Origin of the sequence: Diplocloster modestus (assembly GCF_019042245.1) — a bacterium.
Classification (GTDB): Bacteria; Bacillota; Clostridia; order Lachnospirales; family Lachnospiraceae; genus Diplocloster; species Diplocloster modestus.
The window spans coordinates 1-113,348 of sequence record NZ_JAHQCX010000019.1 but is presented as its reverse complement, the minus strand read 5'-3'; the positions used below and the strand labels follow the sequence as shown (position 1 = coordinate 113,348).

96 protein-coding genes, 3 pseudogenes and 1 other annotated feature are annotated in these 113,348 nt (G+C 50.6%); of the genes and pseudogenes, 33 read left to right on the top strand and 66 right to left on the bottom strand.

Annotation, left to right across the window (positions count from 1 at the left end):
- Positions 1–70 precede the first annotated feature (70 nt).
- The 4 genes from KTH90_RS21015 to KTH90_RS21000 all read right to left on the bottom strand — a co-directional run bounded on the left by KTH90_RS21015 (position 71) and on the right by KTH90_RS21000 (position 6,833).
- Positions 71–2,662, bottom strand: a complete 2,592-nt coding sequence (locus KTH90_RS21015; RefSeq protein ID WP_158353513.1) for a glycosyl hydrolase family 95 catalytic domain-containing protein — start codon at positions 2,660–2,662, stop codon at positions 71–73.
- A gap of 144 nt (positions 2,663–2,806) precedes the next feature.
- On the bottom strand, positions 2,807–4,258 hold the full coding sequence (locus KTH90_RS21010) for an HD domain-containing protein (RefSeq protein WP_238727434.1): 1,452 nt from the start codon (positions 4,256–4,258) through the stop codon (positions 2,807–2,809).
- A gap of 85 nt (positions 4,259–4,343) precedes the next feature.
- Positions 4,344–5,909 (bottom strand): tetratricopeptide repeat protein, encoded by a 1,566-nt coding sequence (locus KTH90_RS21005; protein ID WP_238727433.1) that lies wholly within the window; start codon positions 5,907–5,909, stop codon positions 4,344–4,346.
- An 84-nt stretch (positions 5,910–5,993) separates the two neighbouring features.
- Positions 5,994–6,833 carry a YARHG domain-containing protein gene (locus tag KTH90_RS21000; RefSeq protein WP_238727432.1) on the bottom strand — a complete coding sequence of 280 codons (840 nt, stop codon included), beginning with the start codon at positions 6,831–6,833 and terminating at the stop codon, positions 5,994–5,996.
- A 404-nt stretch (positions 6,834–7,237) separates the two neighbouring features.
- On the opposite strand from KTH90_RS21000, the pseudogene KTH90_RS25360 reads away from it, so the two are divergent.
- Together KTH90_RS25360 and KTH90_RS20990 are read left to right on the top strand one after the other, a co-directional pair.
- Positions 7,238–7,589 (top strand): annotated as a pseudogene (locus tag KTH90_RS25360) (ABC transporter ATP-binding protein); the annotation flags it as partial.
- Positions 7,576–7,798: pseudogene (locus KTH90_RS20990) on the top strand (ABC transporter permease); the annotation flags it as partial. The pseudogenes KTH90_RS25360 and KTH90_RS20990, both read left to right, overlap by 14 nt.
- A gap of 80 nt (positions 7,799–7,878) precedes the next feature.
- Here KTH90_RS20990 and KTH90_RS20985 read toward each other — a convergent pair.
- Entirely contained in the window at positions 7,879–8,766 is an 888-nt protein-coding gene (locus KTH90_RS20985) for a LysR family transcriptional regulator (RefSeq protein ID WP_238727431.1), read from the bottom strand.
- Positions 8,767–9,117: 351 nt separating this feature from the next.
- On the opposite strand from KTH90_RS20985, the gene KTH90_RS20980 reads away from it, so the two are divergent.
- Complete coding sequence (locus tag KTH90_RS20980; protein ID WP_238727430.1) at positions 9,118–9,855, top strand: DUF554 domain-containing protein; 738 nt, start codon at positions 9,118–9,120, stop codon at positions 9,853–9,855.
- 9 nt (positions 9,856–9,864) lie between these two features.
- On the opposite strand, the gene KTH90_RS25180 is transcribed toward KTH90_RS20980, so the two are convergent.
- Positions 9,865–11,337, bottom strand: a complete 1,473-nt coding sequence (locus tag KTH90_RS25180; RefSeq protein WP_238727429.1) for a response regulator transcription factor — start codon at positions 11,335–11,337, stop codon at positions 9,865–9,867.
- 477 nt (positions 11,338–11,814) lie between these two features.
- On the opposite strand from KTH90_RS25180, the gene KTH90_RS20970 reads away from it, so the two are divergent.
- The 19 genes from KTH90_RS20970 to KTH90_RS20880 all read left to right on the top strand — a co-directional run bounded on the left by KTH90_RS20970 (position 11,815) and on the right by KTH90_RS20880 (position 29,710).
- A complete protein-coding gene (locus KTH90_RS20970) occupies positions 11,815–12,273 on the top strand; it encodes a hypothetical protein (protein WP_238727428.1) in 459 nt (152 codons plus the stop codon).
- Positions 12,221–12,586, top strand: coding sequence for a hypothetical protein (locus tag KTH90_RS20965; protein WP_238727427.1), 366 nt, complete (start codon positions 12,221–12,223; stop codon positions 12,584–12,586). Before KTH90_RS20970 ends, KTH90_RS20965 begins: the two co-directional genes overlap by 53 nt.
- Positions 12,583–14,019: an extracellular solute-binding protein gene (locus tag KTH90_RS20960; RefSeq protein ID WP_238727426.1), complete on the top strand. Its 1,437-nt coding sequence runs from the start codon at positions 12,583–12,585 to the stop codon at positions 14,017–14,019. Before KTH90_RS20965 ends, KTH90_RS20960 begins: the two co-directional genes overlap by 4 nt.
- A gap of 14 nt (positions 14,020–14,033) precedes the next feature.
- A complete protein-coding gene (locus KTH90_RS20955) occupies positions 14,034–15,632 on the top strand; it encodes a response regulator transcription factor (protein WP_158353519.1) in 1,599 nt (532 codons plus the stop codon).
- Between the two features lie 221 nt (positions 15,633–15,853).
- Positions 15,854–16,267 (top strand): hypothetical protein, encoded by a 414-nt coding sequence (locus KTH90_RS20950; protein WP_158353521.1) that lies wholly within the window; start codon positions 15,854–15,856, stop codon positions 16,265–16,267.
- Between the two features lie 28 nt (positions 16,268–16,295).
- Positions 16,296–17,000, top strand: coding sequence for a zinc ribbon domain-containing protein (locus KTH90_RS20945; RefSeq protein ID WP_158353523.1), 705 nt, complete (start codon positions 16,296–16,298; stop codon positions 16,998–17,000).
- Between the two features lie 12 nt (positions 17,001–17,012).
- A complete protein-coding gene (locus KTH90_RS20940) occupies positions 17,013–18,068 on the top strand; it encodes a zinc ribbon domain-containing protein (RefSeq protein ID WP_158353525.1) in 1,056 nt (351 codons plus the stop codon).
- Between the two features lie 92 nt (positions 18,069–18,160).
- On the top strand, positions 18,161–18,571 hold the full coding sequence (locus KTH90_RS20935; RefSeq protein ID WP_158353527.1) for a hypothetical protein: 411 nt from the start codon (positions 18,161–18,163) through the stop codon (positions 18,569–18,571).
- Between the two features lie 35 nt (positions 18,572–18,606).
- The gene (locus KTH90_RS20930; RefSeq protein WP_158353529.1) at positions 18,607–19,218 is read left to right on the top strand and encodes a zinc-ribbon domain-containing protein; all 612 of its coding nucleotides are present in this window, start codon (positions 18,607–18,609) and stop codon (positions 19,216–19,218) included.
- A gap of 39 nt (positions 19,219–19,257) precedes the next feature.
- A complete protein-coding gene (locus KTH90_RS20925; RefSeq protein WP_158353531.1) occupies positions 19,258–20,313 on the top strand; it encodes a hypothetical protein in 1,056 nt (351 codons plus the stop codon).
- Positions 20,314–20,415: 102 nt separating this feature from the next.
- Complete coding sequence (locus tag KTH90_RS20920) at positions 20,416–22,857, top strand: zinc ribbon domain-containing protein (RefSeq protein ID WP_158353533.1); 2,442 nt, start codon at positions 20,416–20,418, stop codon at positions 22,855–22,857.
- Entirely contained in the window at positions 22,854–23,666 is an 813-nt protein-coding gene (locus tag KTH90_RS20915) for a tetratricopeptide repeat protein (protein WP_158353535.1), read from the top strand. The genes KTH90_RS20920 and KTH90_RS20915 overlap by 4 nt, the downstream gene beginning before the upstream one ends.
- A gap of 5 nt (positions 23,667–23,671) precedes the next feature.
- Positions 23,672–24,919, top strand: coding sequence for a hypothetical protein (locus KTH90_RS20910; RefSeq protein WP_158353536.1), 1,248 nt, complete (start codon positions 23,672–23,674; stop codon positions 24,917–24,919).
- A 62-nt stretch (positions 24,920–24,981) separates the two neighbouring features.
- Positions 24,982–25,560, top strand: coding sequence for a zinc ribbon domain-containing protein (locus KTH90_RS20905; protein ID WP_158353538.1), 579 nt, complete (start codon positions 24,982–24,984; stop codon positions 25,558–25,560).
- Positions 25,561–25,562: 2 nt separating this feature from the next.
- Positions 25,563–25,907: a zinc ribbon domain-containing protein gene (locus KTH90_RS20900; RefSeq protein ID WP_158353540.1), complete on the top strand. Its 345-nt coding sequence runs from the start codon at positions 25,563–25,565 to the stop codon at positions 25,905–25,907.
- 12 nt (positions 25,908–25,919) lie between these two features.
- A complete protein-coding gene (locus KTH90_RS20895; RefSeq protein ID WP_158353542.1) occupies positions 25,920–26,678 on the top strand; it encodes a zinc ribbon domain-containing protein in 759 nt (252 codons plus the stop codon).
- Between the two features lie 38 nt (positions 26,679–26,716).
- The gene (locus KTH90_RS20890) at positions 26,717–27,385 is read left to right on the top strand and encodes an LptM family lipoprotein (protein ID WP_238727425.1); all 669 of its coding nucleotides are present in this window, start codon (positions 26,717–26,719) and stop codon (positions 27,383–27,385) included.
- A 110-nt stretch (positions 27,386–27,495) separates the two neighbouring features.
- The gene (locus tag KTH90_RS20885) at positions 27,496–28,926 is read left to right on the top strand and encodes a hypothetical protein (protein WP_158353546.1); all 1,431 of its coding nucleotides are present in this window, start codon (positions 27,496–27,498) and stop codon (positions 28,924–28,926) included.
- A 259-nt stretch (positions 28,927–29,185) separates the two neighbouring features.
- The gene (locus KTH90_RS20880) at positions 29,186–29,710 is read left to right on the top strand and encodes a DUF4870 domain-containing protein (protein WP_158353548.1); all 525 of its coding nucleotides are present in this window, start codon (positions 29,186–29,188) and stop codon (positions 29,708–29,710) included.
- 118 nt (positions 29,711–29,828) lie between these two features.
- Here KTH90_RS20880 and KTH90_RS20875 read toward each other — a convergent pair whose 3' ends face one another.
- On the bottom strand, positions 29,829–31,148 hold the full coding sequence (locus KTH90_RS20875; protein ID WP_158353550.1) for an alpha-L-fucosidase: 1,320 nt from the start codon (positions 31,146–31,148) through the stop codon (positions 29,829–29,831).
- A gap of 247 nt (positions 31,149–31,395) precedes the next feature.
- On the opposite strand from KTH90_RS20875, the gene KTH90_RS20870 reads away from it, so the two are divergent.
- On the top strand, positions 31,396–32,271 hold the full coding sequence (locus KTH90_RS20870) for an AraC family transcriptional regulator (RefSeq protein ID WP_158353552.1): 876 nt from the start codon (positions 31,396–31,398) through the stop codon (positions 32,269–32,271).
- Between the two features lie 114 nt (positions 32,272–32,385).
- Here the strand turns inward: KTH90_RS20870 and KTH90_RS20865 are convergent, their stop codons facing one another.
- The gene (locus KTH90_RS20865; protein WP_158353554.1) at positions 32,386–32,625 is read right to left on the bottom strand and encodes a putative signal transducing protein; all 240 of its coding nucleotides are present in this window, start codon (positions 32,623–32,625) and stop codon (positions 32,386–32,388) included.
- A 65-nt stretch (positions 32,626–32,690) separates the two neighbouring features.
- Entirely contained in the window at positions 32,691–33,335 is a 645-nt protein-coding gene (locus KTH90_RS20860) for a hypothetical protein (protein ID WP_158353556.1), read from the bottom strand.
- Between the two features lie 233 nt (positions 33,336–33,568).
- On the opposite strand from KTH90_RS20860, the gene KTH90_RS20855 reads away from it, so the two are divergent.
- A complete protein-coding gene (locus tag KTH90_RS20855) occupies positions 33,569–33,850 on the top strand; it encodes a metal-sensing transcriptional repressor (RefSeq protein ID WP_158353558.1) in 282 nt (93 codons plus the stop codon).
- A gap of 10 nt (positions 33,851–33,860) precedes the next feature.
- Positions 33,861–34,754: a DMT family transporter gene (locus KTH90_RS20850; protein WP_158353560.1), complete on the top strand. Its 894-nt coding sequence runs from the start codon at positions 33,861–33,863 to the stop codon at positions 34,752–34,754.
- A gap of 139 nt (positions 34,755–34,893) precedes the next feature.
- On the opposite strand, the gene KTH90_RS20845 is transcribed toward KTH90_RS20850, so the two are convergent.
- The 10 genes from KTH90_RS20845 to KTH90_RS20800 all read right to left on the bottom strand — a co-directional run bounded on the left by KTH90_RS20845 (position 34,894) and on the right by KTH90_RS20800 (position 47,546).
- Positions 34,894–35,379 (bottom strand): type 2 periplasmic-binding domain-containing protein, encoded by a 486-nt coding sequence (locus KTH90_RS20845; protein ID WP_158353562.1) that lies wholly within the window; start codon positions 35,377–35,379, stop codon positions 34,894–34,896.
- 758 nt (positions 35,380–36,137) lie between these two features.
- Positions 36,138–37,457, bottom strand: coding sequence for a hypothetical protein (locus tag KTH90_RS20840; protein WP_238727424.1), 1,320 nt, complete (start codon positions 37,455–37,457; stop codon positions 36,138–36,140).
- 61 nt (positions 37,458–37,518) lie between these two features.
- Positions 37,519–38,124, bottom strand: a complete 606-nt coding sequence (locus tag KTH90_RS20835; protein ID WP_238727423.1) for a hypothetical protein — start codon at positions 38,122–38,124, stop codon at positions 37,519–37,521.
- A gap of 1 nt (position 38,125) precedes the next feature.
- Positions 38,126–39,478: an FAD-dependent oxidoreductase gene (locus tag KTH90_RS20830; protein ID WP_158353565.1), complete on the bottom strand. Its 1,353-nt coding sequence runs from the start codon at positions 39,476–39,478 to the stop codon at positions 38,126–38,128.
- A 67-nt stretch (positions 39,479–39,545) separates the two neighbouring features.
- Positions 39,546–41,033 carry a DUF4127 family protein gene (locus tag KTH90_RS20825; RefSeq protein WP_158353567.1) on the bottom strand — a complete coding sequence of 496 codons (1,488 nt, stop codon included), beginning with the start codon at positions 41,031–41,033 and terminating at the stop codon, positions 39,546–39,548.
- The gene (locus KTH90_RS20820; RefSeq protein WP_238727422.1) at positions 41,030–41,758 is read right to left on the bottom strand and encodes a hypothetical protein; all 729 of its coding nucleotides are present in this window, start codon (positions 41,756–41,758) and stop codon (positions 41,030–41,032) included. Before KTH90_RS20820 ends, KTH90_RS20825 begins: the two co-directional genes overlap by 4 nt.
- A gap of 8 nt (positions 41,759–41,766) precedes the next feature.
- On the bottom strand, positions 41,767–43,920 hold the full coding sequence (locus tag KTH90_RS20815; protein ID WP_158353569.1) for a hydantoinase/oxoprolinase family protein: 2,154 nt from the start codon (positions 43,918–43,920) through the stop codon (positions 41,767–41,769).
- Between the two features lie 69 nt (positions 43,921–43,989).
- Complete coding sequence (locus KTH90_RS20810; protein ID WP_158353571.1) at positions 43,990–45,282, bottom strand: transporter permease; 1,293 nt, start codon at positions 45,280–45,282, stop codon at positions 43,990–43,992.
- Between the two features lie 51 nt (positions 45,283–45,333).
- The gene (locus KTH90_RS20805; RefSeq protein ID WP_158353572.1) at positions 45,334–46,251 is read right to left on the bottom strand and encodes an ROK family protein; all 918 of its coding nucleotides are present in this window, start codon (positions 46,249–46,251) and stop codon (positions 45,334–45,336) included.
- Between the two features lie 698 nt (positions 46,252–46,949).
- The gene (locus KTH90_RS20800; RefSeq protein ID WP_158353574.1) at positions 46,950–47,546 is read right to left on the bottom strand and encodes a sugar O-acetyltransferase; all 597 of its coding nucleotides are present in this window, start codon (positions 47,544–47,546) and stop codon (positions 46,950–46,952) included.
- Between the two features lie 183 nt (positions 47,547–47,729).
- On the opposite strand from KTH90_RS20800, the gene KTH90_RS25600 reads away from it, so the two are divergent.
- The gene (locus KTH90_RS25600; RefSeq protein WP_330656141.1) at positions 47,730–48,035 is read left to right on the top strand and encodes a hypothetical protein; all 306 of its coding nucleotides are present in this window, start codon (positions 47,730–47,732) and stop codon (positions 48,033–48,035) included.
- A gap of 99 nt (positions 48,036–48,134) precedes the next feature.
- Here KTH90_RS25600 and tuf read toward each other — a convergent pair whose 3' ends face one another.
- From tuf to KTH90_RS20765, 6 genes are all read right to left on the bottom strand, one after another.
- Positions 48,135–49,328 carry an elongation factor Tu gene (gene tuf / locus KTH90_RS20790; RefSeq protein ID WP_158353576.1) on the bottom strand — a complete coding sequence of 398 codons (1,194 nt, stop codon included), beginning with the start codon at positions 49,326–49,328 and terminating at the stop codon, positions 48,135–48,137.
- A 141-nt stretch (positions 49,329–49,469) separates the two neighbouring features.
- Complete coding sequence (gene fusA / locus KTH90_RS20785) at positions 49,470–51,587, bottom strand: elongation factor G (protein ID WP_158353578.1); 2,118 nt, start codon at positions 51,585–51,587, stop codon at positions 49,470–49,472.
- Positions 51,588–51,698: 111 nt separating this feature from the next.
- Positions 51,699–52,169, bottom strand: a complete 471-nt coding sequence (gene rpsG, locus KTH90_RS20780) for a 30S ribosomal protein S7 (protein ID WP_238727421.1) — start codon at positions 52,167–52,169, stop codon at positions 51,699–51,701.
- A 191-nt stretch (positions 52,170–52,360) separates the two neighbouring features.
- Positions 52,361–52,783, bottom strand: a complete 423-nt coding sequence (rpsL, locus tag KTH90_RS20775) for a 30S ribosomal protein S12 (protein ID WP_158353580.1) — start codon at positions 52,781–52,783, stop codon at positions 52,361–52,363.
- Between the two features lie 737 nt (positions 52,784–53,520).
- Positions 53,521–55,335: a DUF6320 domain-containing protein gene (locus KTH90_RS20770; RefSeq protein ID WP_158353581.1), complete on the bottom strand. Its 1,815-nt coding sequence runs from the start codon at positions 55,333–55,335 to the stop codon at positions 53,521–53,523.
- A 6-nt stretch (positions 55,336–55,341) separates the two neighbouring features.
- A complete protein-coding gene (locus tag KTH90_RS20765; protein ID WP_158353583.1) occupies positions 55,342–56,268 on the bottom strand; it encodes an alpha/beta hydrolase in 927 nt (308 codons plus the stop codon).
- A 426-nt stretch (positions 56,269–56,694) separates the two neighbouring features.
- Between KTH90_RS20765 and KTH90_RS20760 the strand changes: the two genes are divergently transcribed.
- Positions 56,695–58,725 (top strand): oxidoreductase, encoded by a 2,031-nt coding sequence (locus KTH90_RS20760; RefSeq protein WP_158353677.1) that lies wholly within the window; start codon positions 56,695–56,697, stop codon positions 58,723–58,725.
- A 144-nt stretch (positions 58,726–58,869) separates the two neighbouring features.
- Here the strand turns inward: KTH90_RS20760 and KTH90_RS20755 are convergent, their stop codons facing one another.
- The 9 genes from KTH90_RS20755 to KTH90_RS20715 all read right to left on the bottom strand — a co-directional run bounded on the left by KTH90_RS20755 (position 58,870) and on the right by KTH90_RS20715 (position 68,005).
- Positions 58,870–59,763 (bottom strand): dihydrodipicolinate synthase family protein, encoded by an 894-nt coding sequence (locus tag KTH90_RS20755; RefSeq protein WP_158353585.1) that lies wholly within the window; start codon positions 59,761–59,763, stop codon positions 58,870–58,872.
- Positions 59,751–60,467 carry an N-acyl homoserine lactonase family protein gene (locus KTH90_RS20750; protein ID WP_238727420.1) on the bottom strand — a complete coding sequence of 239 codons (717 nt, stop codon included), beginning with the start codon at positions 60,465–60,467 and terminating at the stop codon, positions 59,751–59,753. The genes KTH90_RS20755 and KTH90_RS20750 overlap by 13 nt, the downstream gene beginning before the upstream one ends.
- A 12-nt stretch (positions 60,468–60,479) precedes the next feature.
- Entirely contained in the window at positions 60,480–61,655 is a 1,176-nt protein-coding gene (locus KTH90_RS20745; protein ID WP_238727419.1) for a mandelate racemase/muconate lactonizing enzyme family protein, read from the bottom strand.
- Between the two features lie 165 nt (positions 61,656–61,820).
- Complete coding sequence (locus KTH90_RS20740) at positions 61,821–62,789, bottom strand: Gfo/Idh/MocA family protein (RefSeq protein WP_238727418.1); 969 nt, start codon at positions 62,787–62,789, stop codon at positions 61,821–61,823.
- Positions 62,779–63,816 (bottom strand): Gfo/Idh/MocA family protein, encoded by a 1,038-nt coding sequence (locus KTH90_RS20735; protein WP_238727417.1) that lies wholly within the window; start codon positions 63,814–63,816, stop codon positions 62,779–62,781. The genes KTH90_RS20740 and KTH90_RS20735 overlap by 11 nt, the downstream gene beginning before the upstream one ends.
- A gap of 57 nt (positions 63,817–63,873) precedes the next feature.
- On the bottom strand, positions 63,874–64,677 hold the full coding sequence (locus KTH90_RS20730) for a carbohydrate ABC transporter permease (RefSeq protein WP_238727416.1): 804 nt from the start codon (positions 64,675–64,677) through the stop codon (positions 63,874–63,876).
- 46 nt (positions 64,678–64,723) lie between these two features.
- A complete protein-coding gene (locus KTH90_RS20725) occupies positions 64,724–65,599 on the bottom strand; it encodes a carbohydrate ABC transporter permease (RefSeq protein ID WP_238727415.1) in 876 nt (291 codons plus the stop codon).
- A gap of 67 nt (positions 65,600–65,666) precedes the next feature.
- Positions 65,667–67,073, bottom strand: a complete 1,407-nt coding sequence (locus KTH90_RS20720; protein WP_238727414.1) for an ABC transporter substrate-binding protein — start codon at positions 67,071–67,073, stop codon at positions 65,667–65,669.
- Positions 67,070–68,005, bottom strand: a complete 936-nt coding sequence (locus tag KTH90_RS20715) for a dihydrodipicolinate synthase family protein (RefSeq protein ID WP_238727413.1) — start codon at positions 68,003–68,005, stop codon at positions 67,070–67,072. The genes KTH90_RS20720 and KTH90_RS20715 overlap by 4 nt, the downstream gene beginning before the upstream one ends.
- A gap of 263 nt (positions 68,006–68,268) precedes the next feature.
- Here KTH90_RS20715 and KTH90_RS20710 point away from each other — a divergent pair, with 263 nt between their 5' ends.
- Complete coding sequence (locus KTH90_RS20710; protein ID WP_238727412.1) at positions 68,269–69,033, top strand: IclR family transcriptional regulator; 765 nt, start codon at positions 68,269–68,271, stop codon at positions 69,031–69,033.
- A gap of 145 nt (positions 69,034–69,178) precedes the next feature.
- Here KTH90_RS20710 and KTH90_RS20705 read toward each other — a convergent pair whose 3' ends face one another.
- The 15 genes and pseudogenes from KTH90_RS20705 to KTH90_RS20640 all read right to left on the bottom strand — a co-directional run bounded on the left by KTH90_RS20705 (position 69,179) and on the right by KTH90_RS20640 (position 86,367).
- Positions 69,179–69,964, bottom strand: coding sequence for a MerR family transcriptional regulator (locus KTH90_RS20705; RefSeq protein WP_158353605.1), 786 nt, complete (start codon positions 69,962–69,964; stop codon positions 69,179–69,181).
- 101 nt (positions 69,965–70,065) lie between these two features.
- On the bottom strand, positions 70,066–71,001 hold the full coding sequence (locus KTH90_RS20700; protein ID WP_158353606.1) for an ABC transporter permease: 936 nt from the start codon (positions 70,999–71,001) through the stop codon (positions 70,066–70,068).
- Complete coding sequence (locus KTH90_RS20695; protein WP_158353608.1) at positions 70,998–72,032, bottom strand: ABC transporter permease; 1,035 nt, start codon at positions 72,030–72,032, stop codon at positions 70,998–71,000. Before KTH90_RS20695 ends, KTH90_RS20700 begins: the two co-directional genes overlap by 4 nt.
- Positions 72,025–73,566 carry an ABC transporter ATP-binding protein gene (locus tag KTH90_RS20690; protein ID WP_238727411.1) on the bottom strand — a complete coding sequence of 514 codons (1,542 nt, stop codon included), beginning with the start codon at positions 73,564–73,566 and terminating at the stop codon, positions 72,025–72,027. The genes KTH90_RS20695 and KTH90_RS20690 overlap by 8 nt, the downstream gene beginning before the upstream one ends.
- Before the next feature lie 42 nt (positions 73,567–73,608).
- Positions 73,609–74,646, bottom strand: a complete 1,038-nt coding sequence (locus KTH90_RS20685) for a BMP family protein (protein WP_238727410.1) — start codon at positions 74,644–74,646, stop codon at positions 73,609–73,611.
- Between the two features lie 36 nt (positions 74,647–74,682).
- The gene (locus KTH90_RS20680; RefSeq protein WP_158353614.1) at positions 74,683–76,080 is read right to left on the bottom strand and encodes an amidohydrolase; all 1,398 of its coding nucleotides are present in this window, start codon (positions 76,078–76,080) and stop codon (positions 74,683–74,685) included.
- 359 nt (positions 76,081–76,439) lie between these two features.
- A complete protein-coding gene (locus KTH90_RS20675) occupies positions 76,440–77,267 on the bottom strand; it encodes an alpha/beta hydrolase (RefSeq protein ID WP_238727409.1) in 828 nt (275 codons plus the stop codon).
- Between the two features lie 226 nt (positions 77,268–77,493).
- Positions 77,494–77,625: pseudogene (locus tag KTH90_RS25595) on the bottom strand (IS30 family transposase); the annotation flags it as partial.
- A 44-nt stretch (positions 77,626–77,669) separates the two neighbouring features.
- The gene (locus KTH90_RS20670) at positions 77,670–78,563 is read right to left on the bottom strand and encodes a glycyl-radical enzyme activating protein (protein ID WP_158353617.1); all 894 of its coding nucleotides are present in this window, start codon (positions 78,561–78,563) and stop codon (positions 77,670–77,672) included.
- 40 nt (positions 78,564–78,603) lie between these two features.
- Positions 78,604–80,847, bottom strand: coding sequence for a pyruvate formate lyase family protein (locus KTH90_RS20665; RefSeq protein ID WP_238727408.1), 2,244 nt, complete (start codon positions 80,845–80,847; stop codon positions 78,604–78,606).
- 15 nt (positions 80,848–80,862) lie between these two features.
- Complete coding sequence (locus KTH90_RS20660; RefSeq protein WP_238727407.1) at positions 80,863–81,888, bottom strand: zinc-dependent alcohol dehydrogenase; 1,026 nt, start codon at positions 81,886–81,888, stop codon at positions 80,863–80,865.
- Positions 81,889–82,013: 125 nt separating this feature from the next.
- Positions 82,014–82,868: a carbohydrate ABC transporter permease gene (locus KTH90_RS20655; protein ID WP_238727406.1), complete on the bottom strand. Its 855-nt coding sequence runs from the start codon at positions 82,866–82,868 to the stop codon at positions 82,014–82,016.
- Positions 82,853–83,788 (bottom strand): carbohydrate ABC transporter permease, encoded by a 936-nt coding sequence (locus KTH90_RS20650; protein ID WP_158353622.1) that lies wholly within the window; start codon positions 83,786–83,788, stop codon positions 82,853–82,855. The genes KTH90_RS20655 and KTH90_RS20650 overlap by 16 nt, the downstream gene beginning before the upstream one ends.
- 139 nt (positions 83,789–83,927) lie before the next feature.
- A complete protein-coding gene (locus KTH90_RS20645) occupies positions 83,928–85,331 on the bottom strand; it encodes an extracellular solute-binding protein (protein WP_238727405.1) in 1,404 nt (467 codons plus the stop codon).
- A 205-nt stretch (positions 85,332–85,536) separates the two neighbouring features.
- Positions 85,537–86,367, bottom strand: a complete 831-nt coding sequence (locus KTH90_RS20640) for a helix-turn-helix domain-containing protein (protein ID WP_238727404.1) — start codon at positions 86,365–86,367, stop codon at positions 85,537–85,539.
- A gap of 89 nt (positions 86,368–86,456) precedes the next feature.
- Here KTH90_RS20640 and KTH90_RS20635 point away from each other — a divergent pair, with 89 nt between their 5' ends.
- The 3 genes from KTH90_RS20635 to KTH90_RS20625 all read left to right on the top strand — a co-directional run bounded on the left by KTH90_RS20635 (position 86,457) and on the right by KTH90_RS20625 (position 91,273).
- Positions 86,457–87,635 carry a Gfo/Idh/MocA family protein gene (locus KTH90_RS20635; RefSeq protein WP_158353627.1) on the top strand — a complete coding sequence of 393 codons (1,179 nt, stop codon included), beginning with the start codon at positions 86,457–86,459 and terminating at the stop codon, positions 87,633–87,635.
- Positions 87,636–87,900: 265 nt separating this feature from the next.
- A complete protein-coding gene (locus tag KTH90_RS20630) occupies positions 87,901–89,685 on the top strand; it encodes a cache domain-containing sensor histidine kinase (protein ID WP_158353629.1) in 1,785 nt (594 codons plus the stop codon).
- A 13-nt stretch (positions 89,686–89,698) separates the two neighbouring features.
- Positions 89,699–91,273, top strand: coding sequence for a response regulator (locus KTH90_RS20625; RefSeq protein ID WP_158353631.1), 1,575 nt, complete (start codon positions 89,699–89,701; stop codon positions 91,271–91,273).
- Positions 91,274–91,410: 137 nt separating this feature from the next.
- Here the strand turns inward: KTH90_RS20625 and KTH90_RS20620 are convergent, their stop codons facing one another.
- Positions 91,411–92,037, bottom strand: coding sequence for a DUF4352 domain-containing protein (locus tag KTH90_RS20620; RefSeq protein ID WP_158353633.1), 627 nt, complete (start codon positions 92,035–92,037; stop codon positions 91,411–91,413).
- Between the two features lie 323 nt (positions 92,038–92,360).
- Here KTH90_RS20620 and KTH90_RS20615 point away from each other — a divergent pair, with 323 nt between their 5' ends.
- Positions 92,361–92,693 (top strand): helix-turn-helix domain-containing protein, encoded by a 333-nt coding sequence (locus tag KTH90_RS20615; RefSeq protein WP_158353635.1) that lies wholly within the window; start codon positions 92,361–92,363, stop codon positions 92,691–92,693.
- Positions 92,694–92,854: 161 nt separating this feature from the next.
- On the opposite strand, the gene KTH90_RS20610 is transcribed toward KTH90_RS20615, so the two are convergent.
- Positions 92,855–94,192 carry a serine/threonine protein kinase gene (locus tag KTH90_RS20610; protein ID WP_238727403.1) on the bottom strand — a complete coding sequence of 446 codons (1,338 nt, stop codon included), beginning with the start codon at positions 94,190–94,192 and terminating at the stop codon, positions 92,855–92,857.
- 80 nt (positions 94,193–94,272) lie between these two features.
- Between KTH90_RS20610 and KTH90_RS20605 the strand changes: the two genes are divergently transcribed.
- Entirely contained in the window at positions 94,273–94,695 is a 423-nt protein-coding gene (locus KTH90_RS20605) for a hypothetical protein (protein ID WP_158353637.1), read from the top strand.
- Between the two features lie 305 nt (positions 94,696–95,000).
- On the opposite strand, the gene rpoC is transcribed toward KTH90_RS20605, so the two are convergent.
- The 15 genes from rpoC to KTH90_RS20530 all read right to left on the bottom strand — a co-directional run bounded on the left by rpoC (position 95,001) and on the right by KTH90_RS20530 (position 113,149).
- The gene (gene rpoC / locus KTH90_RS20600) at positions 95,001–98,636 is read right to left on the bottom strand and encodes a DNA-directed RNA polymerase subunit beta' (protein WP_158353639.1); all 3,636 of its coding nucleotides are present in this window, start codon (positions 98,634–98,636) and stop codon (positions 95,001–95,003) included.
- 16 nt (positions 98,637–98,652) lie between these two features.
- Entirely contained in the window at positions 98,653–102,495 is a 3,843-nt protein-coding gene (rpoB, locus tag KTH90_RS20595; RefSeq protein ID WP_158353641.1) for a DNA-directed RNA polymerase subunit beta, read from the bottom strand.
- Positions 102,496–102,645: 150 nt separating this feature from the next.
- A complete protein-coding gene (locus tag KTH90_RS20590) occupies positions 102,646–102,846 on the bottom strand; it encodes a hypothetical protein (protein ID WP_158353643.1) in 201 nt (66 codons plus the stop codon).
- A gap of 91 nt (positions 102,847–102,937) precedes the next feature.
- A complete protein-coding gene (locus KTH90_RS20585; protein WP_238727402.1) occupies positions 102,938–105,184 on the bottom strand; it encodes a leucine-rich repeat protein in 2,247 nt (748 codons plus the stop codon).
- A gap of 330 nt (positions 105,185–105,514) precedes the next feature.
- Positions 105,515–105,892, bottom strand: a complete 378-nt coding sequence (gene rplL, locus KTH90_RS20580) for a 50S ribosomal protein L7/L12 (RefSeq protein WP_158353647.1) — start codon at positions 105,890–105,892, stop codon at positions 105,515–105,517.
- A gap of 81 nt (positions 105,893–105,973) precedes the next feature.
- Positions 105,974–106,570 (bottom strand): 50S ribosomal protein L10, encoded by a 597-nt coding sequence (rplJ, locus tag KTH90_RS20575; protein ID WP_158353649.1) that lies wholly within the window; start codon positions 106,568–106,570, stop codon positions 105,974–105,976.
- A 141-nt stretch (positions 106,571–106,711) separates the two neighbouring features.
- Positions 106,712–106,853: a sequence feature (ribosomal protein L10 leader region), on the bottom strand.
- A 34-nt stretch (positions 106,854–106,887) separates the two neighbouring features.
- Positions 106,888–107,580, bottom strand: coding sequence for a 50S ribosomal protein L1 (rplA, locus tag KTH90_RS20570; protein ID WP_158347479.1), 693 nt, complete (start codon positions 107,578–107,580; stop codon positions 106,888–106,890).
- 91 nt (positions 107,581–107,671) lie between these two features.
- Positions 107,672–108,097 carry a 50S ribosomal protein L11 gene (rplK, locus tag KTH90_RS20565; protein WP_158353651.1) on the bottom strand — a complete coding sequence of 142 codons (426 nt, stop codon included), beginning with the start codon at positions 108,095–108,097 and terminating at the stop codon, positions 107,672–107,674.
- A 93-nt stretch (positions 108,098–108,190) separates the two neighbouring features.
- Positions 108,191–108,706 (bottom strand): transcription termination/antitermination protein NusG, encoded by a 516-nt coding sequence (gene nusG / locus KTH90_RS20560; protein WP_158353653.1) that lies wholly within the window; start codon positions 108,704–108,706, stop codon positions 108,191–108,193.
- Between the two features lie 16 nt (positions 108,707–108,722).
- The gene (secE, locus tag KTH90_RS20555; protein WP_158353655.1) at positions 108,723–108,983 is read right to left on the bottom strand and encodes a preprotein translocase subunit SecE; all 261 of its coding nucleotides are present in this window, start codon (positions 108,981–108,983) and stop codon (positions 108,723–108,725) included.
- Between the two features lie 31 nt (positions 108,984–109,014).
- The gene (gene rpmG, locus KTH90_RS20550) at positions 109,015–109,164 is read right to left on the bottom strand and encodes a 50S ribosomal protein L33 (protein WP_158347487.1); all 150 of its coding nucleotides are present in this window, start codon (positions 109,162–109,164) and stop codon (positions 109,015–109,017) included.
- A 169-nt stretch (positions 109,165–109,333) separates the two neighbouring features.
- On the bottom strand, positions 109,334–109,750 hold the full coding sequence (locus KTH90_RS20545) for a PH domain-containing protein (RefSeq protein ID WP_238727401.1): 417 nt from the start codon (positions 109,748–109,750) through the stop codon (positions 109,334–109,336).
- A 33-nt stretch (positions 109,751–109,783) separates the two neighbouring features.
- Complete coding sequence (locus KTH90_RS20540; RefSeq protein ID WP_158353659.1) at positions 109,784–110,950, bottom strand: GGDEF domain-containing protein; 1,167 nt, start codon at positions 110,948–110,950, stop codon at positions 109,784–109,786.
- Between the two features lie 126 nt (positions 110,951–111,076).
- Positions 111,077–111,754: a D-lyxose/D-mannose family sugar isomerase gene (locus tag KTH90_RS20535; protein ID WP_158353661.1), complete on the bottom strand. Its 678-nt coding sequence runs from the start codon at positions 111,752–111,754 to the stop codon at positions 111,077–111,079.
- A 435-nt stretch (positions 111,755–112,189) separates the two neighbouring features.
- Positions 112,190–113,149, bottom strand: coding sequence for a CPBP family intramembrane glutamic endopeptidase (locus tag KTH90_RS20530; protein ID WP_158353663.1), 960 nt, complete (start codon positions 113,147–113,149; stop codon positions 112,190–112,192).
- Positions 113,150–113,348 lie beyond the last annotated feature (199 nt).

The window sequence follows — 113,348 nt, the reverse complement described above, 5'->3', positions numbered from 1 at the left end:
AGTCTATAATTTACTGCAACTTTTAACCGCTGGTGGAATTTAGTCTTGCACTGGAATTTACTTTTTCAAGTCAGCCTTTTTCTTTCCCTTTTTCTGACCCGGAACTCTGCATATTCAGATAGTAACATTGACCAGCCTCTGTCTGAAAAGCAATTCTGTCGCTGCTTAATATATGCATATTTACGGAGGCGCCCGTTTCATCCAGCAGGCTGGCATTTTGAATACCAGCATAGTGAACTGACACAGTCCCTCCATTGGCCGAATACACCCAAGCGCGCAGCAGGCGGCTCTCTCTCCATTTTGCGCTCCAGATATAATTCCCCCGGGCTGCCAGTCCCTCAAAGCTTCCGTCCCGCCACTCCTGCGGCAGTGCAGGCAGCAGCCTCGTTGCGCCCGTCTTACTCTGTATCAGCATCTCACAGATCCCGGCTGTCAGCCCAAAGTTCCCATCGATCTGGAATGGCGGATGGGCGTCAAAAAGATTTGGATATATGCCTGTCCGGATCAGCATCTGAATCAGCTGATATGCCTTTTCTCCTTCGCCGGTCCTGGCCCGGGAGTTGATTCTTTGTCCCATTCCCCAGCCGGTACTGACATCTGTGCGCTGATCCAGTGCCGCAATTGCAGCCCGGAGAAGCTCCGTATTTTCCAAAGAAATCAGACTTCCCGGATACAGCCCCAGCATATGGGACAGATGGCGGTGCGCATAACCTTCCGACTCTTTTACACTGCCAGCCCAGCTCTCCTCGTACCATTCTTTCAGCTGTCCGTCATCGCCGATTTCAGCGGGGCCTTTTAACCGCTTCTGGTTTTCTTTCCAGACTTCTGCCTGTTCCCGGTTAAGGCCCAGTTCACCGGCCGCCCGGATGGTATCCTCATAGAGCTGCCAGATCAGTGTGTGCTCGTAGGTGTTCCCCTCAGTCCGCGGACCGTGTTCGGGGGAATAAGCCGGAGACGATACCAAAGTCCCGTCCGGCTTACGGACCAGCAGCTGGTCATAGAGCTTTGCTTCCTCGCGCATCATGGGATATATCCTATTTTCCAGAATCTCTTTGTTCCCGGTAAATTCATAATATTCCCAGCAGTTCTGGAGAATCCAGGGCACTGCCGCCGGGGACCAGCCCCAGTCGAAGGACCACCCCGGACAGGTCCAGCCAAACGGGGTGTTCTGGGTATGGGCCATGAATCCATTTTCCGGCTCCATTCGCGTACTTTCGATACCGGCATAGATCTTCGCCGTGATCCGCCCCGGCACTCTTAAGGAATCCACATAGCGGATCAGCGGCAGGATACATTCGGCCATATTTGCCGGACCTGCAGGCCAGTAATTCATCTGAAGATTGACATTCAGATGATAGTCGGCACTCCATATGGGATCATTGGAGACGTTCCATACCCCCTGGAGGTTGGCCGGAAGCTGCGAATCCTCACGTGAGGAACTGATCAGCAGATACCGTCCGTACTGGAACAGCAGCACTTCCAGATAGCGGCTCTCCACCTGGGACGCCAGCCCGTTTTTATATCTTTCCAGCAGCCGGTCTGTCGCATCTGGAAATCGTTCCTGCCCTTTCTCTGTATGGGCATCTTCTGTATAGGCATCCTCTGTATGGGCGTGCGCTCTCATATCCTTTTGTCCTAGGTTTAGGCTGACCCGTGAAAATATCTTTCGATAATCACGGATGTGTTCTTCCTTTAATATTTCATAACCACGGGCCGCCGCGCATTCCAACACCTGAGCCACTCTGTCTTTCAGTGCGGCTGCAGTTTCTCCGGTACGATATGCAGGCCAGCGGTTTTCATAATCTGTTGCAGACGCCAGGTATATTACTACGGATTCAGCCTCATCGATAAGCAGACTATCGTCCGAAGCTTTTATGATCCCCCTGTCAGCCTCTGCCATTATTAAAGTGCAGTATTTTAACCCGTTATCTTTTACTTCTCCTTCAAGCCTTAGACTATTTCGCTCCGCTATAGTGCTCCCCTGCTGCGCGGATTCAAAAGAAATCACCAGATTCAGCTTATCTTCTCCCCGGGCCGTCAGTTTTACGGCCAATACCTTCGCCGGGTGGCTCATAAAATACTCCCGTTCGTAGTGGGACCCGCCGGGTTCATCCTGGATTTCTCCATGAGCAAAGCAAGTTTTCCCACAGTCAAAGGCAACATCTGCCACTGCGTTTTCCAAATCCAGTCTGCGCCGGTAATTACCGGCACTTGCCTCATCCAAACCTTCATATCGAACTCTTAAGTTTCCCCAGCACTGATAAGCGCCGTATCCATCGGTGCCCCCGACCAGTTCCTCACAGGCTTCTGAGGCCTCTGTATTTCTTCCTTCCCGAAATAGCTTCTGTATCTTTCTGAGGGTCTTGCCATCGCGTCCGCACTCTTTCAGATTCCCACCCATATAATCCGGCCGGTCAGGGCCAGGACCCCCGGTCCAGAGCGTCTTCTCATTAAAGGTCATGCGTTCTTCACTGATCCCGCCATATATATTTGCGCCCATATCTCCGTTTCCGATTGGCAGGGTATACTGCTGCCATATATTTTCTTCTGTGGTCCTGCCGGCTCCGGGACTTAGAATAAGGGTACCTTTATCAGCCGGCGCATGATATTGTAATATGAGCTTCGATTCATTCAGGTTCAGATTCTTCTGCAATTGTTCCATGAGTAGTCTCCCGCACGTTTATTTCCAACTAATTCTGTATCGCCTTTAGATACCATAGCACTCTATCGTTCTGCAAAAAATAAAATGGTAACTATCACAGGCAAAAGATATACCATCATCTCCTAACAATTAAGCCGCTATACACTACCCCTGACCTGGAAGCTCATACTCTCTTAGAATACAAACCTTGGTCGAGTACAATCTGGACATCAGGGACGCCGGGCTGTCCGACAGCAGTATCGGCTCCTTACCTTCCTCTATAATCGTAATTCCTTCCTGAAGCCGGCGTATTCTCATGAGATCCGCCTGCCGCGCGTTTATCTCCCCCTCATCCAAAAGCTTTTCCAGCTTCTGTTCATACACCGCCTCAGGCAGTTGATGGGTAAAGCTTTCAATATTCAGAATCGGAATCACTTCTGCGTCTTTCCTGTGTACATTCCGGCAGATCGGATTTTCCCTGAGATGCTCCCACAGTTCTTCCGCGTCAGAAAAGGTCACGGAGATCTGCTTATTCTCCGTCAAATCCAGTTCCTGGTATTTCAAAAGGAGATCCTGGAATACATCCGCATAAGGGGAATAACCCATGGATACATGATGCACGCTGTCCCAGAATGCGCGGTCTGTAAAATACAAAAACTCCGTCTTACCGTTATGTTTCTTGATATACTGAAGCAGCACCTCCGGCGACGGATACTCGCTGGTATTCTTGCTGATGAAGATCTCCGTCAGTGTGCGTGCCATGAATTCCAGTATGGAAACATGCCGGTTAAAAAAGACCTGGGTATAAGAATAATAGCGGTTCATCAGGAACTGATCGGCGATGGATATCCCTTTGGGGTGGACCCCGATAATCTCCCCGCCGTGATAATCCGTCCTCGCTAAATTTCTCAAAAAGAGCCCAAGCTCAAATCCGCCGTAGCTGGTCCCGGAAAACGTGGCGTCCCTCATGATATAATCGATCCGGTCGGCGTCCAGTTCGGAATGGACCAGCTGTACCAGGCCGGAGATTTTGGGGTTGCGTTCCACATTTCCAACTATGATATCACAGATATTTTCAATGGTGATCAGAGGACAGCCGCCGCAATGTCTGTCAATGATACCGCGGATATCCCCGTCGCTTTTTATCACCTGTTCCGTGATATGTTCATGATGATAGGGATTCGAGGGCTCCTGCATATAGTGCAGCCGGGTGTCTCCAACAGAATAAAGTCCATCGATCACCCTTTGCTTCTGATTCCTCACAACGTCCTCCGGATTCGTGGGCAGGCTTTTATATGCCCGCTCCCCTACATGAGAAAGCGGGTAATGCCCGATATCATGAAGCAGCCCGGCCAGCCGTACCAGCTGCCGTTCTTCGCCGGAATACCGCAGCTGGATCGCCATCTGATCCGCCAGATGCATCACGCCCAGGGAATGGATAAATCGGGTATGCTCCGCTCCCGGGAATATCCAGTTCGTAAGCCCCAGCTGTTTGATACTCTGCAGACGCTTAAAAATCGGGAGCTCTATAATTTCCTTTTCCACGGCCGTGAATTCAATAAAGCCATGCACATTGTCCAATATTTTGTCTATAAATCTGACCTGATATCCGTCCATAATTTCCTCCAGCGACTCATTTAGCGCTCCACACATTCTGTTTTCGTGAACAGCTTTTCTATTAAATTAATAATACCCGCTGATTTTATTGAAAAGCAGATATCAGGCTTTTCCCGCTGTACAGCCATTCACGATATCCCGCATAGCTAATTCCATCTATAATTGCCACATTATGAAGCATATCATCACGCTGAGTCATGCCATAAGCGCTATATATAATAGCAGCCAGTTGATCATCATCAAAATCTCTGGAAAAATCTTTTATGAGTACAGCTATTTCTTCTTTTACCAGATATGGAGAAGATAAAATATTGACTGCACATCTAGCCGCCTGATATCGGGAATCCTTATATCTTATTATATTCACGAGTTCCTTGTATGCAGTCTGCATATTTCTGTGTTTCATATTATACTGCGCTATCTGATATCTGCATTCATTATACGTATCCTGGTAGTCGTCCAGCAAATCGACCTGTTTGATTTCTTTCAATATGGAATAAGCCTCTTTTAACTCTCCTTGTTCCATATAAATTTGAGCTAATTTGAAATTAGCTTTCTCTGTCTTAAAGGGACTGTCTTTATATTCACCCAATTCCGCATATAATTTAACAGCATCTGCATATTTTTCATTTTCCAGCAGTTCATCTGCTTTTTGATAAATACATTCCAATTTCTTTGTTTGTGAATCCTTATAATTATTTAGTTCATCATATATCTTTTCCGCTTCATCATATCTTTTTAACTCTAAAGTCTTTTCCGCTTCGAGATATCTTGCTTCTACTTGTTTATTCCCGGAATCTTTATAATCCCCTAATTCTATATAAATATTTCGGGCATCCACATAATTCCCATTTTCCAGATCTATATTTTCCTGTTGGTAAAGATTATTCGGACGTATGATTTCTATGTATAAAAATATACCCGCACACAAGACTGCCGTTGCGCTGACACAAAATAGCAACGCAATTCTTCTTTTTCTCCTCACTCTTTTTTTCTTTTGTACAGTCAGAGCATCCTGTTCCTCTCGTTCTTTTTTTCGCTCTAAAAGGAACCCAAAATCCAACAGGGAAAACAGCTCGTCTTTCGATATATCACACGCAATACATTCTGTTTGGGATTTTAAGTTAACAGCGCCACAGGTACAGTACCAAAAATCTTCCAGATCTTCGGGGTATATATTTCCCTCTGTTTTACTCCAAACCTTCTTAAGTTCAAATAAAAATTGCTGCTTTAGTTCTCCAAACTCTTCTAAATCCTTTTGCGGTGATAGCGGTCTGAGCAACGCGTCCCCTTCCCAATTGGAATCATCCTCAAAATAGACCTTCTTAACATAAATATTGAATTTTCTGGCACCGTTTTGCGATAAATATACAGGGGTCTGTTCACCGAACGATTCGTTCTTCCCCACATTCAAATCCATGTATTGGAAAAGTACATGATCTCCCAACGGATTTTGATCGAGGTCAAAACATTGAATCTCTAGTTTTAATGCCTCGATATTTTTGGGCTGAAGATTGATAAATTTGAACTGCAATATGTTCAGGGACTTTACCGAATCAAAAAACAGCCCGCTTTTTTGAAGAATAACCGGACAACTCCTGCATCCTTGTTGCTCGCCATAAATTTTAATGCACCGAAAGCGTTCAGACATATGTTTTCCTCCCCAGATACTATATATCTTTATCCATAATTATATTATTAATAAAAGGACCTACAACATTGCTATCACTTAACTTTAAGGCTCCCAATGATCCAGCTTAGCCAACAGTTCCACATTTTCCTGCTCAACCTCATTAAACAATGAGGCATCAAACTCATCCGCCGCCGTTTCGGGATTATACCATTCCTGTCCCCGGAAATACGCATCCAGATCCGGATCGCTGAATATGTAACCATGTCTGGCATAGATTTCATTTTTTGCCAGATGGATTATGAGATTCGGGCAATCCTGAAAATCTTCCTCTTTATATTTTCTTTTGTCTGTTTCAAACATCGGCTCCATGACAATGTCCATACCGGTACGTTCGTGCTGTTCATGCCACCGTACTACCTCAGGCCAGAAAGAACATTGTTCCCTGTATGCCGCCAGGTCATTTTCTCCTGACGAGCCGCCGTCCGGTAATATTTCCGGGTCCGATACGCTTCCCTGGCGCCGCACTGTGGAACTGGTGACCGACATCCCGATTGGATTGCTGTCACTTAACTTTAAGTCTTCCACCGTTATGGCGATCTCATCCCCGTTGAATACAAACCGCAGCACACCGCTGCTGCCCCAGCCGTCGTCGGTAAATAAATACTCTGCTTGTCCATCCTTAATCTCACAGGAAATCTCATCCACTCCGGCTTCCCGGTTATAGGAGCTGGTATTATAGTAATAGCTTCCTGTCATCTTCGTCTGTTCGATTTCCACCGACAGGCTCGCGCCGCCCTGCGCCGCAGTGTAGTCTTTTGAATAACCGCCGGTCGTCCATAAACCGCTATAGGAAGAGTAATCTTCCTGTACTGGAATTTTACCGCATCCGAGGGCCTGAACGATCAATAATATCGAGCTTAATATTGTTAGTTTTCTGAGCATACGAGTATATCCTCCTGTTATCATTCTTACCGCTGCTGTCAATTGCCATCCCTTTTATGTAAGCCCTCCCGGGCGAATCTTTTATTGCATATTGTATCATTACATGTTATATTTGCAATTACTTTATCTCATTACAGCGCGGCATCGCGCCGTATCGCACATCTTCGTGCGGCATCGCGCTGTACCGCACAGTACCGCACCGCATGGTATCGTAAAATACTGTTTCTATTATATATTCCCCGGACATAATTGACCATATTAATTTTTTTAAATCATAATCAAAGAACCGATATTCAGGAATATTAAAGTAGCTAATACCCTCCACTATAACACCAGGCTTCCGAATTATGATATGATCTACTTAGTCAGGGAGTTAAACAATGAACACTTACAGAACAGCCCAGGTCACGGCAATCGTCGGCGGTCAGCGTCTGTTTATCGTTCCGGCACTCATTCCGAACCCGGAAGTCGTCTTTCTGGACGAGTTGACTACAGGGCTGGATGGATGCAAAGGCACACCGGGAAGTCTGGAAAATACTGTCGTCTCTCAAAGAAAAAGGGGGAACGATTCTTCTGACCTCCCATTTTATGTATGAGGTTAAAGTTCTGTGTGACCGTATCTGTATTTTGAGAAAGGGGAAAACCGCGTTTTCCGGAACGGTTTCGGAGGCGGTAAAAAGCAGTTCCTGCGATAAATTCGAGGACGCCTATCTTTGGTATGTAGAAAGGGCGGAAAAAACAGATGAAAACTTTTAAGGCAATGCTGAAAACAGAGCTTAAATTGTCCCTGCGGGGTATGGATATGTTCCAATTTGCGATTTGCATGCCCCTGATTGTACTCCTCATTCTTGGAGTTATATACGCGGACAAGCCGGTCTTTGACGGCATATACGTTTTTGGAGCATTCCTTCGGAGTACTGGCCGCTATATCCATCTGTGCCGTCGGTGTGATGGGATTGCCAGTTTGCTGTATTTCCCGATGCTGATTTTCTCGGGCGCGACACTGCCCTATGAGGTGATTAAATGAGAATGACCCCTTTGGGGTTCAGGCTTCCAACAGCCTCATGAACTCTTTCATGGGAACCGTCAGAAATTTATTCTTATGCCAGAATACCTGACGGTAAATTAGCACCTCATATTCCGGGATCCGGATCGGCACGATCGTTTTATCCGCCAGCTCTTTTTCCACTATGTATAAGGGCAGATAGGAGATCCCCTGGTTCTTCTCCAGCAGTCTTCGGATCACTTCCGTATTCCCGGTTTCCAGATAGGGGCTTAGCGCCATGCCATTCAGGGATAACAGCTGGCTCAATGCATAGCTGTATCCCACATGGCATTCTGTCAAAATCAGTTCTTCCTTTAATATCTCTTCAATGCCGATCCGCTCGCCCCGCTTTGCCCGGACCGCCAGCGGGTGGCTGGGAGACGTCAGAAAATAGACGGTTTCTTCCTTGATCACGCGGCCCACCCACTCGGAACCGATGATATTCTGATCGATGATATATGCAAAATCCAGCTCATTATGCAGCAGCATATCATACATCATTTCTCTCGTTCCAACCTTGACACAGACCTGGATCTTCGGATATTTCCGATGATATTCCTTAATCATACCAGGAAATTCGGCAGCCAGAATCGACTCCGACATGCCCACATTGATCTTTCCCACATGACGTTTTTCCGTGTGAAATAATTCTTTCAATGAATCGCTGTCCGACAGCACTTTCCGTGCGTACGCAAGGAACAAATTCCCGTCCTGCGTCAGATAGATATTCCTCCCGATCCGGTCAAACAGCAGAACCCCCAGTTCCGCTTCCAGGTTCTTTATCTGGAGGGTCACGTTGGCCTGGGTATACCCAAGTTCCTCCGCGGTTCTGGAAAAATTCAGTTTTTCCGCTGCTTTGACAAATATCCGTAACTCCCTGAGATCCATCTGCGATCACCTATTAACAAAATTTATAATTATTCTAAATTATATTAATTTTACTTATTCTTCAGCTTATTTTATAGTATTATTAGTTATTCGTCAAGAAAGCTTTCATACTCTTCTCCGCCAGATGAGAGTGGACTGGCACCTTTCGGCAAGATGAGAGGGGTCTGGCACCTTTCGGCAGTAAGGCCCGGCGTTCAGGCAGCTGCGTGGAGAAAGGGGCCTGTCCCCGGTTGTTGCCCGGGTTAGTCCCGCACCCAGGTGGAGAAACTGTTTTATTCTTCGAGCAGACCGGCATCCGGGGACTGGCCGTGAGTAGTACCTATTAGGAAAATCGCACACAGGGAGGAAATTATGATTGGGTTAGGGACATTGATCAACACAGCGGCCGTCATCGTTGGAAGCGCGCTCGGTATGCTGTTCAAGAATGGTTTGAATGAAAAAATACAGGATACCATGATGAAAGGAAGCGGAGTCGCCATCATTTTCATCGGCGTCACCGGCACGCTGCAGCATATGCTTGTGGTTACCGAAAACGGCATTGAAACGCAGGGTACGATGCTTCTTATATTATCCCTGGTTCTTGGAAGCCTGCTGGGGCAGATCATAAACGTGGAAACCAGAATGGAACAGATCGGAGAAAAACTGAAGGCCGCTGTCCATGCGAAAAACGACAATCATTTTGTAGAGGGTTTTGTAAATACCTCTTTGATTATCTGTGTGGGCGCCATGGCGATCGTGGGTTCACTGCAGGATGGGCTGACCGGGGATTACTCCATGCTGGCGGTAAAGTCCGTGCTGGACTTCGTGATCGTTCTGGTCTGCGCTTCCACTTACGGTGCCGGAGTGCTGTTCTGCGCTGTCCCGATTTTCGTTTATCAGGGCCTGATTACCCTGCTGTGCTCGCTGTTTGGCGTGTTTGTCAGTGATCCGCTGATTGCCAATCTTTCTTACATAGGTTCGGCGCTGATTTTCTGCGTGGGTATCAATGTATCCTTCGGCAAGAAATTCCCGGTCGGAAATATGCTGCCCGCTCTTTTTATCCCTGTTATATATGAGCTGCTGCAGATGTTTCATATTTTTTCGCTATGAGTACTTAGCTTACTTCTCTTTCTCCACCAGCGCGAACAGCTCACGCTTGGAATGGATTTGCAGCTTGGAATACATGGTACTCCGATAGCCCTTTACCGTATTCTCCGAGATTTTCATGACCTCGGCCATTTCCCGGTTACTGAACCCACGCTGCATCAGCTCCACTACCCTAAGCTCCTGGCCGGAGAGAATGTCAAACACGCTTACCGCCGTTTCCCTGGGCGGCGCGGGCGCCTCCGCTTCGGCCGTACAGGAAGTATCAGGCTGGGGTTCCCAAACCTGTACTGCAGTACTCCGTACCGCAGGTACGTCCTCTGCCGGCGACAGCAAAACAGCCAGCGAGGTGCCTTTGCGGAACGAGTAGATCAGGTACGGTTCCAGAATGAGATACAGGATCACCACCGACACGGAGATAACCAGATAGACGATATACAAGGTCGCGGGCGTGTCACGGAACGCCTCCAGCAGAGCGGAATGGATCAGGAGTCCAATCAGGCACAGTCCGATGATCCACGGGGAAATGAAGCGGGAGGGATACTGCTTGGCCGCGATAATCCCCAGCAGAGGGAACAGGCAAAGGGCCGCCATGCCCGCCGCCAGCAGGACGCAAGCCACAAGGGATAGGGCGGGTATATAGAGGGAGGCCAGCGCCGAGACAAAACCCAGTGCGGACACCGCCACCAGGCCGGTAACGCTGCGCATGGGTGAGACGCCGAAGCGTTTCCAGAGAAAAAAGACAAGCAGTTCATAGGCGGCCATAGACAGGTAATAAACAAAAACACCGTGTATCACGGTTTCCACCAGGGTGCTGCCGAACAGGGTCAGCAGGGAACCTAAGAAAACCAGCAGATAGAATCCCTTGAAAAAGCGCCTGGGGCAAACCAGCCCATCCCCCTTTTTTGCAAAGCTAGGCCAGACATTTCCCGGCAGCCAGAAAAAGAAAATCAGCATCAGCACAAGACTGATTACCATAAACACCCGGAATACCGAGAACGGAACCTTTACAAAATCGTTTTGCAAAATTGCCACCAGGGCACAAGCGATGGGATAGGCCATCAGAAGATGCCGGGCGGCGGACTTCTCGCTAAACAGGTAGACGATGACCGCGTTTTCAAAACCAATCATGAAGATGCAGCAGAAAAATTGTATGTAAAGCAGTCCCGCCAGCATATCCGGCGACAGGGGGAAGTAGAGGCCCAGCGCCGACGTCAGCGCCGCCAGCGCCGATACGCGCTCGGCCCACACGATAAGCTGTGGCCGAAAGATCATCAGCAGGATGGATAGTATGTACCCCACGACGATCAGCACCGTGACGTTCCCCACATCCACCGGAAGCGGCGTCCGGCCGTCGAGGGACAGCGTCTGTCCGGAGAAATACACCACCCCCATCTGCCAGGTAGCGAACATGGCGAAGCAAAGCAAAAGCCGGAACGGGACGGTCAGGCGCTTGCTCTGGTTTTCAGAAAAAATAGAATTGCTCACAACATCTCACCTCCCTGCTGCTCTTGGTCCCGCTGTCCGGACACACACCTCGGCTGCGCACCGGTGAGCAGCCAGTCACTCTTTTAAGATGAGGCTGACGCGCTCACCAAACCGAAATAAATCGCTCATGACAGTATCCTTTCCACGGCCCGGATCGCCGCCGCGCCGATAAAATGCGCTTACCGTACAGTAACGGTGGACTTGTTTTTATCAGTATAGCTCAAAAGAGTAAATCATTCAACATTTTTGGAAATTGTACCGGGTGGGGGTGAAAAACCGCGTAAAAATGCAAAAACCCCTCCAAACGGGGGTAACACTTTTTCTGTATTTGCGTTAAATTGAATTAAGAACGGGGTTTAACAGTAAAAAAAGAAAGTCAAGGCCGGCGGATGGAATGAGAACTTCGTGATCTGCAGGAAGTCATGAAGCAGATTGCCTCTACAGGAATCTGGTGCGGGAATAAGGGAGGTGGTTGTGATGCTGCAATCCTGTACCGAAAAATATACGGACAACTCGGATGAAAAGATGTTCCGATTTATTTTCTTCTGCGACTGCTGCGGCGCTCCTTTTGAAGCTCCCCCCATCCCGTTCACCGAGGGGAGGCTGGCGGGGACGCCCACCGATACCGAGATCGAACTGTGGATGCTGCGCTGGCAAAAGGAACACGCACAGGCGTTTGCCAGGGCAAATGAAGAAGCCGCCGTTCACTTCTTCGGCTGTCCGGGCTGCGGAAAGTACATCTGTCCGACTTGTGTTATCAGCACAAGGCTTCCCACAGGGCAAATTTTGGATAGGTGTCCCGATTGCGCCATGAGAAGCATCAGGTACCGCCCTTTCCAAATGGTAGGCCCGCAGAAAGAAGCAAAGGACAAGGAGGATGTGCATGGGACATGGAGAAAAATTACTGCCCCCTTTAACAAAACGTTTCAGGAATGAATCAGACAACAAGACGTTCCGCTTCACATTTTACTGCGATTACTGCGGCACGGGCTATCAGGCGCCCACCACCCCGTTTTCCGGCGCCGGCGAGGTTAGGGATGATGCCGAGCTGCCCCCGCTCCAAAGGCTCCTGTGGCAGACGGAGTATGAGGACGCTTATGAACGGGCCAACCGGCAGGCGTTATACCATTTTACCCGATGTGCGGAATGCGGAAAGGTTGTCTGTGAGGATTGTCTGGACGAGTTTGAGGACATCCCCCTCTGCCCGGACTGCCGGGCGAAACAAGGGAGGGGGGACGATAAAGAATGAAAAAAACACCGGCGCGCACAATCGCAAAACAGGAGAAAACCTTTATGAGAAAATTTATTACCCTTATTTTAACCATCCTGCTCACGCTGGGTCTTACGGCCTGCGGGCAGCCGGGTAAACCGAACCCTCAAAACCCCGTCACGCTGACCATCTGGCATACCTATGTCGAGAATATGCAGGCCACTTTTGATACGCTCGTGACTGAGTTCAACAGCACGGTGGGCGCTAAGAACGGTATCACCGTCAAGGTGGAGTACATCGCCAATGCCTCCGTCATCAACGAACAGCTTGTGGCCGCCGCCAAAAAAGACCCCGGCGCGCCCGCGCTGCCCGATCTGGCGGTGGTCTATCCCAAAGCGGCGGTAACGCTGGCCGATCTGGGCGTACTCTCGGATTTAGGCGTACAGTTTTCACCGCAGGAGCTTGCCGCGTTCGTACCGCAGTTTTTAGAGGAAGGCAGACTCGGCGGCGATACCCTTTACCTTCTGCCTGTGGCAAAGTCCACCGAGGTTCTCTACCTCAACCGCACTATCTTTGACCGCTTCGCGTCGGAAACCGGGGTTACGATTGATAGCCTCGGCACCTTTGAGGGACTTGCGGACGCGGCGGTCAAATACTTCGAATGGACGGACGCCGTAACACCGGACATACCGAACGACGGCAAGATGTTTTATTACCCTGACGGCCTTTTCAATTACTCTATGATAGGTTTTCAGCAGCTGGGCGGCGAAATTGTCAAAAATGGAAAACTCAATCTTTCCGCCCCCGCTTTCCAGCGGATCTTCGACAGCTACTACACCCCTGCCGTCAAGGGAGGCACAGCGATTTTCAACGACTATGCCAACCACCTCGCCATCACGGGGGATATCGTCTGCGCCACCTCCACCTCGGCAGGCGCGTTCTTCTTCCCGACCAAGGTCACGTATCCCGATAACACCAAGGAGGACGTGGTGTTCGATGTATTGCCCTATCCCGTGTTCGAGGGCGGTAAAAAAACGGTCTTTCAGAGGGGCGGCGGCATTTGCGTGACGAAATCCACTCCCGAGAGAGAGTATGCGGCGGGGCTGTTCCTAAAATGGTTCACCGCGCCGGAGCAAAACCTGACTTTTACGGCAGTCACCGGCTATATGCCCGTCACACAGAAAGCCTTTGACGAGGTGGTCGCGGGAAGCCTGCCCGAAATCGAAAACCCTCTCGTGGAAAAGACGCTGATTGTCGCGGCCGGTATGCAAAAGACCCACGCTTTTTACTTCCCGCCCGTGTTCGACGGCTTTGACGGCTTGCAGACCGAGTATGTCAAACAGATACAGGCTTTCGTGGAGGACGCAAAACGGGGATATAAAGAATTGCGGAAAACGCAGGACGCGGACGCGGCATTTGCGGCCGTTTCAGAAAACGCGCAAGGTGAATTCGTGTCGAATTACAGACAGTAAGAGGGTGAAACAGGATGGTGGGAAAAGTTAAATTTTTTTTGCGGAACATACCGTTATCCTTCCGGGGCGGGACTATAACCATGCGGCGCCGGCTGCTTGCTTTCCAGCTGATTCTTACCTTGACCATCCTGTCGGGAACTATGCTTTTGCTGTCTGTGACCGGGATGTTCAGCCGGGAAGCCACCGACAGCGAGAAATTTCTTGGAAATGAGCTGTACTATCTTTCCGAAAGCGTCGAGAGCCAGTTCGGGAAAGCCTCCGCGCTGGCGGTGCGCCTGTCGGAAAGTTTATCCGCCGGTATAGAAGACCAGCTGAAGGCACAGGACCTCACTGTGACTGATTTGAAAACAAACCCCGAAATCCTGCACGGCCTTGTGGAAGATCAGCTGCCGTCGCTGATCCACGCGCTTGACGGTACGGATTGCACGGGCGCGTTCTTCGCGCTGGACGCGACGGTGGGTCCCGACCTTCCCGGCGCGAAGTATTCCAAGGCCGGGCTCTACATACGCAACAACGAGCCGAGTGCCAACGGCGGCAACGCGGACTGGCAGCTCCTCCTGCGCGGCTCCTCTGAACTGGCCACCAAGGGCGAGCTATATATGCAGTCGAAATGGGATTTGGAATATGATGTGGAGAACTGCCGGTTCTGGAGCGAACCTCTCGCAGCGTATCAAGCAAACCCTTCACTGCCGGCTTCCCGCCTAGTCTACTGGTGTCCTGAAGGCGCTCTGCGCAATCTGGACGAAAACACGATGACCTGCAGTGTCCCCCTGATCGGCAATGACGGACGGGCGTTCGGAGTTTGCGGCTTTGAGGTCAGCCAGATGAACTTTATGCTGCGCCATAATTCGAGCAACTCCGGCAAATATCCGAGGATGGCGCTTCTGCTTGCAAATAACGGGGACGGCGGACTGATGATGGACACCGCGCTGCTCGCGGGCAATGCGACGGTTTATGGAACGCTTCCAAAGGGAACTTTACTAAAAACCGCGGGAGCGGACAAAGGTCTGACTTGCTACTCTATTTTAGGCGGCGGTTCTTTTATTGGACTTTCCGCGAATATCCGCCTTTACCCGGATGATTCACCGTTTGCCTCGCAGAGCTTTACGGCGGCAGCGATTGTGCCGAAAGCGGATTTCGACGCCGCGAAAAATGCGTCGAGCTTTCGTATTGCACTGCTGTTGTTCGCGCTAATGGCGGTAGGCATCGTTGCATCTGTCATTTTGTCAATGCGGTACGCAAAGCCTATCACGGACAAACTGATGTCAGAGGCCGACGACGGACTGCCGGAAAAAACGAATATTCTTGAGATCGACCTCATTATTGATAAGATCCGGGAGCAGCGTTCCAAGGACACCCCTCTCCCAGACGATCTGTTTGGCGACTTCATCGCGCGGATCGGGACGCTGACACAAACGGAAAGGAAGATATTCCGTCACTATGCCGCGGGGAAATCGGTCGATGAAATTCTATCTTTCATGTATATCAGCATGAGTACGCTTAAGACGCACAACGGTCATATCTATGCAAAATTAGGAATTACATCAAAGGATGAACTCACCTTGTATGCCGAACTGATAAAAAAGAGCGGTTTGGAGGATCGACTCCTCTGATACGAAAAAAGCGCTGTTTATAAGGGTTTTCGAGGCCGTATCATACTAAGTATGATATGGCTTTTTTGCGTTTTTTATAAAATCATACCAGGTATGATAGGCTTTTTAGACGAAAATCATACTTGGTACGATAGCCAGGACGGACCTCTGTGTGCAAAAATAATAAATGGAAAAACCCATTTTTTAGGATCGGTTAGAAAAGGAACAGGGGAGGGGAAATAATGTTTGAAAAGCTACATCCCACCAGCAAATATCAGGTGGTGGGCGACACGCCCCTCGGCAGGCGATACTGCTTTTACTGCGAGGTGTCCGGTACCCCGGTCTACACCACCGGCCCCATCCGGGCGAATATCCCGGAGGAAGAACTGAGGCTTGCGTGGCAGGAGGCGAAGCCCTACTTCAACGGCTGCTCCCAGTGCGGGAAATGGATTCGGGACGAGGCATACAACATCGACGAGATGAAGTGCATCGAGTGCGCCCCCTACAAGAGCAAGCCCCGGTACTGCCCCCTCTGCGGATGTCCCGTTCCCACCGGTAACGATTACTGTGTCCGATGCGGCCGGCCCATTGGCGAGGTTATGTTTGAGAGCAATGGGGAAGAAAGGTTGGGAATGAAGGGTTCTATTAACAGTTGACTAGAGTACAAAAAAGGAGGAGCATAATATGGCGTTTTTTGACAAATTAGGCGAAATGGCGAAAAACATCGGCGACAGGACGGGGGACGCAATTGAAACCAACAAGCTGGGCAGTAAAATCAAGGCGGAAACTGAGGCGGCTGGTGAAGAACTGAAGAAGATCGGGGCGTTCTACTACGAACGGTTTGCACAGGATGGCAAGGCGGACCCAGAGGTACTGGAATTCTGTCAAGGGGCTAAGTCTCACTATGACGCGGCAGTCGAGGCCCAGGCGGAGATCGACCGCATCAAGGCGGAGAACGAGGCGGCCAAAGCAGCAGCAGTCCCTGAAACACCTGCTGTTCCCGCCGGTATCACCTGCCCATCCTGCGGTGCGGCCAACGCACCCGATACCAGGTTCTGCTGCGGATGCGGCAATAAGCTGGAAGCGCCCGCCCCCGCTCCCACGGGTATGACCTGCCCGGTTTGCGGCGCGGCAAACGCCCCCGGCACCAAGTTCTGCTGCGGGTGCGGCGCGAAACTGGAAGCACCCGCCCCCGTACCTGCCGGTATGACCTGTCCGTCCTGCGGCGCGGCCAACGCCCCTGGCACCAAGTTCTGCTGCGAGTGCGGCGCGAAGCTGGAAGCGCCTGTAATTCCCGCCGAGCCGGAGAAGGTAACCTGCCCGGCGTGCGGGACCGAAATCGGCCCCGGAGTAAAGTTCTGCCCTGAATGCGGCGCAAAGAAGGAATAAGGAGGAAATCTGATGACTGCAAAAGAGATTTTTCATAAGACCATGCCCTTTAACATAGCGAAGCTGGCTCTGGGCGGACTCACGGTCCTGCTGTCCGCGCTGCTCTTCGCCATCCTCATGGGAATCGGCTGGCTGTTTGGAGAGGGCGGGATGATCGTCACCTTTATCATCTGGATTTTCGGCACCGGCTTCATCCGATTCGTCATCATGCACTACTTAGGTTATCTGGTCAAGGCGGGACATATCGCTGTGATCGCCGAAGCGGTCACCACCGGCCGGATTCCCGACAATCAGGTGGCCTACGGCAAGGCCCAGGTCACCAAAAGGTTTCTCACCTCCAACATCTACTTCGCCGTGGATAAGCTGGTAAGCGCCGCTGTCAAGCAGATTCAGAAGGCGGTGGGCAAGGTGGGAAACGCCCTCGACTTCATTCCCGGTATGGGCGCCGTCACCGGGCTGGCGCAATTTTTCGTCAGCATCTCCCTCGGCTATGTGGATGAGTGCTGTCTGGGCTACACCTTTTATCAAAAGGAACAGGGTGCGTTCAAAAGCGCGGCCGACGGTGTGGTGATCTACGCCCAGAACTGGAAGCCGCTGCTGGGCAGCGCGGCCAAAACAATGCTCAAGGTGATTCTGCTGATGGTGGTCGTGGCCCTGGGCATCTTCGTGCCGATCGGTCTTCTCTTTAAGGTTCTGGGATGGAGCCCGCTAGCGGCGTTCCTGCTGGCCTGCCTGATTGCCTGGGTGGTGAAGTACGCGCTGGTGGACAGCTACATCATGATTCAGATGATGACCGTCTATATGGGGGTCGCGCCGAATACCCAGATTACCTTTGATCTTTACAGCAAGCTGTGCGGCCTGTCCGCCAAGTTTAAGGAGCTGTTCCAGAAGGGAAAAGAAGAGCCCTCCCAGCCGTCCTATGCTGCGGCGGGCACAGCTCCCGCACCGTCTCCGGCAGCAGCTCCCGCTCCGGCGCGAGCTGAGACCAAGCCTGTATTCTGCGGACAGTGCGGCGCAAAAAACGAGCCCGGTACAAAGTTCTGCGGCTCCTGCGGCGCAAGGATGTAGTGCCAGCAGGAGGAAACTAAGGAGAAGAATCCGTTTTACAGAATCTCCGTCAACACCTGACGGAGAACCTGACGAATGAAGGAGGAAAAAAGATGAAAAAAGTTTTTGCTTTGGCGCTTGCCCTGCTGGTGATCCTGTCCCTTACCGCCTGCGGCGGCAAAAATCCGAAAAAAGACATTGTTGGCGTCTGGCATGCGGTGGATGAGGAGACTGAAACCGATTATGGACTCGGCATCGAGTTCACCAAGGACGGCAAGCTCCGGTACGGGCTCACCGAGGATGTGCTGGCGAGCCTGTCCGACGGGGACTCGAAGGATGCTAAGGATGCGATGGCGGGTCTGGATATGCTCATGTCCATCGAGTACAAAATCAAAAGCGACACCGAAATGGAGGTCACGGTCAGCGCCATGTTTGGGCTTGCGAAGGAGAGTGATATCATCCCATATTCCCTGGACGGCGACACCCTGACCTTTGACGGAGCGACCTATACCCGTATGAAATAACAGAAAATATATACATATAGAGAGGAGAGCGTTTCATGGCTTTTTGTACCGAATGTGGGACAAATGTCCCTGATGGCATAAAATTTTGTACCTCCTGCGGTAACCCCATGGGCAGCGCCGCACAGCCGGAGCCGGTGATGACGGGCGCCGCGGCCCAAACAATGCCGCAGTCCCAAACGGCTCAGCCACCCGCCGAGCCTGTCTACACGTCCCAACAGCCGGCGCCTGCCTATTCGCAGCAACAGGCGACATCTGCCTATCCGCAGCAACAGCCGGCGCCTGCCTATCCGCAGCAACAGGCGCCTGCCTATCCGCAGCAACAGCCAGCGCCTGCCTATCCACAGCAGCAGGCGCCTGCCTACATACCTGCTCCATCGGCAGCTGATACGCCGCCCACCGGGAAATATGCGGTCATGTCCACCGGCAGCTTTATCCTGACCTCCATTTTGTTCGCCATTCCTGTTGTCGGCCTGATCGCCTGCATCGTCATGGCTTTTGCGTCGAAGAATCTCAACCGCAAGCACTATGCCAAAGCCATGCTGATTTTTATGATCATCGGGCTGGTACTGGCAGTTATCCTGTACTTTGTGAGCGGATGGGTGCTGGAGGCCGTCACCGGTTATCTGGGAGGGGCCTTCCTCTCCTAAATCCCGGTACGAGCAGAAATAGTGGAAGGAGATGGTTTTATGAAACGATGGTTTTCCCTGCTGTTGGCGGCCGCGCTCCTGTTTTCACTGAGCGGCTGCGGTCTCAAGGAAGCGGTACAGAGCAAAACCCGCGAGGTGCTGGAGGCGAGAGGCGCCGAAAAATCCGCCGTGTCCGAGGACGGCATTACAGAGAAAAGCCACACCGGAACCACCCCCAGCGGGCAGCCCCGCCCGTTGGCGCCGCTGCCCGAGGGTGCGAGCTACGAGGAGCGGCTGGAGTATGAGTGGCAAAACGCTCCCAACGAGGGGTATGTGTGGACCATCACCATTAAAGATACGGATGAAATTGACGCTATGGGTCTGTGTACCGCCACCTACAACGTGAATCTTTCAGCCTCCCATGTGGGCAAGGATATGTTCGGCCCCTACTTCGGCGAGTTCGGCTTTGATTACAGCGCCGACATGGGTGGCCTGAGCGCCCTGCTCACCGCTCAGGGCGGCAGCGTGGATTACGACACCGACGGCTGGTTCCAGAACGACCGGTTTCTCTTTGAACTCTCCCCCTATGAGAAGGATGAAGAGGAGATGATGGAAGCCATCGTCAACGGCGGCAGCGAATACGAGGAAATGTCCTCCGAGGAAAAAGCGATGATGGAGGCGCTGCTGGGTCAGGTGTACGACCTGGACAATGAGGAACCCTTTGAGAAAAACAGTGAAGCCGCGGCCATGTGGTGGGCCTTTGACATGCCCATGACCGATGGCGATATGAGCGGCTACTTCCAGATGAACGGCATATTGGGCGGTATCGTGGACGGAAAAAGTGAAATTGACTCCGCCGGAAAAAATGTGGTCGCCGATGTGCGGGTGGCCTTCGGGCTCTATGATCTCTCAAGCGGCGCGATGCTCTATAAATTTGATGAACGGTATTCCGAGAGCGATACCTTTGAAAATCCCATTCCCTACACACTCAAGGTCTATCCCGACAACAATGTGGTCATGACCCTTTACAGTTCCCAGGGCGGTCCTGTCACCACCAAGTGTTACGGAACCATCGACAAGGTGCCGGTGGAGCAAACGACGGTGGTCAAACCGTAACGCTCCATGATTGGAATACAACCTCAAACCCCGCATGGGCAGTTGGCATAGCCGCCAGCCGCCCATGTCTGATGATAATCGAGAGAAGGAGGCAAAACGACGATGAAAAAATGTCCGCATTGCGGCGTAAAGCTGGAAAAAGACGCCCCGTTCTGCGGTGCTTGCGGAAAACCTGTTTTGGTACCGCAGAAAAACAAAAAAACATCAGGGACGTCAGGGGCGGCCGGATTCCGTATGAAACGATACGCGCACCCCAGCGGAGGCTTTTTGTTCGCCGCTCTGCTGAGCCTGAGACTGTTCCCCTATCTGCTGAATGCAGGAATGGTCATGCTCTTCAAAAACCTGCTTCCGGTACTTTTGCCGCTGACGGTATCTTTCTTGGGGATTGTGGCGGGCTGGGCGCTTCTGGCCTGCGCCGTTCTGCGGGTGCGCGGCGAGGGCCTGTCCACGAACAAAATCGCCGCCTGCGCGCTGGAACTGTTTGCGCGGGGCGGCGGGGCGGCGCTGCTCGTGCTGTTTTGCTTTCGCTTTATAGATCACTTTATCACCTACTTATATGGGCAAACCGAATTGCTGCATCCCGTGGTCATGCTGATATTCCAATTGATTCTGCCCCTTGGCTCCAGCGCACTGATTGCGTTCCTGATCATCAGGGGATTTGCAACACAGCGGCGGGCAGGTGTATTTTTGGCAGCCGCAGGGCTGATTCTGGCGGCCAAGTATGTGGCCCCGATGGCGGCCGGACTGGTGCTCGCCATCCTGCCGGGCATGTCCGAGAGCCTGAGCGGTATGACGGTGGGTTACATTTTAACCGCTCTGCTGCAGTGGCTCGTGCTCTTGCCCCTGCTGATGGAGTCTCAGGCGCAAGGGCAAAAAGAAGATGCCCCCGCACAAAAGTCAAACCGCATGAGCATTGTAACGGCAGGGGCATTGGCGGTGCTATGCGTTGTATCTGCCATTCAAGTGCTCCCACAAAACCCGAAGGACGCGGTGAAAAAGCAGATCAGCGAGATGGTGGCCGAGGGGGACCGCTTTGCGGCGGACGGCGATCTGCTATCCGCTTCGGCCTGTTATCGGTACGCCATCGCCCGCAGGGACGCATGGCGGGTGGTTCTCTCCAAAGAGGGCAGCCTGTGGGGCTCCATTCAGCAAACTTACAACGACGAGGCCGTCCGGCTGCTGCAGGTGGAGGCCGACCACTCTCAGGACAGCCATTTATATTCCTGGCTGCTCACCCAGGACTGCCCCGGAGATTACTACGCCTATTATCTGGATTCCATCCGGGAAACAGCCAAAACGGACGGGGAAGCGGCCAAGCGGCAGCATGATATCCTGCTGGACTGTATGCAGAACGGCATCTTTACCGGCAGCTTTGTCACCCGGAGCGCCCTGTCGGACCGGCAGGCAAAAAAGCTGCTGGAGGAAATCAACGCCATGGACGAGAACCTGGATTCCCGGCGCAGCGTGATGCTTTACAGCGATCTGGCGGCCAACGGCGGCGTGCTCACCCTCGATCTGACAAAGCGCGCTGTGGCGCTGGCGGAGCAGTACCCCACCAACCTCGCCCTCCAAGGCTCCGCCATGGAGCTGGGCTGTTCCTACACAGACGATCCTCCCCAGGATTACCACGAGGCCGCCGCTGCTGCTGCAAAACGTTTCGATACGCTGTATGAAAAGCAAAATCCCAACCCGGCGCCTCACGATTATGAGGCCGAGAAGGTCATGGTGGCTTTTAACCTGATGAAGATTCAGAAGATTGACGAGGCTAAAAAGATTTTGAGCGTGGCGGCCGCAAAATCGGACAGCATCGCACTGCGCTACCTGCTGGCGACCTGTCATTACCGCGCGAGCGAGTATGAAGTATGCGCCGAAATGGCGGAGGCGATCTACGCCGGGAACCCCGGACACCAGCAAGCCCTTGGCCTCGCCATGCTGGCGCGGGGGCTGAACGGACAGATGACGGAATCACTTACCTATGCGCTGGAACTGTCGGAACAGGCTCGGTCAGGCAATCCGGTCATCGGGGACACGATGCTCTCCACCTACGCCCGTGGTATGGCCGGAACCTATATCTCCAGAAAGCAGTTCCCCTTGCGCTACGGGGATCTCTCCGATGCGGATAAGGCCCGGCTGGAGGGCGATCCGCTGCTGGGGCCTATGGTTCTATCCAGCTGGCAGGCGGCCAGGCGGGAATACGACGACTCGCTGATATCGGCGGAGCAGGCGCTGGCGGTCTGTCCCGAGTGGCCCAGCCTCTATTATCTCAAAGGTAACATCCTGTTTGAGCAGAAGATCTACCGTGAGGCCGCGGACGCCTATGGGCAATCCGTTTTACTGAATCAGGGCAATCCCTCCGCGTGGTTCATGCTGGGGCAGGCTCTGGACCGGCTGGAGCTATATGATCTTTCCGCCAACGCCTTCCAGCATGTGCTGGAGCTTGTACCGAACTCCGACCATGAGGTTGACAAATACGGTCTTGCCCTTCACGCGGACTGGGCTCTGCAGGATTTGCAGGATTATGTGGGGGAGGAAAAAAAGCCATGACGATTGTGTTAGCTGTAACGGGTATTATCTGCGGACTGTTTACCATATTTGTTCTGGGCAGCGGCGTGATTGCGGGTATTCTGTCCTGTGCCATCGGTCTGGCTCTGCTAATATTCCGCTTGGTTATAAAGAAAAAATCCCTGAAAAAGCAGGCGGCGGCGCTGGTTTCCGGCACGCTGGCGGCGGTGATGCTGCTTTCCCTTGCCTTTGCGGGACTGACCGACAACGCCGCGAGGACGGCGGCAGCAGAGCTGGCGGCGGTGGACCGGCTGCTGCTTCGCGGCGGAGTCGAGGATACCGCCAAGGCGCTGGAGCTTCTGGAGGAGATGCAGAGCAAATACCCCAACAGCGTAGAGCTTCTGATTCGTCAGGCGCAGGCCAACAGCCAGCTCTTCAATGACGATGAGGCGGCGGCGCTGCTGAATCGCTGCGCGGCGGACCTGGATATCCGCTATTATTTGATGAAGGCTTCTGAGGAGATCAAGGCGGGCCGGGAGGCCGAGGCGAGAGATACCTATGTGGCTGCGGCGGCAATCTACACGCAGGACTATCAGATTCAGTTTAACGCCGGATTTCTGAGCTACATTCGCGGAGATATGACCAAGGCTGAGTTTTACCTGCTACGCGCTTGCATTCTGGAGCCGAAGGAACCCCGCGCCCTGTTTTTCCTCGCCACGGTCAAGTGCGTCCAGGGAGATTATGCGGCGGCAAGGGGGCATTTGGAAAAGGCGGCGTCTCTTCGCGTGAGTGACACGCTGAAAAAGGACATAGAGGATTTGCTGGCGTCCTTGCCGCAGGAAGGAGCGTGATAGACTTGAAATGGAAAGGAAAGCGGTTTTTATCCTGGCTTCTTGTGTTGGTTCTAATTTTTCCGCTGGCGGCCACCAGGGCATATGCGGGGTTAGGGGTTCCCGGCCCCGACTCCTCCCCGCCTCCCCCGGTGGAGAGATACACCCTGTACGACGATATGGGCTCGGCCTTCTCCGACTATTTGGCACAAAAGGCGGGCGGCGGAAGCTTGAGTTCCCTTGAAACATGGTTTAACCGTCTGACAACGGAGGGGCGCGGCTTCAGCGTAGGCGGGCGGGAACTGAACACGGGCCGCCTCGGCGGGCTGTTTGGAAAGCTTGGCAAGGCGTTTGATATTGGCGGCGTCGTCAAGGATGTTGCCAGCTATACCGACAGCTCCAATCATAAGCACGCCTCTCTTGAGTTTTTGGACAATGTGTTCCGGGGCTGGGCCATTGGACTATCCACCATCGGCAAAGAGGTGCCGTATGCCGGGGATATTGCCGGGATGGTCCGGGATCTGTTCGGCGGCGAGGCGGTGTCGGATTTTTTCAACGATATCAACAAGGGGGACAGCGCTTTTCTCGACACGATGGACAGCCTGATCAATTCGATGAACCTCAGCGTACAGGATTTCTATTTCATGGTGGACGCCATGTGGGGCGATTTTTACAACTGGCTCATGGAGCTGGTGGGGCCGGGTCAGGATGGCGAGGTGCAGGTAGAAAAGCCGAATATCTACCTATACAGCGACGCCCCCGCCGAGGTTGAGGTGACCTTTGCCCGGCCGGAGCTGCTGCGTACGACCATTCCCCGCTATGACCCAGTCGATGGGGCCGGCTGGCGGGTGACGGTACAGCAAGACGGACTCCTGCTGGTTGAAGGAGAAACCTATGGATTCCTGTTCTATGAATCCGCGGCCTCTCCCGCCGACTTCCAAACCCGCAAGGGCTTTTATCTGACGGGTGAGAATCGGACGACGCAGTTCGAAAAGATTCTGGATGCCTATGGCTTCAACCAGACGGAAAAAGCGGACTTTATCGACTACTGGACAACACGGCTCGACCCCCATCGGGGGTATGCGATGTACCCGCAGGACACCGGGCGTCTGGATGCCGTAATGCCGCTGCTTGTGAACCCGGCCCCGGATCACGTCTATCGTCTGTGGTTCGGATTCAGGGCGACGGATGAAATCCCCGCGCCCCCGGAGATCACGCCCATCGCGCGCGGCGGTCTCACTGTGGTGGAATGGGGCGGCTCTGTTTTGAACTAAGGCAAATCATTGTGTCCTCCCTGCGCAATAACGCGGGGGGATAAGAAAGGAAGGTATATATTATGTCAGATTTATTGAGCGGACTTGGAAATCTCGGCGGTTTGGGCGGCATCGTCAAGGGCCTCACCAACTTCATGCCCCAAGACGATCCCAACGTACTGATAATGAAGGCGCAGGGCGAGGTATCCGACCTCAAAAAACAGGAAACAGATCTTTATATCGAAATTGGAAAACAGGCCGTGGAGAAATACGGGCTGGAGGACTTTGGTGACGCGGCCGGCCGGATGAAGCTGATTCAGGCAAACCTCACCGCCGCCGAAACCAAGCTGAAGGAAGCCAAGGGCGCCGCCGAAGAAAAAGAACAGGCGGAACAGGCGGCGCTGGCAGGGCGCATCTGCCCCCAGTGCGGTCATGAGAATCCGGAAGGGATCAAGTTTTGTCAGGAGTGCGGCAGCAAGCTGGGTGTCCAGAACACCTGTCCGTCCTGCGGGGCGGCAAACCCGGCCGGCGTGAAATTCTGCCAGGAGTGCGGCACACGGCTGGCGGCCGCCGCGGTTTCCGGGGTCTGTCCCTCCTGCGGCATGGAGAACCCTCCCGGTATTAAGTTCTGCGGCGGGTGCGGCGAAAGATTGGGGGGCTGACAATGGCTACATATAAGCAGCCCTGCGTCCACTGCGGAGCGTTTATCGACCGGGACGTGCGGCTCTGTCCCAAGTGCGGCAGCATGAGTCCTTTTGGGTATCTCTGCCCCTCCTGTAACCGGCCGATTGAAAAGGGAACACCGGTGTGTGCCGGGTGCGGGCGGCCGCTCTACGTGCCCTGCCCCTCCTGCGGCCAGCAGACTTTCGTTCAGGAAAAATGCGAGCGATGCGGCGCAGGCCTGATGATCTACTGCGAGAATAAACGCTGCGGCGCGTTGCAGTTTTTCCAGAACACGAAATGCACCGTATGCGGTAAAAAAATCGACGGCAATGTCGGAAAGAAATGAGGTTGATACACTATGCTGACATCATTCACTCGGAACTATCAGGATAATTCCACCGATGCGGGTTTCCAGTTCACCTTTTACTGCGACATCTGCAACGACGGATACAAATCCAGCTTCATCGAATCGGAAACCTACAAGAAAAAAAAGGGCCTGCGGGGTCTCTCACAGGGAGTCGGCATCCTCGGCTCCCTGGTGGGCGGCCGGGCCAGTCAGTTCGGTTACGCCGCCCAGCGGAGCGGGGACATTCTCTCCCAGACCTTTGAGGGTAAATCCCCCGAATGGCAGAAGGAGCATGAGCAGGCTTTTGAACGGGCGAAAAACGAGGCCATGCAGCACTTCCACCGCTGCCCCGGCTGCAACAAGTACGTCTGCGACCACTGCCATAACGAGGACGAAGGGCTTTGCACCTCCTGCGCCCCCCGGCAGGAAATCTTTGTGGCAAAGGCCCGGGCCGAGGCCATGAAGCGAAACATCCAACAGGCCGGGGCCGCCGCCACTGTCTGGCAGGGCCAGATTGAGAGTAAGACCACCATCTGCCCGGTGTGCGGCAAGCCGGCCGGCACGGGCAAGTTCTGCAATAACTGCGGGGCCAGCATGGAGATGAAAACCTGTCCCAAATGCGGGGCAAAAAATGCTCAGAGCCTGCGTTTTTGCAACAACTGCGGCTCCAGTCTCACCGCCCCTGCCCCCGCAACCGGCAAGTGTGCCGCGTGCGGGATGCAAAATATCCTCGGCACCAAGTTCTGCGGCGGGTGCGGGACAAAGCTGTAAACCGATCAACCCCGAACAAAATGAAATGGAGGAAAAAAATGAAAAAGATTATGGCATTGGTACTTGCACTAACGATGGCCCTCTCACTCGCCGCCTGCGGCGTCGGGAGCAAGTCGAAGCTTCCCGGCAGCCCCGGCGCGAACCGGCAGGAGCAGCAGCCGGACAGCACCCCCGGCCCCGGCGCGGACCAGAAGGAACAGCAGCCGGACAGCACTCCCGACTCCGGTGCAGACCGGCAGGAGCAGCAGCCGGACAGCGCCCCCGACTCCGGCAGCTCGCAAGAGGAGCAGAACAACAACTCCGACAGTATGGAAGCGCTGGCGGAAAATTGTTGCCTTCCAGGGCTGACTGCTCCTGATGGCTGTACCTTTGAGAGAGCAATAAGGGGCGACGGAGTTATATTTTCCAAAGAAGGCGGCTTTACCAGTGACGAACACAAAGCCACGATCCATACAGTATGGGAGCTTTGCAAGAAAATTTCCCCGGACGGTAATTATGATGTCAAAAATTCTTTGGACACCAATACAATAACAGAAACATATAGCGATATCACAGATAAATATGCCGAATACAATGAAACAACATTAACCGACTATGAGATTTACTGGCACTATACATATAACGGCAAGGTTCGCCAGGTAAAGATATTAGGTGGAGATTCTATTGAAATTGTGACATGGAATATGGGAACCCTGGAATCACAGTAGGCAATACAGGCAGCCCGCTGCCCGCTGCCGGAGCTGTACCAGACTTTGCGCGTGGACATCACTGGATTTAGACGCCAAAAGATTTTGTATGTCGGACCCGGTGAAGCCGAATGGAACATCTATACCTGCGCCGCGGAAAGAGAGGAAGAAGTCACCCATCCGACATGGTGATAGGAGGTGAAAACAATATGGAGAAAAACACAAGCGCGGGTCCGCCCGGCATGGGCGGCTCCGCGCGGGAACCAAAGGAGCAGGCTGCGAGACGATCTTTCGCGGGTTTAGTGGAATGTCCGCTGTTCACGGAACAGGCAAAGCTCACCCTGAACAAAGACGGCCTGCTGATTACCGCCAGCTTCGACCAGCTCCCCGTCCCCTACGGGGAGATCACCGGTATCGCGCTGACGGATTACCGAGTGGAGATTCAAACGGCAGGCGGCATGGTGGGCGTTTCTTACTTGGGGCAGGCCGCAGAGTGGTTATATAACCACCTGTACGCCATCTACAACAACGCGGTGCTGAAAGCCCTGCTGGTGGAGGGTAATCCCAGCTTCGAGGCCGAGGGGGACTACATATCAGTTGAGAACGGCCAGACCCGGCAGGACCGGGCGGTGTTCCGGCTCTACGAGGATTGCCTGTGCATCCTGCCCCCCGGCGAACAGGCCCGGCGCATCCCCCTCTGTTTCCTGACCAGCATGGAGAAAAGCTGCTTCGGCCTGACCCTGGCCCTATCCACCGGGGAGCGATACACCCTCCAACAGCTGGGCCGGGAACTGGATAATCTGGAGCGGCTGCTGACGGACGGTCTCCGCGCTCTGCGGGAGCGGACGCTGGAATGGCTGAAAGAGTTAGTGCCGGGCCTTAGCTCCATGCAGGCGGCGATGGCGGCCAAGCTCATGCCGCTGGGGACGGCGGCGAGTATGGAGAAGCTGTCGGCGGCCGCGCCGCCCCTCGCGGGGGCGCTGGAGCAGAAAATCAGCGAGAGCCGCATGGCACAGACCTACCCGTGGCTCCGCGCCCTCTGCGGCTGCCGTGGCCTGAGGGTGGGTGCCCTGCCCCCGCCGGAGAAAAAAGGACAGAAACAGCCGGCCATGCAGGCGGCAGGGATCACCGGCGTACCGGAGGACGGACGGGAACCAAACGCGGAACCGGAGCAAAAGCCCATCCTGTGGGCGATAGCCCCCGGACCGGGCGGACGCGTGGCGGCGGTGGAGTTAGCGCTGGCCGATGAAGAGGCGGCGGCCACCTACCTCTACCGGGTGGATGGGGATTGGGAAACCTTTGCCCGGCTGCTGGATCGTGCGCTGGAGGCCATCGGCTTCCGGCGGGAGGTGATCCTGATGCCCGATGAGAAGTTGAACGCGCCGGAACATCTGGCAGACGCCATACTGGTAAACCGAACCCCGGCGCTGAGGCTCCTGCGCTCCTGCTTCACGGGACGGGCCATCCATTCTTCGCCCGAGCGATGGCGGCAGGATATTGAAAATTGCTGCGGGGTAGCTCTGCCAGCGGAACCGGGAAAGAGGGGGAATCGGCAAGCGTGAAAAAAGGCGCACTTGTCCTGCAGGCAAAATATTTTGAAGCGGAACACATAATAAAAAACGGTTTTTATCCCTAACTCTGCACTCCTAATGTTCCTTTCAGCCTGTGCGTCACGACCATCGGGGAGCAGGCGTAAAACTACGCCGGCGCAACTCGTGAACAGGATCTCATCATCACCGTGCGCATGGTGCAGAATCTGGGATAGCCGATTTCAGGGTCCCGGCCGATCGCCGGAGCCCACCAACTGAAAGGAGAACTACTATGGCTTTTTGTGGAAAATGTGGAACCAAATTTAACGATGGCGTAAAGTTCTGCCCAGCTTGCGGCGCGCCCTCTGCATCTGGACCCCAGCAGGCCGCTCCCCAACAGGCCGAGCCCCAGCAGGCCGCTCCCCAACAGATTGCGCCCACCTACACCCCGCCCGTGATGCCGGGCGCTCCGGGTCAGGCAGATATCAAGGACGCTCAGGACAACAAGGCGATGGCGGTGCTGGCGTACATCATCTTCCTGATTCCTCTGTTTGCGGCGAAAGAATCGAAGTTTGCCCGATATCATACCAACCAAGGGCTTGTCCTGTTCCTCGGCTCCTTGGCACTGAGCATTATATATGGCATTTTGAGCACCGTGCTCATCGCCATCTCCTGGCGGCTTGGCTTGATTGTCAGCAGCCTCATGTGGCTTTTCTTCCTGATCCCCACGATTTTGGCGATCATCGGCATCATCAACGCCGTGAATGGCCGGATGAAGCCCTTGCCCATCATCGGTGGAATCACAATTTTAAAATAATGTTATTTTTCAAGCGCTCTGAATCACAAACTGCCGCCCGGTAAGAGCGGCAGTTTGTTCCTGGAAAAAGCTGGGAGACGATGGAACGCTTCAATCCTAAAACTTTATGTTATATCATTTAATTCAGACGGAAAACCGCAATATTTTGTGAGCTGCCAAAATTCTTAACCGTAAAGCATAGTCCCCCGTCAACCGCTGTAATCTCTGCGTCCACTTCAGGATCCAACGGTATCGCGTTCCCGCGCAGGCCAGGGACCGTAACCGCGACCTGGCTTCTGCCTTTGGCATCGATCAGAACATAGAGCGCACCCTCCCGTTCCGTAAAATGAACCTGGATCTGATCCGTATATTTAATGGATTCCCGGCTGCTGCAACGGCTGCCGTAGATCGCTTCCCCGTTCACACGAAGCCATTCTCCGATGGCCAGCAGACGTTTTTCCTGTTCTTCGGGAATCGTTCCATCCGCTCTGGGCCCGATATTCAGCAGCAGATTTCCATTGTTGGCTACTGTGGAAACCAGGAGGCTGATGGCATCCTCGATGCTGATGATTTTGTCATCACTCTCCATGGCATTATAGCCGAAGGAAAGACCCATTCCGCGGCACATCTCCCATTTTTCCCGGCGGTTAGCGCTTCCGGACTGGTATTCTTTCGTGGTAAAGTCATGAAACAGGTCATTGAACCGGTCATTTACCACGCCATCCTCTACGGTATTGTAATAATGAGACAGCAGATAAGGCAGATTCTGCTCACCCTGGCGGGGCCAACCGATATCGTTCCAGAATACGGACGGAGCGTAGCGGTCGATCAATTCCATGGACTGGTTATACGCATAATCCGCATAGGCAAAGGTAGGGCTGGCCGTGTGAAACAGATCCTCGTTATTCAGGATCGGGTCATCTGCGAAAGTCCAATCTACGATTCCAGAGTAATAGAGGCCCATCCGAAGCTTCTCCTCCCGCACCGCGTCCGTCAGATCCCCGACGATATCCCGCTGCGGTCCTCTTCTCCATGCATTATAATCGGTATATTCGCTCGGAAACAGACAAAAGCCATCGTGATGCTTGGTGGTCAGCACCACATATTCCGCTCCGGCTTTTTTGAACAGCCTGGCCCATTCGGCCGGGTTCCATTTCTCCGCCTTCCACATATCCGCAAACTGCTCGTATTTGAAATCTTTCCCGTACTTTTGTACGTGGTAATCATAAGACGGCCCATAGCCGACATTGATGGAATTATAATACCACTCGGCGTACGGATTGTTGGAAAACCAGGTTTCATCCGGAGGGACTTCGCCCAATTCCCATGTCTGCGGCGCAAAAGCCGGAACAGAATACAATCCCCAGTGGATAAAAATACCGAATTTTCCATCCTCGTACCATTTCGGAACCTGGTGTTCCTTCAGCGATTCCCATGTGCTGGCATACCTTTTTTTCATTGCTTATACCCCTTTGTCGTTTTTCTTATATTCTAACGCGCAGCAAGGGGTATCATCCAGACAGGCAAAAGACATTATCCTGGCCGTGATGTCGTATACGCATATTTTTCATCTGTTTATTTCTATAAAGAAATGCCTCCCCGCCTACCTGTTTTTAAAATAACCGCTGCTCACGTAATCAGGAACGTTGACAAAATATCATCCATTAATTAGAGTATAGATAAAAACATACCGACGGAGGATTCCTATGTCCGATTATCCGTTCCAGCTGGGTTCCTACCTGTTCCTCACTCCCCAGCTCTCCTCTTCCATAATGCAAACACCGGTACCTGAGCATGTACACAGTACCGGTATTTATGAAGTTCATTATATCACATCCGGTTACGGAACACTGATCGCGTCCGGCCGGCGGTTTGACCTGTATCCGGGGATTCTCTACGTGACCGGCCCGCACATACCGCACAGCCAGCTGCTGCCAAAGCAAAATCCTATGGCGGAGGCCTGCATCTACTACAAAGCGGCTCCGATTACCGGAAAGCCATCTGCTGGGCCGTTGGCCAAAAGCGAAGACGCAGTGGTCCGCGTTTTATTGGATCACCCTTTCTGGATCGGCCGGGATAATCAGAATATGCGTCCCCTGCTGGAAAATATCTTCACGGAGATGGAGCAGAATGGTCCGGATGCAGACATTATGGTCAGCTGCTATCTGAAGCAGCTGGTTCTGCTTTTGGTACGTAATATGAGGGACAATCAACAGATGCATGGAAATGGAAATACGCCTGCCGCCGGTGAAATAGACCTGAACAGCAAACGCTTTTATCTGATTGAATGCGCTTTTTTATCGGAATTCCAGACGATAACCCTGTCATCTTTGTCTTCCCGGATCGGCCTGAGCACAAGGCAGACGCAGCGGCTGCTTCACACCTATTACGGCATGGACTTTAACCAGAAACGCGTGCAGGCCAGGATGGCAAAGGCCAGGCTTTTGCTGGAATCCACCGACCTGTCTGTGGGAAAAATAGCCGAAGCGGTAGGATACGCCACTTCAGAGCATTTCTGCAACACTTTCCGCAAAGTATACCAGATGACCCCTCTGCAGTACCGCAGGGCAGAGAAAGTCTGAATTAGAAAAGGTTAACCCTTTTCATTTCTGTAACGGAAGAATCCGATGATCAGGCATAGGAAACACAGGTCGATCAAAAGCGAATGGGCTGGGCAATATCTATTTGCAGAAATTTTATTCCGGTTCACAAATACCTATCGTCCGAAGTACTTCCAATGCTCTCTCTACATCATCACTGTCCACAATGATGTCTTCGCCATATATGGAGTTTCCTCCGTATATATCCATAATTCCGCCGCTGCCCAGTCCCTGTCTGAATGCTGGGATATCATTTTTCTTAAGAACTTCCAGAATGATATCCGCCTGTACCCGATCCTCAGCAGAATAGATTTTTACTTCCCGCATTGCTCTCATAGGAGCACCTCCTTCATTCATGAGAATATTTCTTCTCTTGTCTGCTCTCTTATAACCGCGCCAGCTTACTGGAAGGGGAGGCTGCGGTTTACAGTCTTCCCCACGATAACAAACCCATTGGCGTTATCCGCAGGCCGAAGCTTGAAAACCACAGACCCCGCATTCTCATCACCTTCAAACGATGTCTTGTAATTCACTGTATAGATATCCTCCTGATCAAGCGTACAGTCCTGGTACGTAAATGTGTAATCAGGAAAATCCGAAAGGCCGATATAATAATATCCATCCCGATAAAAGCAGGACGTCTGTCCCTTATTCATATCCTCAAACGCAGGCTTATAGTCAGGCAGCTCCACGCCTAAGGCCAGTTTTACATAGGCTTGCATGTCTTCAAGGCTGACCTTAACTACCTTTTCCTGCATTTCCAGGTCTTCCCGCGGCACCTCTTCGATCACAACATCACCCCAGGCGGCAGTAAAAGAAAAGAAGATAAAATCATGCCAGAACTCTTCATCCACTTTTGCAGGATCTGAAAACTCAGGCAGGCAATAACACATTTTCCTCAAAAACTCCTTGCCCGTTTCGCTCAACTGCAGCCCATCGGCTGCCGCATCTGCGGAAGGCTCAGCAGGACTCCCGGACGCACATCCGCTCACCCCTGCCATACTCAAGACAGCGCACAGCAGCATAAAGACTGCTAACTTTTTCATAAGATACTCCTCTCACTCCTCTCTTTATGATTGTCCAATGAAGTTTCTGATTGTCAAATTCTTAGCACCAGACTCTGATTATGATTCTATTTTGAAGCTCCACAAATAATGCCTGTGTTCACTGTTTTGCTTTAGCACTATTATAACACAAAGACAATGAAATTTCTTGCCAAATTTCGTATGTTATGCTATTCTTTCCATATCCCCCCGGGGGGATATGGAAAGGAACCCTTATGGAAAATACACATACCCACTCCCACACAGAAACGAAAAAAATACTTGACCGGCTCTCCCGCGCCATCGGCCATATGGAGGGAATCAAAAAAATGGTTGAGGAGGGCCGGGACTGCAGCGATGTCCTCATTCAGATTGCTGCTGTAAAGTCAGCCGTCAACAACGTCGGCAAATTAATTTTGCAGGATCACATGAAACACTGTGTCGTGGATGCCTTAGAAACCGGAGACACAAAAATATTGGATGATTTTTCCGCAGCGATTAACAAGTTCGTGAAATAGAGGCCCTCCCATGAATAAAAAAATAAGCGTTTCTATCATCTGGGCCATTCTGGCTGCCGCCCTATACGCCATCAGTTCTCCGGTATCTAAAATACTGCTGCTGCGGGCAGCACCCATGATGATGGCCGCATTCCTGTATCTGGGCGCTGGTATCGGTATGTTCCTCCTGGGTATTATTCGAAAAAACCTTGGAAAAGGAATCTCAGAACATCATCTCACCCGTAAGGATCTTCCTTTTACCGTTGGAATGATCGTTCTGGACATCGCAGCCCCCATCCTTCTGATGGTAGGTCTTAACAAAACAACCGCGGCCAACGCTTCTTTGCTCAACAACTTCGAGATCGTGGCCACCTCCGTTATCGCTCTGCTGGTCTTCCGGGAAGCTATTAAGAAACGTCTCTGGCTGGCGATTGGCCTGATCACTTTGTCCAGCCTGATACTCTCTTTTGAGGACGTCAGCAGCCTGCACTTCTCGTTCGGTTCGCTTCTGGTTTTGTTGGCCTGCGTCTGCTGGGGGTTCGAAAATAACTGCACCCGTATGATGTCCAACAGTGATCCGCTGGAGATCGTGGTCATAAAAGGGATCGGTTCCGGACTCGGTTCTCTGCTCATTGCCTGCGCTGCCGGCGAACCGTTTCCCACGCTTCGCTATGTCCCGCTGATCCTGCTGTTGGGATTCGTGTCCTATGGGCTGAGCATTTTCTTTTATGTCTATGCACAGCGCAATCTGGGCGCCGCCAAAACCAGCGCCTATTACGCGGTTGCACCATTTATCGGGGTCGCACTTTCCTGGGGCATCTTTCGGGAGACGCCCAGTTTTTCCTTCCTGGCTGCACTCGCTATCATGATAATCGGAGTCTATTTTACCACCACCGATGCGAAAGGATCGTGTCTGCAAAGGTAACTTATTGTCTCCAAATACCCTGCGCTCTTGTTCCGATAAAGCATAGCCGGCTGATCACAAAAATGGTCTATCGCGAAGACTAATTATAGTGATTCGCAATAGACCTTATATTTCAAATGTTACTTTTTCATATAGAAAATCACGCAGGTACAAAAACTGCCATCTTCCGATATGATTTCATAAGTTCTTTGTTCACATTTTCCAGGCAGGGATCATCTGTGATCGGAAGGAAATTATCTTCCGACATCAGGATGCTGCGTCCGCCCTCCCCGTTGAAATAGGCTACCACATCCGGCAGTTCCTTGGTTGCGATCTTAGCGCCCAGGATACTATTGTTCATATCGTTCGGATTTATAATCAGCTCGATGGCGATTCCGGTTTCATCCTCGAATTGCTGGTAGAGTTCCAGTTCCACTTCTGAAAAACAATCTTCCGACCCCATAATGGTAAGGGTAGCGGCTTTCTTTGAACCTTCTGAGGCCGTATCTCCTTCCTGTTTTTTTGTTTCCTCCTGTCCGCTGGTATTTTCAGGCTGCGCCTCCTGCCCCGTACTTTTTTCCGAAGCGCAGGCGGTCAGTGAAAATATCATCGCCCCAACCAACAAGATACTCCATAATTTCCTCATACCTTTCCTCCTTGCATAAAAGTTATGGTCCCGGAATTCAAGTGACCTGAATGGAACAGTCTCTATGTAGAGAGATTCCGGGATATAAGATAGTTCATTCTACATGGGTAATTGCAATCACCAACCCCGATGAGGTTAGTAATATTATAGGTTTATTTTTCCTGAAAGCAAATGGGTAAGATTTCTATAAGACCTAGATGATATTAACATTCTATCCGTAATATGCAAAGAGTTTCCGTTAATTTTCTATTTCACTTCCGTGGGACATGAATTTTTGCAGCATCATCCATTTCTATGTCATATTCTACAATATTCTCTGATTCATTCCCCTGATTTGTAATTTGTTGTTGTGTATCTAAGTATTATTATTGATACATAAATATAAAGGTGAACAATCTACGAGCTTTGCAAGCTCTATGTTGTCCACCTCTACATCTTTTACAAATACCTTACTTTTTTCTTTCTAGCGCTTCCACCGATATCTGGCACTGCCCTCCCCGGCTTTCCGACAGATCCAACGTTATTCAATATCAACATAATTTGCCACTAACAAAGGTACCGTTCTGGCCATGCCTGTAAGTGACGTATATGAGTATGTCTGATAAAAAATGCCATATGCTACAATTTGATCATTTTCCAAGATATTATCAGATCCCGATTCTTTAAAGTATGAAATCTTAGCTGTATTTCCATCAGCCCCTGCAGTATTCCGGTATTATCCTATATCTTTCATTCTATATCTGTTTGACAACAATCTCTTAGTTTGGATAGCGAAGGTAAAGCCGAATATTGGTCCAGCCCGCTACCGGAGACACCGTTTTATCCGTGACACCCTGTATGGTCGGGCATTCCTGCCAGGTCTGCCCAAAATCATCTGAGGCAACAAAGTAAGTGGACGCGTCCAGATTCCCCGGTATATTTCGCGGCGTAATATATTCTGCGAACAGCGGCGCAACACCTTCCCATACCGGATCGTAGCTCACATGCCCGTCGATGACATAATCCGGGTTGTACAGATCATTTGCGTCAGCCCCCACGTGGGCTATGATTCCCCATTGATCTCTTCCGATAAAGGAATCCTGTCCCAGGTCATAACTTAAGTACTTGGCATGATTCGCCGGCACGAACTGAAAACCGCCCCGCAGTCCGGAATCATGGGTAAATCCCACCTTTGGAGAAGTGGAGAAGCAGATCACCCCGGGATGTGCCGCGCGCAGGCGCCCTACCTCCGCGTATTCACTGCCTGTGAACCTTCCGGTTCCCTGAACACGCTGAATCACGTCCGCGATATATTTGACCGTATCGTTAGGATAATGAACGGTCACATGCCCGTTGCCGATCTTCGTAATACCACCCACCGTATCGCCGGCTGCCCAGTTCTCGAACTCTATGTAATCCGGGGACCCGTTTACTGTGGAGGCCTGATACACTTCGATCAGCAGCCGCTTGGGAATCTGCTTGGTATAGTCTCCCTGGAAATAATTGTCCAGAGTCTCCCAGGTTCCGCCCGCATTCAGATATTTCACCGGGTTCCCCACATAGGGCGCACAGGAACCGCCAAAGATGTTTGTCCCGCCAGGGACCGAAGTGTAGATCATCGCATCGCTGTAGCTGCCATTGGCGTGGTCATAATCCTCTTTGATTCCGACACTGATCTGCTTGGGTTTCCATGCTCCGGCGTTAAGCGGATCATAGCTGGCCGCCGGTCCCATTTTCAGATGCATGGCATTGGCCCCGGCCGCAGTGACGCAGGAAAACGTTCCGTCTATGGCTTTATCATAGTGGGCAGCCCAAAAACCATCGCTGGAGTCTTTCGCGGTCAGGGCCGGGCGGTATACTGTCCCGATCACGGTGTGCTTCCCTTCCAGATCCACATAACTTACGGATCCGTTGGCGTAATTTTCGATATAGATCTTATGCTTCAATGTAAAAGACGCTTCGTTCTCCTCCGCCGCTTCAGGGGGAATAGCCGCATTCGTGTAATTATTGGATTCCGCCATTACCGGCATCGCCATGCATATGGTCAGAACGAAAGCAAGCATTGTAGATTTTAACGCAGATTTTAATGATTTTATCATTTTAAACTCCTCCAATCCATCATTCATTGTTTTGCTTTACCCATTCATTGTTTTGCTTTACCTATTCATTGTTTCGCTTTATCCATAGATAATCAATCATCTGGCAGCAGTATCCGGGCATCTGTTCATTGACAAACGCGAACGCCCCGATCTCCCGGAAAACTGGCATACACCTGCGGCCGTATCTCCCCCGAAGCCATGCATCTGCCGGCCGTTCCTTCGTTTCTTCCAGATGATGAAAGGTCTCGTGCAGAAGTATAGCGGTATCGATCTGCCTTTTATCCCCAACCCATTCATACGCGTGCGGCAAGGCCAGCAGCCGCTGCGCGAAATGATCGTCCCAATGTATTTCTCTGCTTTCCGGTTCATAATAAGCCTTGGGCGCATTTTCCCTCCGGTCAGCTTCCGTATACGGCACGATACTTTCCACCCCCAGCTCTATAACCGCCGCCGTAATATCTTCCTGACCGACAGGATACCTGTCCGCCATACTCCGCCCGTATTCCACAGCCCCACTGTAGAAGGCTTCCATCACCTCTGCAGGTATACGTGCAAATACGGGTGAAGAAAGCCAGAGAGTAAAATCCAGATTCCTTGCTTCCCGGTATATTTCAGGTGCCTTCCTGTCACAGCCAGCTCTTATCCGGCATACTTCAGATGCCTTCATATCACAGCCAGCTCTTTCCCGGCACCGCCCCCTGAGCCAGCAGTTTTTTCTGCAGTTCACCAACATCCACCTGGGCAAGTGACTGACTGTTCTTAACCCCGATGGCCGCGGCCGCCCCCGCCGCTTCACCCAGAGCCATGGCCGTGGCTGAGATCCGCGCCGATGCCAGCGCCTCGTGTGTGGCGGAAATGCAGCGTCCTGTAGCCAGCAGGTTTTTTAGCTTTTTCGGAACCATAACACCATAGGGGATATCATAGCAGCAGGCCTTCGCTTTCCTCATCCAGTTCAGTTCATTTCCCACAGGATCGTGAATATCCACAGGCCATGCGCAGACCGCCACACTCCGGTCACTGACGGCATTGTTCAGCACATCATCCAGCTCCAGCGTCTCGATTCCCACGATACGCCGGCTTTCCCTGACTCCGGTAACGGACGCCACCACCCTGAGATAGCAGTTCTGGAACCCGGGTATATAATTCTGGAAGAAGCGCAGGATCTCATCCACCTGCTTATGGGCTTCGAACTCAGCTGCCGTCAGGTCTTTTGCGTTAACGCCGGACAGCTTGGTAACCCTCGTCATATTCACCAGGACCTCCCCCTCATGGACCCCCTGGAAGAACAGCACCCGGTCTCTTGGCAGGGTCAGCTCTCCTTTTTCCTGAGCCTCGGTCACCAGATTGAAGAACCCGGATACCGCGAGATACTTCCTGAGATCACATTTTTTATTCAGAATAAACTGCTCCGGATTCTTCTCGACATAATCCACCGTCTCCGGCAGATTCACTCCCCCCACCGTGAACATCAGTGTCATGGGCTGCGTCATTCCGTCGCGGCTTCGCCCCAGCACACAGTCCGCCCCGCATGCCACAGCCAGATCCCCGTCGCCTGTGGCATCGATAAAGGTCTTGGCCTGATACACCGTCTTACCGCTTTTATTCAATACTGTGACACTTTTCACCACACCGTCTTCGCACTGCGCAGATTCCAGCACCGTATACAGCAGGGTTTTAATGTTCGGTTCTTCCGCAAGCATCTCGAAATAGACCAATTTTAACATCTCCGGGTCAATAGGCGTAATGGTCGAGACCATGCCGATCGGGTCCGGGATATGTCCCAGGGTAGCCCCCCTTTTGGCCAGCCGGTCTACGATCTCCTGCGCCAGCCCTTTTACTACCTGCTTCTCCCCCGCATGGAAGGTCATAAGAGGGCATACCATACCGCTGGTATTCATACCGCCCGGACAGCCATTACGATCGATCAATAGTACCTTCATGCCATTCCGCGCGGCGCTAAGGGCTGCGGTCATCCCTCCGGGTCCGGCTCCTGCGACAATCACATCATAGATTCTCTTCACAACAACAACCCCTTTATCCTTTCTTATTTCACTTCTAACGATAAAGCAACTCAACTGGGAGGAACGATCACTTGTCTGCTATTACTTCTGCCTCAAAGACCCGCGGCCAGGGAAGACGAATCGAAAACTCCGGCAGCTTTCCTGCAAATACCGCCTCAAAGTCAGTCCGGTGCATCTGCACTGCCTGTTCTAACAGCTTCTCTGCCCCTTTTGAATCTTTCAGACACCATACATCTTCCCCGGACCCAGCCAGCCGTTCTGAAAACGTCTGCCGGACGGCCGCCTGGTAGAGCAGATCATCCAAAAGGCGCTCTGCCGTAAAACGCTGGTTGTCCTCCGTATTATGGCCGCGGCAGGCCAGAATCTGTGCCAGGATCGTACCGAGAGAGTTCCCTGCCGTATTCCAGGCCGCGTACCCGCACAATCTGTCCGGCTCCGTCATCCGGGCCAGCTGCTTCATGAACCGGAGGTCCCCTCCGTTGGCATAGCTTACATCCAGCAGATAACAGGGATTCCCCTGATTGATCAAAGAGGCGGCTCTTTGGGCCATAGCCTCGTATTCTTCTTGTGTATAACTATCCGGGTTCTCCCATTTCGGGCAGTAATCGCCCTGTACCGACCTGGGCGGAAGAATCAGGAGGCATTGATCCGCTTCTTTTGTTTCGCGTATTCCCGCTGCCCGCATGTGGCTTTTGAGATTCTCTGTGAACGGACGGTCCTCATACTTTGCTGTAAAACCGCGGTTTTCCCACAGCCACTCTATGCGTATATCCATCCCTACGCCGCTATCCATCCCGGTCCCTGCGCTAAGCGCATAGAGAACCAGCTCCATGCCGGCTTCGTCCGTCCCATTGTGCAGAAACACCTTCTCCTGCAAACTGGACTCTCTCACAGCCTCACGGATCTCATTTTGTTCCAGAACCTGCAGACCCAGGGTGGAACAATCCTCCTGCAGGATCAGCAGCCGCTCAAATACCCCTGCCTTCGCCAGGCGGACACATTCCATATTTACCATATGGTTTCTCTGACGCGCCAGAAGGAACTCCTCCAGTACAGAGGCAGGAATTTTTGCTTCCAGCAGCTCAAGGTTCTTTTCCGCCTGTTTTTGCTTCTCTCCTTTTTCCGTTATGGCCGCATACTTAAGGCCGGAATAGCGCGCGATCTGTTCCCACCATATTTGGCTATTTCGGCTTAACGTACTCACCGTTGTGCGCATTAAGACATTGGAAGCGTAGATCTTAAGCTGGGGACTTCGCTCTTTCAGCCGTTCCAGCCGAATCAGGGATCGCTTTGCCTGATCCGCCGGACAGCTGCCGCCTCTGGAGGCAATCAGTCCCCCATAAACCAGCTGCTCCACGGATAATATCAGGATATGGGCATCTGCTGTCTCCCGTTCTAACCAGGACCATATTTCTTCTGTCTGGGAAGGCGTTTTGAAATAGTCCATCCGGTTTTCCGGAGGTACCGTCAGTGTACATCCCCTAAGCGCCGCCAGCTGCCTGGGAAACAGGCTCGTGCAGGGCCGGGAATCCAGCGGCAGGAAACAGATTTTCATAGGCTCACCTGCAGCTTATCGATCGCCTCCCGGAACGCGGACACGCTGCGGGCGATACTGTCCTTCGTCTTCCCGGTTACCACCGCGCCGATCATCACCGCCTTAGCCCCGCAGCGCTGCAGTGCGGCTGTTTCCTCCGGCAGGACCGCCCGCTGTGTGGGAATCACTACCGGGAGTTCCGTATTGGAACAGATCGTGTAATATTCCATCAGCTCTTTCGCTGAGAGCGGCTGTCCGTAAGTATCCGGCTGCATCACAGATGCTTCCAGAACATGCGCTCCGATTTTATCCAGCGCGCGCACTTCGTCCGTTGTGTATTCGGAATCGAGGGCTATCATATTTAACATAAGGCCGCTCTCCAGAATCTCAAGGGGCGTGTGCTTCGCGTATAAGGATACGAATTCGAAGCCCGCCTCCGCCGCAGCACGGTAATCCTGCCGGGCTTTTTCCAGGTTTCCGCCCGCCACCAGCCCGCAGGGGCCTTTGGCCTCCTGAAGGATCTGAAGCAGCGCCTCTTTTTCTTCTTCAAAGCTTCCAAAATGAGTCTTGCTGGCATGATGATCCACGTTTATATGCACCTTCACCACATCCGCCCCATATTCCCAGGCGGTCCGGGCCAGTTCCGGATCATTGGCGGGAAGGCTCATGATCAGAGTCATGCTGTTCTTTTGTAACATATCCAAATAACGGGTATTCATATTATTCGCGATTCCTTTCCAAGGCATATGCCTTCTCATTTTCGGGTCCTGACCACGCACACAACCGGTTCTTCCTCCTCCAGTCCCTGCAATTCGATACGGATCAGGCCTTTTAACTGATCGAAATCCAGAATACTGGAATAATCGGCGATACGGCTTTTGTATAGAAGAAAGACTTCCGGCAATATCATGCCCACATCATTGTAAGTGGCCTTATCTTCAATAAATTCTGCAATCCCCGCCTGCGCGTTCTTCACGCAGGTCTGCTTCACATAGCCATGATTTACCTGCAGCTTCACCACACCATAATCATCCAATATACGGTAATCCAGCTCTTTCGACGACAGCAGGCCGAACAGCTTTTTCTTCTCCCGGCACCGTTCAAATACGGTCAGCCCATTGGTCTTTTGGGCCGCGCGGATCTCCCCTTCCGGTGATTTAAAGGCCTGTGCCGCTTTTTCCAGCAGCTCTTCATCTGATGCCGGCTTAAGATCCGCCGCATCTTTATCCATCTGGAACGCTCCGGTAACGATGGCCCGCAGAATATTTTTCGAATGTTCCACCTCTGTCTGGACTTCGATTGTAGCGGGATCAGCTCCCATGCTCTCCAGCCGGCCGATGGCCTCCTTGCGTATCGACAGAATATCCTGTTCCGTGGGCTCCACGACGGTCCGCTCCACACTGTCTCTTAACATGGCAAGCGCCGCTCCTATGGCCGATATCACTTCCGCCTTCCGGGCAATGAGATATTTCATCTCCATCTTTTTGCTGAGCCACGGCACCACGGCGGTAGAACCTCCGCCGCCACCCACCAGGGAGACCAGGTCCCGGTCCAGCTCATATTCTTCTAATAGCGCCTCGGCTACCGGCCGCACCTTCAACATGGCTTTGTCCAGGATATCCCGGGCCAGAGCTTCCGCGCTGGTCTGAAATTGTCCGGCCAGCTGATCGAATGCTTTTCTCACAGCTTCTTCATGAGAATAGGCATAATCTCCCGGCTTCGTCATCCCCGCCACGATGGAAGCATCGGTCAGGGTTACGGCAAACCGCTTTCCTTTTTCATTCACCGCAACCAGATAATCCCCGGGGTCCATGGGCATGGGCTGGATCAGCTCAGGGCGGATGTCCGCGATCTCTTCTTCCCCGCTGAAAGCCAGATAACCCAGCCCTGCGATATGGGCGCTTCGCGGGCCCACATCGATCACCTTCGTGCCGTCCATGCGGACCATGGAGCCGCCCCCTATTCCCACAGTACGGGAATCCAGCGTTTTCAGGTAGGTCAGATGGCCGCCCACATTGGCGCTCTTGATCATGGCCTTACCATTTTTGATAGCGGAAATATCCGTGCTGGTACCGCCCACTTCCAGAAAGATTCCATCTGAGACCTTAGCAAACATCAGCGCGGCCGCTATCCCTGCGGCCGGTCCCGAGAGCATCGTCAGGATCGGGCGCTGCTTCATCTGAACCAGATCCATTACTCCGCCGTCACTTCTCATGATCATCAGCGGCGCTTTGATCCCGCTCTTCTTAATACTCTCATCTGTCAGTTCCGCCGTGGCAGTCATCTTTGGCAGAATACTGGCATTCACCACCGCCGTACGCGTGCGCACCTTCAGCCCATACAGCTGGGAAATCTCGTGGCTGGCAGTTGCGGGCAGTCCGTTTTCGGCCGCCACCGCTGTCACCGTCTGTTCGTTCTCCACATTGTCCACGCTGAAAGCCTCGCTGGCCACGATCACCTGGCAGCCTTCCGCTTTCATCTTCTGTACCGCCGTCTCCACCTGTTCCCTGGTAAACACTTTTGGGTCCGAGTTCAGATATATATGGCTGGTCTGAAGAAATTTGCCCGGGCTTAATTCTAGGCTCTTAATCTGTGTATCTGATTTTGCTTTTACTGCCTCCAGCCCCTTCCCCATGCCCACGATCCCTACCTTTGAGACATCTCCTTCCAGCAGGGCGTTGGTGGCCTGGGTGGTACTGTGGGCTACAAAACAGACTTCTTCGGGTGTCGCATCGGACTTCTCTATCACTTCCTGAAAGACCTTTATAATCCCCTCGGACACAGAGCTTTCTGCGGTGTGTGTGGTAGGCGTGACCGCATGGGCGATCACCTGGTTTCCCGGGAGTTCTACAGCCACTGCGTGGGTAAAGGTCCCACCCACATCGATCCCGATCCTTAAGTTTCTCATGCTGCTAATCCTCCATTTTCAAATGGAAGAGCAATGCTGCGTTCCGATTGCCCTTCCATCTCCCATCATTTAGAAATACATAACACCGGCCACAATCAATCCGACTATGGCTGCCACCCATACATACGGCAGCGTCTTACGCAGAATATCATTTACATCCGTTCCGGTAGCCGCGGCGGTCCACACATTGTGTGTATTGGTGGGATCGCAGATGCCCTGCAGCTGTCCCGTAGCCATCAGAGCGGCCATCAAAGCCATGCCGGACAATTTTCCGGTAGCCATCATCACAGCACCGATTCCAAGTCCAAGCCCCCACACATTCAGAGGTCCTCGGTACAGTGCTAACGGCGCCAAAATGGCAAAGAAGATCACATACACAAATGCGTTCGAGGGCAGTATCGCTGCCAGTGCCGGCCCGATATGGGCGGTGACTCTGGCGTCCATCACTACCATAAGCAGCATGCCGATTCCGATAATCAGGAATATAGCTCCTGCGGAATCCGCGATACCCTGGGTAACGGATTTGGTCAGTTCTTTCATGGTATCCCTGTTGATCGTCGTGATCATACAGTATATAATCGCTGTCACAAACCCGGCAATAATATCAATCTTGAATCCCAACACCATAACCAGCGGTATAAGAGGTGTCAACATAGCGAGAATGTTAACCTTACGTGCGGGAGCTTCTTCCGGCTGCGCGGGGGCTGCCCACGCAAGCTTCTTTTTCCCGAACAGTTTTCCGTCGAACTTGGTCTGGATCACCACAAACAGAATTCCCATGATGACAAAGATAATGCCCAGCGGCCAGGCGAATTTACGGATCTCATCCGCGCTCAGTCCGAACGCGTCGATATACAGGCCCCAGTTAGCCATATTGAAAATACCGCCGGTGCTAAGGGCCAGCAGTAAGATGCATCCCGCCCCCAGGGAACTGATTCCAACGGATGTCATAATCGGCAGTACGATGGTTCCGATCATAATTACGGAGCCCAAACCGCCCAGTGTGGTAAACAGAACGCTTAACACCAGGAAAAAGGAAATTCCCAGTACCAGGGGCCGGTCACCGGCCAGTTCGGATACCTTGCGTACCAATGCCTGCGCAATCCCCACATTTTTTACATACTGTGCCAGGATCGCGCCGAATATCAGCATCATCATGGCAGAGCCCAGACGAACAGGGCCGTTTACAAACAGCAGTGTGATGATCCCAGGTTCTTCAGCACTGACATCCATAAACGGGATGCCGGAGACCAGGGCGATCAGGAACGCCATCAGCGGTAATGCGAATAGGGCAGACAGCTTTTTCGTGTACATCAGTACACACATGGCTACAAAAATAACAATAATTAATGCAGTAATCATAAAAACCCTCCTCTTTTAGATGAATACAGTTTTTAGCATTTATACATTACATCAGAGCATAAAATAGATCGACTGGAACCATTCCTTCTGTGCCACTGCCGCCATTCCAACCGGGATCGTGTCTTCTGTCTCCGGAAAACAGACGACTTTCTCGGGTATGGCCTGTGCCAGTTTCAGCAGCTCTATTTTACGTTCTTCTGTTCGGTATCCAATAAAAACCTTCGACAAATCCAGAAAATGAACCAGCGTCTCCGCTGACTGTATCAAATTTTCCGGCTCCTTCATTCTGCCTGTATAATTCCGGTGCCCCCGACAGATCTGCCCGTCAAGTACAAGTGCCACCTTCTGTGCCACGGATTCATAGCAGCACAGATAGTTATTGAGCCCGCAGGCCCTGCCCATGACTCCCTCCCGGACGGCGGCGCCGTTGACCCGGTGATCCAAATATGTAAAAATCAGAAATTGACGTTCAATGATCTCTTTTAGATGGACGTAATGCCAGTTACATACGTCACAATGGCGTATCACCTGTTCTTTGTGGTCAATCTGTGCGTCCAGGCCGATTCCGATTCCCAGGACATGAGAACATCCGGCTATGGTCTGTTCCAGAGCGCCGGTCAGCAGATCGATCACCGGCTGTGAGCCGTCTATCCCCCAGCTATACCGCTGCAGAATATTATTCTCGCAGTCCGTTACCACCAGGGTCAGTTCCCCCTCTTTGATATCCACACCGATGAATTCTCCGTAATCCTTATTCAGCCGGTAAATCGTAGAGCGTCTCCCGCCTATGGAATCCTCCATCCCTGCGCATACCAACAGATTCAGCTTCAGAAGGCTGTTCACGGTGGAGGATACGGTAGAGTTGCTCAGTCCCGTCCACTGTACTAGTTCCGCTTTTGTAGCCTTCTGTTTCGAAAACAGACATACCAAAATGTTCGTCAGGTTCTTAATCTTTAACTGGTCCAGCATACGTTATCATCTCCGGTAGGAACTTTTTACGAAGCTCGTAAAAAGTATTTGTGAGTTGATTATAACATTGTGGAAAAGCATCTGTCAATATCATCTCTGATAAAATATTAGCAAAAAATTATTTATGATGCTAATTTAATTCCCCTCCAGTATCTACGAATATATCCAATTCTTAAAATAATAACCTTATTCATCAAGTTAATAACCTCATAGAATATGTAATAATTCTTATAAGGCATGCAATGAATCTCCCTGGCTGGCCAGAACTTCATCATCAATCAATGCATGTCTCTCTGGAAATTCCTTTAGAGTAGCAATGGATTTTCTTAGACCTCTAACAAAATTCACACCTCATTTCTATCCTTTTTTAAGTATAACCGCATTATATACAACTGCAATATTTTCTCAAACTTTCAAAAAACACAAACCCCTGGAAACCGAAGTCTCCAGGGGCATTAGTATTATACCTTTGTTAAAATCACCTCTTAATTACTCTATGATCGTAGCAACACGGCCGGAACCAACGGTACGTCCGCCTTCACGGTATTGGAATGGCGTGTTTCTACGTTTTTTCTTTATCTTGCGGTGCAAAAATCCGCTGAAATACGCTGTTTTCTATACCGTATTTTTATTTGCTCGATTTCTTGGCACAGGGACACTTAATCCTGCTTCGTCACAACAAACTGAAATTGTTTACTTTAAACTTCTTCCCACCTTGGATATTTTTCCTTATCTTTTTCTGTGACCTCACGAAGCACTTTACAAGGATTCCCAACAGCTATTACATTAGAAGGAATATCTTTATCTACAACACTACCTGCACCAATAATTGTATTATCACCTATCGTGATGCCAGGAAGAACAGTAACATTGGCACCAATCCATACATTATCGCCAATATAAATCGGCAGAGCAATTTCTAATCCACTAGCTCTTTGTTCTGCATCTATTGCGTGTCCTGCAGTTGTAAATACACAATTAGGCGCAATAAATACGTTATCTCCAAAAGTAACTTTTGCTCCATCCAAAATAGTACAGTTATGATTAGTGTAGAAATTATTTCCAACAGATATATTGGTTCCATAATCACAATAAAACGGTGCCGTTATCACAATATCTCCTTTAATTTCACCCAAAATCCTATGCAGTAATATATTTTGCATTTCAATATCTGAAGGTTTACACAAATTAAATTCATAGCATAAGTCTGCACATCTTATTCGTGCATCTACAATGTTTTTATCGTAATTTGCATCATATAAATACCCGCTTTGTGCTTTTTCCCATTCTGTCATTTTATTACCTCCACAATTTTTTTACTTATTTTTTTATTATACCACTTCACTATTTCTTGTTCTATATAAATTTCCACAAACGGGGCTGTCGGTTAATAGACAGTCATGAATAGGGAGGGCAGCCAAAACGGGATTCCTTTTATGATTTCATAAATAATAATCCTGGATGACCTGAATTATCAATTGCTGCGACGTTTAAAAAAGGAAGGTCTGATCACCTTAGAAGCCCTCTTTATTGACGGAACAAAGATAGAAGCAAATGCAAACCGTTATACCTTTGTATGGCGCGGAACACTCAATTACCATCTGGCAGGACTGCTTGATACCATGGATTCTCTTTATACAAAGTACAATGCTCTTTTAGTAGAAAACGGATACAAGGAAACATACGGACTTGGCAATGCACAGATGTTTATCATGGAAGGCATGGACAAAGTGCGGAAAATAATTGCGGAGAATCGGAAACGGACAAAACATAAAAAACTATGAAACAACAGTATCACAAGCCTCTTTTGCAGAATTTTCCTGTCAAAAAAAGACCTCCGAGGAAATCCCCGGAAGTCTTGATTTTACTGTATTTATTCAATACTATTCAATGATTGTAGCAACACGGCCTGAACCTACAGTACGTCCGCCTTCACGGATAGCGAAGGTTAAACCTTGCTCCATAGCGATCGGGTGGATCAGCTCGATGCTCATCTCTACGTTATCGCCAGGCATACACATCTCTACGCCTTCCGGAAGATTTACAACACCGGTAACGTCTGTTGTTCTGAAGTAGAACTGAGGTCTGTAGTTGTTGAAGAAAGGAGTATGACGTCCACCTTCATCTTTCGTCAGAACGTAAACCTGAGCGGTAAATTTCTTATGGCATTTTACAGAGCCGGGTTTTGCAAGAACCTGTCCTCTTTCGATTTCAGTTCTCTGAACACCACGAAGCAGTGCGCCAATGTTATCACCAGCCTGGCCTTCGTCCAGTAATTTACGGAACATCTCGATACCAGTTACAACAGTCTTTCTGGACTCTTCTTTGATACCGATGATTTCAACTTCCTCGTTTACATGCAGGATACCACGCTCTACTCTACCAGTTGCAACAGTACCACGGCCGGTAATCGTAAATACGTCCTCTACAGGCATCAGGAAAGGTTTGTCAGTGTCACGCTGAGGATCGGGAACCCAGGAGTCAACAGCTTCCATTAACTCAAGGATCTTGTCGCCCCACTCGCTGGAGGGATCTTCCAGAGCTTTCAGAGCAGAACCTCTGATAACAGGTGTGTCATCGCCGGGGAACTCGTACTCGCTTAACAGATCTCTGATTTCCATCTCTACTAATTCAAGCAGCTCTTCGTCGTCTACCATGTCACATTTGTTCATGAATACAACGATATAAGGAACACCTACCTGACGGGACAGAAGGATATGCTCTTTCGTCTGAGCCATTACACCATCGGTAGCAGCTACAACCAGGATAGCGCCGTCCATCTGAGCAGCACCGGTGATCATGTTCTTAACGTAGTCAGCATGTCCGGGGCAGTCAACGTGAGCGTAGTGTCTGTTGGGGGTCTCATACTCAACGTGAGCGGTAGAGATCGTGATACCTCTTTCTCTCTCTTCAGGAGCTTTATCGATATTCTCGAAAGCTACCTCTTCGCCGGTACCATATCTTGCATGAAGAGTTTTGGTAATAGCAGCGGTCAGAGTAGTTTTACCATGGTCTACGTGACCGATGGTACCGATATTACAATGCGGTTTGGATCTTTCAAATTTAGCTTTAGCCATTTTAAAACGTCCTCCTTATAAATATCTTGCCTCACGGGCTTATTTTTACTGGTTTTTGGATACTAATCGGCTATTTTTGATTATATTTCATAACGGAAATAAATTCAAGCCTAATTTACTAAATTATGGGCTGATTTCGCCTTATTTATTCTTATCAGCGATAATCTTTTCCTGTACGGACTTGGGCACCTGCTCGTAGTTGTTAAAGAACATGGAGTAGTTACCACGGCCCTGTGTTTTGGAACGAAGATCGGTAGCGTAACCGAACATTTCGGAAAGCGGTACATATGCTTTGATCAGCTCGGAACCGTTGATGTTATCCATACCTTCGATACGGCCACGGCGGGAGTTGATATCACCGATTACATCGCCCATATAGTCTTCCGGTGTGGTTACTTCCACTTTCATGATCGGCTCTAACAGTACCGGATTTCCTTTGGACATAGCGTCCTTAAATGCTAGGGAACCGGCGATGTGGAATGCCATCTCACTGGAGTCAACCTCATGGTAAGAACCATCGTATACGGTAGCTTTGATACCAAGAACGGGATATCCGCCCAGGATACCTGCCTTCGAAGCTTCCTCGATACCTTCGCCGACAGCCGGGATGTATTCCTTCGGAATCGCACCGCCGACAACCGCAGATTCGAAAATGAATGTGGTTTCCGCATTGGCATCCATCGGTTCGAAACGAACCTTACAATGTCCATACTGTCCACGTCCACCGGACTGTTTCGCATATTTGCTGTCCACTTCCACGGTCTTGGTAAAGGTTTCTTTGTAAGCAACCTGAGGGGCGCCTACGTTTGCCTCTACTTTGAACTCCCGGAGAAGTCTGTCTACGATAATTTCCAGATGCAGCTCGCCCATACCTTCGATGATGGTCTGGCCTGTCTCATGATTCGTATGCGTCCGGAAGGTGGGATCTTCTTCTGCCAGCTTCGCCAGCGCTTCACCCATCTTGCCCTGACCTGCTTTGGTCTTAGGCTCGATCGCAACGGAGATAACCGGTTCCGGGAACTCCATGGACTCTAAGATAACCGGGTGCTGCTCATCGCAGATCGTATCACCGGTGGTTGTCAGTTTGAAACCAACAGCAGCGGCGATGTCACCGGAATATACCTTATCCAGTTCCTGTCTCTTGTTCGCATGCATCTGCAGGATACGGCCTACACGCTCTTTTTTGCCTTTGGTCGCATTCAATACGTAAGAACCGGAGTTCATCGTACCGGAGTACACACGGAAGAATGCCAGTTTTCCAACGAACGGGTCAGCCATGATTTTAAATGCCAGTGCGGAGAAAGGCTCTTCATCGGAAGAATGTCTCTCCACTTCGTTACCGTCCAGATCCGTTCCGGTAATAGAAGGGATGTCGGTAGGTGCGGGCATATATTCAAGAACAGCATCCAGCAGCTTCTGAACACCTTTGTTCCGGTATGCGGTACCGCAGCAGACAGGAATAATTTCACAGGAGCAGGTAGCTTTACGAAGAGCTGCTTTTAATGCCTCCGTAGAAGGTTCTTCTCCTTCCAGATATTCCATCATCAATTCATCGTCCGTCTCACAGATCTTCTCGATCAGGTCGGTGCGATATTCCTGAGCCTGTGCCTGCATATCTTCCGGAATGGCTTCGATAGTGATATCTTCGCCCTTGTCATCATTATAGATATATGCCTGCATTTCAAACAGATCGATAATGCCTTTGAATTCATCTTCTTTGCCGATCGGCAGCTGAAGCGGAACTGCATTTTTACCCAATCTGGTCTTAATCATATCTACAGCATTGTAAAAATCTGCACCCATGATATCCATCTTATTGATAAATGCCATACGGGGTACATTGTATTTGTCAGCCTGACGCCATACATTTTCGGACTGAGGCTCAACGCCTCCCTTTGCACAGAATACACCAACCGCACCATCCAGTACACGTAAGGAACGTTCTACCTCAACGGTAAAGTCCACGTGTCCGGGAGTATCAATGATATTGATACGATGCTCAAGAGCACCCGGCATAGGTTTGTTTTCTTTCTGTAATGTCCAGTGACATGTGGTGGCGGCTGAAGTGATGGTGATACCTCTTTCCTGTTCCTGCTCCATCCAGTCCATGGTAGCAGTACCCTCATGAGTGTCACCAATCTTGTAATTCACACCGGTATAATAAAGAATACGCTCGGTCAATGTGGTTTTACCCGCATCGATATGCGCCATGATACCGATATTTCTGGTTCTCTCTAACGGATATTCTCTTCCAGCCAAGGGATTTTCCTCCTTAAATCTAGTGCTGCAAACCTGCCCTCCCGGGCAGATCCGCAGACGCAAGAGCAAAAAGCGGACTTTTTACTCTGAATAATACAATCCGGCAACAGATTAGAAGCGGTAGTGAGCAAATGCCTTGTTCGCCTCTGCCATCTTGTGCATATCTTCTTTCTTCTTCACGGATGCGCCTGTGTTGTTGGCTGCGTCCATGAGCTCATTTGCCAGTCTGTCTTCCATCGTCTTCTCGCCTCTGTTGCGGGAATACAATACTAACCAGCGAAGAGCCAGGGCCTGACGTCTGTCGGGACGAACTTCGATCGGTACCTGATAGGTAGCACCACCGATACGTCTCGCTTTTACTTCCAGTACAGGCATAATATTGGTCATAGCCTCTTCGAATACTTCGATCGCCGGTTTCCCGGTTTTTTCAGCTACTTTGTCAAATGCTCCGTATACAATCTTCTGAGCAACACCTTTTTTACCATCCAGCATAACGTTGTTGATTAATTTGGTGACTACTTTGTTATTGTACAACGGATCTGCTAATACATCTCTTTTCTGAGTATGTCCTTTACGTGGCACGTTACTTCCCTCCTTAACATTTGCCGCCTTTTTCGGCAGCTTCTTTTCGGTTAATTCATCGGTACTCACATGTGTCGTTCTATGGACTTAATGTGTTCGTGCGGTAATTCATGATGTTATCTGATGCATATTGAAAACAGGGATGAAACACCTACACTAACCATAGTTCTGTTTGTGATACTCAACAAGAATTATTTCTTGGCGTCTTTGGGTCTCTTAGCGCCGTACTTGGAACGGGCCTGCCGTCTGTTGGCAACACCGGCGGTATCCAGGGTACCTCTGACAATATGGTATCTGGTACCAGGTAAGTCCTTAACCCTTCCACCACGAATCAGAACAACGCTATGCTCCTGAAGGTTATGGCCTTCACCGGGAATATAACTCGTCACTTCGATTCCGTTGGAAAGACGAACTCTGGCGATCTTACGAAGAGCGGAGTTCGGCTTCTTAGGGGTTGCGGTCTTCACTGCGGTGCAAACACCTCTCTTCTGGGGAGAAGATAAATCCGTAGATCTTTTACGCAGAGAGTTATATCCTTTCTGCAGAGCCGGAGCTGTGGATTTCTTTACAGATGTTTGACGTCCCTTTCTTACTAACTGGTTAAATGTGGGCATTTCTTTCACCTCCTGATAGTGGATTTCCCAAACTGTTTTGTGTATGCAAAATATAATGCATCCGCATGCACGCTAAATAATTATAATGGGTGGATCCTTTTCTGTCAAGCTGTTTTTTCATAATTCGTTTCTTTAATTTTAATAACGGGACGGAAAAAAAGGGGCGGGGGTTGTGGGGAATTTGAAATGTGTAAGGCTAAGAATCCAACACACTCGATCAAACCCGGTAGCACCAAGTTTAAGTTTAAGCTTTTCTGCATCCTAGCCGCAAACCGCCCTGACTCATATAAACGCCGGGCTGGAAGGGAGCGGAGGCGGAGGGATATTCCGTAGGGTTGCCGGCCTCTGGAGGCATTGACGGCGCTGGCCGGACGGCAACGGCTGTTCCTGCGCTGTGGGGATCATTGGCCGTGTGCCGGGGCATTGGGCGGCCGAGCTGCTGCTTAATAAAAACGGACCGGCGGGGTCAGGATGCGGGGCGGCGTTCCACGCCGACACGCAAGGGGCTCTGAACCGGGAACGCATCATGCGTTCCTGGTGAATGGCCCCGGTTCCTGACCCCGCCGGTCCGTTTTTATTTAGCAGCAGCCGGCGCAAGCCCACAGCCCCGGCACACGGCCAATGATCCCCACAGCGCAGGAACAGCCGTTGCCGTCCGGCCAGCGCCGCCAATGTCTCCAGAGGCCGGCAACCCTACGGAATATCCCTCCGCCTCCGCTCCCTTTCAGCATCGTCCCTCAAATATGCAGCTTCTTCCCCATCTCAGAAAAAAAGTCCCGTCCATTGAAGATAACCAACCCTGCCAGGCTCAATAGGCAAATACCGGAGCAGATCACGGAAGGGTACCTCACGGCAGCTATCCCTGTCAGCAGGAGAATTACCGGAACCAATCCGTAAAGGGCATTTATGACGTAATAGATCATGTAATCTTTTGGCTTAAGGCGCTGGACGAAAGTGATGGTGATCATAGAGGCCAGGATCAGAACACACATGCACGGAAGGACGTAGTCCACAGACCAGCCGTTCCACCCGGTACACAGGTCCCAGATCAGACAGCCGATGGTTATGATGAAAAGCTGCCATAGTGAGTTTTTCAACAGGTTGCGGCGTTTGAAGAAGGCGACCGCCAGAGCCAGCCACATGCTGAACGCACCGGCCACGGCAAAGAGGGACCAGTATAGGTGCGGGGTCACGATCATGTTTATCATGACTGTGATGACTGCGGCGGCGATGCTGCCAAAGGTGAACCACTGGAAGAAACGTTTGCCCATAAGCCTCTCTTTTTGGCGGGGCGGGTAATCGGGTTCCGGGAACTCACTTGCGATTCCGTGTTCCTTCAGGATACGGATGAAGTTCCTCTCGATGTTCCGGCTCTCGAAGCGGGATGTGAAGGTGAGCGCCAACTGGTCCTGGAAGGAACACATGCATAACTCCATGGTGGGGGTGCTGGTGAACACCCCGAAACGTTTGATGTATGGGATATATTGGTCGGGCATGGATACCACGCTCATGTTGGAGAATACCGCGGTTACGTCTTTTCCTGAGAAACGGGCGCCCAGCTTCATGCCGAAGTTTTTGATCTCCAGAGGCAGGATCCGAAGGATCGGATTGCGTTCCAGTCCCATCAGCTCGTTCATGCGGACAGCCACCTGGTCTTTGGTCAGTTCTTGGGAGAAATATTGTTTTACTTCCTGAACTACATCTCCGAAAGTGGAACGGCCGGCTTCGAAACGGTAATTGGGTTCGATCCAGCCAAAAAAGTTCAGCATGGAATCGGAGGGAAAGAATTTTCTGAGGTTCAGTGGCACCATCAGGGCCACAGGTTTGTGCTCCTGAAACCGGTTCATTTCCTCATGGATCGCGCACAAAAAGACTGCCGTAAGGTAGACGGTTATGGAGGCATCGTATTCTCTTGCTTTGGACAGAACGTTCTTGACCGACAGGGTGGCTTCCGTAATCTGAAGTTCACCGTCCCTGGTGCCTGGTCCATGCAGCTGGAATGCTTTGACTTTCCTTGTTTTCTTTTTGTCATTCGGGCTGTAGTATTTGGTAAAGCTGTCGTCTTCCAGATCCTGTAAGGTAATGGATGAATCGGTTAATGGCTCATCGGTAAGACCGTCTGAGGCATGGACTTGTACCAGATAGTTTTTGACCAGCTCCCGGATGAACTGGGTGGCGCCGGTCCCGTCAGTCAGTGCGTGGAACACTTCAAAATTGATCCTCTTCTTATAATAAGTAACATCAAATAACAGGCTTTTTTTATCATGAATGTATAGGCTGCTGCAGGGCGGCTTACTTTCCTGTTTTACCAGCGGACGGATGGAGCTCTCCTCCAGATAATACCAAAAGAATCCTTTGCGCAGTACAGAGAGGAAAACCGGATATTTTTCTATCGTGGTATCCAAAGCCTTTTGCAGGGCTTCGGGCTTTACGTCCTGGTGAAGCTCGCAGTAGAAACGGAATACGCGGGTATCCCGTTTACCGCTGGTCGCCGGAAAGATCTTGGCCGCATTGTCTAATTTCCGCCAATAAGCTCTCTTTGTGTGAAACACGTTTCTTTATTCCTCCTTCAAAAAACGATTGATCACCTGAAAACTCTCCTGTACGTGATAGTACTTGATTCCCAGTGCGAAGAAACCATGCAGCGCGTCCTTTACCTGGTATACGCTTACCTGGTTTCCAGCCTCCTCAAGTCTTTTTCCGTATTCTTCCCCCTCGTCTCTTAGCGGGTCGTATTCCGCCGTCAATATCAGGGTCCGTGGCTGCCGGCTCAGATCTTTTTCGCACAGGGGGGCAAAATATGGATTCCGTCTGTCTACAGGGCTGCCCTGATATAATTCCAGATATTGTTCCATTTTCTTTGCCGTCAGAAGATAGCTCCGCCCATTTTCCTTCACGGAGATATATGGGCTTTGATCCGTGTAATCATTGTTCAGGGCAGGATATATGAGGATCTGGCGGGCTGGTGCGAATTCTCCCCGGTCTCTGGCCATCAGACTCACCGCGGCGCACAGGTTCCCGCCGGCACTGTCCCCTGCCAATGTGATCCGGCCGGGATCTATCTCCATGATCTGCCGTGTGTACAGGGCTTTAGCGACCGCATAGCAGTCCTGAAGTCCCGTGGGAAACTTGTGCTCCGGGGCCAGCCGGTATTCTACCGACACGACCACATGATCCGTATCCTGAGACATACGGGCGCACACCCGGTCGTAGTTTTCCACACTCTCGGTGACCCAGCCGCCGCCGTGAAAGAATAACAGCACCGGCTTCCCTTTTCCTCCGGTTTCCAGGCTCTTCTCATCCGGCATGTAAAACCGGACCGGTATTTCGTGTCCTTCATTATAAATCTTCCCATTATATTTCTTATAAAACAGTTTCATTGGGTCCAGGGACTTCAAATTCGCAAATTGCCGGGAGGACTCTACCTCAATATCCCCGTAAGACAGTGCTTTCAGTACAACCTTCATCGCTTTATTTATCGCCATCCAACAGCCTCATCTTCCTCCGGGCCTCTCCCCGTGCTTCCTATTATACAGATATTATTTATTATTTCTTTCCTATCATTTAACTGATGCGTATTTATTCCTTTTATTTTATTTATCATAGCACATGCTCTGTTTATATACAAGAAACGGCCTATAACGCATTTCTTACACAGGCGAAAACATGTTTACTACACAAACTAAAGCTCTTTTGCTACAGGGTACGACAATTTTGAAAGAACATGATTATTCACCGCACCGATACATACGTGAAGATATACAGAAAAAATATAACCCAAAGTGAGCGTTGCTAATTCATCTGTCCGGCGATATAATAAATATATATAGGAGATTAGCTTTAGGAGGGTGAAAATGGTAAGCCTGCATACAAAGAATCGACGAAACGAATGGCAGGCGGAAAGGGGTTTTATGACTAATTTTCACCATCTGTTTTCACCGTTAACTGTTAACGGGCTGGAACTCAAAAACCGAATACTCATGCCAGCGTTCCACATGAAGTACGCGGATCACGGTTACGCCACCGACCGGTTGAAGGAGTTCTATTATGAGAGGGCAAAGGGTGGCGCTGCGATGATCCTGGTCGGTGGTATGCGGATTGACGATCTGGGCGGCGACATCGGTCTGGACAGCCTGAGTGATGATACTTTTATCGAGGGCTACCAGGAACTGGTCGAGGGCATCCATGAAAGGGGCGCGAAAGCTGGGGCACAGCTCTATCACGCCGGTCGGTATATGCGAAGCGGCTCTATGCCGGATCACCTTCCAGGGCTGTCCGCATCGTCGACCTTCAGCGGTTTCAGCCGTGAGACCAGTCGGGAAATGAGTGCAGAGGATATCCGGCTCACACAGCAAAAATGGGCTGAAGCAGCGGTCAGAGCGAAAAAAGCCGGGTTCGACGCGGTGGAGATTATCGCGTGCACCGGTTATCTGATCTGTCAGTTCTTATCTGAAATCACAAATAAGAGGACGGATGAATATGGAGGAAGCCTTGAAAACCGCTGTCGTTTCGGACAGGAGGTGGTACAGGCGGTCCGCAGGGCGGTAGGGCCTGATTTCCCTATTTTCATGCGGATTACCGGTAATGATTTCATGCCGGGCGGCGCAGGCTTTGCGGAGACAGTGGCTTTCGCAAAGGCTATGGAGGAGGCCGGTGTGGATCTTCTGAATGTGACTGGCGGCTGGCATGAGACACAGATCCCGCAGATTACCGGGGACGTGCCGCCGGCGACTTATACATATCTGGCGCATCAGATCAAACAGGCAGTACAGATTCCGGTGTCCGCTTCCAACCGGATCAACGATCCTTATGTAGCGGAAGAAGTTCTGGCACTGGGCAAGAGCGATATGGTCAGCATGGCCAGGGCCCTGCTGGCGGATCCCCAGTGGCCCAGTAAGGTAAAAGAGGGAAGGCTTGGTGAGATCCGCAAGTGCATGGGATGTAATCAGGGATGCCTGGCCAATTCTTTCTTTGATAAGCCAGGGGAATGCCTGGTAAATGGAAAAGCCGGACGGGAATATCTCTTCCGTGATAAAACCGCACCGGAAACAAGCAAAAGGATTCTGGTGGCCGGCGGGGGGCCGGGCGGCGCGGAAGCGGCAGTAAATCTGGCTCAGCGCGGCCATCAGGTGACTCTCTGGGAGAAGAACGGAAGGATCGGCGGACAGCTGCCGCTTGTGGCGGCTCCCTCCAGCAAAAAAGATTTTATGGAATTGATCGGTTATTACGAGAACATGCTCGCAGAATCCGGTGTGGAAGTCATCTGTAATAAAGAAGCGGATGCCGCGGAGGTGGCGGCCGGCGGTTTTGATGTGGTGATCACCGCTACCGGTGTGATCCCCAAGACGATGCCGCTGCCGAACGATGACGGTTCAGTTCCCATATATACAGCACATCAGATTCTGGCTAAGGAAGTCATCCCCGGAAAGAACGTCGTCATCATCGGCGGAGGTACGGTAGGCTGCGAAACCGCCCATGTCCTGGCGGAAGCCGGAACGCTTACCCCGGAGCAGTATCATTTCCTGTGTATTCATCACGCGGAAAACCGGGATTTCCTGGATAGCCTGATGAATCACAGTCTGCGGAATATCTCCATCGTGGAAATCCTTCCCAAGATCGGCAAAGGCTTCGATCCGGGTACCGCATGGCCGCTGCTTCAGGGTCTGGACCGCATGGGCGTTAAGAAATACGCCAACACAAAGGTCCTGTCTGTGAAGGACAAAGTGGTGACCGTAGAGCGCACGGCAAAAGACGGTACCGTAAGCGTAGTCGAGATTCCCTGCGACATGATTATCCTGGCTGTAGGCGCCGTACCCAACGACAAGCTGTACCACGCGCTGGAGGGCAAAGTCCCCGAGCTGTATAATCTGGGCGACAGTTCCGGCATCGGAAAGGTACTGACGGCTGTACGGGATGCGGTGGATCTGGCTTACTCTATTTAAAGCAAGCCTTGCCTGTTAAAAGGGGATTCCCCTCATGAATGGAAGGCGCTGCCGCTGTGGGACAGACCGGATGAACGATCTGGTTCCGCAGCGGCAGTATTTCATTATTCTCTTTATAGTCTGTCACTCCCGAAGATTACTCGTTCAGCTAAGTTCTCTCACCAATTGGCTGAGTATATCGACCGTACATGGATCCGGGTAGTTGTTAGGCTCTCTGCAGAGGGCATTAGGAAGCAATCCCCTGTCCCTCAGTATTATTTTTTCCATGGCTACGAATTGTTCAATGTCCCGCAGCATGAAGTGGACGAAGGGCAGGAACTTCTGAAACAGTTGATAAGAGGTTTCCAACGCTCCCGCTATATACATGTCGTAGATTTCCCGGAATCTTCGGGTCATGGACAGGCCAGGCATAACAGCACATGCCCCCCTTGTGAGAGCTTCGTACATACATTCCCCTCCGTTGCCTACGACGATGTGATATTTCCCTTTTGTGGCGTTCTGGAATGAGGTAATCAGAGGACCTGTGGGCGACGCCTCCAGCTTTACATATAGCTCGGGTGTATGGCCGGACTCCATGATCTCACGGAAGGTTTCCGCAGCGATCGTCATTCCGGTCAGGGCAGGGGCATACTGGATCATCGCAGGTATGCTTACACTTTTGCATACACGTACCAGGTGCCGGGCGATCATCGGGCCGCTTGGCGCGGCGAAAGATGGTGGCATAATATTGATGGCGTCGGCCCCGTGTTCCTGATAATAGGATGCTTCCCGCTCCGCCAGCAAGGTTGCGTGTTCTGATACCGTGACAAGGATGGGAATACGTCTTTGATTTACTTCAACCGCTGCTTTGAAGAGATCAGTCTTTTCCTCTTTGGTCAGTTTATAGAATTCCGCCCCTGCCGCAAACAGACACAGCGCGTTAGCTCCTTCTTCTATCCCGTGTTCGACAAGTCTCTGAAACACTTCGATGTCTGTCTTTTCCCCATTTTCAGAGAATGGGGTGGGAATGACGGGGATGATTCCTTTCAATAATGGCATGGGGTTACCTCCGGTTTATAATATTCATGGCTGGGATAGACAGCAGAATAGGCTCTGCTGTTAATATAGCCCAGGGCTTTTGCTGCATCTTCCGGGTTTACTGCCAGGCCTACCGGTATGTTCCGGGTAATATTTTTCATGGTCATGACAACATCTCCCGGTATCAGGGCCGGACCCTGTACGGTGTCTGTTTCGATCATCTGGGATCCCGGAGTATGGCCTTTGCATAAATGCACTCGTATTCCCGGAACCGGTTCCTGGTCCCCTTCCAAAAGAATTAATCTGGGCAAGGCTTCCCTGAATTCTGTGAGAAACTGGGGCGGGTAGGCGTCCGGATCAAGGGCGGCTTCATACTCCCTCTTTTGGCAGTACAGGACGGCATTGGGGAACTGGCTTATGTTGCCGGCATGGTCCCAGTGCAGATGGGTGAAAAAAATGCCTCTTACCATATCCGGGATAACACCGTGGTGCTCCAGAACCTGGGGCAGCGGTTTGTTCCGGATTACTTCCAGCTGCATCTGGCGCGCACAGAATGCCGGGTCGATAAAACTGGTGTCAACCAGGTACTGGTCTTTTCCCTGCTGTAACAGATATATATAGGAAGGAACGTATCCTGTGATCTGGGGAGACCCGCCTCTATACTTGATGTCATCCCGGACCATTCCAAACTCTCCTGCTGTAATCGGCGTGATCTGATAAGCCATTACATTTCCTCCTTAGAAAATGGGAATGAACTCCCCCTTGTTAACGGCGTCTTCGTCGTTGTAGGGATATTTCTCAATGGTTTCTTCCCGCAGTTCTACGCCCAGGCCAGGGAGATCCTGGATCAGCTCTACATAACCATCTTTGTATACGATGGGCTTCAGGAGCAGCTCCTCCCGCAGCGGGTTCAACGTCTGATCATGTTCCATGATAAAGGCATTGGGGGTGGAGGCCAGGAAATGCATGTTCGCCATAAAGCCCACTCCGCTCCCGAATATGTGAGGGGCACAGCGCATATGGCATGCGGAAGCGATAGCTGCAATCCGCTTACACTCGGAGATTCCGCCGGAGCGGGTGACATCGGGCTGGATCATGTCTACCGCATGACGGGTGATCAGCGGGTAATACCCGTAGCGCACGAATTCGTTTTCCCCGGCTGCGATGGGTATACTGGTGGCTGCCGTCAGACGTTCAAAGCCTTCGATGTCATCGGGATGGAGCGGTTCTTCCAGCCAGAAGAGGTCGCAGTCTTCCAGTTTCTTGCATACCCGGAACGCTGTGTCGTAGGTCCAGGGGAAATTCGTATAGCATTGGCCGGCATCGACCAGCAGTGCTGTTTTGCTGCCCACTCTGGAGCGCAGTTCCCGGATTAGTTCTATATCTTCTGAGGGGTCTTCGCTTCCGATCCGTACTTTGAAGCCGAAGTAGCCGCGCTGTATGTAGTCTTTGGCTTCCGCTGTCAGATCATATATGGATTTTGCCATACCGCCGCTTGCGTATACCCTGAATTTTTCCCGGTATTTGCCTCCGATCAGATCGTATACCGGCCGGTTCAGTATTTTTCCCATGATATCATACAGAGCGATGTCAATGCCGCTGATAACCGTGGCGATCACTCCCCGGCGGCCATAATGGGCGGATTGGATGTACATTTTCTGCCAGATTTTTTCGATGTTAAAAGGATCTTCCCCCAGTAACATAGGTTTGAAACGGTAGTCTATCATCTTCTCGATGGCGCGGGGCAGATAGGCGGATTCCCCGATTTCTCCGAGTCCCGTGATTTTATCATCCACGGTTACCCGTACCAGCACACAGTTGCGCTGTAATGTGGCCCCTCCGGACCATTTCCATTTCTCATCCTGTTCATATCGGTAGGATAGCAGAATTGTTTCTACATTGGTTATTTTCATGCCTGATTTCCTCCTGCGTGCGTTATTCCCGCACATATAGATATACCTCGACAGATACTCTTAATACATACCCTGCGGTTGGATTTGCAGCAAAGCTGCAAAATAAGGTACAGGTGAACATCTTTTTTGTCCAATCTTTCCTTTCTCTGCTTTACAAGGCTGCGATTATAAAACCTGCACAACCTGTTCCGTGTCTGCCGCCTGAAGAATCAGGTTATGCAGCCTGCAGACCCAGCCTGCGTCCCGGATCGTGGATAATGGCTGTTCCCCTCCGAGTATACAGCGATTGACGAAATGATCCATCTGGGCATCAAACATCTCCTGATAGAATACCTGGTCATAACTCTGGCCTACATTGCGGACGTAATCCCGCCTGGAAAAATGCATGGATCCCTGTGTACCCAGGACTTTTACTTTGAATGTCCAGGGATCTGAAGTGTGATCTTCCGCAGCCCATGATAACAGGATCTGGGCCAGGCAGCCCCCGTCATATTTCAGGTTCACGATAATCTGCGGGCCCCCGGTTTCCACTACGGACCGGTCGAATGCGGACCGGAACGCGCTGACCGCTTTGGGGACTCCCAGAAACGCCAGGGACAAATAGAGCTGATGGCACAGGACATCGACTTCCGGACCGTCGTATTTTTGAAATAATTCCGGCGCCATGTAATAAGTCTCCGACAGGTAGAGGTAGGCCGGTGATCCGATTCCTCCGTTCTGCACCTCCCGCCGGATCCTGGAAAGCTCTGTCAGGTACAGGTAACTGTGTCCCGGCATGCAGACCACTTTGTTTTCATCAGCCGCCTGTTCCATTCCTTTGATTTCCTCGGGTTCAAAACTGACCGGCTTTTCCACCAGCACGTGTTTACCGGCTTCCAGCGCGGCTTTTGCGTATTCATAGTGTTTCTCCCAGGGAGTCAGGACCAGCAGCGCGTCGATCTTGGGACTGGTACAGATGTCTTCCGTATCCAGAAGCTCAAGCCCGTACTTTTCACAGAAGGCCGAGGCCTTTCTTCCTCCAGCGGCAGCTGTGAGAACCGCGTTAGGAGTTTTTTGTATGGCCTCCACGTGGTTTTTTGCGACTCTGCCGCAGCCTACGATCCCGATTCGTACCGCCTTATTTTCATTCTCCATAGAGAACCTCCTCTAATCTTCCGCTCTCTAAGGCTTTCACGACACTCCAGGTGATCTCGCAGGCCCTGGCTCCGTCTTCCAGGCCGATCAGAGGGGTTTTGTCTTTCTTCAGACAGTCGATAAAGTGTTCGTTCAGGCGCTTTACGCCGCCTGCTATGGCAGAATGCCACATAACATCTTTGTGCGTCATACTCTTGGTAAACATACCCGGATTATTTTCCACTCCCCGCTCACTCTGAATGGTCATAAAGTTTTTGAACTCATCCAGATAAATGCTGCCAATACTTCCCATGATCTCGAACCGCTTATCCGTAGCCGCGTCTTCCGGAAGCCAGCCATTCATATCGATGCACGCGATGGCTCCACCGCTTAAATATGCCACGCAGGCAAAACTGTCCTCGAAGTTGGCGTGTTCGTTGTTGTGTGCTACGGCTGCCACCCGCTCCACCTCACGGCCTGTCATATAACGGACGGTATCCCACAGATGAACACTGGATTCCAGGATCAGGCCGCCCCCTTTTGTTTTATCAAATACCCAGGCGCCGTGGGTATTGGCATGCTTTTTCATGCAGAACCGGAAATTCCCTCTCATGAAAATAATATCTCCTATGGCTCCGCTTCCAATCTCTGCCATGGCTTCCTGCGTCGCCACGGAAAACCGTTCCGGAAAATCAATGATGATTTTCTTCGGATAATCCTTCGTAAGCCCCCTTAAGTCATTTACTTCTTCTGCCGTCAGTGCCAGGGGCTTTTCACAGAGCATGTTTTTCTGTGCCTTGATCACATCTTTTGCAATCTCATAATGGAACATTTGAGGCGTGACAATGTAAACAGTGTCCACTTCCGGGTCCTTTAAGAGATCTCTGTGATCGGTGTAAGCTCTCGCGTGATATTCTGCGGCTACTTCCCGTGCCGCTTCTTCATTCTTGTCGCAGACTGCGCAGACAGCACAGTCATCGATGTCTTTTAAATAGCCCGCATGCAGTCTGCCCATCCACCCCAGACCTATAATTCCGATATGTATCATGTATTCCCTCCTTATCATGAAAAAAGATAACCTTCTATATCCTTAAGTAAATTCCACTTACTCCTTGACCGCGCCCATAGTAAAGCCCTGCACCAGATATTTTTCCAGATAGGTAAACAAGATCAAGCCCGGAAGGCAGGCGATCACCGAACCGGCCATAATCTGTCCCCAGTCCACGCTTCCATGCTGCCCCTGCATCAAAGCGATCCCCACCGTCAGGGTACGCATTCCTTCCGTTCTGGCAAAGGTCATGGCGTATAAGTATTCCTGCCAGGAAAGTACAAACGCGAACATGGCTACAGTTACGATCCCGGGCGCCGCCAGAGGCATGACGATTTTAAAAAGAATCCCAAGCCTGCTGCACCCGTCCATCCGGGCGGATTCTTCCAGGGAAACCGGAATCGTGTCAAAATATCCTTTGATCATCCAGCTGCAGAACGGCATCGCAAATGTCGTATAAGCGATCACCATGGACAGATGGGTATCCAGAAGCCCCAGGCTGTTCATGATCATGTACAGCGGAATCAGCAGCAGCATGGACGGGAACATCTGTACCACGATCAGCATGGCAGAGAAGAAAGTCTTTCCGCGGAAAGAAAACCGGGAAATCCCATATCCGGTAAACATGGCTACGATCAACGCGATTCCCATGGTAAACCCGGATACGATCAGGCTGTTCAGAAAATAGTCAGTAAAATATCTGCGCCGCCAGATCGACAGATAATTGATGAAGCTAAAGTCTCTCGGGAGCCATTTGGGAATGGAGGAGAAGACTTCATCCGGCTGTTTGAAGGAGGTGGAAATCATCCATAAAAACGGCAGGATTAATATTAAGGTAACGATCAGAACGAAAAGAGTCATGCCCCTTTTCTTCCATTTTCTCTTTGAAGCCCTGCTCATTTTATCCTCACCCCTTTAATAATTTTCTTACATAGATTATGCACGGAACGATCATGACCAGCATCATGATGATCGCCGCCGTGGACGCGTAGCTGGTCTGGAACGTCTGCATAAACAGCCGGTAGATATAGACCGGCAGGGACAGCGTGGCTTCTCCCGGCCCGCCTTTGGTCACCACCTGGATGATATCCAGCTGATTGAAGTTCCAAATAGAAGTCAGGATGGCGACGATCGTGGCAATGTTCTTGATCATGGGCAATGTGACAAACCGGAAACTCTGCCAGTGGTTCGCTCCGTCCACCTCCGCGGCTTCATACAGATCCTTCGGGATCGCCTGAAGGCCGGCCAGCAGGGTGATCGCTACGAACGGGATACTCTTCCAGGTAATGATCATGATGACAGAGACCGCAGATAACGTCTGGTCCGACAGCCACGGCAGATTGTTCTGGATAAGCCCCATTGATTTCAGCAGATAGTTCATCATCCCGTAGGATTCGTTCAGGAACCATTTCCAGATAATCCCGGCGATGGCGTTTGGAATGACCCAGGGAACCAGTACCAGACATCGAAAAAACTTTTTGCAAAATATTTCTTTATTTAAAATTGTTGCGAAAAACAGCCCCAATACCATTTCGAATACAAGAATGATCAGTGTCCAGGCAACGGACCGACCCAGCGCGTGAGTAAACATCGGGTCCTTTAGCAGTGCCGCATAGTTGCTGACCCCAACGAATTTTACCGGAGCCAGAGACAGCAGATTTTCATTGAAGAAACTGTCTTTCACCCCCTCGAATACCGGATAGATCAAAACAACCAGGATCAGGACAGCGCATGGCAGCAAAAACAAATAGGGTGTTATTTTATTTTTTGTTTTTGGTTTCATATCCAAAACCTCCAAATTACTCCGCCGGCCCGGGCCGGCGGAGGATCTCTTTACCGCAAAGGATTCCTTATTCACCATGCAGCAGTTTTAACTGATGATCCAGAGTCTTAAGGCCGTCATCCACGCTGACATCACCCATAATCATCTGCTGTACCGTGGATCTTCCATACATACTGGCCAGGGTCTCCCACTGGGGATCCAGCGGCGGGATATAACAGTCATAGACTTCATCCAGGAACGGCTGCAAATACTCGTTGTAGTGATCCCTCGCATAATCCACAAAGTCTTCGGTGTACAGCATTCCCCCTGAAGCGTTACAGAAAGAACCTGCGATCGTCAGCCCTTCATCCCTGGTGCTGGCGGTGTTGTAGAAGTATTCCAGGAATTCCCATGCCTCCTGTTTGTGCTTTGATGCTTCCATGATATTAAATGTATTCGGATGTCCGCGGTAAGCCGCCCGCTCGGGACCGTCGAATAATACGGCAGTTCCCCATTTTCCATCCAGTTCCGGGCCTTTTTCGGCTACGGAGCCGGTAACCCATGCGCCGTTGTGCATCATGGCCACTTCGCCTTCCACGAACATATTACAGATAGCCTCCCAGTCGCTGTCCACCACACTCTTAGGGGAGACCCCGTATTCCTGTACCAGATCCACCATGATCTGCGTTCCCTGTTTTGCCGCTTCATCTGAGAGTTTCGACTGCCACTGTCCGTCCGCATAACCGGAGATATCAGCTCCGCACATCTGCATGAAATTAACCCAGTAATCCGTCGCGTTCTCCGCCTGTACCGGCCAGCCGTATCCATACTGATCGATCTTTCCGTCGCCGTCCGTATCCTTGGTCAGCGCTTTCGCGCATTCCAGGAATTCGTCCCAGGTCTTGGGCGGCTTCTCAGGATCCAGTCCCGCTTCCTCGAACAGGTCTTTGCGGTAGAACAGCGCCCAGTTACAGCCTTCCTGTGGCAGTCCATCGATCTTCCCCTCTTCCGTGGTCACCATCTGTACCGCGCTGGGGAGCATGCTGTCCAGCATCTCCTGGGGAACCAGATCGGTCATGTCCGCCAGGGCTCCGATCCCCCGGAACTGGGCCAGCATGCTGGGGTTGCACATGATCAGATCCGGAGCGGTTCCCCCCGCGATGGATGTCATCAGCTGTGAGGGCGCATCCGTCCAACTGGTCCGGGTCTCCACGATCTTAATATTCGGGTGCTCGTTTTCAAATCCCGCGATCGCTTCTTCCAGAATATCCAGCATTCCCTCTACCCAGGTGGTATGGAAGAATTGGATCTCTACCACCTCACCGGCTGCGCTGCCGTCTGGTGCCTCTGCCTTAGTCCCTGCACCTGCCGCATCCTCAGCCGTTGTTGTCTCTGCGGGCGCATCCCCCGCATTCTTCCCTCCTAAACCTCCGCAGCCGGTCAGGCACCCTGCCAGCATTGCCGCGATCAAACATACACTCCATAACTTTTTCATACAAAAGACCTCCTTTTTTCTTTTTCCTTTGGTTGTATGTATCTTAACGTGTTTCGAACTGCTGCTTCCCAGCGCTCATATTCCTCGCCCTGCAAACCGCGGAAACTTCGCTGCGGGATTCCCATCGGTATTCCCAGTACCCCGGATAAAGCTCTGTAATTTTCCGGAAAACTAATGTGATCCAGAAGACGGACTAACCGGATCAGCTGCATCTGTATTTCCCCTGCCTTTTTCATCTCATTTTGTTCAAACAGCCGGAGAATAGAAAAATCCGTGTCCAGCATCCAGACAAGGGCAGACATACATCCGTTCCCTCCTACGGTGAGGCTGGGAAGAAATGTGGAATCCTGGCCGGTGAATATCGCAAACTCCGGCCGGCGATCCTGCGCCACACTCACCGCTTTGGTAAAATACAGCATATCGCCGCTGCTGTCCTTCATTCCCACGATATTCTCAAGCTCCAGAAGCCTGGGTAAGATGGAAAGCGGAATCCCAGGCGAGCAAAACGGGATATTGTACAACATAAGCTTTAATCCTATGGGTGCTCTGACCGATATGTTCCGGTAGAAGTCATAGATATCTTCTGGTTTCTGCGGATAATAATAGGGGGGACAGATAATCGAGTAGGTATAACCGATATCCGCCAGATATTCCAGCCGTTCCATAACCTGGTGTTCGTTGGCTCCTCCCGCTCCTCCGATCAATACTTTCTCTTCACTTACACACTCCTTTCCCAGTTGAAACACTCTTTTCGCCTGATCGAGTTCCAGATAGATAAATTCGCTGGTCGAACCGCACAGAAGTAGTCCTGCCGCATTCGTCGTATTGCAGTACAGGAACTCCTGTCTTAGAAGCTTTTCGTCCAGCGTGCCGTCCTCCCGGAATGGGGTCATGACCACTCCATAATTTCCTTTCGGAACAAGCTTCTCCATATATTGTTCCTCTCTTCCTGTTCATATATATGAACTATATATTTATTTATGTATTTTGTTTATATATAATTTAACCGAAATTTCGACCCAAGTCAATATGTATATTTTTCTTAAATTTATAACCACTTTTTATGCATTATTTACAAATATCGCGTTATCCATGAAATGTTTTACATAATTAACCAGTTATTTCTTGTTTTACCTCTTGATTTATTGTATAGTATATATACGTTATTCATATATATGAATCGGAGGATATGCAAATGGACGTTAAAAACCATCGAATTCTGCAGCACTCTTTGGAAATACTGGAATTTGTAGCCAAATCCAGCCGCCCTGTTACCTTTAAAGAAATCTGCGATGTAACCGACCTTCCCAAGAGTACCGTCCACAACCTGGTATTGACCCTGAGTAATCTGGATTTTCTCACAAAAAAACCGAACTACAGCGAGTATAGTATCGGTTTAAAGTGTTTTGAAGTTGGAAACTCGTATTTATCATCGAACCCGTTCTACTCCATGGCTAAGGAGACCACCGCCGACGTCTCGGACCGCAGTAATGAGACTGCGCATTTTGCCATCCTGAATCACACGGATGTGGTCTACCTGTATAAATATGAGAGTAAGCAGCCTCTGCGCATCGCTTCCCATGTAGGAAAGCGAATCCCGGCTCACGCCACAGCCATCGGCAAGGCTCTGCTCTCTGGTTATAGTGACGAGGAAATCCGCGGTCTGTACCAGAATCAGGAACTGATTTCCCTGACACCGAATACGATCACTTCCCTGGAAATGCTGCTGGACCAGATCCGACAGATCCGGATCACCCAGCTGGCCTATGAGACGGAAGAGTCCTCCCCCTATATTAAGTGTATCGCTACCCCTATATGGAACAGACAGCATGCCACCATTGCGGCACTCTCGATCTCCATGCCGGTCTACCGGGGGGAGGAAAATATGGATCAGATGGCAGGGATATTGATTGATGCGAAGCATCAGTTAGAAAGTATACTGACGACATTAGATATTTAGAGAAGGGACTGGCTCCTTTCGGCAGTAAAGCGAAAACTGTTAGCAACAACGGGAGAAAGGTGCCTGTCCCCGGAAGCTGACTCGAATTAGCCGACATCCGGGGACAGGCACCTTTCTCTGCGCAGTCTCTTGTGACTTTACTTTACTACCGAAAGGAGCCAGTCCCCTCCCTATTTGTTCCAAGTATTCGGACCTGAATATTCGTAATATAATTCTCATTATTATGTTCTACAAACTGATCCACGATATTAAAGTTCACGGTCAGGTCGGACAGCTTCAGGTCCGGTCTGGACAGGCGTATTTTCCTGATCGTCTGGGTCACCGTCTCATAAGCACCTAAATGATATCCACACAGATAATCCCCCTCAGGGATTACTTTGATCTGATACTCCGGTATTTTCGAAATGGATTCCTCGTTATCCGGATAGAGATACGCGCCGAAGGATTTGGACTCATCTATGTAGAAAGCGATGGTGGGATAGAAATAAAAGGAATCATGGTGGTAGAGGATCTCCTCCCGGCCGATCTCGATGTACCGGCGGTCGGGATAACGGCGCACACACACCTCCTCCACCCGCAGCCCTTTCATCTGTTCCTCGATAAACCGGATCTTGCGCTGGATCACCATGTCAATGCTCAGCAGTTCCTCCCACTGGCGCTTTAGCATGATGGAACGGTGCTTTAAATTATCCAGTGTGATATTCACGTTCAGCCTGGCCATATAGTCTTTGATTTCGTCCAGGGAATAACCAAGTTTACGCATATAGCGGATGGAAGCCAACGCGTATATTTTGTCAAATGCATATTTCCGCTGACCGCCGCTGCTTCTCTCACTGGGTTGGAACAGGCCGATGGAGTCGTAATAGTAAAGGGTCTGAACATTGATTCCAAATAATCTGCTGATTTCACCGATCGTAAAGAATTCTTTCAATGGGGCCTGCTCCTTCCCGGACAGCTTTCCAATAATCCACTTTCCTTCATGCCATAGTTCTCATTTTCAAATTTCCACGTTTCACATAGCACAGCCAGTCATCAGCGTTTATTCCTCTGGTAAGGTATCCCAAGGGCAGACGGATTACTGCTGTGGTTCACAGAGAACAGCAGAACGATTACCGCCGCCACATACGGCATCATGGAAAATGCCTGTGACGGGACCGCGATGCCCATGGTCTGAAGGTTAAACTGCAGGGCGTCGGCAAAGCCGATCAACATAGCGGCCAACAGCACTCCGATGGGATTCCGCCGGCCCAGGATTACTGCCACCAGGGCCATATAGCCCTTGCCGGCAGTGACATTTTCCATAAAGAAGCCCAGCTGGGACAGCGTGATGTACGCTCCGGCCATACCTCCGAAAATCCCGTTGATCAGACAGGCTCCGTACCGGATGCCGAATACATTCAAACCGGCCGTATCCGCGGCGCGGGGGTGTTCCCCGACGGCGGTCAGCTGGATGCCCCAGTCCGTCTTGTAAAATACAAACCAGAATACGCCGATTGCTATAAACATTATATAGACAAATATGTTCTGTGTAAATAGCACAGGGCCCAGAACCGGAATCTCGCTCAGGAGCGGAATTCGTATTACATTTACCGTATCGCAGGTAGGAAGCACTGTGGTCTGTCCAAAGGCTTTCAAAAACAGGAAACTGGTCAGGCCCAGAAACAGGAAGTTAAGGGCCAGCCCTATCATGTTCTGATCCGCGCAGCATTTAATACTCAGCACGGCATGCAACATACTGACCAGGATTCCTCCCGCGATTCCCGCCAAGATCCCCAGGAACAGATTCGAGGTCCAGAAAGTTACAATGAAGCCGCAGAACGAACCGGAGAGCATGATCGCTTCCAGGCCGATATTAATCACCCCGGATTTTTCCGAGCAGGATTCGCCGAGCCCCGCCAGCGTAAGCGGCGTCGCCATCCGCAGGGAAGCGGCCAGGTACGTGGTGATTACCGCTAATATTTCCGTCATATCCCTTCCTCCTTCCCCAACAGCTTCCGGAATATCGTTTTGCGCGCCAGGATGAGCACCACCAGCGTCCCCATGATGATCGAGGCGATGGACGAGGGCACATTCGCAGTGCGCTGCATGGACAAAGATCCCACCTGCAGAGCCGCGATACCCACCGCAGCCGCCACGACGCCCACCGGATGCTTACGCCCCAGCAAAGCGACGATGATCGCCAGATAACCATAGTCCGGTGATATCCCTTCCAGCAGTTTGTGATGCAGGCCCGCCACCTCGGAAAATCCGGCGATACCCGCCATTCCGCCGCTGATCAGAGCAGAGAGCATCAGATTCCTGCCGGCAGATATGCCGGCGCAGCTGCACGCCCGCCTGTTTACGCCCACCGCGCGCATGCGGAATCCTGCCGTAGTCTTATAGATCAGCAGGTATATGAGTACTGCTCCCGCTATCGCGATAAATATGCCCGCATGAAGCCGGGTTGAGCGGACCAGTACCGGCAGCGCCGACGCGTCGGGCAATGTGGGGGACATGGGAAAATAACCATTAGGGTCTTTTAATACTGTCTGAACCAGAACCCCCAGCAGGTTAATGGCTATATAGTTAAACATAATCGTGTTGATGACTTCTGAAATTCCGAACTTGGCTTTCAGGACACCCGGAATAAACGCCCAGAGGCCTCCCAGTATAAATGCGCCCGCCATACACAGGGGGATCATGACGACAGCCGGCAGGCCAGGCAGGTACATGGCGATAAACGTGCTGGCAATGGCGCCCATGTAGAGCTGGCCTTCGGCTCCGATATTTGTAAAGCCGCTTTTGAAGGCTACGGACACACCCAGGCCGGCAAGGATCAGCGGGGTCGCTTTCACCAGCACCTCGGCCAGATTATAGGCGGATCCCACAATTCCCTGGAAAAAACCGGCGAAGGCTCTCAGCGCGTTGCCTCCGGTCAGGATGATAAATATGGCGGATATTCCCACGCAGGCCGCACCGACTCCGGCAAACGAAAGAACAGATCTCCACTTGCTATTCATCTGCATCCTCTCCTTCCTCCCGTTCGGCCATGCTGTCCCTGCCCGCCATCATAAGTCCGACGGCGGTCATGTCGACCTCTCCTGTATTCGGCACGATCCCCATTATTCTGCCTCCGTGAATCACCGCGATCCGGTCGCTCAGCGCCAATATCTCTTCCAGGTCCGCAGAGATCAACAGAATACTGCAGCCGTTCTTTTTACCGGCCAGAAGCTGTTCCCGTATAAACTCGGAGGCCCCGATGTCCAGGCCCCGGGTCGGTTGGGAAACCACCAGGGCACGCGGTTCCCCGGCCAATTCCCGGGCCAGAACCAGCTTCTGCTGGTTGCCCCCGGACAGAAGCCTGATGGGAATCTCCAAGGAGTAGGTCTTGATATCATAATTTTCTATGGCAGCCTGCGTCTTCGCGTACAGCGACTTTTTATGGATGATCCCGTGACGGTTCATCGTCTTATCCTCGTACATTTTTAACAGCATATTCTCAGCCAGGTTCATGTCCATCAGCAGTTCATCCTGCTGGCGGTCATCGGATATATAGCCCAGCCCCCGCCGGATCCTGCTGCGGATGGGCAGGTTTTTTATCTCCTCGCCGTACAGCAGGACAGACCCGCCCGGAGTTTTTCCGATGCCCATGATCGCTTCCACCAGTTCCTTCTGTCCATTACCATCCACTCCGGCGATTCCCAGAATCTCTCCGGGGGCGATGCAAAAGCTGATGCCATTTAACCTGGCGACGCCTTTTCGGATCATCTTAAGCTCCCGCACCTCCAGTCCGGTTCCCTCCCGGGCTGTGTCCATGGGCCGTTCGATGGGTTTTAATTGTCTGCCGATCATATATTCCGATAACTTTTCCTCCGTCAGCTCCGTGATCGGAGCGGTAATGATACTGCGGGTATCCCGCAGTACCGTAACCTGATCCGCGATGTCCATGACTTCCGGTATATGATGCGTGATCAGGATCACGGAACGGCCGTCCTCCCTGAGCTTTTTCAACACCCGGAAGAAGTTTTTGGTCTCCTGCGGGGTCAGAACCGCGGTGGGTTCATCCAGGATCAAAAGCCGGGCATCCCGGTACAGGAGTTTCATAATCTCCACCCGCTGCTGCTCCCCGACCGAAAGAGTGTTTACCTTGGCGTCCGGATCTATGGCCAGGCCGTATTGACTGGAAATCTGAGTAATCTTCTGGTTCAGCTGCTTCCGGTTACTGCACGGGTACCCCTTTTCCCGCAGCCCCAGCGTGATATTCTGGGACACGGTCAAGGTAGGGACCAGCATAAAATGCTGGTGCACCATACCGATCTTGTGAGCTATCGCTTCTTTGGGGGACCGGAATTCCACCGGCTGGCCGTCATAGTATATCTCCCCGGCATCCTTGGTATAGATGCCATACAGAATATTCATTAACGTCGTCTTACCAGCGCCGTTTTCCCCCAGCAGCGCGTGTACTTCCCCGGCTTCCACATCCAGGTTTACTTTTTGATTTGCAAATTTACCAAAAAACGATTTGTCTATATTCCTCATTGTCAACAGAGGCATAGGGTTCCTCCTTCAGGTCCGTATCCGCAGGGGCTTCTGCCGTTATTTGGTTACCGATTCAATTCTGGGCACTTCAAATTCCCCGCTGATAATCGCGTCTTTTTTGGCCAGGACCTGATCCATCAGTTCCTTGGGGATCTTGTCTTCAAAATCATGGAACGGTGCGATATCCACTACGCCGTCGGCCATTCCCAGATAGAAAACGCCTCCCTCGAATTTGTGATCCATCACCTGCTGAACTGCCGTTGTGATGACCAGGGGCATATTATATACGGTGGAGCACATCACACTGTCGGGAGCTATGGAATTCTGGTCATAGGAATTGCCGCAGCACAGCAGGCCTTTTTCCTGGGCCGCGGTGATCACTCCGGTTCCCGCCTGGTTCGCCACATGGTAAAGGACATCGGCTCCCTGATCGATCATGGACATAGCCGCCTCTTTTCCCAGCGAAGCATCCACAAACGAATTGATATAGATCTCCAGGACCTTTACGTCCGGGTTGACCTCTTTCGCGGCGATCTTAAAGGCTTCCAGCTCTTTTGTGATGGACGGCTGCTCGAAGCCGCCAACGACTCCGATCGTGTTGGTTTTCGTCATGCCCGCGCACAGCATCCCCATCAGATAAGCCCCTTCCTCACAGCTCATTACATAGGACGCCATATTATCTCCCTGGCTGTTGGATTCTGTGGCCATAAAATACTGATCCGGGAATTCCTTTCCGACCTTGGCCGCCGGTTCCCCGAACTGGAATCCATGCCCGACGATCAAATCAAAGCCCTGCGCGGCATAATCACGGTAAGCCGCTTCGGTATCCGCGATATCCACATTTTCCATATATGCGCTGGTAATACCGAATTCATCTTCCGCCTTTTTCAGTCCTTCCAAAGCGGTGGCATTCCATCCCTGGTCATTAGCCGGACCTGAAAGAATCAATGCGACTTTAAGCCCATCGCTTTTTCCGGCGTCGCCCTTGCCGTCTCCCGCGCTGCCTTCCTTTGCCGTCTGTTCACTCCCGCAGCCGGCCAGCAGCATTCCCGTGCATAATACAACCGTCAAGATAACAGATAACCATTTCTTCATAGATTTTCCTCCTACTAATCACTTGGTCTCATCGGGTTAAAAAACAAATCCACGGAAGGCTTCGCTGTCCTTCCTGAGTACTCTGCTGCAGACTTCTTCTCCTTTTTCCGCCAGTGCTTTCTCGTCTATTCCTATGAGCTCGCCATCCTGATAAATAATTTTCCCGTTACACATTGTCATCCAGACCGGACCGGTCACGCCGGTACGGGCCAGCAGGTTCCCGGGATCATGCAGGGTGCCGGTCAGTTCCAGCTGCTCCGTATCGATCATGAACAGATCCGCCGCCTTCCCCGCTTCCAGGCTGCCCAGATCCGCCCTGCCCAGAGTCTTTGCCCCGTTTACCGTGGCTGTCTTCAGCATGTCGTAGGCGGATACACAGCCGCCCCGCTCTTTGGTGTGATAGGCCTGCATCATAAACGCGACACGCAGGGAGTCTAACAGGCTGGAACTGTCATTGGTGGCGGAGCCGTCGCATCCCAGGCTGATCAGGACTCCGGCATCCTGCATGGCCCTGATATCCAGGATCGGAAAACCTCCCAGCACCGCGGGACCCGGGCAATGGGACACCCCGCTGCCATACCTGGCCAATCTCTCATATTCCTGCGGCAGCACCTCCCAGTTATGCGCATACCATACGTCTTCCCCGATGAATCCAATCTCTTCACACCAGTCCAGCGAGCGCATGTGATACCGCTCCAGCATAATGTTATTCTCTCCCTCGCCCAGATGGGTGTGCATCCGGACCCCGTAATCCCGGGCCATCCGGACCGTCTCCCGGAAGGTATCCGGATAGCAGTTGATAGGCTGGCAGGGCGCCATCACGATCTGCTGCATGGAAAACGGGTCCGGATCATGATACCGTTCAATGAGCCGCTGACAGTCTTTTAGATATTCATCTGTCGTCTCCAGCATATTTTCGGGGATCGTGCTGCCTTCACTCCGGGGCAGGGTGTTCGTTCCCCTTCCCGCGTGATACCGAAGCCCCAAAAGCTTCGCGGCTTCCATCTGCCGGTCGACCGGTTCCTTGCCGGAGGCCCTGGTATAGCAGTACTGATGGTCAAACGCACAGGTGCAGCCATGTTTGATCAGATCCGCCATGGCGGTAAGGGAAGAATAATAGATGACTTCCGAGTCAATCTTCTGGAAGATCCGGTAAATTTTATCCAGCCACTCTACCACCAGCATATTGGGATAGTCGATAGTCACCAGGTTTCTCACGAATGTCTGGAAAAAATGATGATGAGTGTTAATCAGGCCCGGATAGACGAATTTTCCGTCCGCACGTATCACTTCTGCGGATTCATCCGTTAGATTTGGGCCAATCTTAATAATCTCAGGGCCGTTGATCAGGATATCGGAATTCCAATATACCCGATCCGTTGCGTCACAGCTGACGATGGCTTTTGCATTTTTAATGAGCAGTTTCTTATTCAAGGCACTTCCTCCTGATCACGAAATATCGATCTGTACGATTCCCGTCGGAACAGTTCGGATCACTAAGACTTTAGATTCCGTATCTTCGTCGACTTACTCTCATTATAGATCCTATAGCAGCTATAGGTGCAAGCATAATTTACAATACTTTTTATATTATTCCTTTCATATTGTGCATTTTCAACAAACGTATGAGAGGGGACTGGCTCCTTTCGGCAGTAAAGCCAGTCCTAACAGCAACTACGTGGAGAAAGGTGCCTGTCCCCGGATGTTGACTCGAACAGTCCAACATCCGGGGACAAACACCTTTCTCGACGCAGCCGCTTAACAGGCCAAAGTTAATTCCACTACTGCTTTGCTCAATCCCGCTCTTGTACCAGCCACCAGTCCAGCAGTCCTTCCCACCACTCTTCCCTGCGCCCGATAATATCCATGTGGTTAGACGGCGTACCGGTCACATAGTGGAATACGAGTCTGTCCGCCGCTTCCGGATATAAACCGGACAGCTGGGACCGGAACCGCTCGGCGTTCTCCGGCGGGATGTGATTGTCCTCTTCTCCCAGGATCAGGTACATGGGCGGACAATTCTCATAGCGCTCCAGGTGGGTGATGGGGTTAAACTGCTGGTAAAAAAAGGAGGCGTAATGATCCGGCGTTCCCGGGTCCAGGATGCGGTCAGGCCGGAACAGATCATACATACCCGGTCTTAACCAATCAGGCGTGGCGATAATCGGGGCTCCGCGTCTGATTCTGGAGTCAATCCCCGCCACACAGATCGTGATGTCGCCTCCCATGGATATCCCGCCCATGCAGATCTGCGGCAGCACCCCAAGATCCGAGACAGCCCAGTCAATGACCCTCTCCACATCCAGGACCGTCTGTCCTAAGACCGGCCATCCGTAACGCCTCATGTTCGTAAACACGCGGGCTTTCACGTCATCCTGATCCATTCCCCGCTCTCCGTGCTGATAGAGATCGAAGGCCAGCCCGATATATCCCCGGTCTGCGATATCCGCAAGATAGGGGATCAGTTCTTCCTTCTTACCGCCCAGTCCGCTCAGGAATAGAGCAAGTCTGCGTTCGGGCTGCGGCTCTGCCGGCTCTTTATAGATGACCGGTATGCCGTCCACCCATTCTTTGGTTACTTCTGCTCCATTGATCTGCTGCCGCTGCTTTTCATTTTTCATGGTTTTTCCCTTTCCCACTTTTGTGGAACTTGCAGACACTCTGCGCCTCATCCACTGTATTATTTTTCCTGCCTTTAACCTATAGGGCATAAGTTACTTTATTACATGCAATATTTACAGAATAACATGGAAAAAAAGCATAAGCAAGACATACCAAAGAACACAGGTTGTTAGTGTAGGATGGAAAGCGGACCACTGGAAGGTAGTGTAATTCGTCTAAGCTGAAGGGGAAGAGAATCCTATCCTTCTTATGCAGTTCATGTTTCGTCATATTGATACCAGCTCTGGAATCAGAGAGTTTTTCGCAGTATTTCCTGTCTGCGAAACGTGCATCACAGCGGTATTTGTGAGCAACCGATTCCTTCCAGGTAATCCCTGGACACGCAGCCCCGCGAAAAAGGGTTACTGATCTAAAGAATGGTATACCGGAACATATTCTTCCAGCGCTTTTTTCAGCTCTTCCATCTGTACTGCATCCATAGGCAGAAAATCCGGCGCAGGCCGTCCCAGCAGCCGGTACTTCCCCTCCCCAAAGGAATGATAGGGCAGCAGATCGATCCTTTGTATTCTCCCCGGTTTCCGCAGAAGCTCCCGGAAGCCTTCCTTCTCGGCCGACGAATCATTGATCCCCCTGATGCAGGGTATGCGCACCCATACATCCGCCGTGTCCTTCAGCCTCTTCAGATTCTCCGCGATCAGACGGTTATCTGCGCCGGTCACCCTCTGATGCAGCTCCCCGTCCGCGCATTTCAGGTCGTAGAGAAATAAGGACGTGTAGGGCAGGATTCTCCGGAAATGCTCCCACGGAACCGATCCTGCCGTATCTACCGCCGTGTGGATACCAGATCCGGCGCATTCCCGGAGCAGCTCTTCCAGAAAATTGATCTGAAGCATCGCCTCTCCCCCCGAAAATGTCACCCCTCCCCCGGAGTGCCGGTACAAGGATACATCTTTTAAAATCTCTTCCATTACCTGAGAAACCGTCATGGTTTTTCCTGATATTTCCAGAACTCCCGGGTAGCAGACGGAAGCGCATTTTCCGCACCCGGTACACAGTTCCGGTATAAAGCTCCCGCCCTTTCCCAGCCTTCTGGCCCCGGTAGGACAGACAGCCGCGCAGGAACCACAGGCGATACAGCCCAGCTCTTTTATCAGCAGCTGGGGGGCTCTCTCCTGTGACTCCGGATTATGGCACCACAGGCATCTGAGATTACAGCCCTTGAAAAATACCGTCGTGCGGATACCCGGTCCGTCGTGAATACTAAAATGCTGGATATCAAATATCATTCCGTCCATATGTACCTCCCGCGGCGCGTAGCGCCGCCCCCTCTTAGTTCTAATGCGACCGGTTTCTGGCGATCATCTCGTCCTGAAGCTCCCGGTCCAGCGCGGTAAAGTACGCGCTGAACCCCCAGACCCGTACCACCAGGTTCGCATACTCTTCGGGGTTCTTCTGTGCCTCCATAAGTACCCCCGCGTCCGTAAGGTTAAAGTCAAAGACACTTCCCCCCGCGTCCAGGAAGCTGCGGATCACCGCCTCATAGATCTTAGGCTCCATCTGATTGGGGGAATAGGGAAGATCGAGATAGAGAACTGCCGAAGCCGGATGATTTTCCAGATTCAAAGCGCCCAGCCCTTCCATGATACGGCTTATGTTGGTATGGCCGGTAGTTTCGCCGGGGCCGATCCCTCTTGAAAGAATCTCCCCTTTTCTTCTTCCATCCGGAGTGGCCTCCGTCCCGCGAAGTGAGACATAGCCGGTATTCGTAAACAGGGAATTTTCAAACCAGCCTCCTCGGGTATTCGGCATACCGGAGAAGATCAGGGTCAGGTCGTCCGCCAGCCGGGAAGCCAGCCGGTTAATTTCACCGTTGTCTTTTCCCCATTTATCCACCCGGTTTGCCAGATACGCTCTGGTTCTTTCATTTCCTTCAAAATTCCCGGACAGGCATTCCCGCAGTTCTTCCAATGTCAGAAATTTATCTTCATACACCGCCTTTTTAACGGCAAACAGGGAATCTGCCAGCGTCCCGAACCCGACCGGCGAGAAGCTGGAGGTATTGTATTTCGCTCCTCCCCGGGTCATATCTTTTCCCTTTTCTACACACCCGGTTATGGTCGATGAATACAGAGGGCAGGGGTTATAGCCATACCATTCCCGCTCGAATGCATTGAAATATCCGCTTACCCGGTGCACGATCTGTCTCGCCTTTCCAAGAAAACAGGCATAAAATTCTTCGAAATTCCGGCAGGAATCTGCCCGGACCGCTTCCAGCTCCTCGTGCTCCCAGAACCCTTCATCCCCCACACGAAGCGTCAGCAGTAACAGCTTGGGAAGGCTCATGTAGATATAAGCCCGGCAATTCACCTCGGTTTCACTTAAAACCGGTTCCTGGCAGCCTCCCGCCACATAAAGCCTGCTGTCCCGAAGCTCTTTTCCCTGACGGACCTGGGCAGGGATCAGTACCTCATCGTTAAATACGGACAGTACATTTTTCCCCTGTCCCGCGATCCTGGCCAGACGCTCAAAAAACTCCGCAGGATGGCTCCGGCTGATTCTGGCCTGAAGCTTAGGGTTCACCAATTCCTGCTCTTCGTAGATCTCCAGTATCATACGGGTTAGCTCGTTATAGACAGGTCTTCCTTCCTGATCGCAGCCGCCGACCGTCATGGCCGTGTTCGCTCCGCCGTCGGGCGGATTCGTGCGAAGATCCCATTTGGCATCTGTCAGATTCAGGGCAAAGGACAGCAGATCCTTAGCCTCCTGTCTGTTGAGCCGGCCTTCTTCCACATCCTTTTCATAATAAGGATAAAGCAGACGGTCAAAATGTCCGATCACCGCGATACCGATTCCCTCCAGTCCCATCACGATCTCCCGCATGAACCAGATCGTGTTCAGAGCCTCATAGAAGGTCTGGGGGGCCTCGGCCGGTACTCTCGCCGAAGTACGCGCGATATGGAGCAGATTTCCGCGCACTTCCTCGTCTCTCTCCGTCCCGGCCATAGCTTTAGCCTCACTGGCAAAGCGGTTGGCAATTTTCTTTAAGGATTCACAGCCGCAGATCACGCTGTCCAAAAAGGAAAGCTCTTGCATATCCCGGGTATTTTCTCTCTTAGCCGCGGCTTCAGCGATCAGTCCGTTTAAACCCAGACGCAGAACTTTCTCATAGCCGATACAGTGATGGGCAAAATCGATAAAGAAAAATGAGATAAACAGATTCCGCTCTTTGTAATAATCCCGGAAGCTGAAAAACCGTTTCTCAATATCGGAGTGTTTGCGCATCATAGTACCGCCGATTCCAGGTTCCGGCGGAAATCCTGCGGTCAGGCCGTTTCTGGCACGGCCCGTACATACTTCATAATAAAACGGGAAATATCGGAACACATGAACCGGACAGTGAACGGCCGCCTGATATATCCGGCTTTTTTCCGCACAAGGGAATGATTCGTTTTCCGCTTCTGCTTCCATCAGCATTTTTTCTGCTTCAGGCACGGGAATCGGATACCTGGAATAATACTCCTCAAATTCCTGATAAAATTTTTCCCTGTATTTCTCAAAAGATAGCACTCTGTCTGTCATACTGCGCCCCCTCATTTAGTCGAAGGTCAGGACCACTTTCAGTCCCTCCCTGTTTTTCACCAGTTCGAAACCCCGTTCATAATCTTCCACCGGTATCCGGTGGGTCACGTAATCGGATAGACTCAGTTGCCCATCCAGCACCAGAGCCGCCGCTTCCGTCTGTATCGTCACCAGATGCTCATAATCTGGCCATTGTACCGACCGGATCTCCCAGCAGTAGTCCGCGTCCTCCCAGGCCACCGCCTGGGTACTGTGCAGCCCGATCCCGTAGATACCGATCACGCCCTCCGGTTTCACGCTTCTTAAGCCATGGCTCAGAACCGCTCCGTTCCCCACCGCGTCTATGAACAGATCCGCCTTTCCCATCTCTTCCCGGATGCGTGACGTCAGGTCTTCTTCCCTGGTGTTGACCGCCACATCCGCTCCCAGCTGCAGGGCTTTTTGCATCCGGGCCAGGTGGTGGCCCCCCAGAAGGATTTTCCCCGCGCCCATGATCCGGCACAGATTGGCCATGGCGATCCCTACCGGTCCGCAGCCGGCGATCACTACATCGAGTCCCGGCCTCATATCCAGCCGTTTCAGCGCGCTGTAGATCTCCTCCAGCGTGATCAGCATACAGGCATCTGTACTGTCTATCCCTGCCGGCACCACGGTTTTGGACCAGGCTCCCGCATCCCGGACCGGAATCCCGTCCGCTTCCATGGCCTCACAGTCGGTTACCAGCGCATACTCCGAGAACCCTCCCCACAGGGAATAATATTGCCCGCTGTCCGGCAGCTCACTGCGCAGGACGATGTCATCCAACCGGTAATTTTTTACCTTTCGGCCTGTCCGTATTACGCGCCCCACAGCCTCGTGGCCCAGCACAGCCGGGTATGTACCGAAACCCTTCAGATGTCCCTTTGCAAGTTTCAGGTCCGTACCATTGCAGATACCGCATCCCACGGTTTTCACCAGCGCGTCGTATTCTCCCATCTCCGGCATCGGGATATCTTCCCGCAGAAAGATGCCTCCCCTGCCGTCTGTCACTAATCCTTTCATGATCCGATCTCCTTTTCTATTTCTTTCGTCTGCTTTCATCACCGGAAAAACTTCACCCAGCCATGCGGGTGATCCGCCCGGCAAGTGATCTGCCCGGCAAGCGGTCCGCCTTTTTCCAGGCGCACTCAGCCCTTTACCGCCCCTGCAGTCAGCCCTTTCTCCATTTTCTCCTGAAGCAGAATATACATAATAACCGGAGGCAGGATGCTGACCCCGATGGCGGCCATCACCGCGCCGTAATCCGAAGTGTACGCGCCAAAGAAAGACAGCAGGCCGATGGAAATCGTCTTTAAGTTATCATTTCCCAGGAACACCAGCGGAAACAACAGGTTATTCCAGGATGAGACGAAGTTAAAGATCGACGCGCTTGCGATGGCCGGCATGGACAAAGGAAGTATAATCCGGAAGAATACTGCCGCATGTCCCGCGCCGTCCATTACCGCCGCTTCCTCCAGTTCATCCGGCAGCCCTTTCATAAATCCTGTTACGATAAACACCGTCATAGACAGGCAGAAGGCGGAATACAGCAGGATCAGCACCGGATAGTTGTCGACGATACCGAATTTGCCAAGGGTAAAGGCTAACGGGATGATAACCGTCTGGATCGGAACCATCATCCCGGCCAGGAACAACAGATAAATAAACCCCTTGCCCCGGAACTTGAACTTAGCCAGTATGTAACCTGCCAGCGAACCCGTGAAACCGGTAACCAAAAGTGTCGCCACCGTCAGCACGATGCTGTTGCGGAAATAGATTCCTATTTTACCGATCTCCCACGCACGCACATAGTTATCAAACTGGGGCTGGGCAGGCAGTGAGAAAGGATTGGTAAATATCTCAGTGTTGTTCTTTAAGGACGAAACCAGAGTAAAATAAACCGGATAAAGGCAGATGACCGCGAAAAGGATCAAGGTCCCGTAGAGCAGCACCCGGCAGATAAACTTTTTCATTCTTGCTCTGGAATTTAACTGTTTTTCCATTTACTTTTCTCCCTCCTTTTACTCCGTTTTACACCGGAATCCTTATCCTGGTTCATCACCCTCAAAGATATGACGGTAAGGACCAGACTCATGAAGAACATGATGGTAGAGATGGAACTTCCGATGCCGTAATGATCATATTTGAATGCCTGATAGTATAACAATGTGGCAGGTACATGGGTCAGTCCATTCGGACCGCCTTCGGTCATAACGAAAACCATATCGAACACCTTCAGAACACCGGTGATGATCATGACCACGGAGATCTTAACTGACTCCCAGACCATAGGTATTATGATATAGAATACTTTCTTGACCTGTCCCGCGCCGTCAATGGTGGCTGCTTCCATTACGTCATCCGGTATCGCGTTGACCGCTGCCAGCCCGATCACGATATAATAAGCCACGCTGGCCCAGGTGGTGACCAGGATGATACTCATCATGGCCGTATTGCTGTTGATCAGCCAGCCGGTGCAGAACTGTTCCAGTCCCAGTTTCATCAGCAGTTGATTCAACACGCCGCTTTCATTAGGTTTTAGGATAAACTGCCATAGAAGTCCCGTGGCCGTTACCGGCAGGATCATGGGGATAAAGTAGGCAGCCTTGAAGAATCTCTGCCCGCGCTTAACATGATAGAGCAGGATCGCGAAAAAAAATCCGATGGGCAGCTGAGTCAGCAGTCCCACTGCCACAAAGAGCAGGATATTTTTCACTGCCTGATGGAACTGGGAGTTCTGGAACACAGAGATAAAATTATCCAGACCCACATATTTCAGCGGTACCCCCTGTATTCCGGGCCAGTCAAAAAAGGAAAAATAGAAGGACTGGATCACAGGAACCACCTCCAGCACCACATAAATCAGGAGTGCCGGGAGAAGAAACAGCAAAATGACTTTTTTATTACGACGGTATCGTTCCAAGCATTTACACCTCATTCTTTTTGTTTTTTTTACTTAGATTCCCGGGGACCGGAAAAGCCGCCCTCTGCAGCCGCCTGGCCGGCGGTGTTCCTGTTAAGGGCGGCTTATCCTATGCTCCTGCGGTAATTTCTGATTCTAATTATTGATTATTATCGATCTCTGACTGAATGGCCGCTGCCGTATCTTCCGGCGACGTGCCCAGCATCATTCCCACCAGCGCGTTTCTGGTGACATCCTGCATGGAATTCAGCATATCGTATTCGAACGTGTCGCCTCCCAGCTTCTTCAGGTCTTCATTTAATTTGATAGCCTTCGTAAGCATAGGACTCATCTCCATCCCTTCCGTATTCACATCGGTCCGCCCCGGAGTCTGTCCGCAGTCTTTCAGGCGGACTTCTTCTGAGAATGCATCATGGGTGAATTTTGCCCATTCCATCGTGATTTCTTTCTCATAGCCTTCCAGCTTTCCGTTATACACATGAGCGTCCACATATACAGCCGAATGATCCTTATAGGATTCCTGATCGCTGAAATAAGGGATCTGGAAGAAATCCAGAGAATCTGCGATCTCAGATCCCTCCGCATTGGGGATGAACCAGAGCGGAATACAGATCATGGCATACTTGCCGCTTAAGAAATTGGCGCTCTCCGTGCTCCAGTCGATACCCTCGAAGTTTTCTTCAAACGCGCCTCTGTCCTTGAAGTCCTTTAATGTCGTCAAGCAGTCCACCACTTCGGGGTCCGTCCATTTAGCAGTCCTGGCCCCGATGTTCTTAAAGGTATCGATACCGGCTTTGCGGTAAGCGACACAGTTAAAGAAATGTCCCAGCCGCCAGGTGTCCTTGGCGCCCATACCCATAGGCGTAATACCCGCCGCCTTAAGCTTATCGATGGCTTCGTACAGGTCCTCTATGGTCTCCGGCACCGACTCGATACCCGCCTGTTTGAACAGATCCTTATTATAAAAGATTACTTCCGGCTGCATCGCGAAGGGAATCGCATAGATCCCGTCCACACCATATCCGGACAAGTCAAAGGTGGACAGCGTGGGATCTGTCAGCCCGGAACAGAACTTCTCATCCTCCAGCATAAAAGACAGGTCCATCAGCAGGCCGTTTTTGGCATATTCCACCAGCGAAGCGCTGCCGTACTGCATCCACATATTCGGAAGATTTCCGGTGGCGATCGCAGTCTTCAGCTTATTATTATAGGCGGCTTCATCTGCCACCGAGTCGTCCCGGAAGGTTACATTCGGATGCAGCTTCACAAACTCGTCCATCATCTTCTTAAGCCACGGCGCCTGGGGATCACTGCCGGCGTATCTGGTCAGCACCGTGATCGTAACCTCAGGATCCTCTGTCTGGGCCGCATCTGCTGAGCCGTTCGGATCAGCCGTTTCCGCAGTCTGACTTTTATCTTCCGTCTGCCCGGGATCATTCCCCTCTTTACTCTCCTGGTTTTTGCTTCCGCATCCTGCTGCCAGGCCCGCCAGCATACAAACGGTCATTGTTAATGCAAGAAAACGCAATTTGTTCTTTTTCAACTCTTCTCCTCCTTATTCTATTCGTTATCCACAAAAACGCACTGTATCTGTTTATAAAGTTTCTGACAATCCGGATTGTCTGTCTGTGCTTTAATTAAAGCATGGAGTTACGCTTACAACAATGTAAGATTTTTGGTCATTTTTGAATATCTTTAGGTAAATTTTTTATGATCAAAGAAAATCAGGAAAATTATTTTATTTTAAATTATTTTTGTATTCCTTCCAGATAAAAGTCCTTATACCTTTTAGGTGTTACCCCCTTTATCTTCTTAAATACCTTCAGAAAATAAAAGTAATCCTCGAAACCGCACTTGGCAGCCACCAGGGCAATATCGTCACCCATAATAAGCAAATGGGCGGCATATTGTATTTTACGTTCCAGTACACACTGATGGATCGTACATCCATAACGTTTCTTAAATATACTGTTCAGTCTTCGGTACGTCATCTGGAATTCCTGTTCAAATGCGGCTGACTCCAGTCTGTACGGAAGATGCTCCAGAATCCACCGAAGCAGATGTTCCGCTAGCACATGTTCCCTCTTTTTACCAAATTGTTTTTTCCGCTCGTCCATACTCAGGATATGCAGGATGGATAACAAATGAAGTCCCAGCACTTCGTCCGTCAGATAGGCCAGCCGATAATCCCGGTACAGGGCCATGATCAGGGCGGTCAGATCCACCTCCGCGGACAGTTTCCCCCACAGGGGCAGACGGATGGTACTTTTATCAGTCTTCTGTTCTGTGTCTGTCTGCCGGCTTCTGATCTGAAAGTGAAAATAGTATACATCGTGCTGCTCCACATCCAGTCCATAATGGGGAATCCCCGGAGGCAGCAGAAAATATTCACCCGCCGCCGCGTAAATTCTATCTTTTCCCACCCTTATCGTACGTTTCCCCTCCACAACCACACCCAGGGTCCACATGTTCATCGTTCTGTCCGGATGCCGGTTTACCATGGCAATCCTGCCAAACTCTTTCACCGACAGCGGCGGGGTCAGCTCATAATATCTGCAGTTTATTTCCTTTTTTTCCATATATGATTTTTCCTCCATTGTTTCCGACTCTGGTGATTGATACATTATGCTTGTAAGAACACAGATCTTATATTGAAAGGAGCATCTCAATGAAAAAATTAAATGCAGCAATCGTCGGACTGAGTTTTGGGTTAGAATTTGTCCCTATTTACCTGGAGCATCCGGATGTGGAATCACTGGCAATCGTGGATACGAATCCCAGGCTGCTAAAAGCGGCGCGGGACCTGTACGGTATCCCTGAAGAAAAGTGCTTTACGGATATCGGGCAGGTGTTGGGTGATCCCATGATCGACGCGGTGCATCTGGTCACTCCTCCGGCCACTCACGCCCCTTTGTCGGTCATGGTGCTTAACGCCGGAAAGCACTGCGGCTGTACAATCCCTATGGGAATGAATCTGGATGAACTCTATCAGGTTCTGGAAGCCCGGGTAAAATCCGGAAAAAACTATATGTTTCTGGAGACAACGGTATTTCAGCGGGAATTCTTTTATGTAAAAGAGCTCATGGAAAAAGGAGAATTCGGCAGAATTCAGTATCTGTCCTGCGCCCACTATCAGGATATGGAGGGTTGGCCTTCGTATTGGAACGGATATCCCCCTCTGATGCATCCCACACATGCGGTTGGTCCTTGCTTAATGCTGCTGGGCGCGTATCCGGAGAAGGTATATGCCAGGGGCTCCGGCCGAATCCGTCCTGAACTTGCCAATGTTTATCAATCTCCTTTTGCTTTTGAGTCCGCGCTGGTGTCCCTGGAAGGCTGTGATGTAACGATCGAGCTGGAGCGTTTTCTGTACGGCGTCGCCAGAAGCTATTCTGAGTGCTTTCGCGTCTATGGAGAGAAGAAAAGTTTTGAATGGCAGCAGCTTGCCGATGAGGACCCGGTAGTATTTACCCGTACAGGACGGCTCGAGCATAATGAAATGTATCAGATTGACGGTGATGCCCGGCACTCCAGCAGAGGAAGCGAAATCATCCAGGAGCGTGTACATATACCGGATTACGCGCAGCTTCTGCCGGCTTCCATCGCCAGATTTACAAAGGAAACCGTGTACAATTCAAAAAACAGCCACCTATCCTTCACCCAGGGAGGCGGTCACGGCGGTTCCCACCCCCATATGGTCCACGAGTTCATCCGCTCCATTCTGGAGAACCGCCGCCCGGTCCCCGATGATATTCTGGGCGCCTACTGGACCGGCACCGGCATCTGCGCCCATCAGTCTGCCCTGGAAAACGGGCGTGAAGTCAGGATCCCCAAATTCCATATCTGACGGAATTTGCCCTTTATTTTAATGGCATTTTTTCTATCGTAAAGCCAGTATTCCCGTTTCACAATGGAAATAATTCAGCTATTTTTCATGTTTTTGGGGAAATACTATATTGGTATCTTATGATTAGGAAAATTTTTAGGTTTTAGTAAGCATTTTGGGAATTTTCATAACATGCCGTGAATAATTGCCTCCGGACAATTTGACATACTATAATAAAGGAGACTGAACCGTTGACTGTCAATGCTTTTAGATCAGGAGAGAATGTATGAGACATTGGTTCCGGAATATAAAACAAGCTTATCAAAACCTGCCAATCGCCAGGAAGATGGCATTCACCACCGTACTGGTTATGAGTCTTTTTCTGTGCATGATTACCGTCCTGTCAGCCACTATATCCTCGGAAATACTGATACGCAACAATTCCGAAGCGGCCAGCCGCAATCTGGAGCTGATCCGGCTGCGCACAGAAGATCTTCTGGATAACGCGGAGCAATTTTCCGGGATCGTAGTATCGAATTACTATATTCAAAAATCCCTGACCGCAGCGGATCAAAGCACACGTTACCAATATGATCAGTTGGTGGGCAGTATTCTGGATCCCATCACCTCCCCCCGTTCCTCCGTCAGTTCAATCGTCGTCTACGCACGGGACGGGCGGGCGGTATCCTCCAGCAATGTGAGAACATCGGCACCAGCGATACGGGAAGAATATGAAAGGTACGCGCCTACCATGGCCGGGGAGTGGAACCGTCTGTTCTGGGACGATATCCATGACCTGTCATATGAGACCGGTTCCGGGGATTCCAACCGCGGCGTATCTCTCAGACGTAATATTATCTCCATCAACGACGGGAGTATTGCCGGTTTTGTGGTTTTAAATATCAATGATCATGCCTTTACGGATCTGTACATGGATCTGTCCGCAGAAGACGGTGTCCGGATGATGATCGCCGACTCCTCCGGAAATATCATCTCATCCTCGGATGCCGGGGCTAGTCCGGACGGTATCCCGGCCGCTTCCTACTTCCAATGGATGCAGGACATCCGCAACGGAAGCCAGCGTTTTACCGTGGATGATGAAACATATCTGGTGAACACTTGCTATCTGGACCGGTTTGACTGGTATCTGATCAGTCTGTGTCCCTTGGATATCCTGCTGAATGACAGCCGGCAGGCTACAAAGTTCTCACTGCTCTTTGGCGTGGTCCTGCTGACCAGCGCCTTCGCCTTTGCTTCTTATCTGTCGAAAACGATCACCGTTCCCCTGCGCCGTCTGTCCCAGACCATGGATGAGGTGTCGGGCGGAAACCTGAATACGTATCTGGAACCTTACGGGATGGACGAAGTAGGTCATCTCACCATGAATTTTAACCGTATGGTGAATCATATGAAAAAATTGATGGATCAGACCTTCTTCGAACAGAAGAAAAAACGCAAATATGAGCTTCAGGCCCTTCAGACACAGATCAATCCACACTTCCTGTATAATACACTGGAGAGTATCTGCGCATTGATCATGCTGGACCGCAATTCGGATGCCCACGATATGGTGGCTAACCTGGCCAGCTTTTACCGCATGGTACTGGGTAAAGGCGAGACGATCCTGACCCTGCGCAGCGAGCTGGAAATTACGGAGCAGTATATCGCGATCCAGAAAGTCCGGTATGCCGAAGACCTGACATTTTCCATGCAGATCGAGACACAGGTTCTGGATTGTCCGATCATGAAGCTTACCCTGCAGCCGCTGGTGGAAAATGCCATCTATCACGGGATCAAACCAAAAGGAAGCCCGGGAACGATCCTCATCCAGGCCGTTCAAGACAGCGCGAACATCTTCGTTACCGTAGAAGACGACGGAATCGGCATGGACGATTCCCAGGTAGAAGAGTTAAACCGGCCGCTGAAGGATGGGGAAATACGTAAGGGTTTTGGTGTACGCAGCGTGGGTGACCGGATCAAACTCTATTTTGGTCCGGAGTACGGCATCCGCGTCTACAGCAATCCGGGGCTGGGAACCCGGATCGTGATCCACATTCCAAAGGAAGCTTAGAAAGGAGTATATCATGTTCAAAATATTAATCATCGACGATGAACTGCTGGTTCGGGAGCTGATTAAGAAGAGTGTAGACTTCTCTTCTCTCGGGTTCGAAATCATAGGAGAGGCCAAGGACGGCAGTCAGGCTCTGACCATGATCGGAGAACTTCACCCGGATCTCCTGCTGCTGGATATTAACATTCCCATGATCAACGGCATAACGCTGGCAAAAAAAGTGAATGCCCAATATCCGGAGATTCAGATCATTATCCTGACCGGCTACAGTGAATTCGACTATGCGAAAGGCGCCATCGAAGCCGGTGTTCTCGATTATCTGCTGAAACCGCTGAACAAAACAGAATTTACTAAAGCCCTTCTGAAGGCAAAGGATCTTCTGTCCCGCCAGGCATCCATGCAGCAGACGATCCATAGCTATCAGATGCACCAGAATCAGCTGGATAAAGAGACCTTATTTCTAAAATTAATCGAGGGCACAGAGGATTATGATTCCCTGGATCTGGAGCTTCTGGTCCGTTCGGGTATCGAACCGGATCACGGCTCTTTTGGACTGGCGGCTATCCTGATCGACCGTCTGGACGAACTTTTTTCCGCACAGATGGAGAAGAATCTTTGGAAATACGCGGTAGCCAATATTACCCAGGAAATACTGGATTCTTCCTTTGTCTGCGCAGTATTTCAAGATATCCATAACCATATTATTGCCCTCGTCTCGTTGGACACACCGGATAAGGAGAAGCTGTTCCATTCCTGCTGCCACCAGATCTGCAGCTCTGTCCATGATGCCCTGAAGTTTACGGTTACTCTGGGAATCCCTGCTTTGTTCACAAGTCTTAACTCCTTGTCATCCGCCTATCAGGATGCCTTGTGGGCGTTGGATCATCGTTTTTTAATGGGCAACGCCCGCTGTATATTCCGGGAGGATCTAAAGCCCTCCGCCGGCCCGCCGGCCGGCTGTGTGGAACCAGGCGGACTGCTTCTGGACCTGCGTTCCGGCAGTTATGAAAAAGCTTATAACCAGGCGGAAACCCTGTTGTCCAAGAGTCAGAGCCGTGAGCAGATGATCTTTTTGGCTGTGCGGATATTATCTGATCTTATTACCTGTCTGGAAGATAACCGGATCAGCTCCGATCATTTTGAACTGAATGAGATGTTAAAGAAACTGCTCTCCATCGAATTGGGTATAGAATTAAAACAGTATGTACTGGACCGGCTGTTGGAAGCCTCAGAACTGCTCTCCGATTCCTCCGGCCTGAAGCAAAACCGGACGATTCATGAAGCTATCCGCTATATTGACCAGAATTATGCGGACAGCTCCCTGACGCTGACCGGGATAGCTAAAAAACTATACCTGAATGCCTCTTATCTAAGCTATCTGTTCAAGCAGGAGACAGGTCTCTCCTTAAGCGAGTATCTGACAAAAGTACGTCTGCGGGAAGCAAAACGGATCCTGGATGAACATGCCGGGTGTCCTTTGTCTCTGCTGGCGGCGTCAGTGGGTTACAAGGACGAATATTATTTCAGTAAATGCTTTAAAAAAGCCTATGGTATCTCGCCTAAGAAATATGCGGAACAAAAAAAGTAAAGACAGCTGCACCTTGCTGTCTCTACTTTTCTTAACTATGACCAATCTCATGTCAACAAATAATTCTTATCTTTCAATCTTTCCCAAAAGGATAACTTCTGATTCTCTGCCTTACTTATCTCCTTTACTATGATAATTTATTTCTGATAAATAAATGTAAGCTTTTTCCCAGACCACATATCAGGCTCAAAATTAACTTCAAACTCTTTCCAGTCTTCCGGCACCTCATAAGCGATCACACCATTCATCTTCTTACCCGGCGCCACTGTTCCGTCCAGTTGTTTATTGCCCTCATCTGTAATCAGTCCGGTAATACTTTGATTTACCGCATAGCTGTCTACGTAAGCGTCAAAGCTCATGATGGAACTTACAGCCAGTTCCTTTTCCGACTGGTTATCGATCGTGAACTCACATAGTAAAAATACATTCCCCTCTGCAGGTTCATTGTACTGTTTCCCCTTATTTTCCGTCACGCTTTCCAGGGTTACGGTGACATCCTTCATGGCGGCAGGTTCTCCCGGTCCGTAGCTGTCTTTATCTCCCTGGTTTTCAGTCTGTTTATCTTCCTGTCTCTCATTTATATCTTTTGTATCCGTATTATCATCCTGCGTTGATGCGGTGTCGGCGTCCGTACTTTGTATCTCTTTCTTCTTATCCATGTCTTTGTCACTGCCGCCTGCGGTACCAACAATGATTAGCAAAACAACTACTACTATTATCCAGAACCACCACTTTTTCCATAACGGTTTCTTTTGTCTTTCCATTTCCAGCTATCCCCTTTTCCTATTCTTTTTCGATACTTCTCATCGCTATTCTTATCATTCTATTTCTGTAGGAATATTTCCTCCACCTTCCAGGCTCTAACGTATTTATCTATATTTTTTCTATAATATTCCTATCTATTCCTTTAAACTGTTTGTTTATTATAACCTGCCCTCAATCCTTAAGCTCCCTATCTTTTATAGATTGTACCATTAGATGTATAAAAATGCAACTATTAGTTATTATTAATTATACATTTAGTTTGTTATCAATTACTCATTCCAAAGGTAGAATTTGTTTAGACTATTAATAAGGAGAAACATTTATGGATTATCAGGCTTTAGGAAAACGCATCCGGGAAGAGCGCCTTAAACTTCATCTAACCCAGGAAAAACTGGCAGAAGACATCGGTGTGTCCAATACCTACATCGGATTAATCGAACGTGGGGAACGAAGTGTAACCCTGGACACTTTGGTCCGGCTTGCGAACCGGCTTGGAATTACAATTGACTATCTTCTCCAGGATTCTATAGATCCAAAAGATGATGTTTACGAAAATATATGGCGGCAGCTTTTTTACAACGCTACATCGGATCAGCAAGAAATGATGATAAATGTTGTCAAACTGCTGTTGAACTATACTTCACATCCTCATTAAGCACCAATAGGAACACTTATTGTGAAAGAAAGCAGAACCTTTCTTACTATTTGTTTCGTAATCGAAGGTACGCAAAATTCCTAAAATAAAATGGGGAATTCCTGTGTTTCACTATACAGGAATTCCCTTTTTAATTGGTATGCTCGCAGCATACACCGTCATTATTTATTCAGCGTATTAAAAATTTGGCCAATAATGGCACCCAATAAAACGATAATACAGCCCGATCCGACTCTGATCCATCTGGCCGGCCACGCACCTATTTCCCGGACCCCCGGAACTTTACGGTCTATATACCCCAGGTTTGTAAACAGTATAAATGGCAGTACCACCTCCATCAAATAGAGAATTATAAACAATAAAACCGGGTAGTGCATTTCTAAAAACGCAGCAGCCATGGCATATCCCCACAATACCGCAAATAAATATCCGAACACACCCACTGCCATTTTCCAGCCAAAGCCGGTTCGAAAACCTGGGATCGACTTAAGAATTCTGACCGCCTTCGGAGCATCCGGCTTTAAGGCATAGGTCTCCATTTTCTTTTCCCGCTCCAATTTATGTTTCGCCATCATGGCCTTAAACGCTTCCCTGCGTGATATCTTCAAATGGTTTTGCTGTCTGCCCTCACTGTTTTCCTCTCCCGTACCAGGTATCGTCCCGGATGATACTTCTCTGGCTGTCCAAATCTCGGATGATATCTGCTTCGCTGCAGCACGCTTAGCCGTTGCTAATTTGGTCGAAGCAGGCTTAGCTATTGCTGACTTAACCGGGACAACTCTGCCCGCCGCAAGGCTGGCTGCGATCTGCCCTACGTCAGAGAATCTCCCGGCAGGATCCAGCGCAGTAGCGGTCTCTATGATCTGGGAAAATGGCTGCCTCTGATACCTGTTTTCACCAGGCAGCTTACCCGTCAGCATAAAGTTTAACACCACACCCAGCGCATAGATATCCGTACGGCTGTCCGTCTGAGTAAATCCAAACTGTTCCGGTGCCGCGAAACCGACCGTCCCCAGTATCGTCGTATCCTGTACGCGATCCGGTTTCCGTACCCGCGCGATATCAAAATCAATCAGTTTCACAAAACCATCCAGTGTAATAATTATATTGTTCGGTGTAATATCCCGGTGGACAATATTATGGCCATGCAGCAGCTGCAGTACATTACACAGCTGTATCATATAGTTTGCCGCCTGCTTCTCCGGCCTGCATCCATACGACTTCACATACTCCTCCAGAGTAATCCCTCCGGCATATTCTTCGATCACCGTATAATGCCTGTCCCCAGGAACCACCTCCACAACCGGTACCAGCCCGGGATGCCCAAGCGTCATCAGGTACTGATAGATCCTCCCCTGTTCCGCAGGCACCTTTTTTCTGACATAAATCCGCCCGTTCACCGCATTCTCCACCAGGCTGGTTTCCTTCCCGTCCTTCGCGCTGAACACCTTCAAAACCATATATTTAGAATCCATATAATCGTCCTTCAGATTCGACATGCTCCCACCCGCATCTTGCTTTTTTCTAATATCTATTCTAACATAAAGGTAACAAGAAATCGAACAGGAGATCATCAAGTATGGAGAAAAGTACGCAGGAGCTGCTGGACATCCTAAAATCCACGGAGAATATCAACGAATATATCCAAGTACAGCAGCAAGAACTTCTGGATCTGACATTACCAGAATTATTAGAAAAACTGATGGACATTCAGCAGCTTTCCAAAGCTGATGTAATCCGTGCTTCCGGCCTGGACCGTATCTACGCCTATCAGATTTTTTCCGGAACAAAAAAACCATCCTTAAACAAATTATTAGCCTTATCCTGTGGCATGCATCTGACTCTGGACCAGACGCAGCAGCTATTAAAATCCGCCGGCTATCCGATCCTATACGCCCGTAAGCAGTGGGACAGTGTAGTAATCTTTTCCATCCTGAAACAGTTAACCCTTCCTCAAGTCAACGATCTGCTATATGAACTCAACCTCCCCCTAATCGAATAAAAGCAAACCAGCTGGAACACGCGCGCCAGCTTTAATTAAAGCAGGGAGGAGAGCGAAACAGCGTGGCCTTGCGGGGCCGGGAGACTTTGGTTTCTCCCTGAGCGGGCATATGGCGGCTGTGCAGCAGCTTAGTGAAATCCGAAAGCCGGATTCCACTTAGCTGCTGCCAGCGCAAGCCATAAGCCCGCCCAGGGAGAAACCAAAGTCTCCCGGCCCCGCAAGGCCACGCTGTTTCGCTCTCCTCCCGTCCCACCAAAAAAACCCGGCCGTCCCCCGCAACAGTAGCGGTTTCCGGCCGGATTCCTCTATTCTTCTTCTACAGTGATCAATTCTTCTTCGATCTCTTCCAGTTCCTCATACTCTTCCGACAATTCGATATCATCATACTCATCCATATCGCAGTCCAGCTTCACATTCCGATAACGCTTCATGCCGGTACCGGCGGGAATCAGCTTACCGATGATAACATTCTCTTTCAATCCGATCAACGGGTCAACCTTGCCCTTGATTGCCGCCTCGGTCAGAACCTTGGTGGTCTCCTGGAAGGATGCTGCCGACAGGAAGGAATTTGTCGCCAGAGATGCCTTGGTGATACCCAGCATGATCTGCTTGCCTTCCGCAGGCTCCTTGCCCTCTTCGGTCAGCTTCTGGTTCATCTCATCATAATCCAGAACATCAACCATGGTACCCGGAAGGAATTCCGCGTCTCCGTTATTCTCGATACGGACCTTCTTTAACATCTGGCGGACGATGACTTCGATATGCTTATCATTGATCTCCACACCCTGGAGCCGGTACACTCTTTGTACCTCCTGGATCATGTAGTCCTGAACTGCACGGACGCCCTTGATCTTCAACAGGTCGTGGGGGTTTACGCTACCTTCGGTCAGCTCATCTCCAGCTTCCAGTTCCTGGCCGTCTGCCACCTTGATTCTGGATCCGTAAGGGATCAGATAGGTTTTGGACTCGCCGGTATCATTGTTGCTGACGACGATCTCACGTTTTTTCTTGGTATCCTTGATGGTGGCGATACCTGCGAATTCGGAGATAATCGCGAGACCCTTCGGCTTTCTGGCCTCGAAAAGCTCCTCGACACGGGGAAGACCCTGTGTGATATCATCACCGGCCACACCGCCCGTATGGAACGTACGCATAGTCAGCTGGGTTCCGGGCTCACCGATGGACTGAGCGGCTATAATACCGACCGCCTCGCCGACCTGAACGGCTTCACCGGTTGCCATGTTGGCACCGTAACATTTCGCGCAGATACCAATATGGGATTTACAGGTCAGGATCGTACGGATCTTAACCTTGTCAAGAGGCCGGCCCTTATCGTCCACACCGTTGGTCATCACATTGGCAGCCCGCTTGGGCGTGATCATATGGTTTGCTTTTACGATTATATTTCCTTCCGCGTCTACGACCGTTTCCGCCGCGTATCTGCCGGTAATTCTCTCCTGCAGGCTTTCGATCTCTTCCTTGCCGTCCATGAATGCTTTCACATACATGCCGGGGATCTCTTTCCCCTCACAGCAGTCTACCTCGCGGATGATCAGATCTTGTGATACGTCTACCAGACGTCTGGTCAGGTAACCGGAGTCAGCAGTACGCAGCGCCGTATCGGACAGACCCTTTCTGGCTCCATGAGCAGACATGAAATATTCCAGTACGTCAAGACCTTCACGGAAATTAGACTTGATGGGCAGCTCAATCGTACGTCCGGTCGTATCTGCCATCAGACCACGCATTCCGGCCAGCTGTTTGATCTGCTTATCGGAACCACGGGCTCCGGAATCGGCCATCATATATATATTGTTATACTTATCCAGACCGGACAGCAGTGCTTCGGTCAGCTGGTCATCCGTATTCTTCCAGGTCTCAACTACTTCTTTGTAACGCTCTTCTTCCGTAATCAGACCACGTTTATAGTTCTTGGTTATCTTATCTACCGTATCCTGTGCTTTTTCGATCATTTCCGGCTTCTGCGGAGGAACCGTCATGTCGGATATGGATACCGTCATCGCGGCGCGGGTGGAATATTTATATCCCATCGCCTTGATATCATCCAGCACTTCCGCGGTCTTGGTCGCGCCATGGGTATTGATGACACGCTCCAGAATCTGTTTTAAGCCTTTTTTGCCTACATGGAAATCCACTTCCAGTTTCAGCTCGTTCTCCGGAATACTCCGGTCCACGAAGCCCAGATCCTGAGACAGGATTTCATTGAACAGGAAACGGCCCAGGGTCGATTCCACATTGCCGGTAACGATTCTGCCGTCGGGCATTTTCTTCGTCATCCGGACCTTGATCATAGCGTGCAGATCCAACGCTTTATTTTCATAAGCCAGGATCGCTTCATTTACACTCTTAAAGCACTTGCCCTCCCCTAATACCCCGGGTCTGTGCTGAGTCAGATAGTAGATACCAAGCACCATATCCTGGGACGGAACGGCCACAGGACCACCATCGGAGGGTTTCAGCAGGTTGTTGGGTGAGAGCAGAAGGAAACGGCACTCCGCCTGCGCTTCCACGGACAGAGGCAGATGGACAGCCATCTGGTCACCGTCGAAGTCTGCGTTGTATGCGGTACATACAAGGGGATGCAGTTTAATCGCCTTACCTTCCACCAGGATCGGCTCAAATGCCTGGATACCCAGACGATGCAGCGTAGGAGCTCGGTTTAACATAACCGGATGCTCTTTGATCACTTCTTCCAGTACATCCCAGACTTCGGGCTGGAGACGTTCCACCATCTTCTTGGCATTTTTTATATTGTGAGAGGTGCCGTTGGACACCAGCTCCTTCATAACGAAAGGTTTGAACAGCTCGATGGCCATTTCCTTAGGCAGACCGCACTGGTAGATCTTAAGTTCCGGTCCTACCACGATAACGGAACGTCCGGAATAGTCTACACGCTTACCCAGCAGGTTCTGCCGGAAACGTCCGGATTTACCCTTTAACATATCAGACAGCGATTTGAGGGCGCGGTTACCAGGACCGGTTACCGGGCGGCCTCGTCTGCCGTTATCGATCAGGGCGTCTACCGCCTCCTGGAGCATTCTCTTCTCATTTCTGACAATGATATCAGGAGCGCCCAGGTCCAGAAGTCTTTGCAGACGGTTATTACGGTTGATAATTCTGCGGTACAGGTCGTTTAAGTCGGAGGTGGCGAAACGGCCGCCGTCCAGCTGCACCATAGGACGCAGATCCGGAGGAATTACCGGAACCACAGTCATGATCATCCATTCCGGACGGTTTCCGGATTCCCGGAACGCCTCTACGACTTCCAGTCTCTTGATGATTCTGGCTCGTTTCTGGCCGGTGGACTCCTTTAAGCCTTTCTTTAAGTCCGCGGCTTCTTTTTCCAGATTGATGGCTTCCAGAAGCTCTTTGATGGCTTCCGCACCCATACCGACCCGGAACTTGCTGCCGTATTTATCCCTGGCTTCCTGGAACTCTTTCTCGGTCAGGACCTGTTTGTACTGCAGGTCGGTCTCGCCTTTCTCCAATACGATATAGGAGGCGAAATATAATACTTTTTCCAGCGTTCTCGGCGACAGATCCAGGATCAGTCCCATACGGCTGGGAATTCCTTTAAAATACCAGATATGAGACACGGGAGCCGCCAGCTCGATGTGACCCATACGCTCACGGCGGACAGATGCTTTCGTTACTTCAACACCGCATCGGTCGCAGACAACGCCTTTGTATCTGATTTTCTTGTATTTACCACAATGGCACTCCCAGTCTTTGCTGGGCCCGAAAATTCTTTCACAAAACAAGCCGTCTTTTTCCGGTTTCAATGTTCTGTAATTGATTGTTTCCGGTTTTTTCACTTCACCTCTGGACCATTCCCGGATCTTCTCAGGAGACGCTAATCCGATTCGAATCGCGTCAAAGGTCATCGGTTGGTATGCTTCACTGCTTGTCGTTTCCGGCATTTATGGGTACCTCCTTCTATTCTTCGTCAAGGATCTCGTCAATTTCGAAAAGTTCTTCTTCGTCTTCTTCCTCTTCCTCGACGTCTACCAGCTCTCCATCATCAAATTCCTGCTTGCTGAATCCGTACTCGCCTAAGGATTCATTGGCCGCGGGCTCAAAACCGTTGTCGCCTTCAATGATTGAATGCAAATCTGTCTCACCGTATTCGGTGCTTTCCATAATTTCAACTTCGGTCTTGTCATCGCGCAGCACACGGACATCCAGGCCCAGAGACTGCAGCTCTTTTAAAAGAACCTTGAAAGACTCCGGAATTCCGGGTTCCGGAATGTTGTCGCCTTTGATGATTGCTTCGTAAGTCTTCACACGGCCTACCACGTCATCCGACTTCACAGTCAGGATTTCCTGCAGGGTATAGGAGGCGCCATATGCTTCCAGCGCCCAAACTTCCATCTCGCCGAAACGCTGTCCGCCGAACTGAGCTTTACCGCCCAGAGGCTGCTGCGTAACCAGGGAGTAAGGGCCTGTGGAACGGGCATGGATCTTATCGTCTACCAGGTGATGGAGCTTCAGGTAATGCATGTGTCCGATCGTTACCGAACTGTCGAAGAATTCTCCGGTCCGGCCGTCCCGCAGACGGACTTTACCGTCTCTGGAGATCGGAACACCCTTCCACTCACCCCTGTGAGCGCGGTTTTCATAGAGATAATCCAGCACATCCGGCAGAAGCTCATCCCCATGTTTCTCTTTAAACTCATCCCAGCTCAGATTGACATAGTCATTGGCCAGTTCCAGCGTATCCATAATATCATTTTCATTCGCTCCGTCGAATACCGGCGTCGCGATCTTGAATCCCAGCGCTTTGGCGGCCAGGCTTAGATGGATCTCCAAAACCTGTCCGATGTTCATACGGGAAGGCACACCCAGAGGGTTCAGCACGATGTCTAACGGGCGTCCGTTGGGCAGGAAAGGCATATCCTCCACCGGAAGAATACGGGAAACCACACCCTTGTTACCGTGACGGCCTGCCATCTTATCGCCGACGGAGATCTTTCTCTTCTGCGCGATGTAGATCCGCACCGCCTGATTCACTCCCGGAGATAACTCATCGCCGTTTTCCCTGGTAAATACCTTGGCATCCACAACGATACCATACTCACCGTGGGGAACTTTCAGGGAAGTATCTCTGACTTCTCTGGCTTTCTCACCGAAGATCGCACGCAGCAGCCGCTCCTCAGCGGTCAGCTCAGTCTCACCCTTGGGGGTAACCTTGCCGACCAGGATATCTCCTGCACGTACCTCGGCACCGATCCGGATAATACCTCTCTCATCCAGATCCTTTAACGCATCATCGCCGACGCCCGGAACATCTCTGGTGATCTCTTCCGGCCCCAGCTTCGTATCTCTGGCTTCCGCCTCATATTCTTCGATATGGACAGAAGTGTATACATCTTCCTGTACCAGACGCTCGCTCAGCAGAACGGCATCCTCATAGTTATAGCCTTCCCAGGTCATGAATCCGATCAGCGGGTTCTTGCCCAGTGCGATTTCTCCATTATTGGTAGACGGACCGTCCGCCAGGATATCCCCGGCCTCCACCCGGTCCCCTTTGAATACCACGGGTCTCTGGTTATAGCAGTTACTCTGGTTACTTCTGGAGAATTTGGTCAGATGGTAGACATCCCTGGTCCCATCATCACATTTTACCACCACTTCATTGGAAACAGAGCGTTCCACCACGCCGGGATGCTTCGCGATCGCGCAGACACCGGAGTCAGCCGCAGTCTTGGCTTCCATACCGGTACCCACGATCGGGGCTTCGGTGGTCAGCAGCGGCACGGCCTGACGCTGCATGTTGGAACCCATCAGCGCACGGTTGGCATCGTCATTTTCCAGGAAAGGGATCAGCGCCGTAGCTACGGAAAATACCATCTTCGGGGATACGTCCATGTAGTCGAACATGCTCTTCTCGTATTCCTGCGTCTCCTCGCGGTAACGGCCGGATACGGACTTATGGATAAAATGTCCGTCGGCATCCAGCGGCTCATTTGCCTGCGCCACATGGTAATTATCCTCTTCGTCGGCGGTCATATAGACAACTTCCTCCGTGACGATGGGGTTATGCTTGTCGGTCTTATCGATCTTCCGGTAGGGAGCCTCGATAAACCCATATTCATTAATTCTTGCATAGGTGGCAAGAGAGTTGATCAATCCGATGTTCGGGCCTTCAGGCGTCTCGATGGGGCACATTCTGCCGTAATGGGAGTAATGCACGTCACGGACCTCGAATCCGGCACGGTCTCTGGACAGACCACCCGGTCCCAATGCGGACAGACGTCTCTTATGGGTCAGCTCGCCCAACGGGTTATTCTGATCCATGAACTGGGACAGCTGGGAACTTCCGAAAAATTCCTTCACCGATGCGGTCACCGGCTTGATATTGATTAAGGACTGGGGTGAGATTCCCTCCAGATCCTGTGTCGTCATACGTTCCCGAACCACACGTTCCAGCCTGGACAGACCGATCCGGTACTGGTTCTGAAGCAGCTCACCTACGGCGCGGATACGGCGGTTGCCCAAATGATCGATATCGTCGTCATTTCCGAAGCCATGCTCCAAATGCATATTATAGTTGATGGAAGCCAGAATATCCTCCTTCGTAATGTGCTTCGGAATCAGTTCATGCACATTCTTACGGATCGCTTCCTTAATATCTTCCAAATCACTATTTTCTTCCAGTATTTTTTTCAACACCGGGTAGTATACTAATTCTGTAATACCTACTTCTTTCGGTTTTACATTTACGAAATTGGTGATGTCCACCATCATGTTAGAGAGGATTTTTACATTGCGCTCTTCTCCCTGCATCCACACAAAGGGAACCGCAGCGTTCTGTATATCATCCGCCAGGCTGCGGGTGACTTCCATACCGGCTTCCGCCAGTATCTCTCCGGTGTTAACATCTACCACATCCTCGGCCAGAACCTTTCCTCTGATCCTGTTCTTGAGCGCCAGTTTTTTGTTGAATTTGTATCTGCCGACTTTCGCCAGGTCATATCTTCTGGGGTCGAAGAACATGCTGGTGATAAGGCTTTCTGCGCTTTCTACGGCCAGGGGTTCGCCGGGACGGATCTTTTTGTATAATTCTAAGAGACCCTCCTGATAATTTTCAGCAGTATCTTTCGTCAATGTAGCCAATATTTTCGGTTCCTCACCGAACAGATCTATAATCTCCGCATTCGTGCCGAATCCCAGCGCACGCACCAATACGGTTACAGGTACCTTTCTGGTTCTATCCACGCGGACATAGAAAACATCGTTGGAGTCTGTCTCATATTCCAGCCAGGCACCACGGTTGGGAATCACAGTTGCAGAATACAGTCTTTTACCGATCTTATCATGACCGATCGCATAGTAGATACCGGGAGAACGAACCAGCTGGCTGACGATAACACGTTCCGCTCCATTGATAATGAAGGTTCCGTTTTCTGTCATGAGAGGAAGATCACCCATGAAAATCTCATGCTCGTTGATCTCGTCGTTCTCTTTGTTATAGAGTCGCACGCGGACCTTTAAGGGCGCCGCATAAGTAGCATCCCGCTCTTTGCACTCTTCGATGGAATATTTCACATCGTCTTCGCACAGAACGAAATCTACAAATTCCAAGCTCAACTGACCGCTGTAATCAGCGATTGGAGAGATGTCTTCAAAAACTTCTTTCAGACCTTCGTCCAGAAACCATTGGTAAGAGTCCTTCTGAACTTCAATGAGGTTGGGCATTTCCAGAACTTCTTTTTGTTTTGAATAGCTCATCCGGACGTTCCTGCCGCTTTGCATCGGACGTATTCTGTTTTTCTCCATTGACGTTTCACCCCTTGCTTATTTTTAAATGCCTGTTTTCCTGGTACTACCAATACACCTCCAAAAGGGCATAGAGATAGAAGGCATATGTCACCACAATAGTGCATTTTTCATGATAACACAGGGATTTTTTTGTGTCAAGCTATATTTTTAGAAATTTTGAATTACTTTTTTTCCGCCAAACCAACGGCTTGTACACTCATTTCCTGCCTTTTTCCCGTTTTTTATCAAATTTACATAACGAAAGCATTTGATACCTATTTTTCCTTTATAGATAATCGACAGAAAATATATATTACATACCTTTATTCTATTATTTTTTCTATCCGCTTCACCTTTTTTATTTCTCACTGCCGGACCTCACACCAGTACCTTATAATAGGAAGAAAAAGATCTGCTTCCGCTGGAAGTGAGATCCGCCCGAACTGGATTCTGCTGCTATTCAGATCCGCTCGAACTGGAATCCGCGTTTCCTGGCATAAGCCTCCGCACAGGAACCAGGGCTGCTTTTGATCGTCATATAAGATTTACAGCCGAGAAACGCGCTGTCTTCGATCTCCTTTACACTGACCGGGATCGTGACAGAACTCAGGAGCGTACAATTTTTAAAAGTGTCCCAGGCGATCTTACGAACGCCTTCCGGAATCTCAATGGTACTGATCGCGCTGCAGCCATTGAAAGCAGAATGTCCAATGGCCCTTACACTTCCGGGAAGTTTGACATTCTTCATTCCCCAGGTACAACGGGAAAAGGCGGAAGCCCCAATCTCCTGAACACCATCCGGAATCTCCATGTTCAATATTTTACACATTGCAAACGCGGAATCTCCGATTTTACGGACACTTTTGGGTATCGTAACCTGATCAAGGTTCGCACATCCGTAAAAAGCCCTCTGTGGAATATCCCGGATTCCATCAGGGATGACGATTTTTCTAAGACTCGTACAACCGGAAAAAGCACCTATCCCGATGGACTGTACGCTGCCGGGGATGGTAACGTTCCGGAGATCCTTACAGGAATCAAATGCCGCATTGCCGATGGATATAAGCCCTTCCGGCATTGAAACCGTGCTCAGATCGCCGCAGTGTTCAAAGGCGGATTTTCTGATATGGCGCAGCCCCTTCGGGAGGCTGACCGAGTACGGGCGCGGAGGATTCTTTGCGAACATATTCCTGAATGTACCTTTCAGTGAATTTGTCATGAAATTGTTGAACGCATCTTCGCCGATTTCACAAAAGCCCTCCGGCACCTGGATCATGGCAACTCCCGCAAACATTTGCTCCGCCAGCTCTTTTGTCAGGATCCTGGGCGTCAAGGGCCGCGGGGGCGTGGGTTGTTTTTGTGCATCAGCCTTCACAATAGCGTCTGCATCTATAACAGAGTCTTCATGTAGGACTGTCTGTTCATCCACTGCTTTATTCTTAGGTTCTTCGCGGCTGACTTTCTCCCGCAGCAGTGCATAAGCCATCCCCACCGCCACCGTATCCTGTGGCTTCCCGCTGATCCGGATCCTGGACGGCTCCGCCTGTATCTTAGGCATGGTGACCTCTCCCAGCCGGGGTGCCTTACCCGTCAGGATTTCAGGTATAAAATACCACTGACTGTGTCCCCCGGTCAAAAACACCAGATCCACGCTCTCTCCTCCCGCAAAGCTTTGAGATCCCTTTGCGGCCTCTTCCAGGCAGCCGTTTACCAGCACTGCAAAGTTTTTCAGATATTCGCAGGCCGTATTCTCCAATTCCCTGCGGCTGATCATCGGTGAGAAATCCGGCAGCAGCGGGAACGGATTTTTCACTGCTTCAAAATAAGCTACTTCCTTTCCCCTTTTCAGCGTCCGGGAAACTGTGATTTCCTTCCAGGTCTTGATCGTTTCGATATATTTCTCCCGGAAATTATCCGTAAAATAGGAGGGGACGACCTCACTGTTTTGTCTTAGATAGTTCTCCACAAAACCGCACAGGATGCTGTCTATCTCTTTTCCTCCAAAGCAAATGGACGTTTTCTCATCCGGCCAGGTAGTGAGAATCTCCGTACGCCCTTTCTCATAGCGGCAGACCGCCAAATCGGTGGTTCCCGCTCCCATGTCCGCGAACAGCAGATAAGCGGGTCTCTCAGCGGACAGAAGCTTCTGCTCCCGCAGCTCCTTCTCCCCCTGAACCATCAACGCCTTCACCGCGGCTTCCGGTTCCGTGATCCCTCTCACATTGCGAAATCCGGCTTCCCTGGCCGCCGACACTATGATTTCCCGCTCCTTTGGCCCATACTTGGCCGGATAGCTCACGAAGACGATCTCCTCATCGGAGTTATCCCCCAACTGTATGGATTGCTGCCGGTACTGGCGGTACAGATAGCCGAAGAACTGGCGCGTCAGCCAACGGGCACGGCTTCTGATCTCTTCCTCACCGCTCTCCAGGTCTGTCTTAAAATTTCTCCAGGTCTTCATACCAGGCTGTTCGCTGGCCGCGAACCGTCCGAACTCGCAGTCCGCCTCCGCCACCTTAAGCTCGGGGCTGATCACCGCGTCATCCGGGATCTGCACCAGCGTGGGGACATTATCGTAGCCGTCAAATATCACATTGGAGACAGACAGCCGGTCCCCCATAGGCTGACCATTTTCCTCGTACCTTTTCACCCTCACCACAGAGGTGCTGGTTCCAAAATCAATACCCACTACCCGCTTTACACTCATATTCTCTCCCCTTTCCTTTATGCCGCCGTATCTGATTACGTCTATATTAGCATTATTGATACCCCTGCACGGCAGTTGGGATTTTTTAACCATCCAAACGGCAAAATTTAACGGCCGGAAGCCGGAAAATCCGTTATGCTTTTATTATAACTGAGAACCGAGTAAAAGCAAAGTGCCGCGACGAGGTTCAAAGGCAGATAACGAAAGGTCCGAAAGGGGACATGTCCATTCTGGTTTGGGACATGTCCAAACCAGAATGGACATGTCCCCTTTCGGACCTTCGTCAAAAAACCCCGGCGGTCACCCGCCGGGGTCTCAATGTGCACACGATTATTTAAGAGTAACTTTCGCGCCTTCGCCTTCCAGTTTGGTCTTAATTTCTTCAGCCTCATCCTTGGAAGCAGCTTCTTTTACAACCTTGGGAGCGTTGTCAACCAGATCTTTGGCTTCTTTCAGGCCCAGACCGGTAACTTCACGAACCACTTTGATAACTTTAACTTTGTTCGGTCCGATCTCGGTTAATTCTACGTCGAACTCAGTTTTCTCTTCTGCTGCTGCACCTGCATCTCCAGCGGCTGCTGCTACTACAACGCCTGCTGCTGCGGATACACCAAACTCTTCTTCACAAGCTTTTACTAATTCATTTAATTCCAGTACGGATAACTCTTTGATCGCTTCGATAAATTCAGCGGTGGTCATTTTTGCCATTTTTATTCCCTCCATTATTTTCTGATATTTTACTTATTTTCATTGATTACCGCCGCGGCGGCCGTTCTTTCTGGTTCCCGATTATTCAGCTGCAGGAGCTTCTGCCGCTTCTGCTTCAGCTGCGGGTGCTTCGGCTGCTGCCTCTGCTGCAGGTTCTTCTGCTTTTACTTCCGCGTCAGCGGGAGCTGCTGCTGCGCCGCCTGCTTTCGCAATCTGGTCAATAACACGGGCAAAGTTTGCAATAGGAGACTGGATACTTCCAAGGAATTTCGCCAGCAGTTCGTTTCTGGTCGGAACCTTGGCAACCTCTTCGATGCCTGCTGCATCATAATAAGTACCTTCTACTACGCCAGCTTTTAATTCCAGCTTCGGAGCAGTCTTTGCGAATTTTGCCAATACTCTTGCGGGAGCAGTCGCATCTGTGGTAGAGATCGCGATCGCGCTGGGTCCTTCCAGATGGGGGGCCAGGCTTTCGAAATCCGTCCCCTTGAAAGCAAAGTTCATCATGGTGTTCTTATATACTTTATAAGTAACGCCTGCTTCTCTTAACTCTTTACGGAGTTTGGTATCTTCTTCTACCGTCAAACCACGGTAGTCAACCAATACAACCGCCTGTGCGTCTTTGATCTGCCCTGCAATTTCTTCGATTACGGGTTGTTTTAACTCAACTTTTGCCATTGAACGTGTGCACCTCCTTATAGATTTTGTACTGCCGAAATGTGTGATTCCACACTTCGCGAACTTTTTCTATTAACAGGATTCCTTTAGAATTCCAGGCTAGGAATTCTCCGCCAGCGGCGGGCCGCATAAGCGGCATCTTCCTCGAACAAGAAAAGGCCCCTCTGTCCTAAGACAAAAGAGGCCCAAATTCATTCTAATCATTAGAAATCATTCTCCTCGGCAGGTGGTTGCCCTTACGCCTTACGGCACCTGCTGTCTTCGGCAGCGATTGCTTTGCTAGTATAGCATTATTTATATAGGATGTCAACTGTGATTTAAGCTAACTTCGCGGTGTTCAGTTTAATTCCAGGTCCCATGGTGGAAGTCATGGTGACGCTCTTTAAGAACTGACCTTTTAATGCGCTCGGTTTCGCTTTCACAACTGCATCCATCAGCGTCTGGAAGTTGTCTGCTAACTGATCTTCTGAGAAAGAAGCTTTCCCAATTGGCACGTGGATAATGTTGGTCTTATCCAAACGGTATTCAATCTTACCTGCTTTGATATCCTGTACGGCCTTGGTAACGTCCATGGTAACCGTACCGGCTTTCGGGTTGGGCATTAAACCTTTCGGTCCAAGTACACGGCCCAGACGGCCTACGATACCCATCATGTCCGGAGTAGCGACAACTACGTCGAAATCGAACCAGCCTTCATTCTGAATCTTCGGAATCAGTTCGTCTCCGCCAACAAACTCCGCGCCTGCTGCGCGTGCTTCGTCTGCTTTCTCGTTCTTGGCAAATACCAGAACGCGAACCTGTTTTCCGGTTCCATGAGGCAGTACAACCGCTCCACGGATCTGCTGGTCTGCGTGACGTCCGTCACAACCGGTCTTGATGTGGACTTCGATGGTCTCGTCAAATTTTGCAACTGCGGATTTCTTTACCAGAGAAATCGCATCTGCGGTATCATATTGTACACTGCGGTCTACTAATTTCGCAGCTTCCTGATATCTTTTTCCTCGTTTCATTCCAATAACCTCCTAGTGGTAGTATCGGGAGTTCGGGTCCATGCCCTTACCCTCCCACGTAATAAGTTTACTTCTCAATTGACGGGTATGCCTACTCTTCAACTGTGATTCCCATACTGCGGGCTGTTCCTGCGATCATGCTCATAGCTGCTTCTACGCTTGCTGCATTTAAGTCAGGCATCTTCATTTCCGCAATTTCCTGAAGCTTTGCTTTGGAGATGGTAGCTACTTTTGTTTTGTTGGGTACAGCGGAACCGGATTTCAGATTGCAGGCTTTCTTAAGCAATACTGCTGCCGGGGGAGTCTTCGTGATAAAGCTGAAGCTTCTGTCAGCATATACGGTAATTACTACCGGAATGATCAGATCACCCTTATCCGCAGTTCTCGCATTGAATTCCTTTGTGAACTGTACAATATTTACACCGTGCTGTCCAAGAGCAGGACCAACCGGCGGAGCCGGGGTAGCTTTTCCGGCAGGAATCTGCAATTTAATATAACCTGTTACTTTTTTTGCCATGTCAGGCACCTCCTAAAATTGTGGTATTATCGGGAGCAGCGGCACATGCCCTTACCCTCCCACGATCTGGCCGTAACCAGACCCTGTCTGCTGTTACATCTTTTTCACATCTGTGAAACTGATCTCCACCGGGGTCTCCCGGCCAAAGAGTTCCACGTTGATGATCACGCTTTGCTTGCCGTGGTTCATGGACTGGATGACACCAACCGTATCCTTCCACACTCCGCCGATGACGATAATCGTATCGCCCTCCGCAAAGTCCACAAGCACATTCTCCGACTTGATCCCCAAAGGCCGCATCTCTACGTCAGTGAGCGGTACAGGCTTCGAGCCAGGCCCGACAAATCCGGTAACTCCTCTGGTATTACGGACTACATACCATGTATCATCATTCATAATCATGTTGATGAGCACATAGCCCGGAAACATCTTCTTTTGTACCGACTTCTTAGCACCGTTTTTGACTTCAACTACATCCTGCATGGGAACCCGGACTTCCAGAATCTGGTCCTCCAGATGCCGGTTTTCAATGGTCTTTTCAATGTTGGCTTTTACCTTGTTTTCATACCCGGAATAGGTATGTACAACGTACCAGTTTGCTTCTGACATAAAATCACCCTTGTCCTTACTTTACTAGGAAATCCACGCCGTACCGGATAATTAAATCCAGGCCCGCGATCACTAACCCCAGGACGACTGATACGGATACAACCGCAGCGGTCTGTTTCAAAAGTGATTGTTTGTCCGGCCAAATGATTTTCTTGAATTCTGCTTTTAATCCTTTGAACCAGCTCTTCTTCGGAGCTTTGTCCTTCTTATCGGACTTTTCTGTTTTTACAGGCTTTTCCACCGGAGCGGTGTTCTCTGTATTTGCAGTATCTCCCATGATCTCACTTCCTTTTTTCGTTTTCCCAGGATTATTTGGTTTCCTTGTGTAACGTATGCGCCTTACAGAATTTACAGTATTTCTTCGTTTCCATTCTGTCGGGATGGTTCTTCTTTTCTTTTGTCATGTGGTAATTACGTTGTTTACACTCCGTACATGCCAATGTGATCTTAACGCGCACAACTTCCACCTCCACTTAATTTCGTTTTTTAGGCATAAAAAAAAAGCCTCTACTTCCATTCGCTAGTATACTATAGCACAAATGGGATGAATTCGTCAAGGCTTTTTGTTATGAACAAGGTATGGGAAATGTGTATGAACGGATACGACATTTGCAGGTAGTCGTATCGTCACAGTTGTAAGCTTTTTATAAAGTCTTCTTTGTTTTTTGGAGAGATACCTACTGTTTTTATCAACTGGCCGTCTCTGTATTTTACATATAGGCGGCTGGAACTAAGCGCCGGTTCTCTCTGAAAGGATTTTCCGGGAGTAATCTCTATTATCTTATCACATGAGATATCGTTTTTATAAAACCCGCTTTTGATGACCAGGGTTTTATCTTTTATTATATATCTTGTATTTAGAATAGGATAGATGATTGAAAAAAAATAGGCAGCCGCTGCTATGACATACGCAAGTATTACGGCCAGCCGCTCCTGTGAAGAAACCGGATTATATCGTACAATAAGAAGCGGCAGGAGGAGCACGATTGCTATGATAATTGCAATGAGATAAAAAGTTCCTTTTTCACTTTGATATTCTTTCATCTTTTCTCCCACGTGCGTGTCTCCGCACATACTCTATTCTTGGACTGATTTCATGGCCTTTTTGGTTTCATACATGAGTTTATCGGCACGGCGGTAGACATCGGTCAGGGTTTTGTCCCGGGCTGGATCGTATTGGGCGGAACCTGTGGCTATGGAAAGCTGAATTTCATTTTTCTGGTTATCCTGATCCAGACAGGAATGGATTTTGGCCAGGATAGCCCGGACCATGTCAGGGACCTGGGAGGCGGGGCCAGTCAGGAGGATCACGAATTCATCTCCGCCTATCCGGTAGGCAGAATGGAATTTTTCTACTGCGAACGAGATAGCGCTTGCGGCCCGGCGGATATAATCGTCTCCGACGGTATGGCCGTATGTGTCATTAATCTCTTTGAGATTGTTCAGGTCCATGCAGATGATCGCCATGCTCTGTTCCCGCAGCCGGCTGCCCAGGTTGGTAATGTCCACCTCGAAGGAGTTCCGGTTTTTTAGGCCTGTAAGGTAGTCTGTGTTGGCAAAATCCTTGTATAAAGGGTTTGAGATCCTCTTGAATATCTTAACGGATACGGCGGCGGAGACCAGGCAGATCAAAAGTACGATAAACGGGGCTGTTATGCGCAGTGTTTTGTAGGTGTGGTACTGGCTGTGCGCGTCGAATTCGATACCCAGAACGCCGACTACCTCATTTCCGTCATGGACGGGGTAGTAACACACGAAGATGTCACCCCAGCCGGTGTGTTTGATGTCGTCCGGGTAGACGATCCGGTCCTGCAGGGCCATTTCCATCTCTCCCCATATCTCATGCTCGATGGGATCTCCCGGATTCCGAAAATCGGGACTGTCATAACTTAAGCCGTCGACGATATAGATGAGGTCCCCGGAATCTGTCTTTTTGGCCGTGTACAGATACCTGACACCGGTGGCAGCTTTCACGTTTTCCAGTTTTTCTTTCATACTTTTATAGCTGGGATTTTCACGGCCGCCGTAGTCTTCTATTTCGTAAAATGTACTTTTGTCCAGATCTTGTTCTACATAATGATAGATTGATTCCGACCTGTTCTCCAGGGAACGGATCATGCCGTCATAGGTGGTACGGTATCCGATCATGAAGATCATTCCGCTGGCGATCAATACCAGAATGGCAGTATATATACAGACCTGGACATCCACCCGGTTCCATTTGTCTTTTCTCTTATTTCCCATAACGTCAGCCCTTTAGATACACAACCGCCCTGCACACTTACCGTATGGTATGTGTTCAGGGCTATGTAGTGATTTTTATCTTTACGCACTATCAGTTTTGCTTTTTCCGACTTTGCTTTTTTTCCTTTATTCTGCAGCCGGGTATTCAAAGCAGAGCAGCCGGTAAGGCGCCTCGTCTTCTTCGATATCCGGGAATCTCCCTACATTCTCATAAAAACGGTTGTCGGTGTTGTCGTCGTTACACATGGATACTTCGCCGATCAGAACATCCCCAGTTCCGGGCATGACATCAAAGTCGTGATACTGGTGGGGCCAGATCGTGATGCTCTCTCCGGGCTTTAATTCCACGCCGGTCCCCGCCGTAGCGCTGTAGGAACGTCCGTCCGCGTTGATGAGCACATCGCTTCCGTCCAGTTCCCCGTCCTTGTCATTGTACATGTGGATGATCAGGGTTCCGCCTCCACGATTGATGATATCTTCGGATTTGATCCAGTGGAAATGCATAGGGGAGTGCTGTCCCTCTTTTAACATAAGAAGTTTTTCCGCGTAGACTTTCTTGTATTTAGGATTGTTCTGATTGCCGTTTCGGATGGTCACCAGGGCGAATCCTACTTTTCCCCAGTCGCCCAGGCCGTAATCCGTGATGTCCCAGCCCAGCATATTGTCCCGGATCTCGTCGTATTCGTGTCCTTTGGTCTTCCACTCTTCCGGCGTCCAATTGCAGAAGGGCGGCAGATGGAATCCGTTGTCCTTTGCTAATTTCTCCATGTAGCGGATGATTTCGTTAATTTCTGAACGTTTCATTTTCCTTATCTCCTTTTCCGGCACTATTTAGCGCTTACTGCTCTATCTGTTACTATTTTTTATAGCTATGAGCACTTAGTGCCTGTATTTCAGGCGCTTACGTGCGATGCATGAATAATAGTCAGCGAGGATTTTTCGAGCGCTACTATTTTTTTAGCAATTCGCATCTACCACTGTTTTTTACCGCTTCAGATAGGTATACTAGGGCGTTATTATTTTATCATATCATAGTCTAACTTATTCTGCCAGACCTATCTTTTCCTCCTTCTTATCCGTCTCCTCCCAGTGCCAGCCCTCACCCCTGGCCTCGGACCGTTGTACTAAAAACAGGCAGCCTGCATTCCGTTCACGGAAACAGCCTGCCAATTTAACAGCTCTGCAATCAAAAAGTTTTAGATCTTAATGGTACTTTTAATCTGCGTCAAACGATAATTCTCAATTATTATCCTTCTGTTTCCGGTTATCATTTATAAAATCATATTCAGAATTCCTGTAGTAATATCTTACGAAGAGAAAGCCCAGCAGGATTACTATGGTGGTTAGAATTCCTCCTTCTACGCCGAATCCTCCTCCGTTCAGGATGTTGTCATGGGTAAATTCGGTGGTTATGAATCCAGGGATGTTAAGGCCGCTGACCGGCATACCATAGATGACGCCCTGAAAGGTATTCCAGGTGAAATGATATCCGATGCACATCCATATATTTCCGGACTTGATATACATGTAGGAGAAAAGGATTCCGACTAATATGATATTTAATACGGACAAAAAGGTTACATTAGGGTTCATCAGGTGAAGCAACCCAAAGATAACGGATGGAACCAGCACAATAAAATAGATGTTCCGTGTTCTTCTCAGAGCCCCCATGATAAAACCACGGTTTAATATCTCTTCCCCAAACGCTACCAGAACAAAGACTATAATCCACATCACCCCCGGCCCGGTGATCCGAGGAACCAGGGAAACTACATGACCGCCGCCGGCCGTTATGATAATGAAAAAAACGATTGTACAGCTGACAATGCCCAGCAGCATTCCCACACAACAGTCTTTCTTAACAGGTCCCGCGGAAGACAGACCCATTTCCCGTGCCGGGCGTTTCATGACAGATCTCCATGTAATAACGCAGATCAGGATCATCACCATATCAGTTAGAACTTGCATTATAATCGGTAAAGCGACATTATTGAGCCAGTCCACATACGCTGAAAGCTCTCCCGTGACTTCGTTGATATCCCCTGTGGAGATTAAGTATTTTCTCATTGCTTCGATCAGTAGAAAGCTTAGGACATACGTTATGAGATAGTAAGCTACCATCACGGTCAGGATAATCCACCCGGACCGCACCTGCCCATACTTGTTCTTAACCAGCTTGTTGTTCCATAATTTTTTCATATGATTCCCGCTTTCTTCGGTATGTTTTTCTACGTCTTTTCCACTCTTATGTGTTTATTATAAGGGAAGCTGCATGATATGTAAATTATTTCCGTAACAACAGTTCTAATTTTCACATTTTTTTACTATTCACGGCCAATGTCAGTTAGTTAAGGATAAACATATGGGATAATAGAATAAATATCCCACTTTGTTTGAG

Excerpts from the sequence above, each read along its gene's own strand:
- KTH90_RS21015 (WP_158353513.1), bottom strand. The coding sequence starts at position 2,662 with ATGGAACAATTGCAGAAGAATCTGAACCTGAATGAATCGAAGCTCATA.
- KTH90_RS21010 (WP_238727434.1), bottom strand. The coding sequence starts at position 4,258 with ATGGACGGATATCAGGTCAGATTTATAGACAAAATATTGGACAATGTG.
- KTH90_RS21005 (WP_238727433.1), bottom strand. The coding sequence starts at position 5,909 with ATGTCTGAACGCTTTCGGTGCATTAAAATTTATGGCGAGCAACAAGGA.
- KTH90_RS21000 (WP_238727432.1), bottom strand. The coding sequence starts at position 6,833 with ATGCTCAGAAAACTAACAATATTAAGCTCGATATTATTGATCGTTCAG.
- KTH90_RS20985 (WP_238727431.1), bottom strand. The coding sequence starts at position 8,766 with ATGGATCTCAGGGAGTTACGGATATTTGTCAAAGCAGCGGAAAAACTG.
- KTH90_RS20980 (WP_238727430.1), top strand. The coding sequence starts at position 9,118 with ATGATTGGGTTAGGGACATTGATCAACACAGCGGCCGTCATCGTTGGA.
- KTH90_RS20970 (WP_238727428.1), top strand. The coding sequence starts at position 11,815 with ATGCTGCAATCCTGTACCGAAAAATATACGGACAACTCGGATGAAAAG.
- KTH90_RS20965 (WP_238727427.1), top strand. The coding sequence starts at position 12,221 with ATGGGACATGGAGAAAAATTACTGCCCCCTTTAACAAAACGTTTCAGG.
- KTH90_RS20960 (WP_238727426.1), top strand. The coding sequence starts at position 12,583 with ATGAAAAAAACACCGGCGCGCACAATCGCAAAACAGGAGAAAACCTTT.
- KTH90_RS20955 (WP_158353519.1), top strand. The coding sequence starts at position 14,034 with ATGGTGGGAAAAGTTAAATTTTTTTTGCGGAACATACCGTTATCCTTC.
- KTH90_RS20950 (WP_158353521.1), top strand. The coding sequence starts at position 15,854 with ATGTTTGAAAAGCTACATCCCACCAGCAAATATCAGGTGGTGGGCGAC.
- KTH90_RS20945 (WP_158353523.1), top strand. The coding sequence starts at position 16,296 with ATGGCGTTTTTTGACAAATTAGGCGAAATGGCGAAAAACATCGGCGAC.
- KTH90_RS20940 (WP_158353525.1), top strand. The coding sequence starts at position 17,013 with ATGACTGCAAAAGAGATTTTTCATAAGACCATGCCCTTTAACATAGCG.
- KTH90_RS20935 (WP_158353527.1), top strand. The coding sequence starts at position 18,161 with ATGAAAAAAGTTTTTGCTTTGGCGCTTGCCCTGCTGGTGATCCTGTCC.
- KTH90_RS20930 (WP_158353529.1), top strand. The coding sequence starts at position 18,607 with ATGGCTTTTTGTACCGAATGTGGGACAAATGTCCCTGATGGCATAAAA.
- KTH90_RS20925 (WP_158353531.1), top strand. The coding sequence starts at position 19,258 with ATGAAACGATGGTTTTCCCTGCTGTTGGCGGCCGCGCTCCTGTTTTCA.
- KTH90_RS20920 (WP_158353533.1), top strand. The coding sequence starts at position 20,416 with ATGAAAAAATGTCCGCATTGCGGCGTAAAGCTGGAAAAAGACGCCCCG.
- KTH90_RS20915 (WP_158353535.1), top strand. The coding sequence starts at position 22,854 with ATGACGATTGTGTTAGCTGTAACGGGTATTATCTGCGGACTGTTTACC.
- KTH90_RS20905 (WP_158353538.1), top strand. The coding sequence starts at position 24,982 with ATGTCAGATTTATTGAGCGGACTTGGAAATCTCGGCGGTTTGGGCGGC.
- KTH90_RS20900 (WP_158353540.1), top strand. The coding sequence starts at position 25,563 with ATGGCTACATATAAGCAGCCCTGCGTCCACTGCGGAGCGTTTATCGAC.
- KTH90_RS20895 (WP_158353542.1), top strand. The coding sequence starts at position 25,920 with ATGCTGACATCATTCACTCGGAACTATCAGGATAATTCCACCGATGCG.
- KTH90_RS20890 (WP_238727425.1), top strand. The coding sequence starts at position 26,717 with ATGAAAAAGATTATGGCATTGGTACTTGCACTAACGATGGCCCTCTCA.
- KTH90_RS20885 (WP_158353546.1), top strand. The coding sequence starts at position 27,496 with ATGGAACATCTATACCTGCGCCGCGGAAAGAGAGGAAGAAGTCACCCA.
- KTH90_RS20880 (WP_158353548.1), top strand. The coding sequence starts at position 29,186 with ATGGCTTTTTGTGGAAAATGTGGAACCAAATTTAACGATGGCGTAAAG.
- KTH90_RS20875 (WP_158353550.1), bottom strand. The coding sequence starts at position 31,148 with ATGAAAAAAAGGTATGCCAGCACATGGGAATCGCTGAAGGAACACCAG.
- KTH90_RS20870 (WP_158353552.1), top strand. The coding sequence starts at position 31,396 with ATGTCCGATTATCCGTTCCAGCTGGGTTCCTACCTGTTCCTCACTCCC.
- KTH90_RS20865 (WP_158353554.1), bottom strand. The coding sequence starts at position 32,625 with ATGAGAGCAATGCGGGAAGTAAAAATCTATTCTGCTGAGGATCGGGTA.
- KTH90_RS20860 (WP_158353556.1), bottom strand. The coding sequence starts at position 33,335 with ATGAAAAAGTTAGCAGTCTTTATGCTGCTGTGCGCTGTCTTGAGTATG.
- KTH90_RS20855 (WP_158353558.1), top strand. The coding sequence starts at position 33,569 with ATGGAAAATACACATACCCACTCCCACACAGAAACGAAAAAAATACTT.
- KTH90_RS20850 (WP_158353560.1), top strand. The coding sequence starts at position 33,861 with ATGAATAAAAAAATAAGCGTTTCTATCATCTGGGCCATTCTGGCTGCC.
- KTH90_RS20845 (WP_158353562.1), bottom strand. The coding sequence starts at position 35,379 with ATGAGGAAATTATGGAGTATCTTGTTGGTTGGGGCGATGATATTTTCA.
- KTH90_RS20840 (WP_238727424.1), bottom strand. The coding sequence starts at position 37,457 with ATGATAAAATCATTAAAATCTGCGTTAAAATCTACAATGCTTGCTTTC.
- KTH90_RS20835 (WP_238727423.1), bottom strand. The coding sequence starts at position 38,124 with ATGAAGGCATCTGAAGTATGCCGGATAAGAGCTGGCTGTGACAGGAAG.
- KTH90_RS20825 (WP_158353567.1), bottom strand. The coding sequence starts at position 41,033 with ATGAAAATCTGTTTCCTGCCGCTGGATTCCCGGCCCTGCACGAGCCTG.
- KTH90_RS20820 (WP_238727422.1), bottom strand. The coding sequence starts at position 41,758 with ATGCCTTGGAAAGGAATCGCGAATAATATGAATACCCGTTATTTGGAT.
- KTH90_RS20815 (WP_158353569.1), bottom strand. The coding sequence starts at position 43,920 with ATGAGAAACTTAAGGATCGGGATCGATGTGGGTGGGACCTTTACCCAC.
- KTH90_RS20810 (WP_158353571.1), bottom strand. The coding sequence starts at position 45,282 with ATGATTACTGCATTAATTATTGTTATTTTTGTAGCCATGTGTGTACTG.
- KTH90_RS20805 (WP_158353572.1), bottom strand. The coding sequence starts at position 46,251 with ATGCTGGACCAGTTAAAGATTAAGAACCTGACGAACATTTTGGTATGT.
- KTH90_RS20800 (WP_158353574.1), bottom strand. The coding sequence starts at position 47,546 with ATGACAGAATGGGAAAAAGCACAAAGCGGGTATTTATATGATGCAAAT.
- tuf (WP_158353576.1), bottom strand. The coding sequence starts at position 49,328 with ATGGCTAAAGCTAAATTTGAAAGATCCAAACCGCATTGTAATATCGGT.
- rpsL (WP_158353580.1), bottom strand. The coding sequence starts at position 52,783 with ATGCCCACATTTAACCAGTTAGTAAGAAAGGGACGTCAAACATCTGTA.
- KTH90_RS20765 (WP_158353583.1), bottom strand. The coding sequence starts at position 56,268 with ATGGCGATAAATAAAGCGATGAAGGTTGTACTGAAAGCACTGTCTTAC.
- KTH90_RS20760 (WP_158353677.1), top strand. The coding sequence starts at position 56,695 with ATGACTAATTTTCACCATCTGTTTTCACCGTTAACTGTTAACGGGCTG.
- KTH90_RS20755 (WP_158353585.1), bottom strand. The coding sequence starts at position 59,763 with ATGCCATTATTGAAAGGAATCATCCCCGTCATTCCCACCCCATTCTCT.
- KTH90_RS20750 (WP_238727420.1), bottom strand. The coding sequence starts at position 60,467 with ATGGCTTATCAGATCACGCCGATTACAGCAGGAGAGTTTGGAATGGTC.
- KTH90_RS20745 (WP_238727419.1), bottom strand. The coding sequence starts at position 61,655 with ATGAAAATAACCAATGTAGAAACAATTCTGCTATCCTACCGATATGAA.
- KTH90_RS20740 (WP_238727418.1), bottom strand. The coding sequence starts at position 62,789 with ATGGAGAATGAAAATAAGGCGGTACGAATCGGGATCGTAGGCTGCGGC.
- KTH90_RS20735 (WP_238727417.1), bottom strand. The coding sequence starts at position 63,816 with ATGATACATATCGGAATTATAGGTCTGGGGTGGATGGGCAGACTGCAT.
- KTH90_RS20730 (WP_238727416.1), bottom strand. The coding sequence starts at position 64,677 with ATGACTCTTTTCGTTCTGATCGTTACCTTAATATTAATCCTGCCGTTT.
- KTH90_RS20725 (WP_238727415.1), bottom strand. The coding sequence starts at position 65,599 with ATGAAACCAAAAACAAAAAATAAAATAACACCCTATTTGTTTTTGCTG.
- KTH90_RS20720 (WP_238727414.1), bottom strand. The coding sequence starts at position 67,073 with ATGAAAAAGTTATGGAGTGTATGTTTGATCGCGGCAATGCTGGCAGGG.
- KTH90_RS20715 (WP_238727413.1), bottom strand. The coding sequence starts at position 68,005 with ATGGAGAAGCTTGTTCCGAAAGGAAATTATGGAGTGGTCATGACCCCA.
- KTH90_RS20710 (WP_238727412.1), top strand. The coding sequence starts at position 68,269 with ATGGACGTTAAAAACCATCGAATTCTGCAGCACTCTTTGGAAATACTG.
- KTH90_RS20700 (WP_158353606.1), bottom strand. The coding sequence starts at position 71,001 with ATGACGGAAATATTAGCGGTAATCACCACGTACCTGGCCGCTTCCCTG.
- KTH90_RS20695 (WP_158353608.1), bottom strand. The coding sequence starts at position 72,032 with ATGAATAGCAAGTGGAGATCTGTTCTTTCGTTTGCCGGAGTCGGTGCG.
- KTH90_RS20690 (WP_238727411.1), bottom strand. The coding sequence starts at position 73,566 with ATGCCTCTGTTGACAATGAGGAATATAGACAAATCGTTTTTTGGTAAA.
- KTH90_RS20685 (WP_238727410.1), bottom strand. The coding sequence starts at position 74,646 with ATGAAGAAATGGTTATCTGTTATCTTGACGGTTGTATTATGCACGGGA.
- KTH90_RS20675 (WP_238727409.1), bottom strand. The coding sequence starts at position 77,267 with ATGAAAAATGAAAAGCAGCGGCAGCAGATCAATGGAGCAGAAGTAACC.
- KTH90_RS20670 (WP_158353617.1), bottom strand. The coding sequence starts at position 78,563 with ATGGACGGAATGATATTTGATATCCAGCATTTTAGTATTCACGACGGA.
- KTH90_RS20665 (WP_238727408.1), bottom strand. The coding sequence starts at position 80,847 with ATGACAGACAGAGTGCTATCTTTTGAGAAATACAGGGAAAAATTTTAT.
- KTH90_RS20660 (WP_238727407.1), bottom strand. The coding sequence starts at position 81,888 with ATGAAAGGATTAGTGACAGACGGCAGGGGAGGCATCTTTCTGCGGGAA.
- KTH90_RS20655 (WP_238727406.1), bottom strand. The coding sequence starts at position 82,868 with ATGGAAAAACAGTTAAATTCCAGAGCAAGAATGAAAAAGTTTATCTGC.
- KTH90_RS20640 (WP_238727404.1), bottom strand. The coding sequence starts at position 86,367 with ATGGAAAAAAAGGAAATAAACTGCAGATATTATGAGCTGACCCCGCCG.
- KTH90_RS20635 (WP_158353627.1), top strand. The coding sequence starts at position 86,457 with ATGAAAAAATTAAATGCAGCAATCGTCGGACTGAGTTTTGGGTTAGAA.
- KTH90_RS20630 (WP_158353629.1), top strand. The coding sequence starts at position 87,901 with ATGAGACATTGGTTCCGGAATATAAAACAAGCTTATCAAAACCTGCCA.
- KTH90_RS20625 (WP_158353631.1), top strand. The coding sequence starts at position 89,699 with ATGTTCAAAATATTAATCATCGACGATGAACTGCTGGTTCGGGAGCTG.
- KTH90_RS20620 (WP_158353633.1), bottom strand. The coding sequence starts at position 92,037 with ATGGAAAGACAAAAGAAACCGTTATGGAAAAAGTGGTGGTTCTGGATA.
- KTH90_RS20615 (WP_158353635.1), top strand. The coding sequence starts at position 92,361 with ATGGATTATCAGGCTTTAGGAAAACGCATCCGGGAAGAGCGCCTTAAA.
- KTH90_RS20610 (WP_238727403.1), bottom strand. The coding sequence starts at position 94,192 with ATGTCGAATCTGAAGGACGATTATATGGATTCTAAATATATGGTTTTG.
- KTH90_RS20605 (WP_158353637.1), top strand. The coding sequence starts at position 94,273 with ATGGAGAAAAGTACGCAGGAGCTGCTGGACATCCTAAAATCCACGGAG.
- rpoC (WP_158353639.1), bottom strand. The coding sequence starts at position 98,636 with ATGCCGGAAACGACAAGCAGTGAAGCATACCAACCGATGACCTTTGAC.
- rpoB (WP_158353641.1), bottom strand. The coding sequence starts at position 102,495 with ATGGAGAAAAACAGAATACGTCCGATGCAAAGCGGCAGGAACGTCCGG.
- KTH90_RS20585 (WP_238727402.1), bottom strand. The coding sequence starts at position 105,184 with ATGAGTGTAAAGCGGGTAGTGGGTATTGATTTTGGAACCAGCACCTCT.
- rplL (WP_158353647.1), bottom strand. The coding sequence starts at position 105,892 with ATGGCAAAAATGACCACCGCTGAATTTATCGAAGCGATCAAAGAGTTA.
- rplJ (WP_158353649.1), bottom strand. The coding sequence starts at position 106,570 with ATGGCAAAAGTTGAGTTAAAACAACCCGTAATCGAAGAAATTGCAGGG.
- rplA (WP_158347479.1), bottom strand. The coding sequence starts at position 107,580 with ATGAAACGAGGAAAAAGATATCAGGAAGCTGCGAAATTAGTAGACCGC.
- rplK (WP_158353651.1), bottom strand. The coding sequence starts at position 108,097 with ATGGCAAAAAAAGTAACAGGTTATATTAAATTGCAGATTCCTGCCGGA.
- nusG (WP_158353653.1), bottom strand. The coding sequence starts at position 108,706 with ATGTCAGAAGCAAACTGGTACGTTGTACATACCTATTCCGGGTATGAA.
- secE (WP_158353655.1), bottom strand. The coding sequence starts at position 108,983 with ATGGGAGATACTGCAAATACAGAGAACACCGCTCCGGTGGAAAAGCCT.
- KTH90_RS20545 (WP_238727401.1), bottom strand. The coding sequence starts at position 109,750 with ATGAAAGAATATCAAAGTGAAAAAGGAACTTTTTATCTCATTGCAATT.
- KTH90_RS20540 (WP_158353659.1), bottom strand. The coding sequence starts at position 110,950 with ATGGGAAATAAGAGAAAAGACAAATGGAACCGGGTGGATGTCCAGGTC.
- KTH90_RS20535 (WP_158353661.1), bottom strand. The coding sequence starts at position 111,754 with ATGAAACGTTCAGAAATTAACGAAATCATCCGCTACATGGAGAAATTA.
- KTH90_RS20530 (WP_158353663.1), bottom strand. The coding sequence starts at position 113,149 with ATGAAAAAATTATGGAACAACAAGCTGGTTAAGAACAAGTATGGGCAG.